General features: G+C 56.0%; 108 protein-coding genes (2 of these 108 cut by a window edge). 44 read left to right on the top strand and 64 right to left on the bottom strand.

The window, feature by feature from the left end; translation table 11 throughout:
- Nucleotides 1–250: the end of a MipA/OmpV family protein gene (locus LNA76_RS01770; protein WP_094197252.1), read on the top strand. 524 nt of this gene lie to the left of the window's left edge; 250 of the gene's 774 nt are visible here — the last part of the coding sequence; the start codon falls outside the window, past its left edge; its stop codon occupies nt 248–250.
- A gap of 7 nt (nt 251–257) precedes the next feature.
- Here the strand turns inward: LNA76_RS01770 and LNA76_RS01765 are convergent, their stop codons facing one another.
- The 6 genes from LNA76_RS01765 to LNA76_RS01740 form a co-directional block, all read right to left on the bottom strand.
- Nucleotides 258–635 carry a translation initiation factor gene (locus tag LNA76_RS01765; RefSeq protein ID WP_094197253.1) on the bottom strand — a complete coding sequence of 126 codons (378 nt, stop codon included), beginning with the start codon at nt 633–635 and terminating at the stop codon, nt 258–260.
- 238 nt (nt 636–873) lie between these two features.
- Nucleotides 874–2,328, bottom strand: coding sequence for a YdgA family protein (locus LNA76_RS01760; RefSeq protein WP_230017736.1), 1,455 nt, complete (start codon nt 2,326–2,328; stop codon nt 874–876).
- A 78-nt stretch (nt 2,329–2,406) separates the two neighbouring features.
- Nucleotides 2,407–3,312: an NAD(P)-dependent oxidoreductase gene (locus LNA76_RS01755; protein WP_326833639.1), complete on the bottom strand. Its 906-nt coding sequence runs from the start codon at nt 3,310–3,312 to the stop codon at nt 2,407–2,409.
- Nucleotides 3,313–3,398: 86 nt separating this feature from the next.
- Entirely contained in the window at nt 3,399–4,046 is a 648-nt protein-coding gene (maiA, locus tag LNA76_RS01750) for a maleylacetoacetate isomerase (protein ID WP_230017732.1), read from the bottom strand.
- Between the two features lie 34 nt (nt 4,047–4,080).
- Nucleotides 4,081–5,052 carry a 4-hydroxy-3-methylbut-2-enyl diphosphate reductase gene (ispH, locus tag LNA76_RS01745; protein WP_094197257.1) on the bottom strand — a complete coding sequence of 324 codons (972 nt, stop codon included), beginning with the start codon at nt 5,050–5,052 and terminating at the stop codon, nt 4,081–4,083.
- Nucleotides 5,052–5,528: an FKBP-type peptidyl-prolyl cis-trans isomerase gene (locus LNA76_RS01740; RefSeq protein ID WP_223254057.1), complete on the bottom strand. Its 477-nt coding sequence runs from the start codon at nt 5,526–5,528 to the stop codon at nt 5,052–5,054. Before LNA76_RS01740 ends, ispH begins: the two co-directional genes overlap by 1 nt.
- Nucleotides 5,529–5,577: 49 nt before the next feature.
- Here LNA76_RS01740 and radC point away from each other — a divergent pair, with 49 nt between their 5' ends.
- The 8 genes from radC (at nt 5,578) to LNA76_RS01700 (ending at nt 15,095) form a co-directional block, all read left to right on the top strand.
- Nucleotides 5,578–6,249, top strand: a complete 672-nt coding sequence (gene radC / locus LNA76_RS01735; protein ID WP_230017730.1) for a RadC family protein — start codon at nt 5,578–5,580, stop codon at nt 6,247–6,249.
- 93 nt (nt 6,250–6,342) lie between these two features.
- Nucleotides 6,343–7,185, top strand: a complete 843-nt coding sequence (locus LNA76_RS01730; protein ID WP_125276562.1) for a MurR/RpiR family transcriptional regulator — start codon at nt 6,343–6,345, stop codon at nt 7,183–7,185.
- 302 nt (nt 7,186–7,487) lie between these two features.
- Nucleotides 7,488–8,906: an MFS transporter gene (locus tag LNA76_RS01725; protein ID WP_230017729.1), complete on the top strand. Its 1,419-nt coding sequence runs from the start codon at nt 7,488–7,490 to the stop codon at nt 8,904–8,906.
- Nucleotides 8,907–8,944: 38 nt separating this feature from the next.
- Nucleotides 8,945–9,622, top strand: a complete 678-nt coding sequence (locus tag LNA76_RS01720) for an aspartate/glutamate racemase family protein (RefSeq protein ID WP_108727732.1) — start codon at nt 8,945–8,947, stop codon at nt 9,620–9,622.
- A 29-nt stretch (nt 9,623–9,651) separates the two neighbouring features.
- Nucleotides 9,652–10,977, top strand: a complete 1,326-nt coding sequence (locus LNA76_RS01715) for an MFS transporter (protein ID WP_230017727.1) — start codon at nt 9,652–9,654, stop codon at nt 10,975–10,977.
- 357 nt (nt 10,978–11,334) lie between these two features.
- Nucleotides 11,335–11,601, top strand: a complete 267-nt coding sequence (locus LNA76_RS01710; protein WP_009456467.1) for a type B 50S ribosomal protein L31 — start codon at nt 11,335–11,337, stop codon at nt 11,599–11,601.
- Nucleotides 11,602–11,903: 302 nt separating this feature from the next.
- Nucleotides 11,904–13,664, top strand: a complete 1,761-nt coding sequence (locus LNA76_RS01705) for an ArnT family glycosyltransferase (RefSeq protein WP_125276560.1) — start codon at nt 11,904–11,906, stop codon at nt 13,662–13,664.
- Between the two features lie 9 nt (nt 13,665–13,673).
- Nucleotides 13,674–15,095, top strand: coding sequence for an MATE family efflux transporter (locus LNA76_RS01700; RefSeq protein ID WP_094197260.1), 1,422 nt, complete (start codon nt 13,674–13,676; stop codon nt 15,093–15,095).
- A gap of 208 nt (nt 15,096–15,303) precedes the next feature.
- Here the strand turns inward: LNA76_RS01700 and LNA76_RS01695 are convergent, their stop codons facing one another.
- From LNA76_RS01695 to LNA76_RS01680, 4 genes are all read right to left on the bottom strand, one after another.
- Nucleotides 15,304–16,593, bottom strand: a complete 1,290-nt coding sequence (locus LNA76_RS01695) for a quaternary amine ABC transporter ATP-binding protein (protein ID WP_108727735.1) — start codon at nt 16,591–16,593, stop codon at nt 15,304–15,306.
- A complete protein-coding gene (locus tag LNA76_RS01690; RefSeq protein ID WP_094197262.1) occupies nt 16,590–17,447 on the bottom strand; it encodes an ABC transporter permease in 858 nt (285 codons plus the stop codon). Before LNA76_RS01690 ends, LNA76_RS01695 begins: the two co-directional genes overlap by 4 nt.
- 149 nt (nt 17,448–17,596) lie before the next feature.
- Nucleotides 17,597–18,640, bottom strand: coding sequence for an ABC transporter substrate-binding protein (locus tag LNA76_RS01685; protein ID WP_230017725.1), 1,044 nt, complete (start codon nt 18,638–18,640; stop codon nt 17,597–17,599).
- Between the two features lie 538 nt (nt 18,641–19,178).
- The gene (locus tag LNA76_RS01680) at nt 19,179–20,417 is read right to left on the bottom strand and encodes a class I SAM-dependent methyltransferase (RefSeq protein ID WP_094197263.1); all 1,239 of its coding nucleotides are present in this window, start codon (nt 20,415–20,417) and stop codon (nt 19,179–19,181) included.
- 350 nt (nt 20,418–20,767) lie between these two features.
- Between LNA76_RS01680 and LNA76_RS01675 the strand changes: the two genes are divergently transcribed.
- From LNA76_RS01675 to LNA76_RS01620, 12 genes are all read left to right on the top strand, one after another.
- Complete coding sequence (locus tag LNA76_RS01675) at nt 20,768–21,916, top strand: Bcr/CflA family multidrug efflux MFS transporter (protein WP_094198393.1); 1,149 nt, start codon at nt 20,768–20,770, stop codon at nt 21,914–21,916.
- Between the two features lie 140 nt (nt 21,917–22,056).
- The gene (gene rpmB, locus LNA76_RS01670) at nt 22,057–22,293 is read left to right on the top strand and encodes a 50S ribosomal protein L28 (protein ID WP_003802782.1); all 237 of its coding nucleotides are present in this window, start codon (nt 22,057–22,059) and stop codon (nt 22,291–22,293) included.
- A gap of 35 nt (nt 22,294–22,328) precedes the next feature.
- On the top strand, nt 22,329–22,496 hold the full coding sequence (gene rpmG / locus LNA76_RS01665; RefSeq protein ID WP_003802781.1) for a 50S ribosomal protein L33: 168 nt from the start codon (nt 22,329–22,331) through the stop codon (nt 22,494–22,496).
- 214 nt (nt 22,497–22,710) lie between these two features.
- On the top strand, nt 22,711–25,368 hold the full coding sequence (gene leuS, locus LNA76_RS01660) for a leucine--tRNA ligase (RefSeq protein WP_094197264.1): 2,658 nt from the start codon (nt 22,711–22,713) through the stop codon (nt 25,366–25,368).
- A gap of 2 nt (nt 25,369–25,370) precedes the next feature.
- The gene (locus LNA76_RS01655; protein ID WP_094197265.1) at nt 25,371–26,003 is read left to right on the top strand and encodes an LPS-assembly lipoprotein LptE; all 633 of its coding nucleotides are present in this window, start codon (nt 25,371–25,373) and stop codon (nt 26,001–26,003) included.
- 2 nt (nt 26,004–26,005) lie between these two features.
- Nucleotides 26,006–27,067 carry a DNA polymerase III subunit delta gene (gene holA, locus LNA76_RS01650; protein ID WP_094197266.1) on the top strand — a complete coding sequence of 354 codons (1,062 nt, stop codon included), beginning with the start codon at nt 26,006–26,008 and terminating at the stop codon, nt 27,065–27,067.
- A gap of 68 nt (nt 27,068–27,135) precedes the next feature.
- Nucleotides 27,136–28,431, top strand: coding sequence for a glutamate-5-semialdehyde dehydrogenase (locus tag LNA76_RS01645; protein ID WP_442778970.1), 1,296 nt, complete (start codon nt 27,136–27,138; stop codon nt 28,429–28,431).
- A gap of 3 nt (nt 28,432–28,434) precedes the next feature.
- Entirely contained in the window at nt 28,435–28,851 is a 417-nt protein-coding gene (locus LNA76_RS01640; protein ID WP_094197268.1) for a CopD family protein, read from the top strand.
- 1,384 nt (nt 28,852–30,235) lie between these two features.
- Nucleotides 30,236–31,585 carry a THUMP domain-containing class I SAM-dependent RNA methyltransferase gene (locus LNA76_RS01635; RefSeq protein ID WP_230018760.1) on the top strand — a complete coding sequence of 450 codons (1,350 nt, stop codon included), beginning with the start codon at nt 30,236–30,238 and terminating at the stop codon, nt 31,583–31,585.
- Between the two features lie 106 nt (nt 31,586–31,691).
- Nucleotides 31,692–32,240, top strand: coding sequence for an RDD family protein (locus LNA76_RS01630; RefSeq protein ID WP_162496899.1), 549 nt, complete (start codon nt 31,692–31,694; stop codon nt 32,238–32,240).
- Nucleotides 32,241–32,283: 43 nt separating this feature from the next.
- Nucleotides 32,284–33,195, top strand: a complete 912-nt coding sequence (hslO, locus tag LNA76_RS01625) for an Hsp33 family molecular chaperone HslO (RefSeq protein WP_094197271.1) — start codon at nt 32,284–32,286, stop codon at nt 33,193–33,195.
- A gap of 65 nt (nt 33,196–33,260) precedes the next feature.
- Nucleotides 33,261–34,103: a TadE/TadG family type IV pilus assembly protein gene (locus tag LNA76_RS01620; protein WP_230017723.1), complete on the top strand. Its 843-nt coding sequence runs from the start codon at nt 33,261–33,263 to the stop codon at nt 34,101–34,103.
- 362 nt (nt 34,104–34,465) lie between these two features.
- Here the strand turns inward: LNA76_RS01620 and ftsB are convergent, their stop codons facing one another.
- The 4 genes from ftsB to LNA76_RS01600 form a co-directional block, all read right to left on the bottom strand.
- Nucleotides 34,466–34,807: a cell division protein FtsB gene (gene ftsB / locus LNA76_RS01615; protein WP_230017720.1), complete on the bottom strand. Its 342-nt coding sequence runs from the start codon at nt 34,805–34,807 to the stop codon at nt 34,466–34,468.
- Between the two features lie 9 nt (nt 34,808–34,816).
- Nucleotides 34,817–36,103: a phosphopyruvate hydratase gene (eno, locus tag LNA76_RS01610; RefSeq protein WP_009456510.1), complete on the bottom strand. Its 1,287-nt coding sequence runs from the start codon at nt 36,101–36,103 to the stop codon at nt 34,817–34,819.
- A gap of 353 nt (nt 36,104–36,456) precedes the next feature.
- Nucleotides 36,457–36,903: a MarR family winged helix-turn-helix transcriptional regulator gene (locus LNA76_RS01605; protein ID WP_094197273.1), complete on the bottom strand. Its 447-nt coding sequence runs from the start codon at nt 36,901–36,903 to the stop codon at nt 36,457–36,459.
- Between the two features lie 2 nt (nt 36,904–36,905).
- Nucleotides 36,906–38,474, bottom strand: coding sequence for an MFS transporter (locus LNA76_RS01600; protein WP_108727738.1), 1,569 nt, complete (start codon nt 38,472–38,474; stop codon nt 36,906–36,908).
- 163 nt (nt 38,475–38,637) lie between these two features.
- On the opposite strand from LNA76_RS01600, the gene LNA76_RS01595 reads away from it, so the two are divergent.
- Complete coding sequence (locus LNA76_RS01595) at nt 38,638–39,363, top strand: SDR family NAD(P)-dependent oxidoreductase (protein ID WP_230017718.1); 726 nt, start codon at nt 38,638–38,640, stop codon at nt 39,361–39,363.
- A gap of 297 nt (nt 39,364–39,660) precedes the next feature.
- Here the strand turns inward: LNA76_RS01595 and LNA76_RS01590 are convergent, their stop codons facing one another.
- The 7 genes from LNA76_RS01590 to LNA76_RS01560 form a co-directional block, all read right to left on the bottom strand.
- Entirely contained in the window at nt 39,661–39,945 is a 285-nt protein-coding gene (locus LNA76_RS01590; protein ID WP_094197276.1) for a DUF1330 domain-containing protein, read from the bottom strand.
- 19 nt (nt 39,946–39,964) lie between these two features.
- Nucleotides 39,965–40,816: a 3-deoxy-8-phosphooctulonate synthase gene (gene kdsA, locus LNA76_RS01585; protein WP_166726999.1), complete on the bottom strand. Its 852-nt coding sequence runs from the start codon at nt 40,814–40,816 to the stop codon at nt 39,965–39,967.
- Nucleotides 40,817–40,947: 131 nt separating this feature from the next.
- On the bottom strand, nt 40,948–42,594 hold the full coding sequence (locus LNA76_RS01580) for a CTP synthase (protein WP_094197277.1): 1,647 nt from the start codon (nt 42,592–42,594) through the stop codon (nt 40,948–40,950).
- A 147-nt stretch (nt 42,595–42,741) separates the two neighbouring features.
- Nucleotides 42,742–44,520, bottom strand: coding sequence for an aminopeptidase P family protein (locus LNA76_RS01575; protein WP_230017716.1), 1,779 nt, complete (start codon nt 44,518–44,520; stop codon nt 42,742–42,744).
- Nucleotides 44,521–44,613: 93 nt separating this feature from the next.
- Nucleotides 44,614–45,267, bottom strand: coding sequence for a CoA transferase subunit B (locus LNA76_RS01570; RefSeq protein ID WP_042482349.1), 654 nt, complete (start codon nt 45,265–45,267; stop codon nt 44,614–44,616).
- 19 nt (nt 45,268–45,286) lie between these two features.
- The gene (locus LNA76_RS01565; protein ID WP_094197279.1) at nt 45,287–45,985 is read right to left on the bottom strand and encodes a CoA transferase subunit A; all 699 of its coding nucleotides are present in this window, start codon (nt 45,983–45,985) and stop codon (nt 45,287–45,289) included.
- Nucleotides 45,986–46,107: 122 nt separating this feature from the next.
- Nucleotides 46,108–46,530, bottom strand: coding sequence for an acyl-CoA thioesterase (locus tag LNA76_RS01560; RefSeq protein WP_108727741.1), 423 nt, complete (start codon nt 46,528–46,530; stop codon nt 46,108–46,110).
- Nucleotides 46,531–46,712: 182 nt separating this feature from the next.
- Between LNA76_RS01560 and LNA76_RS01555 the strand changes: the two genes are divergently transcribed.
- Entirely contained in the window at nt 46,713–48,359 is a 1,647-nt protein-coding gene (locus LNA76_RS01555; RefSeq protein ID WP_162496901.1) for an electron transfer flavoprotein-ubiquinone oxidoreductase, read from the top strand.
- A 157-nt stretch (nt 48,360–48,516) separates the two neighbouring features.
- Here the strand turns inward: LNA76_RS01555 and LNA76_RS01550 are convergent, their stop codons facing one another.
- The 3 genes from LNA76_RS01550 to LNA76_RS01540 form a co-directional block, all read right to left on the bottom strand.
- Nucleotides 48,517–49,413: a DMT family transporter gene (locus LNA76_RS01550; protein ID WP_230017715.1), complete on the bottom strand. Its 897-nt coding sequence runs from the start codon at nt 49,411–49,413 to the stop codon at nt 48,517–48,519.
- 164 nt (nt 49,414–49,577) lie between these two features.
- Nucleotides 49,578–51,563 carry an acetate--CoA ligase gene (gene acs, locus LNA76_RS01545; protein WP_230017713.1) on the bottom strand — a complete coding sequence of 662 codons (1,986 nt, stop codon included), beginning with the start codon at nt 51,561–51,563 and terminating at the stop codon, nt 49,578–49,580.
- A 96-nt stretch (nt 51,564–51,659) separates the two neighbouring features.
- Nucleotides 51,660–52,976: an MFS transporter gene (locus tag LNA76_RS01540; RefSeq protein WP_230017710.1), complete on the bottom strand. Its 1,317-nt coding sequence runs from the start codon at nt 52,974–52,976 to the stop codon at nt 51,660–51,662.
- Between the two features lie 334 nt (nt 52,977–53,310).
- On the opposite strand from LNA76_RS01540, the gene LNA76_RS01535 reads away from it, so the two are divergent.
- Complete coding sequence (locus LNA76_RS01535; RefSeq protein ID WP_395013561.1) at nt 53,311–54,030, top strand: C40 family peptidase; 720 nt, start codon at nt 53,311–53,313, stop codon at nt 54,028–54,030.
- Nucleotides 54,031–54,139: 109 nt separating this feature from the next.
- Here LNA76_RS01535 and LNA76_RS01530 read toward each other — a convergent pair whose 3' ends face one another.
- The 3 genes from LNA76_RS01530 to LNA76_RS01520 form a co-directional block, all read right to left on the bottom strand.
- Complete coding sequence (locus LNA76_RS01530) at nt 54,140–54,487, bottom strand: DUF2325 domain-containing protein (protein ID WP_376914083.1); 348 nt, start codon at nt 54,485–54,487, stop codon at nt 54,140–54,142.
- A gap of 191 nt (nt 54,488–54,678) precedes the next feature.
- Nucleotides 54,679–55,629 (bottom strand): CysB family HTH-type transcriptional regulator, encoded by a 951-nt coding sequence (locus tag LNA76_RS01525; protein WP_094197285.1) that lies wholly within the window; start codon nt 55,627–55,629, stop codon nt 54,679–54,681.
- Between the two features lie 86 nt (nt 55,630–55,715).
- The gene (locus LNA76_RS01520) at nt 55,716–57,209 is read right to left on the bottom strand and encodes a CoA-acylating methylmalonate-semialdehyde dehydrogenase (RefSeq protein WP_094197286.1); all 1,494 of its coding nucleotides are present in this window, start codon (nt 57,207–57,209) and stop codon (nt 55,716–55,718) included.
- A 165-nt stretch (nt 57,210–57,374) separates the two neighbouring features.
- Here LNA76_RS01520 and LNA76_RS01515 point away from each other — a divergent pair, with 165 nt between their 5' ends.
- Complete coding sequence (locus tag LNA76_RS01515; protein ID WP_230017708.1) at nt 57,375–58,268, top strand: LysR family transcriptional regulator; 894 nt, start codon at nt 57,375–57,377, stop codon at nt 58,266–58,268.
- Between the two features lie 61 nt (nt 58,269–58,329).
- Here the strand turns inward: LNA76_RS01515 and lptF are convergent, their stop codons facing one another.
- On the bottom strand, nt 58,330–59,439 hold the full coding sequence (gene lptF / locus LNA76_RS01510; protein WP_230017706.1) for an LPS export ABC transporter permease LptF: 1,110 nt from the start codon (nt 59,437–59,439) through the stop codon (nt 58,330–58,332).
- A 56-nt stretch (nt 59,440–59,495) separates the two neighbouring features.
- On the opposite strand from lptF, the gene LNA76_RS01505 reads away from it, so the two are divergent.
- The 4 genes from LNA76_RS01505 (at nt 59,496) to epsC (ending at nt 63,391) form a co-directional block, all read left to right on the top strand.
- Nucleotides 59,496–60,989, top strand: a complete 1,494-nt coding sequence (locus tag LNA76_RS01505; protein ID WP_108727746.1) for a leucyl aminopeptidase — start codon at nt 59,496–59,498, stop codon at nt 60,987–60,989.
- Between the two features lie 2 nt (nt 60,990–60,991).
- Entirely contained in the window at nt 60,992–61,414 is a 423-nt protein-coding gene (locus LNA76_RS01500) for a DNA polymerase III subunit chi (RefSeq protein ID WP_094197294.1), read from the top strand.
- A gap of 81 nt (nt 61,415–61,495) precedes the next feature.
- Entirely contained in the window at nt 61,496–62,206 is a 711-nt protein-coding gene (locus LNA76_RS01495; protein WP_230017705.1) for a Bax inhibitor-1/YccA family protein, read from the top strand.
- 255 nt (nt 62,207–62,461) lie between these two features.
- Nucleotides 62,462–63,391, top strand: coding sequence for a serine O-acetyltransferase EpsC (gene epsC, locus LNA76_RS01490; protein ID WP_108727747.1), 930 nt, complete (start codon nt 62,462–62,464; stop codon nt 63,389–63,391).
- A gap of 237 nt (nt 63,392–63,628) precedes the next feature.
- On the opposite strand, the gene rarD is transcribed toward epsC, so the two are convergent.
- From rarD to LNA76_RS01395, 19 genes are all read right to left on the bottom strand, one after another.
- Nucleotides 63,629–64,534 carry an EamA family transporter RarD gene (gene rarD / locus LNA76_RS01485; protein WP_094197297.1) on the bottom strand — a complete coding sequence of 302 codons (906 nt, stop codon included), beginning with the start codon at nt 64,532–64,534 and terminating at the stop codon, nt 63,629–63,631.
- On the bottom strand, nt 64,531–65,136 hold the full coding sequence (locus LNA76_RS01480; protein ID WP_108727748.1) for a PIN domain-containing protein: 606 nt from the start codon (nt 65,134–65,136) through the stop codon (nt 64,531–64,533). The genes rarD and LNA76_RS01480 overlap by 4 nt, the downstream gene beginning before the upstream one ends.
- A 1-nt stretch (nt 65,137) precedes the next feature.
- Nucleotides 65,138–65,728 carry a DNA repair protein RecO gene (gene recO / locus LNA76_RS01475; RefSeq protein WP_108727749.1) on the bottom strand — a complete coding sequence of 197 codons (591 nt, stop codon included), beginning with the start codon at nt 65,726–65,728 and terminating at the stop codon, nt 65,138–65,140.
- On the bottom strand, nt 65,721–66,611 hold the full coding sequence (gene era / locus LNA76_RS01470; protein WP_230017703.1) for a GTPase Era: 891 nt from the start codon (nt 66,609–66,611) through the stop codon (nt 65,721–65,723). Before era ends, recO begins: the two co-directional genes overlap by 8 nt.
- A complete protein-coding gene (gene rnc / locus LNA76_RS01465) occupies nt 66,608–67,366 on the bottom strand; it encodes a ribonuclease III (RefSeq protein ID WP_094197301.1) in 759 nt (252 codons plus the stop codon). Before rnc ends, era begins: the two co-directional genes overlap by 4 nt.
- Complete coding sequence (lepB, locus tag LNA76_RS01460) at nt 67,366–68,250, bottom strand: signal peptidase I (protein ID WP_230017702.1); 885 nt, start codon at nt 68,248–68,250, stop codon at nt 67,366–67,368. Before lepB ends, rnc begins: the two co-directional genes overlap by 1 nt.
- Nucleotides 68,251–68,314: 64 nt before the next feature.
- The gene (lepA, locus tag LNA76_RS01455; protein WP_094197303.1) at nt 68,315–70,108 is read right to left on the bottom strand and encodes a translation elongation factor 4; all 1,794 of its coding nucleotides are present in this window, start codon (nt 70,106–70,108) and stop codon (nt 68,315–68,317) included.
- 243 nt (nt 70,109–70,351) lie between these two features.
- The gene (locus tag LNA76_RS01450) at nt 70,352–71,857 is read right to left on the bottom strand and encodes a DegQ family serine endoprotease (protein ID WP_094197304.1); all 1,506 of its coding nucleotides are present in this window, start codon (nt 71,855–71,857) and stop codon (nt 70,352–70,354) included.
- Between the two features lie 24 nt (nt 71,858–71,881).
- Nucleotides 71,882–72,907, bottom strand: a complete 1,026-nt coding sequence (locus LNA76_RS01445) for a MucB/RseB C-terminal domain-containing protein (protein WP_230017701.1) — start codon at nt 72,905–72,907, stop codon at nt 71,882–71,884.
- Nucleotides 72,904–73,398, bottom strand: a complete 495-nt coding sequence (locus LNA76_RS01440; protein ID WP_230017700.1) for a sigma-E factor negative regulatory protein — start codon at nt 73,396–73,398, stop codon at nt 72,904–72,906. Before LNA76_RS01440 ends, LNA76_RS01445 begins: the two co-directional genes overlap by 4 nt.
- A gap of 9 nt (nt 73,399–73,407) precedes the next feature.
- Nucleotides 73,408–74,010, bottom strand: coding sequence for an RNA polymerase sigma factor RpoE (gene rpoE / locus LNA76_RS01435; protein WP_009456579.1), 603 nt, complete (start codon nt 74,008–74,010; stop codon nt 73,408–73,410).
- Nucleotides 74,011–74,472: 462 nt separating this feature from the next.
- A complete protein-coding gene (gene fabF, locus LNA76_RS01430) occupies nt 74,473–75,705 on the bottom strand; it encodes a beta-ketoacyl-ACP synthase II (protein ID WP_094197308.1) in 1,233 nt (410 codons plus the stop codon).
- A 139-nt stretch (nt 75,706–75,844) separates the two neighbouring features.
- Complete coding sequence (gene acpP, locus LNA76_RS01425; RefSeq protein ID WP_003800961.1) at nt 75,845–76,084, bottom strand: acyl carrier protein; 240 nt, start codon at nt 76,082–76,084, stop codon at nt 75,845–75,847.
- Nucleotides 76,085–76,268: 184 nt separating this feature from the next.
- Nucleotides 76,269–77,012 carry a 3-oxoacyl-ACP reductase FabG gene (gene fabG / locus LNA76_RS01420; RefSeq protein ID WP_042482415.1) on the bottom strand — a complete coding sequence of 248 codons (744 nt, stop codon included), beginning with the start codon at nt 77,010–77,012 and terminating at the stop codon, nt 76,269–76,271.
- A complete protein-coding gene (gene fabD, locus LNA76_RS01415; protein WP_094197309.1) occupies nt 77,013–77,951 on the bottom strand; it encodes an ACP S-malonyltransferase in 939 nt (312 codons plus the stop codon).
- 46 nt (nt 77,952–77,997) lie between these two features.
- Entirely contained in the window at nt 77,998–78,975 is a 978-nt protein-coding gene (locus tag LNA76_RS01410; RefSeq protein ID WP_094197310.1) for a beta-ketoacyl-ACP synthase III, read from the bottom strand.
- Nucleotides 78,976–79,000: 25 nt separating this feature from the next.
- Nucleotides 79,001–80,089, bottom strand: coding sequence for a phosphate acyltransferase PlsX (gene plsX, locus LNA76_RS01405; protein WP_094197311.1), 1,089 nt, complete (start codon nt 80,087–80,089; stop codon nt 79,001–79,003).
- A gap of 41 nt (nt 80,090–80,130) precedes the next feature.
- The gene (gene rpmF, locus LNA76_RS01400) at nt 80,131–80,313 is read right to left on the bottom strand and encodes a 50S ribosomal protein L32 (RefSeq protein ID WP_003800968.1); all 183 of its coding nucleotides are present in this window, start codon (nt 80,311–80,313) and stop codon (nt 80,131–80,133) included.
- A gap of 73 nt (nt 80,314–80,386) precedes the next feature.
- On the bottom strand, nt 80,387–80,908 hold the full coding sequence (locus LNA76_RS01395; RefSeq protein WP_094197312.1) for a YceD family protein: 522 nt from the start codon (nt 80,906–80,908) through the stop codon (nt 80,387–80,389).
- A gap of 290 nt (nt 80,909–81,198) precedes the next feature.
- Between LNA76_RS01395 and LNA76_RS01390 the strand changes: the two genes are divergently transcribed.
- The 3 genes from LNA76_RS01390 to LNA76_RS01380 are packed head-to-tail and all read left to right on the top strand — an operon-like array spanning nt 81,199 to nt 83,341.
- Nucleotides 81,199–81,795, top strand: coding sequence for a Maf family nucleotide pyrophosphatase (locus LNA76_RS01390; protein WP_108727754.1), 597 nt, complete (start codon nt 81,199–81,201; stop codon nt 81,793–81,795).
- 12 nt (nt 81,796–81,807) lie between these two features.
- Complete coding sequence (locus LNA76_RS01385; RefSeq protein ID WP_094197314.1) at nt 81,808–82,530, top strand: SAM-dependent methyltransferase; 723 nt, start codon at nt 81,808–81,810, stop codon at nt 82,528–82,530.
- Nucleotide 82,531: 1 nt separating this feature from the next.
- Nucleotides 82,532–83,341: an N-acetylmuramoyl-L-alanine amidase gene (locus LNA76_RS01380; protein WP_094197315.1), complete on the top strand. Its 810-nt coding sequence runs from the start codon at nt 82,532–82,534 to the stop codon at nt 83,339–83,341.
- A 43-nt stretch (nt 83,342–83,384) separates the two neighbouring features.
- On the opposite strand, the gene LNA76_RS01375 is transcribed toward LNA76_RS01380, so the two are convergent.
- Genes LNA76_RS01375 through LNA76_RS01360 form a run of 4 tightly spaced genes read right to left on the bottom strand, consistent with a single transcriptional unit; the run spans nt 83,385 to nt 86,619 of the window.
- Nucleotides 83,385–83,993, bottom strand: coding sequence for a sulfite oxidase heme-binding subunit YedZ (locus LNA76_RS01375; protein ID WP_230017699.1), 609 nt, complete (start codon nt 83,991–83,993; stop codon nt 83,385–83,387).
- Nucleotides 83,993–84,946: a protein-methionine-sulfoxide reductase catalytic subunit MsrP gene (gene msrP / locus LNA76_RS01370; RefSeq protein ID WP_230017698.1), complete on the bottom strand. Its 954-nt coding sequence runs from the start codon at nt 84,944–84,946 to the stop codon at nt 83,993–83,995. Before msrP ends, LNA76_RS01375 begins: the two co-directional genes overlap by 1 nt.
- Nucleotides 84,947–85,000: 54 nt before the next feature.
- On the bottom strand, nt 85,001–85,654 hold the full coding sequence (locus LNA76_RS01365) for an HAD family hydrolase (RefSeq protein WP_094197318.1): 654 nt from the start codon (nt 85,652–85,654) through the stop codon (nt 85,001–85,003).
- Nucleotides 85,651–86,619, bottom strand: coding sequence for an RluA family pseudouridine synthase (locus tag LNA76_RS01360; RefSeq protein ID WP_427957390.1), 969 nt, complete (start codon nt 86,617–86,619; stop codon nt 85,651–85,653). Before LNA76_RS01360 ends, LNA76_RS01365 begins: the two co-directional genes overlap by 4 nt.
- A gap of 488 nt (nt 86,620–87,107) precedes the next feature.
- Here LNA76_RS01360 and LNA76_RS01355 point away from each other — a divergent pair, with 488 nt between their 5' ends.
- Complete coding sequence (locus LNA76_RS01355; RefSeq protein ID WP_230017696.1) at nt 87,108–90,428, top strand: Rne/Rng family ribonuclease; 3,321 nt, start codon at nt 87,108–87,110, stop codon at nt 90,426–90,428.
- A 9-nt stretch (nt 90,429–90,437) separates the two neighbouring features.
- Here the strand turns inward: LNA76_RS01355 and LNA76_RS01350 are convergent, their stop codons facing one another.
- From LNA76_RS01350 to LNA76_RS01330, 5 genes are all read right to left on the bottom strand, one after another.
- Complete coding sequence (locus LNA76_RS01350) at nt 90,438–90,608, bottom strand: hypothetical protein (RefSeq protein WP_230017694.1); 171 nt, start codon at nt 90,606–90,608, stop codon at nt 90,438–90,440.
- A 691-nt stretch (nt 90,609–91,299) separates the two neighbouring features.
- Nucleotides 91,300–92,178: an acetyl-CoA carboxylase, carboxyltransferase subunit beta gene (gene accD, locus LNA76_RS01345; protein WP_094197320.1), complete on the bottom strand. Its 879-nt coding sequence runs from the start codon at nt 92,176–92,178 to the stop codon at nt 91,300–91,302.
- 117 nt (nt 92,179–92,295) lie between these two features.
- Complete coding sequence (gene trpA, locus LNA76_RS01340) at nt 92,296–93,129, bottom strand: tryptophan synthase subunit alpha (protein WP_094197321.1); 834 nt, start codon at nt 93,127–93,129, stop codon at nt 92,296–92,298.
- A 16-nt stretch (nt 93,130–93,145) separates the two neighbouring features.
- Complete coding sequence (gene trpB, locus LNA76_RS01335) at nt 93,146–94,345, bottom strand: tryptophan synthase subunit beta (RefSeq protein WP_094197322.1); 1,200 nt, start codon at nt 94,343–94,345, stop codon at nt 93,146–93,148.
- Nucleotides 94,346–94,420: 75 nt separating this feature from the next.
- A complete protein-coding gene (locus tag LNA76_RS01330) occupies nt 94,421–96,715 on the bottom strand; it encodes a RelA/SpoT family protein (RefSeq protein WP_108727757.1) in 2,295 nt (764 codons plus the stop codon).
- Between the two features lie 83 nt (nt 96,716–96,798).
- Between LNA76_RS01330 and LNA76_RS01325 the strand changes: the two genes are divergently transcribed.
- Nucleotides 96,799–97,317, top strand: a complete 519-nt coding sequence (locus LNA76_RS01325; RefSeq protein WP_125276539.1) for a flavodoxin family protein — start codon at nt 96,799–96,801, stop codon at nt 97,315–97,317.
- Between the two features lie 33 nt (nt 97,318–97,350).
- Here LNA76_RS01325 and pncB read toward each other — a convergent pair whose 3' ends face one another.
- Entirely contained in the window at nt 97,351–98,526 is a 1,176-nt protein-coding gene (pncB, locus tag LNA76_RS01320; RefSeq protein ID WP_094197325.1) for a nicotinate phosphoribosyltransferase, read from the bottom strand.
- Between the two features lie 240 nt (nt 98,527–98,766).
- Between pncB and fdxA the strand changes: the two genes are divergently transcribed.
- From fdxA to LNA76_RS01290, 6 genes are all read left to right on the top strand, one after another.
- Nucleotides 98,767–99,090 (top strand): ferredoxin FdxA, encoded by a 324-nt coding sequence (gene fdxA / locus LNA76_RS01315; RefSeq protein ID WP_026483116.1) that lies wholly within the window; start codon nt 98,767–98,769, stop codon nt 99,088–99,090.
- A 214-nt stretch (nt 99,091–99,304) separates the two neighbouring features.
- Nucleotides 99,305–100,528, top strand: coding sequence for a polyhydroxyalkanoate depolymerase (locus LNA76_RS01310; protein WP_230017692.1), 1,224 nt, complete (start codon nt 99,305–99,307; stop codon nt 100,526–100,528).
- A 52-nt stretch (nt 100,529–100,580) separates the two neighbouring features.
- Complete coding sequence (locus tag LNA76_RS01305; RefSeq protein WP_094197327.1) at nt 100,581–101,222, top strand: RnfABCDGE type electron transport complex subunit B; 642 nt, start codon at nt 100,581–100,583, stop codon at nt 101,220–101,222.
- Nucleotides 101,219–101,857: an endonuclease III gene (gene nth, locus LNA76_RS01300; protein ID WP_230017691.1), complete on the top strand. Its 639-nt coding sequence runs from the start codon at nt 101,219–101,221 to the stop codon at nt 101,855–101,857. The genes LNA76_RS01305 and nth overlap by 4 nt, the downstream gene beginning before the upstream one ends.
- Before the next feature lie 244 nt (nt 101,858–102,101).
- On the top strand, nt 102,102–102,815 hold the full coding sequence (locus LNA76_RS01295; protein WP_094197329.1) for an ABC transporter ATP-binding protein: 714 nt from the start codon (nt 102,102–102,104) through the stop codon (nt 102,813–102,815).
- Nucleotides 102,816–103,038: 223 nt separating this feature from the next.
- Nucleotides 103,039–103,680 carry an OmpW/AlkL family protein gene (locus tag LNA76_RS01290; protein ID WP_094197330.1) on the top strand — a complete coding sequence of 214 codons (642 nt, stop codon included), beginning with the start codon at nt 103,039–103,041 and terminating at the stop codon, nt 103,678–103,680.
- Here LNA76_RS01290 and LNA76_RS01285 read toward each other — a convergent pair.
- The 4 genes from LNA76_RS01285 to LNA76_RS01270 form a co-directional block, all read right to left on the bottom strand.
- Nucleotides 103,677–104,459: an ABC transporter ATP-binding protein gene (locus tag LNA76_RS01285; protein ID WP_094197331.1), complete on the bottom strand. Its 783-nt coding sequence runs from the start codon at nt 104,457–104,459 to the stop codon at nt 103,677–103,679. The genes LNA76_RS01290 and LNA76_RS01285 overlap by 4 nt on opposite strands.
- Nucleotides 104,456–106,288 (bottom strand): branched-chain amino acid ABC transporter ATP-binding protein/permease, encoded by a 1,833-nt coding sequence (locus LNA76_RS01280; protein ID WP_094197332.1) that lies wholly within the window; start codon nt 106,286–106,288, stop codon nt 104,456–104,458. The genes LNA76_RS01285 and LNA76_RS01280 overlap by 4 nt, the downstream gene beginning before the upstream one ends.
- Before the next feature lie 5 nt (nt 106,289–106,293).
- On the bottom strand, nt 106,294–107,331 hold the full coding sequence (locus LNA76_RS01275; RefSeq protein ID WP_094197333.1) for a branched-chain amino acid ABC transporter permease: 1,038 nt from the start codon (nt 107,329–107,331) through the stop codon (nt 106,294–106,296).
- A 138-nt stretch (nt 107,332–107,469) separates the two neighbouring features.
- Entirely contained in the window at nt 107,470–108,639 is a 1,170-nt protein-coding gene (locus LNA76_RS01270; protein ID WP_094197334.1) for an ABC transporter substrate-binding protein, read from the bottom strand.
- 328 nt (nt 108,640–108,967) lie between these two features.
- Here LNA76_RS01270 and msrB point away from each other — a divergent pair, with 328 nt between their 5' ends.
- From msrB to LNA76_RS01250, 4 genes are read left to right on the top strand one after another with little or no spacing between them, the layout of a single operon-like run.
- Nucleotides 108,968–109,363, top strand: a complete 396-nt coding sequence (gene msrB / locus LNA76_RS01265) for a peptide-methionine (R)-S-oxide reductase MsrB (RefSeq protein WP_094197335.1) — start codon at nt 108,968–108,970, stop codon at nt 109,361–109,363.
- A complete protein-coding gene (locus LNA76_RS01260) occupies nt 109,360–109,926 on the top strand; it encodes a septation protein A (protein ID WP_009456639.1) in 567 nt (188 codons plus the stop codon). The genes msrB and LNA76_RS01260 overlap by 4 nt, the downstream gene beginning before the upstream one ends.
- A 7-nt stretch (nt 109,927–109,933) precedes the next feature.
- The gene (locus LNA76_RS01255) at nt 109,934–110,197 is read left to right on the top strand and encodes a BolA family protein (protein ID WP_009456641.1); all 264 of its coding nucleotides are present in this window, start codon (nt 109,934–109,936) and stop codon (nt 110,195–110,197) included.
- Between the two features lie 8 nt (nt 110,198–110,205).
- Nucleotides 110,206–110,982 (top strand): peptidylprolyl isomerase, encoded by a 777-nt coding sequence (locus tag LNA76_RS01250; RefSeq protein WP_094197337.1) that lies wholly within the window; start codon nt 110,206–110,208, stop codon nt 110,980–110,982.
- Between the two features lie 300 nt (nt 110,983–111,282).
- On the opposite strand, the gene ligA is transcribed toward LNA76_RS01250, so the two are convergent.
- The 3 genes in view from ligA to smc are tightly spaced (at most 45 nt apart) and all read right to left on the bottom strand, a layout consistent with a single transcriptional unit that may run on beyond the window.
- The gene (ligA, locus tag LNA76_RS01245) at nt 111,283–113,370 is read right to left on the bottom strand and encodes an NAD-dependent DNA ligase LigA (protein WP_230017690.1); all 2,088 of its coding nucleotides are present in this window, start codon (nt 113,368–113,370) and stop codon (nt 111,283–111,285) included.
- Entirely contained in the window at nt 113,367–114,389 is a 1,023-nt protein-coding gene (locus LNA76_RS01240) for a cell division protein ZipA C-terminal FtsZ-binding domain-containing protein (protein ID WP_094197339.1), read from the bottom strand. Before LNA76_RS01240 ends, ligA begins: the two co-directional genes overlap by 4 nt.
- Before the next feature lie 45 nt (nt 114,390–114,434).
- A protein-coding gene (smc, locus tag LNA76_RS01235; RefSeq protein ID WP_230017689.1) for a chromosome segregation protein SMC crosses the window boundary here: on the bottom strand, nt 114,435–115,343 show its 3' end. The gene runs 2,616 nt beyond the window's last position; 909 of the gene's 3,525 nt are visible here — the last part of the coding sequence; its start codon lies beyond the right edge, outside the window; the stop codon is at nt 114,435–114,437.

Here is a 115,343-nt window from a genome sequence, read left to right as displayed (position 1 = left end):
CATGCGCACCTACTTTGGCGTGAAATCGCATGAAGCTGCTGGCAGCAATGGCCAACTGCGCACGTACCGCCCTGACGCTGGTTTGCGCTCTTATGCCTTGTACGGCCAGTACACCCACAAGATCAGCGAAAGCTGGTCCCTGCAAGGTCTGCTCGGCGTGAACACCTTGGGTGAAGAAGCCAAGGACAGTCCATTGGTCGAGAAGAAAAGCAGCGTCTTTGGTGGCGTAGGCTTGGGCTACAGCTTCTAAATACCTGTCAGGGTCTGCCGACCCGTTTAACCGTCAAGCCGTTGTGTTCCAGGCGTGCCTGCACAACGGCTCGATGATCACCCTGAATCTCCAGCGTTCCCTCTTTTAACGTCCCACCCGCCCCACACGCACTCTTCAGTTCTTTGACCAACGCCTTGAGCTGCTCTTCAGGCATCACCAGACCTGTTACCACGGTCACTCCCTTTCCTTTGCGTCCCTTGGTTTCCAGACTCAAGCGCACTGGCCCCTGAACCTGAGACAAGGCTTGTTCGCGCTTGTTTTCTTCGCAACGACACTGGTTCTGAGGCTGTCCGCAATCCGGACACACGCGTCCTTGTTCTGTGCTGTATACCAGCCTGGATAGCTGGTCCGATAAACTGGCCATGAGCTGGCTTCCTTCCAATTACTGAATCAAAACAAGCCTTCGGCTTGCGCTCCACTTCGCGGCCTGTATGCCGCTCGGATTCGCCTGGCACACAACACTCCGCAATGGACTGCTGTGTGTCCCGGCTCATCCCCAAGGGGGATTTCTGACCAGGGGCGCCCAACCTTGGGGCGGCCCGGCGGTAAAAAAAAGCCCACCGAAATTCGGTGGGCTTGACGCTGGACAAAGCCCAGATAAATTACATCATGCCCATCAGGACCAGACCCAGCAATTGCTCGGAGGTAAAGCGCTGGCCGTTGATATCGAACACGCGATCCTGACCATCGTACTTGATAACGGTAGAGATATCGTTTTCGTCATTCTTGATCATATTGGACTTGGCGTAAGGCGCCACAGCAGCATCCAGCATCATGTCCAGCATGGCAGCGTTACCTTCCTCAGGCGTCAGGCCTTCGGCCTTGTCCATATCGGTAGCCAGACCACGCAGCATGGGCTTGGAGATCGAGACATCCAACTGAGCAGCAGGAATCGCTTCAACCCACAGCTCTGGGCTTTCTTTCAACTGTTGCAGCGTTGCATCAGGCTTTTGGAAGTCCACGCGCAAAGTGGCTTTGGACTCGCCAGCGGCAGTGTACCAACGCAGCGGCTCAATACGCAGCACAGGTTTTTGCTCCAGCGCTTGCAGAACCAGTTCCATTATCTTCTGAGCAGTTGGGCCATCAACCGAATCCATATCGTTTTGCAAATTGGAGTCGGAAATCAGCTTGGAGAGCGCAGAAATAGCAGGTGCATAGACGCGATCAAAGTTCATGGACAACTCAATCGAACCCAGATTGACCTTGTCCTCAAACACCAGATCACTGACCGTGTAGATGACCTTGGTATCGCTGATGGAGTCTTTGGTGACAGCGTCCGAGTTGACAGCGATTTGCTTGAAAGTGATGCCATCGGTCTCGGCGGTTTGCATCTTCACGTTATCCACGCTTAGCTTGCCAACCTGGGTGCCGTTTACATTGATGTCGCCATCTTGCTTGAAATCCACCACAAAGTTGGAGGCTTCCAGCTTCAATGGATCTTCGCTGATGTCATCGACGAACAGCTTGGGGAAGCTGCCAGTCACAACAATATCTTTGCTCTTGCCACCGGCTTTGGTACGCAACTGGCCACCACTGAAATCCACACTGATTTCATTGCCTTGGTGCTTGATGGCTTCAAAGTGCACGTTGGTGTCCACAGCACCGTCAAAACCAACCAGGCTGTCTGCCCACAAAGGGGTCTTGTCGCCAGTCAGCTTGTACCAGCCTTCCGTGTCCTTGGTCTTGACCAGGGTGCTGCGCGACAAGGCGGCAACAGGAGTGAAGTTACCCAGAGCCATTGCCGACATAGGAAGCGGACCATGGCTGATCTTGTCATCAAAAGTCAGCTCCAGAGGCGTATCTTCAGCATCAGAAGGCTTGATAGTGATGGTGTAACGAGCGGTAGAGGAAAATACGCCACGCTGGTAATCCAGCACATTCATGACGACTGACTCGCTCAAGCCCATTTGCTGCATCTGCTCGGCAGCCAGGGTATTGAACTGGGCCACTTTCTCACTGACCAGCGCTTCAGTTTTCTTACCGGTATACCAAGTCGAACCGCTGTATGCAGCCGCTAACACGACAACCAGTGTGACTAGCCCTGTACTTTTTTTCATGACTTCCCTTTTGTTGATCTACAGTCCCAACTTTAAACAGCCGACATAATACCGAAACTAAGTTTGACTGAAGATGGTTTATTCCCCGTAATTGTAACTATTCACGTGCGTAATGCGAGCGACATCTTGTTCGCCCAGTCCCAAACGATGAGCCACACGGTAACTTTGCTGGGCTGCATGGGCCACGGGCATACTGGTATGACTGGCACTGGCCAACTCTGCCACCGTGTTCAAGTCCTTCAACATGGTGTCGACCGACGCTTTTACTTGATTGTCGCGCTGCGTCATACGCGGCACGAACAATTGCAGCAGCACCGAATCGGCCCAACCCCCCCCCAGAGCCTCACTGATTTTAGAAGCATCCACACCATTATCATTGGCCAGGCTCAAGGCCTCGGCGATGGCGGTCAAGGTGGTGGCCACAATGGTCTGATTGCATAATTTTGTTACTTGGCCAGCCCCGACCGCCCCCATCAAGGTGACGCGCTGCGAATACGCCGCCAGTGCGGGGCGCACGCGCTCTAGCTGTGCCGCTTGTCCACCCACCATGATGGCCAAGGTGCCTTGTTCAGCCCCACCGACACCACCCGATACAGGGGCATCCAGCCAGTCAGCCCCGCAACGCTGCTGCAATTGGGCAGCCATCTCGCGCGTCGCCCGAGGTGAAATCGAGGAGTGGTCTACCACAATCTGCAAGGTTCCCTGCACAGTGGCCAGGCCCTGCTCACCCAAGACGGTATCGTGCACTGCTTGGGCATCGAACACGCACAGGAATACGGCTTCACACTGCTGGGCCATTTGCGCTGGAGTATCACACCAGCTTGCTCCTGCTTCCAATAGTGCAAGTGCCTTGTCTTTGGAGCGATTCCAGATACTGATCTGATAACCCGCCCCCAACAGGCGGCGCACCATCGGTTGACCCATACGACCCAATCCACAAAAACCAATCTTCATGTTTTGTCCTTTACGCCCCCAGGCCGCCACATCAACGGCAATGAGGCAAGAAAAACCCGCCTATCAGGCGGGTGGATTCCGGCCAGCCCAGCTTCGGGCGGCCTTCACGCTTGGCGTCAGGCCGCATCAGGCTGACGGTCAGGAGCGGCTTCTTGAAACGCGGATAGTTCCAGACATTTTTCTTCCACCGCCAACAGGCGAGGAAAAGCAGTCAGGTCAATCTCAAAGCGACGCGCATTGAACATCTGAGGAATCAGGCAAATTTCAGCCATACCGGGCGTATCACCAAAGATGAAGGCGTGACCTTTTTTGCCATGGCGTTGCACCAAGGCCTCCAGGCCCTCCAGTCCTACGCTGACCCAATGGCGATACCACTGATTGCGCGCATCTTCTTGGGCATACAACTCGTTCTTCAAGTACTGCAGCACACGCAGATTATTCAATGGATGAATATCACAGGCCACGGTTTGAGCCATGGACCGCGCCCAGGCCCGCTCTGCTGAGGTTTTAGGCAAGAACGGCAGTTCAGGATAGCGCTCGTCCAAATATTCCAAAATAGCCAGGGATTGCGTGATGATCAAACCATCGTCGTCCAAGGCAGGCAACAACTGGACAGGGTTGATTTGCACATAATCTGGCTGATGCTGCTGACCGCCATCTTTAAGCAGATGCACAGGCTTGATCTGGTAATCCAGTCCCTTGAGGTTCAGACCAATCCGCACCCGGTAAGCGGCGGAACTGCGAAAGTAGCTATATAGAATCATCTTGTCTCCTGTCCACCCTGCAAAATTCGTTTTTTTATTTGTTCAGGTTTTCAATCTTGCGCGACAGCTCTCGGGGCAGCGGGAAGGCAATGTTTTCCTCCACCCCATCCAGGGCTCGTACACGACCCACGCCTAGTTCCTGCAAGCGCTGAATCACCTGATTGACCAGAACCTCCGGTGCCGATGCGCCGGCCGTCACACCCACGCGCTTTTTACCCACCAGCCAGGCCGGATCAATCATTTCCGGTTTATCCAACAGATAGGCTTCAGCGCCTTTGCGTTCAGCCACTTCGCGCAAACGATTCGAGTTCGAGCTATTGGTACTGCCCACCACCAGAACCAGGTCGCACTGAGGGGCCATGATCTTGACCGCATCCTGACGGTTCTGGGTGGCGTAACAGATATCGCTTTTCTTGGGTTCCACGATATTGGGGAAGCGTTCACGCAAGGCCTGGGCCACAACCGCCGCATCGTCCACGGACAAGGTGGTTTGCGTCACAAAGGCCAACTTGTCGGGATCAGCCACGTTCAGATTGGCGACGTCCTCGGGCGTTTCCACCAGGTACATGCCGCCATCGGCCTGCCCCAAGGTGCCCTCAACTTCAGGGTGACCGACGTGACCAATCATGATGATTTCCCGGCCTTCGGCGCGCATGCGAGAGACCTCGATATGCACTTTGGTCACCAGCGGGCAGGTGGCGTCAAAGACTTTCAGGCCACGTTTTTCGGCATCGTCACGCACCTGACGCGAGACGCCGTGGGCCGAGAAAATCACGATCGCGCCCGAGGGAGCTTCGTCCAGCTCTTTAATAAAGATCGCCCCTTTGTTGCGCAGGTCTTCGACCACGTAACGGTTATGGACGATTTCATGACGCACATAGATTGGTGCGCCGTGCAATTCCAAGGCGCGTTCGACAATATCAATCGCGCGGTCGACCCCAGCACAGAATCCACGGGGCTGGGCCAGAACAACCTCAGCGTTCTGAACGGGAGTAACTTGACTCATTACAGAATCCCCAAAATATGAACATCCAGACGCAAGGCCACACCGGCCAAAGGATGGTTGAAATCGAACAAGGCCGTCTTGTCGTCGATTTCCTTGAGCACGCCCGAATAGCGGCTGCCATTCGGGGCGGCAAACTCCACCATGTCACCGGGTACGAACTCCACCCCTTCGGCAGCATTGCTGGCCAGCATTTCACGAGTGATGCGCTGCAAGAGGTCCGGGTTACGGGCACCGTAGGCATCCTCGGGGGTGATGTCGAGCTGAAAGCGCTCGTCCTCACGGTGACCCAGCAATTTTTCTTCCATACCGGGGGCCCACTGACCATTGCCCAGTTGCAAGGTCGCCGGACGACCCGTAAAGGTATCCGCGAACACAGAGCCTGCCGCCGGGCCACTGGCCAGCTCTATACGATAGTGCAAAGTCAGGTAGGAATCCTGACGGACAATTCCAAGCTCGGAACTAGCAGAGTTACTCACGATCGCTCACTATAGAAAATCATTCAATTACCGCATTTTAACGTTTCTTATGGCCACATCCACTTTACGCCGCCAAGGGCCCCGCGAGCGCATGCTGTCGCACGGCCCTGCATGCCTGAGCACCCCGGAACTGCTGGGTATTGTCCTGCGCACCGGTACACGCGGGCGCAATGCTGTCGAGCTCGGTCAGATGTTGCTGGAACATTTTAACGGACTCAAAGGATTATTATCGGCCGATGCGTCTGCCCTGCGTCAGCTGGACGGAATCGGGCCAGCCAAATGCGCGGAACTGTTGGTTATCCGGGAACTGCAACGCCGCTGTGCCCTGGAATCCCTGACCGGATTGCCAGTACTGAATCAGGCGGACAAGGTACGCGACTATTGCCTGGCCCATATTGGACATTTGCCCGTGGAGCACTGCCTGGCCCTGTTTCTGGACAATCAACTGCGCCTGATCTGCGCCGAGGAAATCAGCCGGGGCACCGTCAATCAGGCCTCGGTCTACCCACGGGAGATCTTGCGCGCTGCCCTGCGCCACCATAGCTGCGCCATTATTCTGGCGCACAATCACCCTTCTGGCGCTGCCTATCCCAGCTCGTCCGACATCAGGCTGACCCGGCACATACGTCAGGCACTGGCATTGGTAGATATACGTTTGTTGGACCATATTATTGTCACGCCCAGCCAGACTGTCTCCATGGCCGAACGCGGGGATCTGTAGCCGACCGGGTCCGGCGGAAACTGCCGGATTTTTGATACAGTTCCATGAGCTTCCCCGTAAAATCCTGAACACACTACAAGAGTACGGAGCGCCATGTCTGATCCCGCCGTGAAGTCCTTTGTTGGACGCGTACGTGACATTCTTCACGATCTATCCCCATCAGAGCGACGTCTGGCGGAATTTGCCCTGGATTTCCCAGGCGATCTGGCCGGCTACAGCGCGTCTGAGCTGGCATCTCTGGCCAATGTATCTAACGCCACGGTTACCCGCTTTATTCGGCGCCTGGGTTATAGCAATTACGAAGCGGCTCGCAAGCAAGTGCGCTCCGAAAAGAAAGCGGGCTCTCCCCTGCTGCTGGCCGCGACCGAGACAGAAGCCGAACGCTCGCTGGCCACACACCTGCAACAGAGCCAGAACAATCTGGCCTCCACCTACCGACGCATTCCCGACTCACTACTGCTAGAGATTGCCCAGGCCATTCTGGGCGCACGCAAAGTGTGGGTACTGGGGTTTCGATCCAGCCATGCTCTGGCCAATTACTTTCGCTGGCAGTTGCTGCAAATCGTCCCTGAAGCCCATCTGATTCCCGGCCCTGGCGAAACCATGGGGGAGCATCTGGCCGGCATACACGCCGACGATGTGGTGGTGATCTTTGCCCTGCGTCGCCGGGTGCGCAATATGGATCAGCTGATTAGGCAAATAGCTCAGCTGAACCCGAATGTGCTGCATATCACCGATCAACTCAGCGCCGAGAAAAGTGCCTGTCGCTGGACGTTGCGATGCGATGTCCAGTCGCCCGGTGTGCTGGACAACCACGTGGCGGTGATCGGCTTATGCCATTTGATTCTGAGTCAGATAATGGATCAGGCCGGCCCGGTCGGGCGTCGCCATTTGGGCATGGTGGAAGCTTTCCACGACAGTTTTCTGGAGCTGTAGACCGCTGAAACTGGCATCACAAACCCATCCACTGCTCATGCAGCCAAGAAGGTAAGTCAGTCCAGCACAAGTCAGGCTGCCAGAGGCTATCCCAAGAATCGAATAAGGATCATATGCAAAATGCGATGATCCTTTTTTTATTAAAACCCCTTTTTTATCAATGAATTAAAGAACAGAATAAAAAAACTGCAAAATCTTTCTCGTTAACCCTAGTTTTGAAAAAATTTTTTCATATTAATAATGGCTGAAAAAATAATGTTATGGGCGGACGTGCCAAGCATGTCCTGAAACGAGGAGAAACCATGTCTAGCAAGCAGCAAACCTTGCCGGCCGACACCGAGCAGGCACAGGCCAGTTCTACGGCCAACAATCACACGGTTCAGCAGCAACTGGAAAACTCGCTGGAAACCATAGGCGTCACCAACTCACACCGCAAAGTGCTGGCCCTGATTTTGCTGGGCGTGCTGTTTGACGTGCTCGAGCAAAATGCCGTGGGCCTGGTAGGCCCGCTTCTACAGCAACACTGGGGGCTGACGCCTCGTGATGTCGGGTTTCTGAACACCTTGACCTTTGCCGCTGCGGCCCTGGGGCGCTTGCTATCTGGTTATATCGCCGACCACTATGGTCGCCGCGTCATGCTGACCATCAATCTGGCCCTGTTCACGCTGGGCGCGCTGATCTGCGCCCTGGCCCCCAGCTACTGGGTACTGGGCCTGGGTCGCATGATTGTGGGCTTTGGTCTGGGTGGCGAGATCTCGATTGCCGTCACTATGCTGGCCGAGTTCTGCTCCTCGCGCTTTCGCGGCACCGCCGTCGGTACGATCAACGTCGCGGGTGGCGGTCTGGGCAATATGCTGGCTCCGGCCTTCGGCTTGCTGGTCTTTACCCTCTTTCCCGGCCCCGAGAGCTGGCGCTGGGTGTTTGGCCTGCTGGTCATGCCCGCCTTCATGGTGCTGTTCTACCGTCGTTATATTCCTGAAACACCTCGCTTTCTGGTGTCGCAAGGCCGTATCGACGAGGCCAATCAGGTTTTGAATATTCTGGCCTCGGGCAAGCTGGGCCGACACGTTGCCAACCCCTACCCTTATCTGCACAGCGGCCCACAAGCGCAAAAAGCAGAGCGCGTACGCTTGAGCGAGATTTTCCAAGGCCCGCTGGCCATGCGCACGCTGGTCACCGGTATTGCCGTGTGCATGACCTACGGCGCGCAACTGACGGTTCTGACCCTGATGCCGACTCTGCTGGTAGAGCAAGGCTACTCCCTGGTGAAAAGCTATACCTTCACCATCCTGATGCAGTCGGGCAGCTTGCTGGGTGCCTTGACCGCCTCTTACCTGGGCTCCCGCGTGCCTCGCAAACGCGTCTTCACCTACGGAGCTTTACTGGCCTGCGCCAGTGGTCTGGCCTTTGGCTTTCTAAGCTTCAATATCTACCTGGTGTTGCTGTTCGGTGCGGCCTTCCAGTTCTGCGTACTGTTGCTGAACACCACGATCTGGATTTTCTCTCCCGAGCTGTATCCCACCCGCGTCCGCGCCTTTGGTACCGCCTTCATTCTGGCGCTGGGCACCTTGGCGGGCGCATTTATCCCCACGCTTAGCGGCTGGGTGCTGGAAGGCTACGGTGTCGCCGGCATGTTCACCTTAATGGCGGGCATGTATGTCACCTTTGCCGCCGTCCTGCAGTTGGCGCCCGAAACCTTTGGCCGCCCCCTGGATACCTGATTCACTTGATAAGCCGCATTACAGCGGCTCCTGTATTTATGTCTCATACCGTACTGCTCATCAACCCCAATACTTCCCGCCCCACCACCGACATGATGGTTGCGCTTGCCCAGGCTTGCTTTCAGAGCCTGCAGCGCAGCGACATCCTGGTCCGGGGGCTGACCGCCCCCGAGGGACCGGGCATGTTGACCGAAATGGAGGAACTGGAGCAAGCCGCCGCCATCGCCAGGCACCCGCTGATACTGGCCCAGGCGCAAGGCTCGGACGGCATCATCATCGGTGCTTTTGGTGATCCCGGCCTGCAGGCCCTGACTGAGCACGTAAAGGTGCCAGTCATCGGCATAGGCCAGGCTTCCATGCTGCAGGCCACCCGAGCAGGCACCCCTTTTGGCATTGCCACCACGACGCCCGGCCTGGAGCAATCCATTCTGGACCAAGTACAGCGCTATGGCTGGAGCAACCAGTTCTCCGGCCTGCGCCTGACCCCTACCGCCCCGCTGGATCTGGCCCAGGCCCCTGAACGTCAGGATCAGGAGCTGGCCGACAGTGTCGTGGCATGTATCGAACAGGACGGTGCTCGCGCCGTCATCATCGGCGGCGGCCCGCTGGCTCAAAGCGCCCAAGCGCTGCAAAGCAGGCTGGCTGTGCCGGTGATCAACCCCATCATTGCTGCCTGCGAGCTTATGGCCGAGCGCCTGCCCCCAGATCAGCCATAACACGCTGTACCACACAAGGAGACACCCTCATGACGAGCAGCACCCTTGCGGACGGAGCCCAGGCCCCATCCGCCAGCAAGCAGGAACTGGATCAGATTTACAAAAAAGTGATGTGGCGCATTTTGCCCTTCATCTTTTTGCTTTGGATGCTGGCCTGGATAGACAGGCTCAACATTGGTTTTGCCAAGCTGCAAATGCAGCCCGAACTGGGGTTCTCCGAAACCGTTTACGGCATAGGCGCCGGCATTTTCTTTTTGGGCTACTTCTTTTTTGAAGTGCCCAGCAACTGGTTGCTGCTGCGTATTGGCGCGCGCAAGACCCTGGCCCGTATCGCTTTTGGCTGGGGCCTGATCTGCGTGCTGATGATGTTTACCAAAACGGCCGCCTACTTTTATGTGATGCGCTTTTTGCTGGGCGCTTTTGAGGCGGGTTTCCAGCCCGGTGTATTGCTGTTCCTGACCTTCTGGTTCCCGGCCCATCGTCGCGCCAAAGCGTTTGCGGTCTTTATTTCCGCCTCGGCGGTGGCTTCGGTTGTGGGCGCACCACTGGCCGGTTTCATCATGACGCGTCTGGATGGCGTCAATGATTGGTCCGGTTGGCAATGGTTATTCCTGCTAGAAGGCCTGCCGACGATTTTCGCAGGCATTCTGGCAGTGATGTTCATTGTGGACAGCCCGGAAAAAGCCAGTTGGTTAAGCCAGCGAGAGAAAGACCTGATCAAACAGGAGTTAGTGCTGGACGCCAAGGCCGCAGGCCCGCGCGAGCACAGCTTCAAGAAAGCCTTGGGCAATGCCGATCTGTGGACCCTGACCCTGATGTTCTTTGGCATCGTGGCCGCGAACTCCACGTTGGCCTTTTTTGCCCCCACCCTGGTACGCTCGCTAGGCCCGACCGATCCGCTACAAGTTGGTTTACTGGTAGGCCTGGTCTATGTTTTTGGAGCTATTTTCCAGTTGACGCTGGGCTTTAGTGCCGACCGTCGCCGCGAAGCCCGACTGCACACGGGCATTCCCGTCATCATCGGCGCGATCGGTCTGGCTGGTGTGGGTCTGTTCCTGGGCAACAATACGACGATGGCTTTTATCAGCCTGATTGTGGCCGTATCCGGCACCATGGGCTGCATTCCGGTGTATTGGCAATTGCCTAATGCCGTACTGGCTGGCTCGGCAGCCGCTATCGGTGTGGCCTTCATCAACTCCGTAGCTAATCTGGCCGGCTTCGGCGCCCCCTTCATGTTGGGTGCGCTGAAAGATTCCAGCGGTAACTTCCAAAGTGGTTTGTGGATTATTGCGGCGCTGGAACTGGCCGTCGGTATCTGGATTCTGTCTTTCCGCAAGCGCAGGCAAACCACCTGAACTCCTTGAAAAGCAAGGATCAGGACCGCGAAAAGGCTGGCAAACTGGCCGTTTTCGGGGCCTGTCCACCCGCCAGCGAGCGAGACCCTGTTGCACTTGTGCCGCGCTTTGGCGGAGTTTTCTTTGAAAAGCGGCGGCTCGATGCTAAAATCTCAGGCTTCATCGGATACGTGGCAAAAAGTCTTTAGGCATTATTCAATCGGGCGGGATGTAAAACCCAAACTCGGTTAAAAAAACAGCCCTCTAGCTTTTTAGTGCCGGTAGTTACAAGAAAGATTGAAAATCTGCCCTGTGCAGCTTTGTTTTTGTAAATACGTGCCTTGCTGGCGGTCCTTATTTGTCAAAACAGGAATCATCATGAAAGAAGGCATTCACCCAGAATACCGTGACGTGGTGTTTCTGGATCTGCAAACGGGCAACTCCTTTATCACCCGTTCCACTGTCCAGACTCGCGAAACCACCGAAAAAGACGGTCAGACTTACCCGCTGTTCAAGTGTGACGTGACGTCCGAGTCGCACCCCTTCTACACGGGCGCTCAAACCCGTATCGTGGAAACTGGCCGCGTTGAAAAATTCCGCGCCCGTTTTGCCCGTACGGCTGGTACCGTCAAGAAAGGCGAATAAGCTCTCTTTCTCGACATACCGCGTTCAGCGCAAAAAAGGCAGCTTCGGCTGCCTTTTTTACCGCCAGGCCGCCCCAAGGCTCGGCGCCCCCGGTAAAAAGCCCCCCTCGGGGATGAGCCCGGACACACAGCAGTCCATTGCGGACTGTTGTGTGCCTGGCGAATCCGAGCGGCATGCAAGCCGCGAGGTGGAGCGCAAGCCGAAGGCGCAGCGTGGGGGTCCTTTTTTAGCGTACATTTCCCGGCCAAGGCGCCCCCTTTGCATTAAGATAGGGCGAATCAACAGACTGTTTTACCCTAGACGTGTCATCTAGCCTCATACCCACCTCCACCCCTGCCCGCCTGACTGCTACCGCTGCCGTCAAACTTCCCCGACTGGTCCTGCTTGTTGTGGGGACAATTTACATTCTTGCGGGTCTGTTTTTCCGTGACCCCTGGAAGGCAGACGATGTCATCGGGCTTGCAACCATGCTGACCGCCTTGTCTGATCCCAGCGGTCAGGCTTTGCTGTTGCCGCAGGTAGGGGACCTGGCGCATGCCCAGGACGGGCCGCTGACGACCTGGCTGGGGGCGCTGTTCATTACGCTGTTTGCGCCGCTGCTCAAGCTGTTCACCTCCGAACTGAACGCCAATATTGTGGCGTCCCGCCTGCCCAATTTACTGTGGTTCGGCATGCTGGCAGCCTCGGTCTGGCACAGTGCCTACTGGCTGGCCCGTCGTCCCGAAGCCCAACCGTTACGCCTGCCCTTTGGGGGGGAGCCCTCGCCCACCGCCTATGGGCGCATGATTGCCGACGCCACTTTGCTGCTGACAGTGGCCACAGTGGGCATCATCTGGCGCATGCATGAAACGTCGGAAGTGCCGGCCATCATTGCTTTCCAAGCCCTGGCCTTGTACAGCCTGATACGCATGTTCGACCGCCCAGCCTCAGGTGCAATCATGCTGGGCCTGTCTTTGGGTGCCTGCTTTCTGACCCGTGGCTGGCTGGGCGCTGGCCCCATTATGCTGGCCACTGCGCTGTGCTTTATTCCACGCGGCCCCTTGCGCCAGCACAGCCAATGGCTGGCCCTGAGTGCCGTGCTGACCCTGGCCATCATTATGGCCTGGTGGATCCCGGCCAAGCGTGTCAGCGTGTACTGGACTGAACAGTGGCGTCTGTGGCATCTGGCAGCCTGGGGCTGGGCCGGATTCAAGGAGCAGTTGAATAATCTGCGCGACTTGCTCTGGTTCCTCTGGCCTATCTGGCCGTTGGCATTGCTGGCGCTGTGGCAATGGCGCAGCTGGCTCAAAGCCCCGCATATTTACGTACCTGCCATCAGTTTTCTGGTTCCGCTCATCAGCCTATTATTCATGCGCGATGCCTTCGAGCCCGAATACGCCTTGCTGGTCGTGCCTTGCGCCATCCTGGCTGCTTTCTCGCTGCCCACCCTACGTCGTGGCGTCATCAACACGCTGGACTGGTTTGCCATCATGTGTTTCTCGCTGACAGCGGCAACCGTCTGGCTGGGCTGGTTTGCTCAGCAAACCGGATGGCCACGGCAGATTTCGCAAAATATTGCCCGCCAGACGCAAGGCTATGACACCTTTATCTCCTGGCCGGTCATGATTATTGCCGTGCTCGGCACCGTCGCCTGGATCGCACTGGTGCGCTGGCGCTTGTCCTCCAACCCGCCAGGACTGTTGCGTGGCACAGTCTTGTCTGCAGGTGGCCTCATTACCACCTGGCTCTTGCTGGTGACTTTATGGATGCCCTCACTGGACTACGTACGTAGCTACCGCGATGTATCCGGCGAACTGTCTGCCGCCCTGCAGGCGCACAAGCAAGCCGGTGAATGCCTGCGCTCCTGGGGGCTGGGTTCGGGGCAACGAGCCTCCTTCCTGGTATTCAACAACATCAATATCAATTTTGATAACCGCTGCTCCTTGGTACTGGAACAGTTTTCCCTGCGCGACCTGAAAGATGGCAAGGCCCCCATTCCCGACAATGCGGTCCAGCTCTGGCAAGGTAAACGCGGGCCAGATCGCCACGAGGCTTTCCGTCTGCTGCGAGTGCAAGCTCAGTAAGTTTCAATCATGTCCTCCGTGTTTCATCGCAACTGGAAAGGCCAGGCAGGTCAGATCCTGCGTCAGGCCTGGCCTGTGCTGGTCGGCTCCTGGGCAGGTATCGCCTTTGGTGTTCTGGATACCGTCATGGTCGGCCACAGCAGCCCGATCGACCTACAGGCCATGGGCCTGGGCGTATCCATTTACATCACCGTTTTTATTGGCTTGATGGGCGTCATCCACGCTCTGATTCCTATCATTGCGCAACAATTTGGCGCGCGCCGCCTGACAGAAGTGGGCCGCTGGTGGGGGCAAGGCGTGTGGCTGGCCCTTTTGCTGACCTTGATCGGCACCCTGGCGCTGGCCTTTCCCAATATATGGTTACGCTGGTCGGGCGACTTAAGCCCTGAGGTTCACGACCGAGTAACCTGGTATTTACGCAGTCTGATCTTGGCTCTACCCGCCGCCCTGGTATTCCGAACCATTTATTGCCTGGGTACCGCCACATCGCGCCCCAAGGCCGTCATGCTGATCAATCTGTTCAGCGTGGCCTTCAAGGCCCTGTTCAACTGGGTGCTGATTTTCGGGAAATTTGGACTACCGGCCATGGGCGCCGTCGGCTCAGGTTTGGCCACTACGGTAGTGTCCTGGCTGATGCTGGCGGCAGGCCTGTGGTTGCTGCGTACCGACCGCTACTACAAGCCGTTTACGCTGCGACTGGGGCTACCCAACTGGGCGGCCCAAAAAGAACTGCTGCGTCTGGGTCTGCCTATGGGCGGCTCCTACCTGATCGAGATCTGCGCCTTCAGCTTCATGGCACTGCTGGTCGCCCGCGAGGGAGTCTTTGCATCGGGTGCGCACCAGATCATGGCCAATCTGGCCGCCGTCTGCTTTATGGTGCCGATGGCTGTGGGCGTTGCCGCTGCCTCAGTCAGCGCTCAAGCGATTGGTGCGAGGCAATATCATCGCGCCCGCCAAGTGGGAATGCTGAGTCTGGCAATCGTGCTGGCGGGGGTAACCTTAACGATTACCCTATTGGTGCTGCTGCGTCCGACCTTGGCCCATGCCTACACCGATGATGCCGATGTCGCACTCCGGGCTTTGCTGTTGCTGCAACTACTGCCCTTTTTCCACTTTTTCGATGCGTTCCAGTGCCTGATTTCCTATCTGCTGCGCGCGTATAAAGTAGCTTTTGTCCCCATGCTGCTGCAATTCTTTGCCTTGAGCGTACTGGGTTTGGGTGGGGGGTGGTGGCTGGGTTTTGGACCTGCAGCCGGATCGCTGGAAGGCGTCATTCAATGGCTGGCACCGGGAGCACCTGTGGGGGCGGCCAGCTTATGGACCATGTCCAGCCTGGGCCTGGGGGCTTCGGCCTTGTTGCTGCTGTTCTGGTACGTTCATATTTTGCGCATCTACAATCCGACAAGGCGCAAGACGCAGGCGTCCCAATAAGCCAGACCTGGGGCACTGACACTCACTCAGTCCACGGCAAACTCAGACGCTCCGATACTGACTACCCTGTGCTTTTTTACTCTTTGCTCAGCCTCAAAAGCCCAAGGCCGAAATACGGTAAATCTTCAACGCGCAAACATATAAAAAAAACGGGACCAGTTGAATAACTGGTCCCGTTTTTTCTGTTGCCTTACCAAGACAAGGAAACTCAGGCAGCAGGCTTACTGCCTTCAATAGCTTCCGCAAGCTTGACGGTATCGTCTGTAGTTGAATCCGAGGACGCATCCGCCTCTGCCTGCGCCGACTCCTCAACCGCATCAATCAATGGGCTGACCAGGTCCACGACCTTGCTACGCGATAGCAGGCCCAGGAACTCATCATTCTCCCCAGTCACCGCCAAAGGTTCGCTGCTACGCAGCAATTGCCCCAGAATTTCATCCAGCCCCATGGTCGCGGGCACTGAACTCATTTCATCCACAAAGCCGGAGATGTCCCGTGCGCCTTGCTGCACCGCTTCCTGGGCACTGGAACGCATCAAGACACCGGCCAGGCGCTTGCCATCGAGCACAGGCGCATAACGCACGCCCCGTTCGCTCAAGCGCTCCAGCGCATGAACAGCACGAGTACGCATGGTGAAGGTCAATGTCTTGCTGGAATCGCGCACCGCATGGGCCGCATTCAGCACCTTGCTGCGGTTCACGTCTTGCAAGAAAGCCTGTACATAATCGCTGGCGGGCGAGAGCAAAATATCTTCGGGCGAACCTTCCTGGACCAGCTCACCATCTTTCAGAATGGCGATCCGGTTACCCAGGCGCAGGGCCTCATCCAAATCATGCGTAATAAACACAATGGTCTTGTTCAGACGGGCCTGAAGCTCCAGCAACTGATCCTGCATTTCACGTCGAATCAGTGGATCCAACGCCGAAAACGCTTCGTCCATCAAGAGGATGTCCGCATCGGTGGCCAAAGCGCGTGCCAGGCCCACACGTTGCTGCATACCGCCAGACAACTGATGGGGATACTGTTTTTCAAAACCCTGCAGACCCACCTGCTCCAGCCAATAAGTGGCCTTCTCTTCCCGGGCGGCGCGGCCCATGCCCTGCACCTGCAGGCCATAAGCGGCATTTTCCAGCACGGTACGATGCGGAAACAGGCCAAAGCGCTGAAAGACCATGCTGATCTTTTGCTGACGGAACTGCATCAGAGCCTTGCCATCCAGACTCATCACGTCCACATCATCCACCAGAATTTGCCCTGCCGTCGGTTCAATCAAACGGTTGAAGTGGCGAATCAAGGTGGACTTGCCTGAACCGGACAAGCCCATGATGACGTAAATACTGCCAGGCTCGATAGACAGGCTGATATCGCGCAGACCCAGCGTATGACCGCTTTTGGCCAGCAGCTCATCTTTGCGAACACCGTCACAAGCCTCTTGCAGCCAGCGCTCGGGTTGCGAGCCAAAGATCTTATAAATATTGCGAACTTCAATCTTGCTCATGAGGCCTCCCGCGTCTGAAAGCGGCGACCGAACTCTTGCGTAATACGGTCAAACAAGATTGCCAACAGCACAATACCCAAACCGGCCATCAGGCCACGGCCCACTTGCAGGCGGTTAATGCCTTGCAGCACTTCGTAGCCCAGCCCTCGCACACCGATCATGGAAGCGATCACCACCATGGCCAGGGCCATCATGGTTGTCTGGTTAATACCGGCCATGATGTTAGGCATGGCCAGGGGCAGTTGCACCCCGTAGAGCTGCTGCCAACGATTGGACCCAAAAGAACGCGAGGCTTCCAGCACTTCACTGTCGACCAGACGTATTCCCAGATCCGTCAAACGAATGACAGGCGCAATGGCATAAATGATGGTGGCAATCAGGGCGGCGATCTTGCCCAGATTGAACAGCATCACCACCGGAATCAGATAAACAAAGCTGGGCATGGTTTGCATCACATCCAGGATCGGCATCATGATGCGGCGCAGCCAGTTAAAGCTGGCCATCAACAAACCTAGTGGTATGCCTATCAGGACAGACAGGAAAACGGCCACGATCATCAGCGCCAGGGTCTGCATGGCTGCATCCCACAAGCCAATCAAACCGATGGCGAACAACATCGCCCCCATGGCGACGGAGAACAGAACCCGGCGACTGGCAGCCCAACCCAGCACCACCACCACCAACACAACCGCCCACCAAGGGCTGCTGCGTAAGACGGACTCCATAAAAACCAGCATATCCAGCAAAGGCTGGGTCATGGCGCGCAAGGCACTGGAATAATTGTCAACCAGATCACCCACGAACTGATCGATGGGCAAACGTAAGGCGCGCGGATCAATCAACTCAGGAAACATAAAAAACACTCCGTAAAACTCGTGCATGTGGCACGGGCGTGCCGCCCGGCCACAAACTGACCAGGCACAAAAGCGAGGTACGGCTCAGTGTCCACACCCCGAAGGATGCCGATACCGAGGCCGGCCTCGCTTACACAACAACACGAATACTAAAGAGCGGCTTTTACGCGCTGAGCCACTTCCATAGGCACCCACTTGGACCAGGTATCCTGGTGCTCTTTCAGGAACCAGTGCGCCACATCTTCGGGCTCACCCTCGGTTTTTTCCATATGAGCCATGGTGTCGTTCATCAACTCCAAAGGCACGCTGACATTGGCCAGGAAGGCCGTCAACTCGGGAGCCTGCTTGGAGAACTCCGTATTAACAGCGGTGAACACCGGATTTTCGGGGTAGTCGCTAGGCTCCGGATTGGCACAATTGGGGTCCGTCAAACAACCATGCTTTTTCGCGTCATAGGCTGGCAACTCCAGCTTGACCAGATCCATGGAGCCCACCAGCGGTGTCGGGTACCAGTAGTAGAAAACGATGTTTTCCTTGCGCTGGTAAGCGGAGGTCAAGGCAGCCTTCTGCGTGGCACCGGTACCGGGCGAGAACAAGGTGTAGGTATCACCCAGCTTCAGGGCATTGAACAGATTGCCACTGACCACTTCACACCCCCAACCTGCCGGGCAGCCATAGAAACGGCCTTTACCGGGCTCTTCAGGGTCTTTGAATTGATCTTTGAACTTGGGCAAGTCCGCGGCGGACTTCAGCTCTGGCAAACGCTCGGCCGTGTAGCGTGGAATGAACCAGGCTTCGCCACCCATGTAGATATCACCAATACGTTTTACTTTCCCTGTAGCTTGCGCCTGTTTCCAGGGGTCTGCCACACTGTTGAGCCAGATTTCCGTGTTGACATCCAGGTCGCCTCGCTCCAATGCAGCCAAAGCCGGAAGCGTCTCGACCGAGATGACCTCAGTCTTGCAGCCATAGCCCTTGTCAGCAATAAAACGCTCGACTTCAGTCAGGACCAGGTTGGATTCCCAATTCATACCGCCAAAGCGGACAGCACGATCCAGTTCGCAGGAAACCGGGGTAGCGGCTTGTGCGGCGGACGACAAACCCAGCAAAACGCTGGTCAGAACAGAGGCTTGAATCAGGGGAAAGCGGTGCAAGCGCGACTTGGCACCGGCGTGAGGGAAGTATGAAGACATGATGCTCCTCCTTGAGTTACTGTGGACGCGTCCTGCATGATCAGTCGGCGCCAAGGCTAAAGGGGTGTGCGGAAGACGATGCTTTTATCGCCAATACATACCTACGTATAGACGAGTGCCAGGCACTCACGAAAAACCCGGAACGATGCGTATGGGTAAACACCCTTTTTTATATCGTTCTGCGCCCTGACCGAAACAAAACGGCTGGGGCCGGGTCACACCGCGCGGGGCGATGATTTGGTGCGAATAGAACACGCTGCACGAGCGGTTCTGGATCGAATTGATGAATAAGACAAGGAAGCCATTCTACGGGTCTTTGCAATCAAAAACAAATTATTACCACGAAAAACCAGTAAAATCCAAAAATATGTCAATGGTTAAAACACAACAAAACCCTTGTTTGACGTGGTTTCAGCGATTTTCTAAATTTTTTTTTGTTACTTAATGATTCAGAGCGAATCGAGGGATGTAGAAACCGGGCCCAAAAAGGCAAATGACAAGGCATAACACCTTGTCATTTGCTCTTTGGATGACTGACTTAAGGCTGGTACATGTAATCCCGTCGCCATGGATACACGATGCCAGGCGCATACTCCAGCTCCTGGGTCCGCCCTACACTTTGGGCCTGAGCCAGAACCTGATGCAAGGCGATCCAGCCATGCTCAAAGCCCATGGCACAACCGGCCAGATACACCCGATAAGCACGCAGGGATTTTTGGCCCTGCTCCGAATCCAGCGTCGCTTTGGCCTTGTCCAACTGACTTTCCAGTGCATCGCTCCAGGCCCACAAGGTACGCGCATAGTGGGGACGAAGATTTTCAATATCTAGCCCTTCCAGACCACCTTCCGCCAAATGACGCAATACATGGCTGATATGAGTCAGCTCTCCACCGGGGAAAATGTATTTCTCGATAAAGTCGCCCATCCCGGCGCCCAGTTGGCTATTGTCCACACCACCGGCCGTAATACCGTGATTCAGAATCAAACCACCGGGTTTGACCAAACGACGCAGCTTGTCAAAATAGGCCGTCAACTGTGCTCGCCCCACATGCTCGAACATGCCCACCGAGGCCAGCTTGTCATAAGGCTTGAGTTCATCGAGCTCACGGTAATCAAGCAGCATCATACGGGCGCGGCCCGACAGACCCTTTTGCTCGATCAGCCCGTTCACATAGGCATGCTGGTTACGGGACAAGGTAATACCTGTCACGTCCACATCGTAGTGTTCAGCAGCCCACATCAACAGCCCCCCCCACCCGGCCCCGACATCCAGAAAACGCTCGCCGGATTGCAGACGTAGCTTGCGACAAATGTGCTCCAGCTTGGCTTCCTGAGCCTGAGCCAGCGTCATGTCCGGCTCGCGGTAATAGGCGCAGGAATAGACCCGACGCGGGTCCAGCCACAAGGCGTAGAAATCATCCGACAAGTCGTAGTGAAACTGGATCTGCTTGGCGTCCTTTTCCTGGGAGTGACGCCAGACAGAAGTCAGGTGCTTGATGATGGAGGTCAGCCAGCCCGCCTGGGCGGCATCGACTGGCGAGCCCGGCAAGATATCAGCGGCCAATTGCATCAAATCGCGCATGGACCCGTCAAAGTCCATACGCCCCTCCACGTAGGCCTCGCCCAACTGTCCGGACTGGCCGGCAGCCAGTTGCGCCAAGGTGGCATTGTCTTTGATCGTCAGATGAACCGATGCGTTGGTTGTCCCGACCTGCTCACCATTGGGCAAGGTCAGTCGAACCGGAACGCTGAGTTGATCTAATTTGGCTTGGACCATGGATGAAATTGAACTCAACTTCGCCTCCTTGCATGTAAACAAACAAAGATGACAATGTGCCGCCTACCGCGACACACCGCCCGTAAGCTGTCAATCCTGTAGCCTAATACAATCCGCCCCTGGATCCGTTGCGTCAAAGTCACGGATCACATACTTCAAACCTAAAGCACTTACCTCAATATTGACGTTTCCCCATGCTAAACTGCCTGCCTTTGGCCCATTGCATCGGCTTGCATTGATGCGCGGCACAGGGTAGTGGGTTCAGGCTCTCGGCCAGGATCTGCCCCACCTTAATACTTGGCCCGATGACACGCAACCACTCCCCTGCATTTCCACCCTGGCTGATTCTGATGGGGCTACTCACGGCCCTGGGCCCTTTGGCCATTGATATGTACCTGCCCGCCTTCCCGGCGATGGCCCAGAGCCTGAACACCTCGGCAGGCATGGTAGAGCGCACGCTAGCGGGTTTCCTCTTGGGCGTCGGTGTGGCCCAACTGGTCTATGGCCCAATGGCAGACCGCTTCGGCCGCAAGCTGCCCTTGCTGATGGGCGTGCTGATTTTCACCACCGCTTCTTTTTTCTGTGCACGCGCCAGCGATATTGATGAACTAACTGTCTGGCGTATCGTCCAGGCCTTCGGAGGGGCGGCTGGCATGGCCATTCCCCGTGCCGTGATCCGGGACCGTTTCGAGACCCGTGAAGCCGCCCGCGCCCTGTCCATGCTGATGCTGATCATGGGGGTTATGCCCATTCTGGCTCCGCTGATTGGCGGCCAGATCCTGCTGTTTAGCGACTGGCGCGGCATCTTTTACTTCATGGCAGGCTGTGGTGTGCTCCTGTGGCTGCTGACTTTTTTCACCATGAAAGAGTCTCTGGCCCCGGAGCGCGTACTGCCGCTGCAGCCCAAACTGATCGCACATAATTACAGCGCCTTGCTGCGTGACCGGCCGTTCATGTTTTATTCCCTGGCCGCCGGTTTCAGCTCTGCGGGCATGTTTGCCTATATCGCCGGATCGCCGCGCGTTTTTATCGACTTGTTTTCTGTCGAGCCGCGTCATTTCGGTTTTTATTTTGGTGCCAATGCGGCCTGTCTGATTGTTTTCTCTCAAGTCAGTGCCCGCTTGCTCAATACTTACAGCCCACCCACATTGTTGCGCGTGGCGCAGGGACTGCAGGTGATCTTTACTGTGCTGGGCGCGATTCTGACCCTGCTGGGCGTGCTGGATCTGACCTGGTTGATGGTGACACTGATGGGTTTTATGGCTTGTCAGGGCTTTGTAAACCCCAACTCCGCCGCCCTGGCCCTGTCTGAACAAGGTCTTCGCCTGGGAACTGCTTCGGCCTTGATGGGCGCTTTGCAAATGCTGTGTGGAGCGTTAGCCGGTTTCGCCGTCAGCAGTTGGGCTGCTCCCAATGCTTTGCCATTGACCGCCGTATTGGCGATCTGTGCCATCTTATCGTGGCTGTTTGGCCGCAATGCCGCGAGGAAAGCACGGTAAAACTTGATCTAAGTGATTTTTCCATATTAGAATAATCTTCTTTGTACCCCAGCACTGGGGTTAACACGATCCTAATTTTACAATCGCCCGCGGCTTTTTTCGTTTAGCGGAGGCTGATTTAGATCTCAAGGGGTATGACCATGGCACGCGTATGCCAAGTGACCGGAAAAGGCCCAATGTCGGGCAACAATGTTTCGCACGCCAACAATAAAACCAAGCGTCGCTTCCTGCCAAACCTGCAGTCCCGTCGTTTCTGGGTTGAAAGTGAAAACCGCTGGGTTCGCCTGCGCGTTTCCGCTAATGCTATCCGCACCATCGACAAGAACGGTATCGACTCCGTTCTGGCCGAAATGCGCTCCCGCGGCGAAAAATACTAAGCTGCGCTTCTTAAACATTTAACCAGGAGCTCATCATGGCTAAAGGTATACGCGAAAAAATCAAACTCGAATCGTCCGCCGGCACCGGTCACTTCTACACCACCACAAAAAACAAGCGCAACATGCCTGAAAAAATGGTGATCAAGAAATTTGACCCCGTCGTTCGCAAGCACGTCGAGTACAAAGAAACCAAGCTGCGTTAATTCGCGCCCGCCGCTACTGCAGCGGATTGGTTTTCAAAAAAAGCCCCTGCCCTGCAGGGGTTTTTTTTGCGCTTCACAGGCTGCTGTGACAGGCCTGCCTCCTATCTGCCATTACGCTCATGCACACTGCCCACCATGCAGCCGTCCACAGCGAGATTTGCCCCGTATAATGGCGGATACTCCTTTACTTTTGTCTAAAACGGTATTGCCACTCATGCAGGAACGTTACAACCCCAGCGAGGTTGAACAACTCGCTCAGCAAAACTGGACCGATCGGGACGCCTATCGCGCCGTCGAAAACGCCACCGCTCCCGATGGCTCGCTCAAACCCAAGTTTTACGCATGCTCCATGCTGCCCTACCCCAGCGGCAAGCTACACATGGGCCACGTGCGCAACTACACCATCAACGACATGATGGCGCGCCAGCTACGCATGCGCGGTTTTAACGTTCTCATGCCTATGGGCTGGGATGCTTTTGGCATGCCTGCTGAAAACGCCGCCATCAAATCGCAAGTGCCACCCGCCAAGTGGACTTACGACAATATTGCCTACATGAAAAAGCAGATGCAGGCGATGGGGCTGGCTATCGACTGGTCGCGCGAAATGTGCGCCTGCGACCCTGAATACTACAAATGGAACCAGTGGCTGTTCCTGAAGATGCTGGAAAAAGGCATTGCCTACCGCAAGACCCAGACCGTGAACTGGGACCCGGTAGACCAAACCGTTCTGGCCAACGAACAAGTTATTGAAGGCCGTGGCTGGCGCTCGGGCGCGCTGGTTGAAAAGCGTGAAATCCCTGGCTACTACCTGCGCATTACCGACTACGCCGAAGAGCTGCTGGAGACCGTCAAAACCGGCCTACCCGGCTGGCCCGAACGTGTTCGCCTGATGCAGGAAAACTGGATCGGCAAGAGTCAGGGCGTGCGCTTTGCCTTCCCTCACGAAATTCGTGACGAGCAAGGCCAACTGATTCAGGATGGGCGACTGTACGTGTTCACGACCCGCGTGGACACCATCATGGGCGTCACTTTCTGTGCCGTTGCCCCTGAACACCCACTGGCTGCTTTGGCTGCTCGTCACAACCCTGAGCTGGCTGCCTTTATCGAGGAATGCAAGAAAGGCGGCACCACGGAAGCCGATATGGCGACCCGCGAGAAAGAAGGCCTGCCTACCGGCCTGAGCGTCAAGCACCCCCTGACGGGTGCGGACGTTCCTGTCTGGGTCGGTAACTACGTCTTGATGAGCTACGGCGACGGTGCCGTGATGGGCGTGCCCGCTCACGACGAGCGCGACTTCGCCTTTGCGCTGAAGTACCAATTGCCTATTCAGCAAGTCATTGGCGTTGAAGGCAAAGAATACGACGCCACCCAATGGCAAGACTGGTACGGCGACAAGCAGCAAGGTCAAACCATCAACTCCGGCAAATACGACGGCCTGGCGCACGTCGCTGCCGTCGATGCCATTGCTGCCGATCTGAACGCCAAGGAACTGGGCGAGAAACAAACCACCTACCGTCTGCGCGACTGGGGCATTTCCCGTCAGCGTTACTGGGGCACCCCAATCCCGATCATCCATTGCGACGATTGCGGTCCGGTGCCTGTTCCAGAAAAAGACCTGCCCGTGGTTCTGCCCGAAGAGCTGATTCCCGATGGCAGCGGCAACCCGCTGAACAAGCACGAAGCCTTCCTGAAGTGCGCTTGCCCTTCTTGCGGCAAACCGGCTCGTCGCGAAACGGACACCATGGACACCTTTGTGGACTCGTCCTGGTACTTCCTGCGCTACACCACCCCCAATCTGCACGATTCCATGACTGATCCACGTAGCGATTACTGGATGCCCATGGATCAGTACATCGGCGGTATCGAACACGCTGTGCTGCACTTGCTATACGCCCGTTTCTGGACCAAAGTCATGCGCGACATGGGGCTGGTCAAGATCGACGAGCCCTTCACTCGCCTGCTGTGCCAGGGTATGGTGCTCAATCACAGCTACACCCGCCGCACCCCACAAGGGGGTATCGAATACTTCTGGCCTGAAACTGTCGAAAACATTTACGACGAGAAAGGCGCGATTATCGGTGCCCGCTTAAAGAGTGATGGTCAGCCCGTTCAATACAACGGTATTGGCACCATGTCCAAGTCCAAGAACAACGGCGTGGACCCCCAGTCCCTGATCGATACCATGGGAGCAGATACCGCCCGCCTGTTCATCATGTTCGCCAGCCCGCCAGAGCAGACACTGGAGTGGTCGGACTCGGGCGTGGACGGCGCCAACCGCTTTCTGCGTCGCTTGTGGGCCTTCTGCTACAACCGCGCCGATGCTCTGCGCGCTGGCAATGCACAAACGACCGACTGGAGCGATCTGGACGCTGCTGCCAAACGTGCCCGTCTGGAAATCCACTCCTTGCTCAAACAAGCCAATTACGACTACGAGCGCATTCAGTACAACACCGTCGTGTCGGCTTGCATGAAAATGCTCAACACCCTGGAGCAGACGCAATGGGAAGACACGCCGGCCGCACAACGTGCGCTAGCTGAAACTACCTCCATCCTGTTGCGCGTTCTGTATCCAGTTGTCCCCCACATCACCTGGCAGTTGTGGCGTGAGCTGGGTTGGGCTGACGGTCAAGGCGATATGCTGGATGCTCAATGGCCTGTCGTGGATGAACAAGCCTTGATTGCCGACGAAGTCGAGTTGATGCTGCAAGTCAACGGCAAGCTGCGCGGCTCTCTGGTCGTACCCCAGGGAGCAGAAAAGGCCGCCATTGAACAAGCCGCAGCCGAACACGCAGCGGTGCTCAAGTATCTGGAAGGCCGTCCCGCCAAGCGCATCATCGTGGTGCCTGGCAAACTTGTTAACGTCGTAGGTTAATCATGCACTTAGCCCGCCTGCTTCCTTCCAGCGCCTTGTCTGTTCCTGCACCCAGGTTCTGGGGACTGGCGGGCTTGATCATCCTGCTCAGTTTTTTTCTGACAGCGTGTGGTTTCCACCTCAAAGGAATAGCCCCACTGCCGTTCAACGCGATTTACACCAACATTACAGACAACAGCGCTTTTGGCGCGAACCTGCGTCGAACCCTATTGGCCAGCTCGCCTCAAAGTCGCTTTGTGGAGAGCCCGCAAGAGGCCCAGGCCATTTTGCGACAGCTCTCGCTCAACCGTAATCAGCGTGAAATCTCCATCAACGCCAAAGGCCAGGTGGAAGAATACGAACTGCAACTGACCTTCACATTTGAGCTGCTGGACGCCAAAGGCCGCGTAGTTCTGCCGCCCACCACGCTGGACGTCATACGTGAAGTGCCTTATGACGCGGAAGCCGTCCAAGCCAAAGACAGCGAAATCGAGATGATTTTCCGTGATATGGAACAATCCTTGATCAACCGCATTGTGCGTCGCCTAAGCTCGCCCGATGTCACCAGCGCCTACCTCTTCATCAGCAGTCAGCCCGAGCTCAGTTCCATGGAAGAGATGGAGCTGCTGCCCAACCGACAACAGGCACCGTTGTAAAGATGGGGCGCAGGGTCGACCACGACACCTTGCTGCGCGAGCTGGCCACGCCATCTGCAGCCTTCCAACCGCTTTATGTGGTGTCTGGCGACGAGCCCCTTTTGCTGGTTGAAGCCGCCGATGCCGTGCGCGCTCGCGCCCGCCAGGATGGTTTTACGGAACGCAGCAGCTTTACCCTGGATGCACGCGCAGATTGGTCACAGCTGTTTGCTGTCGCCCAGAACATCTCTCTGTTTGGCGATCAAAAACTGGTGGATGTCAGCATTCCCAGTGGCAAGCCCGGCAAGCCGGGCGGCGATGCCTTGCAAAAACTGTGCGGACTGATCAGTGGCGGGCAGATGGATGGCACCAGCTTTCTGATCCAACTCCCCCGCCTGGATAAAGCCACACGCAACAGCAAATGGTGCCAGGCTTTGGAGCAAGTGGCCAGTTGGATTGACATCCAGCCCGTCAACCGCAACTCCCTGGCAGGCTGGATTGCCCAACGCCTCAAAGCCCAGGATCAAAGCCTGGAGCGCAACAGCCTGGAATGGATGGCTGACAAGGTCGAAGGCAACCTCTTGGCGGCTCACCAGGAAATTCAGAAACTGGCCCTGATTTACCCTCCCGGTCAGTTAAGCCAAGAGGAACTGGAAAACGCCGTCCTGAACGTGGCTCGCTACAGCGTGTTTGATTTGCGCGACTCCATGCTGGCTGGCCATAGTCAACGCGCCCTGACTGTGCTCGATGGCTTGCAGGCAGAGGGCGAGGCCCTGCCTCTGGTCTTGTGGGCGGTAGGCGAGGAAATCCGCACCCTGGCACGTTTATCGCAAGCCCGTCAACAAGGGCAGGATCTGTCCAACCTGTTTCGCCAATACCGCATTTTTGGCCCACGTGAAAAACTCGTCCGTCAGGCATTGGACCGCATCCCGCCTCAAAGCTGGCCTGCCTCGGTGCTACATGCTCACGATATAGACCGATTGATCAAAGGCCTGCACCCCAGCGGACGTCAACAAGACCCGTGGGAAGAAATGCGCCGCCTGACCATGCGTATCGCGGTTGCGACACAAGCGCCCCGCCGCTAAGCGTCCGACACCCCTTAACTTCTTAATTGTTGCGATAATGCTCTCTTGAACCGGAGAGTTACACGGCTATGAACGATATCACCCAGTCCTCTACCACCACCCAGGTCGGCGATCTGTCCGCCATGATGCAAGATTTGGGCAAGCGCGCCCAGCTTGCAGCCCGTCGCATGCGCGCCGCCACTGGCAAAGCCAAGGCCGATGCCCTGCGCTATATGGCGGATGCCCTGATTGAGCAAAAAGCCCAGTTGCAAGCGGCCAACGAACTGGACTTGCAGGCAGCACGTGAGCGTCAGATCGCCCCGGCCATGATCGAGCGCCTGGCTCTGTCAGACCGGGCACTGGAGATCATGACCACAGGGCTGCGTCAAATTGCGGACATGGACGATCCCGTTGGCCAGATCAGCGCCTCGCGCACCCGTCCCAATGGCATGCGCGTGGCTCAGATGCGTGTACCTTTAGGGGTGATCGGCATCATTTACGAATCACGCCCCAATGTGACCATTGACGCCGCCGCCTTGTGCCTGAAATCTGGCAACGCCACCATTCTGCGCGGCGGCAGTGAAGCTTTTCACTCTAACCAGGCCCTGGCACACATTATTTCCAGCAGTCTGGAGCGTGCCGGCTTGCCTAAAGATGCCGTGCAAGTCGTTCCCACCACCGATCGCGACGCCGTTGGCTTGCTCGTCACCATGAACGACTACGTGGATGTCATTGTCCCGCGTGGTGGCAAGAGCCTGATCCAGCGGCTCAGCGCCGAAGCCACGGTTCCCCTGATCAAACACCTGGACGGAAACTGCCACGTCTACGTGGATGAATTTGCCGATCTGGAAAAAGCCTCTCGCATCGTGTTCAATGCCAAAACCTACCGCTACGGTATTTGCGGCACCATGGAAACCTTGCTGGTTCACCGCAGCATTGCACCGGCTTTCCTGCCAGAAATGGCCCGCCAATTACAGGACAAAGGGGTGGAGTTGCGAGGCTGTGAACAAACCCGTGCCCTGGTCGCCAACGTGGCCCCCGCTACCGAGCAAGACTGGGAAACCGAATTTGCCGCGGCCATTCTGGCGATCCGCATTGTCGATTCCATGGACCAGGCCATGGACCATATTGCCCAGTACAGCTCTGAGCACACAGAATCCATCGTGACAGAAAACCTGAGCCAGGCCGAGCGCTTCCAGCGCGAGGTAGACTCCAGTTCCGTCATGGTGAACCTGCCTACCTGTTTTGCCGATGGCTTCGAATACGGCCTGGGTGCAGAAATCGGTATTTCCACCAACCGTCTTCATGCCCGTGGCCCTGTTGGCCTGGAAGGCCTGACGACCTACAAATGGGTCTTGCATGGCAATGGCCAAATACGTGGTTAAATCATGCTTTGGTTAAAAACATTTCACATCTTGTTTGTAACCTCCTGGTTTGCGGGGCTATTTTATCTGCCCCGCATCTATGTCAATCTTGCCCAGGAGCAAGATACCAAGACCTATGAAACGCTCTTGGGTATGGCCCGACGCCTGTATCGTTTTATGGCCCCTTTGGCCATTTTGACCTTGCTGACAGGCCTGGGACTATTTTTGTATTACGGCATAGGCAAAGGACAGGGTTGGATGCATGCCAAACTAACCCTGGTTTTGATCCTGTTTGCCTTTCACGGTGTGTGCGGGCGCTATCTGCGGCAGTTCCAACAAGGGAAACAAAGCCGCTCACACGTATTCTTCCGCTGGTTCAATGAAATTCCGGTCATCGTTCTGCTACTGGTCCTCATCCTGGTGGTTATAAAACCCTTCTAATACCTTATTCATGTCAGACCAATCTGAACGCAAGACACTTAGCCTGAGCCCAGGCACTAAAAAGAAAGCCAGCAATGCGGAACCCCGCGTGCGCTCGGGTGCGCGCGCACGTGCGGCCAGCCAGCAGCAAGACCGCCAAGGCGGCCCCAAACGCGAGGCACGCCCCTACGTAGAAAAACGTGACCAGGAACGCCGTGAGCGTCCCGCATTCAACCGTGACCGCGAAGGTGGCCGTCCGCAATCGGGCGAACGTCGCGAATTCTCCGGTGAACGCCGTGAGCGTCCCGCATTTGACCGCAACCGCGAAGGTGGCCGTCCGCAATCGGGCGAACGTCGTGAATTCTCCGGTGAGCGTCGTGAGCGTCCCGCATTCGACCGCAACCGCGAAGGTGGCCGTCCGCAATCGGGCGAACGTCGTGAGTTCTCTGGCGAGCGCCGTGAGCGTCCCGCATTCAACCGTGACCGCGAAGGTGGCCGTCCGCAATCGGGCGAACGTCGCGAATTCTCTGGTGAACGCCGCGAGCGTCCCGCTTTCGACCGCAACCGCGAAGGCGGCCGTCCACAATCGGGCGAACGTCGTGAATTCTCCGGCGAACGCCGTGAGCGTCCCGCATTTGACCGCAACCGCGAAGGTGGCCGTCCGCAATCGGGCGAACGTCGTGAGTTCTCTGGCGAGCGCCGTGAACGTCCCGCTTTCGACCGCAACCGCGAAGGTAGCCGTCCGCAATCGGGCGAACGTCGTGAATTCTCTGGTGAGCGTCGTGAGCGTCCCGCATTCGACCGCAACCGCGAAGGTGGCCGTCCGCAATCGGGCGAACGTCGCGAATTCTCTGGTGAACGCCGCGAGCGTCCCGCTTTCGACCGCAACCGCGAAGGCGGCCGTCCACAATCGGGCGAACGTCGTGAATTCTCTGGTGAGCGTCGTGAGCGTCCCGCTTTCGACCGCAACCGCGAAGGTGGCCGTCCACAATCGGGCGAACGTCGTGAATTCTCTGGTGAGCGTCGTGAGCGTCCCGCATTCGACCGCAACCGCGAAGGTAGCCGTCCGCAATCGGGTGAACGTCGTGAATTCTCTGGTGAGCGTCGTGAGCGTCCCGCATTCAACCGTGACCGCGAAGGTGGCCGTCCGCAATCGGGCGAACGTCGCGAATTCTCTGGTGAGCGTCGTGAGCGTCCCGCATTCGACCGCAACCGCGAAGGTGGCCGTCCGCAATCGGGCGAACGTCGCGAATTCTCTGGTGAACGCCGTGAGCGTCCCGCATTCAACCGTGACCGCGACAGCCGCCCGCAAACCGGTGAACGCCGTAATTTCTCTGGCGAGCGCCGCGAACGCCCTGCGTTCCAAGGTGACAAGGAAACTTCGGACCGTACCCCTGCTGGAAAAATGCCCAGTGGCTTATTCAAGCCCGCCGGTGACTCGGATGCCTTTCCGCAGTACGTGTCTCCCATCCAGCGTGTAGATAGCCCTCAGGCCCCAAAGCCCGGCCAACGCCTGCCCGATAGCAATATCGAGCAAAATGAGCGCGTCCAGGTCAAGGCCCTGCAAGGCGAACGCTACCGTCTATTTGCACCCTGCCCCCAAGGGCTGGAAGAGGCGCTGTCGCTGGAACTGCAAGCACTGGGTTACGAGAACGTGCAAACCGGCCGTGCCGGCTGCCATTTTGACGCAGACTGGATCGGCGTCATGCGCGCCAACCTGTCCTCAAGACTGGCGACACGCATTTTGCTGGAAGTCTCGCACGCTCCTGTCACCAACGAGGAAGACATTCTGGCCCTGGCCCGCGTAACGCCTTGGGAGCGCTGGTTCGGCCCCGAGCAAACACTGCGCGTTGACACCTCGGCGGTACGCAGCCCCATGCAAAGCCTGCAGTACTGCAATCTGCGCGCCAAAGACGGGATTTGTGACCGCCTGCGAGATCTGGAAGGCGCACGTCCTTCCATCGACACGGTACGCCCGGACGCCAAGGTACATTTGTTCCTGGATGAGACCAGCGCCACCTTCTATCTGGACACCAGTGGCGAGTCCCTGTTCAAGCGTGGCTGGCGTCACGACAAGGGCGATGCGCCTTTGCGTGAAAACCTGGCAGCGGGCCTATTGGTCCTATCTGGCTGGGACCCCAGCAAACCCTTGATCGACCCCTTCTGCGGTAGTGGCACAATTCTGATCGAAGCCGCCTGGATGGCTCTGGGAGCACCTCCCGGAATCTGGCGCCCCTTCCATTTCGAACGTCTGCGCTGCCACGACCAGCGTTTGTGGCGTGACATCAAGGACGAAGCGCGTTCCATGATCGCCCCTCGTCTGGATACCCCGCTCATTGGCTACGACATCAACCCTACCGTTCTGGATGCTGCTCGTTCCAATCTGGAACGCTCGCACCTGACGCTGGAGACGATTCGCTTCGAGCAAGGCGATGCCCTGAAGATTCGCCCCGAGACAGAAGCCGGCTGGATTGTCACCAATCCTCCTTACGGCGAGCGTCTGGAACATCAGGACGAGGACTTCTGGCCAAACTGGGCCAGCAACCTCAAGCAAAACTTCGCCAACTGGAGCGTCAACATGATCAGCAGCGACCTGGAACTGCCGCGTCATATGCGCCTCAAGCCCAAGCGTCGTTACCCACTGTACAACGGCGCTCTGGATTGCCGTCTGTTCTGCTTTGACATGGTTCCGGCCAGCTATCGCAATAACGAAACGGCCCCGGGCACCAGCGAAGATTCGGCCAGCGACGATTAAGCGTTAAACAGTCTTGCACATGCCCCAAGGGCCAAGTCCATATCAATCAATGGCTTGGCCCTTGTTTATAGGGGCGACGTTCCGTTCGCCTCCGATATACGCGATAATGACAGTCTTGCCTGCTTCAAAACGCACCATGACACCCACCTTCACTACCCCTGGCCGCTGGCGACGCTTTGCCTGCATGATGTATGAATCCATCCTGCTGTTTGGCGTTATTTTTACCGCCGGCTATCTGTTTGATACTTTGACCCAAAGCCGTAGCGGCCTGGATCTGCGTCATGTGCGTCAGGTCATTCTGTTTATTGCATTGGGGATTTATTTCGTACTGTGCTGGCGCAAAGCAGGCCAAACCCTGCCCATGAAGACCTGGCATATGCGTCTGGTGAACGAGCAGGGCCAGATTCCTGCCCTCGGTACCCTGCTGCTGCGTTATATTCTGCTATGGCCCCTGCCCTTGCTGGGGGCTTTGCTGATTCAGCTTCTGTCTGGCTACACAGGCTATGCGTCCACGGACCTTCTTATTGTGTTTACGCCTTTTCTGAACTTTATCTGGACCTGGTTCGACAAAGACCAGCAGTTCCTGCACGACCGTCTTAGCAAGACTCGTCTGATCGATGCGCGCCCCACCCGTGTTACTTCGGCGGCCACCTGAGCAGGCAGGCTGCCTCTTCATTTTTTAGTAGTACCGCAAAGTCATGACTGACATTTTAAAAAAATACCTGTTCGCCGACCAAAGCACACGCGCCCAGATTGTCCATCTTGAACAAGCCTGGCAAATGGGGCTGGAACACCAACACTACCCTGCCTGCATCCGCGACTTGCTGGGCGAGTTGGTAGCCGCGTCGGTGCTCCTGGCGGGCAATCTCAAGTTTGACGGCTCCCTGATTCTACAAATCCAGGGTGATGGTCCCATTGCCCTGCTGGTAGTGGAGTGCACCTCGGACATGGACATACGCGCAACGGTTTCGCTGCGTGAGAACCATCCCGTGCCCCAAACCGGCACCTTGCAAACCCTGCTGAATCCGCAAGGCCAGGGCCGCTTTACTGTCGTCTTGGCCCCTCGCCAAAGCAGCAAGGACTTCCGTCCCTACCAAGGCGTAGTTCCGCTGGAAGGTGAAACAGTCGCTGAGGTGCTGCAAACCTATATGCGCACCTCCGAGCAACTGGATACACACTTGTGGCTGGCCGCCGATGAGAACCGCTGTGGGGGTCTTTTGCTACAACGCATCCCACCCCAAGGCGGCCACAGTCTGGCTCAGAACCTGGACACCTGGGAACGCGCTCTGGCGCTGGGCTCCACGGTCCAGACCCAGGAGTTATTGCAACTAGATAGCGACACCTTGATTCATCGCCTGTTTTGGGAAGAAGATCTGCAAGTCTTCGAACCCCAGTCCGTACGCTGGCATTGCCCTTGTTCCCGTCAACGCGTCAGCAATATGTTGCGTATGCTGGGCCAGGCAGAGATCGAGCAAATGCTGGCAGAACAAGACACCATCAATGTGTCCTGCAACTTCTGCGGTAAACCCTATCAGTACGATGCAATCGATTGTGCATCCCTGTTTGTCGACAAGGGCGACACGCAGCCGGGTGATGACACCCTGCACTAGGCCGATGTCTCTACGAGACACTACGCTCGCACAAGTCCCTCTATCGGGCTAGAAGACAGTCAGCCATGATGACAACCATCATGGCTGATTTTTTTTCTTCACTCCATCGCCAATCCGGCTTGGCAGGCTCTCACATCATGGGAGCCCTGCTGGCCATCATCCTGCTTAGCTGGCTGGTGCTGGACGTGCTGACGCTGTACTCCTTGCGCGTACGCCTACAGCACGGTCTGTTACAGGCCGCACGCCAGGCCAGCGTGCATCATGCCCAGCCTGAAACCATTGCCTTGGCATTCGGCCAAACACTGGCCGCTGCCAACGTGCCCCTACACGATCAGTGGCAAATCCAGATTCTGTCTCCCTCAGTGCAGGCTTTTATGCAGTACGGCAAGCCCTCCGGGCAGCATAAGGGGCGTGCAAGTATTACCCAAGGCTGGCAGGCGCTGCAAGACGGGCAAGCCAGCCACGGCGGCCCCAGCATCTACCAGGCCAACACACTACACTTGTACCTGCTCTATGCCCATAAGCCAGGGCCTCTTTCCTTGCTTCGCCTGCTACCCAAGTTTGCCGCCAGTATGCCCAGTCCTTCAGGTTCGGCAGCAGTCTGGCTACGCCTGGAAATCAGACACCCTATGCAGTCCGATGCAGTGCAGTGGGATGACTTAGCTGACGGTCGAGTTATCTATACCCAGCAAACTGAAAACGCGCTTGCCTTGCCAGTTTCCCAAACAGGCTGGTCAGCAGATAGAGAGCCAGCGGGAATACCATCGACGGATGGGAGTGGTCGTCTTCCCTCATGGAATGACTCTGTTCAAGGACCAGGTGATGGCACCCACTCTCCAGGACCTGCCGCCCCCACCCCAGACTCAGGAGGAGCTGACTCCCTGCCCCCAAACCCCGCCTGCTACTAACTGCAGCGCGACCCAAGGCGGGCGTCAGGTGTCGGCGGCATAGGACGCTATAAACGCATTCCTGCCCAAGCGGGAGACAGAATTACAACCCGTTGTGGCCGTAGTCAGGGCAGTAAAGAAGACCAAGAAGAAAGAAAGTGCAGATAAGGCGATCACAAAACCCACAAAGCCAAAGGGACTTCATAGCCACTGCGCCACTGACTCTTATCCTGAAATGACTGGCACTTAAAACCAAGTCCCATTCAGGCCCACATCCAAGGGGCGCAACAAAGCCCGGATCAACGACCCAAACATAAGGTAGAAGAATAATCAGAACTGAACTGGCTGATCAGCCATTCCAGCAGCGCCTTGCGCGCTACTTCTTAGCGTGGGCTGGCTGTCGTGGCAGCCGAACCACCGGGAGGCACGATCTGCACAAAGATCTCGCCTTCACGCATCATGCCAAACTCGCTACGGGCCCGCTCTTCAACGGCATGAGTACCCGAACGTAAATCCTGAACCTCAGCCAGCAAAGCGTTATTACGCGCTGTCAGGGCTTCATTGGTTTCTTTTTGCGCGACCAGCTTGGTCTGCATTTGCCGTACGTCCAGCCAACCGCCTTTGCCCCACCATAAAGCGTAATGGGTTACCAGGGTCAAACACAGCAGGAGCAGAACGATCAGGCGCATGGCGATATAAGAACCGGGTCTTACGACCCGGTCCATCAAACAGAATTAGCGCAGATTATAGAACGCTTCACGACCTGGGAAGGTAGCAACTTCTGCCAATTCTTCCTCAATACGCAACAACTGGTTGTACTTGGACATGCGATCAGAACGGGACAAGGAGCCTGTTTTGATCTGCATGGCGTTCGTCGCCACCGCGATGTCCGCAATGGTGGAATCTTCGGTTTCACCCGAGCGGTGCGAAATCACGGCGGTGTAACCAGCGCGCTTGGCCATCTCAATAGCGGCAAAGGTTTCGGTCAGGGTGCCGATCTGGTTGATCTTGATCAGGATCGAGTTACCGATACCCAACTCGATCCCTTTCTTCAGAATCTTGGTGTTAGTCACAAACAAATCGTCACCAACCAACTGGATCTTGTCGCCCAGTTGCTGGCTCAGAATGCGCCAGCCGTCCCAATCGTCTTCGGCCATGCCGTCTTCGATGGAGATGATGGGGTACTTGTCGCACCAGTTTGCCAACAGGTTGGCAAAGTCTTGCGAGCTCAGGGACACGCCGCCTTCGCCAGCCAGGTGGTATTTACCATCGCGGTAGAACTCGGAAGCCGCGCAGTCCAGGGCCAGAGCAATCTGGGTGCCAGGCTCGTAGCCAGCTTGCTCGATAGCACGCAGAATCAGCTCGATCGCGGCTTCGTGGTTGGCCACGTTCGGAGCAAAACCACCCTCATCGCCCACCGCAGTGGACATGCCCTGATCGTGGATCAGGCCTTTGAGGGTGTGGAAAACTTCTGCACCCATACGCAGCGATTCGCGGAAGCTCTTGGCACCCACGGGCATGATCATGAACTCTTGCAAGTCCAGGGTGTTGTTGGCGTGTGCGCCACCGTTGATGACGTTCATCATCGGCACAGGCATGGCCATGGCACCGCTGCCACCAAAGTAACGGTACAGGGACAGACCCGAATCATCAGCAGCGGCACGGGCCACCGCCATACTGGCAGCCAGCATGGCGTTCGCGCCCAGGCGGCTCTTGTCTTCGGTGCCGTCCAGCTCGATCAGGGTGCGATCGATAAAAGTTTGTTCTTGAGCATCCAAGCCCATCAAGGCTTCGGAGATCTCTGTGTTCAGGTTCTCGACAGCGCGCAAAACACCTTTGCCCAGGTAACGGCTCTTGTCACCATCACGCAGCTCCAACGCTTCGCGAGCGCCAGTGGATGCACCAGAAGGAACGGAGGCACGCCCCATAGCGCCCGATTCGAGCAATACATCACACTCCACCGTTGGATTACCACGGGAGTCCAGAATCTCGCGGCCAATAATATCTACGATTGCACTCATGATTTTGACAGTCCTGCCTGAAGTAGCATTAAGCTAGATAAGTTAAACAATCCTGCTGCCGGGCGTATCGCCGTAAACCGATATGAAGATCAGCTTGAAAAGGCGCCTAGCCTGGAAGTTGAAAAGATCAGCAAGCGCGACAGCTATAGTGCAATCAGCGCCCCTGCCCTCCTGCTAAAACAGGATTGTACCTGCCCATGACACAGCCGTGCCATGTCTGGTCTCGAAAGCTGGAAAAAAGCCGGGACTCCAGCCCCTGCCTTCGTCCTGATCGAAACCGGCACATGTTTATTATCACCAGAAATTCCGAGACTAGGCGGCGTCTCTGTAAATACAAAAAGTACCGATACGTCTCAAAGTAAATCTTTGTCGGCCGCTTTCAACAAGGCGCTTTCCCAGTTGCCCAACAAGGTGATCAACTGGTTCAAGTCCTGGTCGGAGAAATCTTGCAGCATGGCCTCCACTAGGCGGCGGCGACGCGGCAAGGTGGCCTCAACCAGCTCACGGCCAGCAGGACTTAGGCGCACATTGGTCAGCCGATTATCCTGCTCATCGGTGAAGCGCTCAACCAGCCCCAAGGACTCAATGCTTTTAAGCTGCCGTGTCACCGCAGCCGGATCAATGCGCAGCAAGCGAACCAACTGCTTTTGAGACAGGCAGCCGTTCTCTTGGTACAAGCCAATCAGGACACGCCAGCGTGGCAAGGGCATGCCCAACTGCTGGTCAAACGCCGCCATCAGACTGCGATAGGTGCGCCCCAATTGCTGAGCCGCTTGAAGTTGCGGAAATTCATTCATCATGTTCAAGATTGTTCTTGACGATTAAACCGTATTGGCGGCACTTTACGTACCCAATAGAAACACCAGACTATCAGCAGCAAGGTCACGGCCATACCCATATTGACGGCATGCGCCAGAGCATCGCGGGCCAAGCCCAGATACATCTGCCCGTCCAGCCCGGCCTGCTCCAGAAACTGTGACTGCTGGCTTGCACTCATCAAGACTTGCGGGTCTTGCAGCGCGTTAACGACATTTGCAGGCAAAGCCGTCAATTGCGTGCGGATGGATTCGCCATATTGGTAATTGATCAAGGCTCCGACAACAGCAGTTCCCAACATGCCGCCCACCATGCGCATGGACTGTAGCATGGCCGTGGCAATCCCCAGCATGGAACGCTCTACAATTTCCTGCGCAAACACCGTCAAATTCGGCATGATGAAACCAACCCCGGTTCCGGCAATCGTGGCGTACAGGACAAAATGCCAGTGCGGATCGGTTTTCTGGATGAACACCATGCCCAGACAGGCAATCGTCAACAACGTCAAGCCCAGGTACAACATCAGGGTGGGACGACGCAGCCGCGTAATCATACGGCCATTAATGATACTGCCCACCGTAATGAACACGACCAAGGGGGTGACCAATAAACCGGCTGTTTGAGGGCGTAGACCATACCCCCCTTGCAACAACAAAGGCGCGTAGAACAAGAGACCAAACAGGATAAAGCCCAAACCGGCAGACAGAACCAGCAAGGAGAATTGAGCAGGACTACTGAACAGAACCAAGGGCAACAAAGGTTCCGCAACCCGCCGCTCCCAACTGACCAATAAGACAAAAGCGGCCACACTACACAGCCCCAACAAGACCATCAAATAGCTGCCACCATAGTGAGGCAGCAGCTCTACCAATAGTTGAACACAGGCCAAACCGACCATCAGCAAAAAAGCGCCCAGATAATCCAGGCGAACTTGGGTTTGACGAAAGTGACGAATCTGCGGCAGGTAGCGATAGACAAAATACAGGCTGAGTAAGCCAACAGGCAGGTTGACATAAAACACAGAGCGCCAGCCGTAGTGCTCGGTCAAAATCCCACCCAGAAAAGGCCCTATCCCGTTCGCAATCCCAAAGGACGCGCTAAGCATCACTTGCCAGCGCAAACGCACTCGAGGATCGGGAAACAGATCAGGCACACAGGCAAATGCCGTCCCTACCAACATGCCCCCGGCTATGCCCTGCAAGGCCCGCGCAAGCACCAACTGCAGCATGCTTTGCGCCATGCCACAGAATACAGAGGCCAAGGTAAAAAGGACAATGGACACCAGCACGAAGCGGCGGCGTCCATAAAAATCCCCCAAGCGACCAAAGATAGGTACGGTAATCACCGAAGTCAGCAAATACGCGGTTGCCACCCAGGCATACAGCTCAAAGCCATGCAGCTCGGACACGATGGTGGGTAAGGCTGTCCCGACCACGGTCTGATCAATGGCTACCAACATCACCACAAAGCACAAACCCATCATCGCTAATATAGATTCTGTGACGGACAAGACACGCCCCGGCGTCTTCTGCGTCGATTCTGCTGCGTTTACCATTTCTATTGACCACACAATTATTGCCTAGTCAACGATTCTACGGGGGACTGAAAAACCTGACAAGTACGGCCTGAATCAACCCCTGTCCCGCCATCCCGATACACAATAACGATCACCTGCAGAGCCATGCTCTCCACGCACATCTGTTCCACAGGAAAACAGTATGAATATCATGATTATTGGTGCCAGCATGGGTCTGGGTCGCGCCTTGATGGACGGCTTGGCCCAAGATGGCAACACACTGTATGGTGTGGCCAGACGGCCACCCAGCACCTTGGCCAGCTCCCTGCACCCAGACCCCAGCGCCCATCAGCATTGGATCAGCGCCGACTTGTCCGAGCCTGACGCCGCCAGCCAATTGGCAACCGCCTGCCCGGACTTGCTGGATGTCCTGATCTATAACCTGGGAATCTGGGAAGACACGGCATTCAGCCCGGAATACGATTTTCTATCGCAGTCCGATCAAGCTTTGCGCCGCCTGGTTGATGTAAACCTGACCGGCGCGTTATTGGCTATACGCCACTTGCTACCCAATATGCTGCGCAGCAGCCAGCCCCGCTTGATTCTGACAGGCTCCACTTCGGGCCTTCGCCAAAGCGGTCGACCGGAAGTTGCTTTCGGGGCAACGAAATTTGCCTTGAGTGGTTTAGCTGACAGCCTGCGCGAAGGTTATAGGAATCAAGGCCTGGCCGTCACGTGTCTGCAACTGGGCTATCTGAATACGGAAGATGGCCTGGATGTTCCGCTGCGGGCTGCCGCTGAACGGGACCAAAGCCAGACAATTCCAGTCCATGACGTCCTCACCATTGTGCGCAGCCTGCTGCAACTGTCTCCCGCCAGCTTTGTCCGCGAGCTTACTCTGCCTGCCCTGCGTGATCCACGTTTTTAAACCGCAAGCGTCGCCACGTATTCACAAGGGGCATGGGACGATAAGGAAAGGAAAAAGCACTCTCTGCGGCTGATAGAGCACCTGGTGACGCTGAAAAATCCGCCCGCTCGCACCTGCCTTCAGGCACAAAGACATTCGGCATTCGGCATTCGGCATTCGGCATTCGAGAGCATTAAAACAAGAGCAACGCCTTCAGGCAATAGTGGTCGAGCAGGTCGAATCTATGCCTGCAAGCATAGAAAAAGGGAGTGTTTTCGCACTCCCTTTTTCTGCCTGTCTAGATGGAATAGCCTGTTTTTACAGACCTTGCACCACGTACATGGTCATTTTGGCCGCACCTTCACGCGCTTTACGGGCACGACGGTATTCCTCGGAATCATGGAAAGCCTGGGCCTGTTCCAGCGTGTCGAACTCCATGACCACGGTACGCAAAGGCGCATTGCCTTCCAGAGCGACCGTTTCGCCACCACGCACCAACACTTTCACATTGTGAGCTTTCAGGGCAAGGCTGGAAAACTCCTGGTACTGCTTGTACTGTTCGGGGTTGCTTACTTCGACATTCGCAATCAAATATGCAGGCATACTGTCTCCAAAACTATTTTTAATAGCCGTGCTGCAGGGCACCGCTGTTTTTAACAATCGAATCGATCTGTTGCAGCGTCCGCAGCAAATCTGACATCTGTGACAGGGGAACGGCATTGGGGCCATCAGACAAGGCCTTGTCCGGATTAGGATGAGTCTCCATGAACACGCCAGCCACACCTGCTGCAACTGCGGCACGCGCCAGCACGGGAACAAACTCACGCTGACCACCCGACGAGGTGCCCTGCCCACCCGGCAACTGCACCGAGTGAGTGGCATCGAACACGACCGGGCAATCCGTGGCGCGCATGATCGCCAAAGAGCGCATATCGGATACCAGATTGTTGTAGCCAAACGAAGCGCCACGCTCACAGACCATGATGGTGGAGCCATCACCGCCCATTTCCATTGCCGCTGCACGTGCTTTTGCCACCACCTGCACCATATCCTGAGGCGCCAGGAACTGGCCTTTCTTGATATTCACGGGTTTCAGGGTAGCGGCACAGGCTTGAATAAAGTCGGTCTGACGGCATAGAAAAGCGGGGGTTTGCAACACATCCACCACGGCTGCCACATCATCGACCTGATCTTTGTCGTGCACATCGGTCAGGACCGGCACTTTGTAGTGCGAGCGCACATCCGCCAGAATCTGCAGACCTTCCGCCATGCCGGGACCACGATAGGACTTATCCGAGCTCCGGTTGGCCTTGTCAAACGAGCTTTTGTAGATAAAGGGGATACCCAGAGCCGAGGTAATCTCGGCGAGTTGACCCGCTGTATCAAACGCCATTTGACGCGACTCAATCACACAAGGGCCAGCGATCAGAAAAAAGGGGCGATCCAGGCCAACATCGTAACCGCATAAATCCATAATAGACCTCGTTTCAGTATTGCTGCATTCTCCCACATTCCAGACAGCGATGCTGCATCACCGTGCAGCATACTTGTCTGCCTAAATGAAAAAGCCCGCATAGCGCGGGCCTTTTCAGTCATACCAAGTTATCAAGCCGTTTTTTTCTGGCGCTCCAGAGCAGCTTTGATATAGCTGGTAAACAGCGGGTGGCCATCACGCGGGGTCGAGGTGAATTCCGGATGGAATTGCACACCCATGAACCAAGGATGATCAGGCAGTTCCATGATTTCTGGCAGGTTCTCGGTAGGAGTACGAGCCGAGATTACCATACCCACTTCTTCCAGGCGCGGCACGTACAAGGTGTTGACCTCGAAACGGTGACGGTGGCGCTCGTTGACTTCTGGGCCATAAATGGCTTCAGCGCGCGAACCAGGTTTCACGGGGCAACGCTGTGCGCCCTTGCGCATGGTGCCGCCCAGATCGGAGGTGCCATCACGGTGTTCAATCTTACCTTCACGATCAGCCCATTCGGTAATCAGGGCCACTACCGGGTGCACGGCGGATGGATCGAACTCGGTGGAGTTCGCGCCCACCAGATTGCCCACATTGCGAGCAAACTCGACCACGGCCAATTGCATGCCCAGGCAAATGCCCAGGAATGGCACGCCGTTTTCACGAGCGTATTGAATGGCGCGAATCTTGCCTTCAGTACCACGTTTGCCAAAGCCACCTGGGACCAGAATGGCATCCAGACCTTTCAAGCAATCCGTACCTTCATTCTCGATCACTTCGGAATCCAGGTACTCGATATTGATACGGGTGCGAGTATGGATACCGGCATGAACCAGCGCTTCGCTTAGCGACTTGTAGGATTCGGTCAGGTCTACGTACTTGCCAACCATACCAATGCGTACTTCGTGCTCTGGATTCTCCTGTGCCTGGACCAAACGATCCCACATGGAAAGATCTGCCGGTGGAGGCGACAAGGCCAAGGCATCGCACACCAAGCTGTCCAGACCTTGCTTGTGCAGCATGGCTGGAATCTTGTAAATGGAATCCGCATCCCACACCGAAATCACGGCGTCCATGGGCACGTTGGAGAACAGCGAAATCTTGGCTAGCTCGTCATCAGGAATGACACGATCGGCTCGGCACAACAAAGCATGGGGGTGAATACCGATTTCACGCAGCTTTTGCACCGAGTGCTGGGTAGGTTTGGTCTTGAGTTCGCCAGCCGATGCAATGAAAGGCACCAGTGTCAGGTGAACAAAAGCGGTGTTGTTACGGCCCAGGCGTAGGTTCATCTGGCGGGCAGCTTCCAGGAAAGGCTGGGATTCGATGTCACCCACTGTGCCGCCAATCTCGACGATGGCAACATCAGCCTCGCCATTGTAGGCAGCCTTGGCGCCACGAATGATGAAGTCCTGGATTTCGTTGGTGATGTGCGGGATAACCTGCACGGTCTTGCCCAGATAATCCCCGCGACGCTCTTTGCGCAGCACGGATTCGTAAATCTGGCCCGTGGTGAAGTTGTTGACCTTGCGCATGCGAGCGGAAATAAAGCGCTCGTAGTGGCCCAGGTCCAGGTCAGTTTCCGCACCATCCTCAGTAACAAACACTTCACCGTGCTGGAAGGGGCTCATGGTGCCCGGGTCTACGTTGATGTAGGGATCCAGCTTGAGCATAGTCACGCGCAAACCGCGGGACTCCAGGATGGCAGCCAGGGATGCAGCCGCAATACCTTTGCCCAGGGAGGACACAACGCCTCCCGTTACGAATACATATTTGGTGGTCATTATAAAAGGCGCCTGAGGTCAAATCAGGCGATAGCGGGAAATTTGGATTATAACGGCAAGCGCCCATGCTTGGCGACCCGACAAGTGGCATTTCACAGCGGAAATACCACTTGTCCTTGCAACTATTGACAACAGCAGACGGTGCGATCAGATCGCCTGCGTCCTTTGCTCAAGCCATGTACGTGCCTCACCCTGAACACGGGGCAAGAGACGTTCGCGCACTTGCTGATGATATTCATTGAGCCACTGACGCTCGGCAGCGGTCAGTAGTGCGGCATCTATACAACGCGTATCAATGGGGCACAAGGTCAGGGTTTCAAAACGCAGAAATTGCCCGTACTCGCTGCGCATGGCTGGTACCGCCGCCACCAGATTCTCGATACGAATGCCCCACTGGCCGGGACGATACAAGCCAGGCTCGTTGGACGTAATCATACCGGCACGCATGGCCGAATGAGGTCCGATACGGCCTCGCCAGGAGATAGACTGCGGACCTTCATGCACATTCATGAAGTACCCCACGCCATGTCCGGTGCCATGACCGAAGTCCAGCCCCTGTTCCCACAAAGGCTGACGCGCCAGCACATCAATTTGCTGACCGGCAATGCCTTCCGGGAACACCAGCATGGACAAGGACACCATGCCTTTGAGCACCAGCGTGAAGTCACGAATCTGCTCGGCAGATACCTGCCCCACCGGCACCACTCGGGTGATGTCCGTCGTCCCCCCCTGATACTGCCCGCCCGAATCAATCAGCAGCAAGCCATTGCCATCAATACGGGCATGGGACTGCTGGGTAGCCTGATAGTGCGGCATGGCGCCATTGGCGTTATAAGCAGCAATCGTGCCAAAACTAGGGCTGACAAAGCCTTCCTGACGAGCACGGGCAGCGCAGATATGTTCATCCACATCCAGCTCGTTCACGTCGCTTTGCTGCTCAAACCAGGCAAAGAACTCGCATAAGGCAGCGCCGTCTTTTTCCATGGTTTCACGCACATGATCCAGCTCGGCATCGGTCTTGCAGGACTTGAGCAATTGAGCGGGATTGATGTACTCCACTACATTCAAATGTGCCGCCAGTTGCGCCGCCCAAGCCGTGGTCCGCGCCATATCCAGCAGGATAGGCATGGACGCGGGTAAAGCACGCATGAAGGACGACAACTCGGTATAGCCTTGAACTTGCACGCCGTCCAAAGCCAGCGCCTCCTGTATGCCTGCCGACAGCTTGTTGCTATCCACAAACAGAAATGCCTGATCCGGGCCAATCAACAAGTACGACAGGAACACCGGGTTATAGGACACATCACTGCCGCGCAGATTCAGGGTCCAGGCAATATCATCCAGTGCGCTCAGCAAATGCCAATGGGCGCCCTGCTCCTGCATGGCGGCCCGGGTGCTGCTCAAGTTTTCCTGACGAGTACGGCAGGCAAAAGGGGGCAGATGCTCCACCACCTGGCCAACAGGCGCAGCAGGCCGGTCCGTCCAGATCGGGCTGAGCAAATCGGCTTCCAGCACCCACTCCAGCTCCGGCGTGGCCTTTTGCCAGGCCAGCAGACTTTGTGCCGACACCGACTGGCTATCGAGCGCGACTCGCGACTGGGCAGGCAAATGCTCCGCCAGCCAATTGGCTGGCTCCGGCACGCCGACCTCGCCGGCACGTTGCAATTGAATGCCGCTGCCGTCCAGCTCCTTGGCTGCCTGCTCCCAATAACGGCTATCGGTCCACAAGCCAGCCCAATCGGCCGTCACCACCAAGAGCCCGGCCGATCCGACAAATCCGCTGAGCCACTGACGGCTTTTCCAGCGATCAGGCAGGTATTCAGACAGATGAGGGTCGGATGTAGGCCAGATGCTTGCCTGCACGGACTGAAATTGCATTTGTTCGCGCAGCGCCTGCAAGCGTGCGGCAACGGGGGGATGGGCCATGCCAACTTCCTTTACATAAACAGCGTTCACGCACCGATCAAACATAAAAAAAGCTCCGACTCGCGCCGAAGCTTTTTAAGCCAGAGAGACCGATCAGGCCACCGCACTGACGTCCAGCGGGACGCCTGTCTTGGACTGAATGTACTCAAGGCTGACTTCTGGTGCCAACTCAAGCAACTTTAAACCATTTTCCGTCACTTCCATCACTCCCAGATCGGTAATGATGAGGTCAACCACCCCCACGCCTGTCAGGGGCAAGGTGCAAGCAGGCAGAATTTTCAGGTCTTCCGTGCCATCTTTCTTGGTGGCCACGTGCTCCATCAGGACCACGACACGGCCAACGCCAGCGACCAGATCCATGGCACCGCCCATGCCCTTGATCATCTTGCCAGGGATCATCCAGTTGGCCAGATCACCCTTTTCCGACACCTGCATGGCGCCCAGAATCGCGATATTGATCTTGCCGCCACGAATCATGGCAAACGAGTCTGCCGAGGAAAAAATGGACGAACCGGGCAAGGTGGTGATGGTTTGCTTGCCAGCGTTGATAAGGTCCGCATCAATCTTGTCTTCGGTCGGAAAGGGGCCAATGCCCAGCAAACCGTTTTCCGATTGCAGCCAGACTTCAATGCCCTCGGGCACGTGGTTGGCAACCAGCGTAGGCAAACCAATACCCAGGTTGACGTAAAAGCCGTCCTGAAGCTCCAGGGCGGCGCGTGCCGCCATTTGATCTCTATTCCAAGCCATTATTATCTTGCCTCGCTAATCAGGAAGAACGAACGGTACGCTGTTCAATGCGCTTTTCAGGCTGTGCATTGAGCACGATACGGTGCACATAAATACCGGGCAAATGCACATCATCCGGGTCCAGGCTGCCGGTCTCGACAATTTCCTCGACCTCGACAATGGTGATCTTGCCAGCCATGGCCACGTTCGGGTTGAAGTTGCGCGCGGTCTTGCGAAACACCAGGTTGCCGCTGCGGTCGGCCTTATAAGCTTTGACCAGTGACACATCGGGCACCAGGGCCTCTTCCATCACGTATTGCTGACCGTTGAACTCGCGAATTTCCTTACCCTCAGCCACGATGGTGCCCACGCCTGTTGCGGTAAAGAAAGCAGGAATGCCTGCACCACCGGCACGCAACTTTTCAGCCAATGTGCCCTGAGGGGTGAAGTCCAGCTCCAGCTCGCCGGCCAAATACTGACGTTCAAACTCTTTGTTCTCGCCCACGTAGGAGGAAATCATCTTGCGGATCTGACGAGTTTCCAACAACTGACCCAGACCAAAGCCATCCACCCCGGCATTATTGCTAATGCAGGTCAGGTTTTTGACTCCGCTATCGCGCAGCGCAGCAATCAGCGCTTCGGGAATTCCGCACAAGCCGAATCCACCTACCGCGACTGTCTGTCCGTCGGCAACGACTCCCTGCAACGCCTCCTTGGCGCTTGGATAGACTTTATTCAATTGACTCTCCAATAACTCTTTAATTGGCCTAAACAGCAAACTTTGTCCAATAATGCCGCTATGCACCATAAGGTGCTATCAGGCATTCTACGACTTGACTACGCTTTCCGTATACGTAAAGCTTAACCCTGAAAAACCGAGTGTATCTGTTTACGCTCATCTTCGGTCCAAGGTTGAGAGCCACCTTGGGGGTTAATGGACACTAGCACACAGCGACCACGTGCATAAATGACATCAGCTTGATTTGCGTCACCTACAAAGACTTCCAGCTCAATGCTGCTGCCGCCGACTTTCAATAATTTATGCACAATCCGAACAGTCGCCGGATACAGAATCGAACGCAGGAAATCCAGGCTGGCATGAGCCAGCACCCCGGTACGTGGAGAAGGTGGCACCATGCCCAGCTTCATCATTAACTGAACACGCGCTTCCTCGATGTAGCGAAAGTAAACCGTATTGTTAACATGATTCATGGCATCCAGATCGCCCCAGCGCACGGCAATATCAAAAGTGGCTCCTGCACCAGAATCTACTACTTGTGTCATTACATGCTCTCCTTACTGATATTTACTGATGAACCCGGAAGCGGACGGACACCCCCCCTAGCCTCTGAACTCAAAACGGGATTGCTCAGACTACAATACAATCGACCGTACGCACAGTACACGAATTTCACCCGCCAACAATCAAGAACAAAGCGCTAAGCCGTAATAGGAGATCAGCAGCAATGTCTGAACGTGAATCGATGGAATATGACGTTATTATCGTCGGCGCTGGCCCTGCTGGTCTGGCCACCGCGATACGTCTTAAACAGCTCGCCCAAGAAAAAGAACAAGAAATCAGCGTCTGTATCCTGGAAAAAGGCGCTGAAGTGGGAGCCCATATCCTGTCCGGCGCCGTCATGGATACGCGCGCGCTGGACGAACTGTTGCCGGACTGGAAAGCGCAAGGCGCCCCCATTTCGGTAGAAGTGACCGAAGACAAATTCCTGTTCCTGACCGAAAAAGGCGCACGCAGCACTCCCATGTGGTTGCTGCCCGACTGCTTCAAGAACCATGGCAATTACATCGTCCGCCTGGGCAATGTCGTGCAATGGATGGGTGAACAGGCCGAGGCCCTGGGCGTGGATATATTCCCCGGCTTTGCCGCTGCCCACATTCTGTACGACGAGCAAGGCGCGGTACGCGGTGTTTTGACCGGTGACATGGGCGTGGCCCGTGACGGCACCCACACCTCCCACTACCAGCCTGGCATGGAATTGCTGGCGTCCTACACGATTTTTGCCGAAGGCTCGCGTGGTCACCTGGGCCGTGAGCTGACCGAACGCTTCAAGCTGGACGAATCCCGCAATGCACAAAGCTACGGCATTGGCATTAAAGAGCTGTGGGAAGTCGATCCGTCCCAGTCCCAGCCCGGTCTGGTGATTCACACCGCTGGCTGGCCTCTGGATTCAGACACCTACGGTGGCTCCTTCCTGTACCACCTGGATAACAATCTGGTCATGGTCGGGATGGTGGTGGGTCTGGATTATGCCAATCCCTGGCTGTCTCCCTTTGAAGAGTTCCAGCGTTACAAAACTCACCCTGCCCTGCGCGCCACATTTGAAGGCGGCAAGCGCATTGCTTACGGGGCTCGTTCCCTGACGGCCGGTGGTTTGCTGGCACTGCCCAAACTCAGCTTCCCCGGTGGCGCACTGGTCGGTTGTGATGCGGGCTTCCTGAATGCCTCACGCATCAAGGGTAGCCACGCTGCTATCAAATCCGGTTCACTGGCCGCTGAAGCCGCTTTCGAAGCCTTGCAAGCGGGTCGCAAGCAGGACGAACTGTCGCAATACGCCGAGAATTTCAAACAGTCCTGGCTGCATGAGGAACTGAACAAGGCCCGTAACTTCAAGCAATGGTTCAAGAAAGGTCGCTCGATTGCGTCCGTCATGACCTTTGTGGAGCAAGGTCTGCTCAAAGGCAAAATGCCCTGGACGCTACGTAACAACAAGCCTGACCACGCCTGTTTGCAGCCGGCAGCCGAATGCGCCCGCATCGACTACCCCAAGCCAGATGGCAAGATCACCTTCGATCGTCTCAGTTCCGTGTTTATTTCAAACACCAACCACGAAGAAGATGAACCTGTTCACCTGACGCTGAAGGATCCATCCGTGCCTGTAGCCGTAAACCTGGCTCGTTACGGTGGCCCTGAAGCCCGCTTCTGTCCGGCCGGCGTGTACGAGTTCATCAAGACCGAAACCGGCGACGACAAGCTGCAGATCAATGCACAGAACTGTGTGCACTGCAAAACCTGTGATATTAAAGACCCTACCCAAAATATCGTCTGGGTGCCTCCACAAGGTGGTGAAGGTCCGGTGTACAACGGCATGTAAAAATAACTCTGGCCTTGGCGATAACACCAAGGCCAGACAGTTTGATGCTGAAAAAAACCACCCACTGAACTGCACCCCAAAAGTTGGACATTGATCCGACCTTTAGGGTGTTTTTCATGGCGAAATACAATAGTCAGTTCACACGCGGGTGGTTTTTTTAAGTTCTTTTTGACTTGCGCGATCGGCTGGGCCAGTTAACGACAAACAGCCCCAGTAGAATCAGGCCAGTTCCCATCAACTCCAATTGAGTGGGCCATTCGTCCAGCAGCAGCCAGGCCAGCAGAACGGTCAGTGCAGGCACACCCAGGCTGGACATACCAGCCAAGGTCGCGCTGACGCGGCTGACCACCGCCATCCAAAGCAACCAACCCACGCCAGTGGCGATCACACCCAGATACAGCACACCGCTGAACATTTGCCACTCCATCACCAAAGAGCGCTGGGGGATCAAGAAACTCAAGGGTAGGACAATGACCACTCCCAAAAGGCATTGCCAGACTGTGGCGTTAAGCAGCTCAACACGATGACGTTCAAATAGCTGCTTGGAGTAAATTGCCCCCAAGGCCCAACTCACACCGCTGAGCGTTGCCAAAACAGAACCCAGTATGCCGCCCATTCCCTTCCAAGGCGCGATCAGGAGCATCAAACCCAAAATCGCAGGCACCATACCCATTACGTGGCGCTTTTGGGGACGCTGTCCCAACATGGGCCAGGACAGCAACAAGATCCAGATGGGCATGGTGTAAGCCAGGGCAACCATCTTGCCCGCCCCACCCACCTGCAAGGAAAACTGGCTAAGCAGCTGAAATCCAGTGGTCTGGAAAATGGCCACACCCAGACTCAGCTTCCAGGGTGTGGGCCGCAAATGTCCACCTTTAAGACGCAGCACCAACCATAAGAAAACGAATGCCACTGCATAGCGTGCTGCAATCAGATCAACTGGCCCGATGTAGAGGGTCATCGCCTTCATCACGACCCAGCTCATGCCCCAGGTCAGCACCACCAAACCCATCAGCGCCAAAGCACCCCTGTCTGCCTGCTGTTCCCCACTCAAACCTTTCCCCTTTTCTTTGAATTCATGGACCGATGTTTTGACCACGGACTCAATGCTAGGCTAATTCCGTATTGAGCAGGTCTCAAAGACACAATAATCAGAAGCAATAAAAAAACCCCTGGCTCCGGAAAGAAACCAGGGTCAAACAGGAACTACCAAAAAACTTAGTGTGCTTCGGACAACTGATCCAAAATTGCTGGGTTTTCCAGCGTGGATACGTCTTGCGTGATCGGCTCGTTATTGGCAACAAAACGCAGCAAACGACGCATGATCTTGCCCGAACGTGTCTTGGGCAGGTTCTCGCCGAAGCGGATCTCACGAGGCTTGGCGATAGGACCAATTTCCTTGCCTACCCAATTGCGCAGATCGGCGGCAACCTTGTCGGCCTCTTCCCCCGATGGCAGATCGCCATTGAGCACCACAAACGCCACAATGGCTTCACCCGTCGTTGGGTCAGGCTTGCCCACAACAGCCGCTTCAGCCACCAGTGGGTGGGCAACCAAAGCCGACTCCACTTCCATCGTGCCCAAACGGTGGCCCGAGACGTTCAACACATCGTCAATACGGCCCATGACCCAGAAATAGCCGTCGGTATCACGCTGCGCACCATCACCGGCCAGGTAATAGCCTTTGAGCTCAGGCGGAAAGTAGCTTTTCACGAAGCGATCCGGGTCACCCCAGATGGTGCGTATCATATTGGGCCAAGGTTTGCGAATGACCAGGAAACCGCCATTGCCGCGTTCGACCTCCTCACCTACCTCATCCACAATCGCCACATCCATGCCGGGAAATGGCAAACCGCAGGAGCCGGGTTTCAATGGAGTGGCGCCTGGCAAGGGAGTAATGACGTGACCGCCCGTTTCAGTTTGCCACCAGGTATCCACAATGGGGCAACGCTCGCGGCCCACATTCTTGAAATACCACATCCAAGCTTCAGGGTTGATGGGCTCGCCCACCGAACCAATAATACGCAGGCTATCCAGATTGTATTGTTTGGGGTGAATGGCCTCGTCCGCTTCGGCTGCCTTGGTCAAGGAGCGAATAGCGGTAGGTGCCGTGTAGAACACCGTCACGCCGTGGCGCTCAATCATGTTCCAGAAACGGCCAGCATCCGGATAGGTAGGCACGCCTTCAAACACGACTTGTGTCACGCCAGCGGCCAGAGGGCCGTAGGTGATGAAGGTGTGGCCTGTTACCCAACCGATGTCGGCTGTACACCAGAACACATCGCTGTCTTTGGCATCGAAGGTCCACTGTACGCTCAGCATGGCACCTAGCAGGTAGCCAGCCGAAGAGTGCTGCACGCCTTTAGGCTTGCCAGTGGAGCCAGAGGTGTACAGAACAAACAGAGGGTGTTCTGCATTCACGGACACGGCTGGGCAATCGCTGCTTTGGCCCTTGACGGCATCTTCCCACCACAGGTCACGGCCTTCGTGCCAGGCAACAGGCCCGCCTGTACGCTTGTACACGATAACGTGACGCACGGCTTCGCAGTCGCCTCCGCTCAGGGCTTCGTCAACTGCATTTTTCAAAGGGATGGCACGGCCACCGCGACGTTGCTCGTCAGCGGTAATGACCAAGGTAGCGCCCACGTCCACCGCACGTTCGTGCAGACTCTTGGCCGAGAAACCACCAAACACCACAGAGTGGGTAATACCCAAACGGGCACATGCCTGCATGGCCACAATGGCTTGCACCGACATGGGCATATAGATCAGGGCGCGTTCGCCGGTTTTGTAGCCCAGGGCTTTCAAACCATTGGCAAACTGGCAAACTTGTTCGTACAGCTCGCGGAAGGTCACTTTAGTGACTTCGCCACCGTCAGCTTCAAAGATCAGCGCGGTTTTGTTTTCGGTGGGTGTGCCCAGGTGCTTGTCCAGACAGTTAGCCGAGACGTTCAGCTCACCATCATGGAACCACTTGTAAAACGGGGGCTTGCTATCGTCCAGAACCTGGGTGAAAGGCTTGGTCCAGACCAGACGATCACGGGCCAACTCCGCCCAGTAGCCGGGATAATCCTGCTCGGCCTTCTGACAAAGCCCCTGGTAGGCTGCCATGCCAGCGATGCGAGCATCGCGTTCCAGATCCGGGAACACGGGAAATACCCGACTTTCCGACAGGACGGATTCAATAGACGTTGGACCGCTCATAGTTTGGCTCCTTTATTTTCCAGATTTGGTGTTTTTTTTGGGATGCGCAAGGGCAGCCCAGCTTAATTTTATATAAACGTAACGTGCCTTACTTACTCAATCCTGACAACTGAGATCGGCTTGATTCTTAGCCAAAATGCCACGCGGAAAATTCAAACGCGACAGGATCAGCAGGCCCGCCAGAAAAAACAATCCCGTGCAGGCCAGAGCCAAACGGTGGTTTCCACCACTTAGCCAAGTCACCAGACCATAAGACAGCGGACCACATACGGCAGCCAACTGAATGGCAAAGGTCCACAAGGCGAAAAACTCGGCCAAACGGCTCTTGGGTGCCAACAAGCCCACCATGGCCCGACCCGCACTTTGACTACTTCCTATACATAGCCCGGCAACGGCTGCTGCGGTCCAAAATCCGGCCAAAGAACGCGTACTGACCGCAATCCCCACCATGACTAGCCAAGCGCACAGCGTCAGTGCCAACGCACGCCGATGGCCAATGCGATCTTGTACATGGCCAAACAGCAACGCCCCCACCGCTGCCGCGATATTGACGGTAAAAATCAAGGCCATGGTTTGCGCCATCGTAAAGCCCATGGCCTCAGTGGCGTACACCGCTGACAAGGTAATAATGACGGCAATCCCGGCCTGATAGGCAGCACCGCACAACAATAAGGTGCGGAAATCGGGAAAATGCTGATGCACATCGCGCGCCGATGCAATCAAACGCGACAGCATGCCTTGCTGCTCTGCGCCACTAGGTGCACTGCGTTCGCGCAGAAACAAAAAAGAAGGCAAGGCCGACAGAGCAAACAAGGTAGCCGTAATCAAAGCAATGCCCGGTACATACTCCTGAGCCGTCCAGCCCTGCGACGTTGCCCAGGTCAAGAAACCGAGAGACAGCCCCAAAGCCAACATGCCCCCAAAATAGCCAAAACCCCAGCCCCAACCGGAGACTCGTCCCAAGGCGTCAGGCCGAGCGATTTCCGGCAAAAAAGCGCCGATAACGGACTCGCCTATGCAGTAGCAATAATTGGATAACGCAATGAAAACCAGAGCCCAGACAATGTCATTGGGGCCGGCCCAATACAACATCACGGTTGCCAACACGCAACCTATGGTGCTGCTAAACAAAAGCCGTCTTTTGCCTTGACGGGCATCGGCTTTTGCACCGAGTCCGGGCATGGTCAACATGATGCTTAAATACGAAGCAGACAAGGCCAAGGTCCATGCCAAGGTAGCCCAACTGCGGCCTTCAGCGATCACACCTACAAAATAGGCGCTGTAAACACTGGTCAAAATCACGGTGGTGTAGCCAGAGTTTGCAAAATCGTACATGGCCCAAGCCCACAACTCACGCAGCCGTACTCCTTCATTTAGTGCTTTCCCTAGGGCTTGTCCTATAAATCGCATCATTCAATCTCTATAAACAGTAAAACTTCGCTCTATTTCGGTTAATTTCCTGCAAGCCACCCAAAAGAGCACTGGACCCATGAACAGGGCTTGAAAACCGCTGCCAGCCACACTTTGCAACTGTATGATTCAATCGCAAAATACACTCCTACAATGCTTTACGGTGCAATTATCATCCGGTACACTGCTTAGCACTCAACGCACAGCAACGTTCGGCAAAGTATGGTGCTTTTAGCCATACTTACAGCCCTGATACCCATCAATTGCTGCTAATTTCAGCAAAAATAGGCATCAAGGTTGTGCTGCTGCCCACCAAGTCCTTAAAAAAGCCCTGGTCATGCCGCCACATTACCTGAATCCACCCGCACTTTTGCATATTACTTATCGCAGCGCCAAGTATCTTTTGTTAGCCGGTGCGCTAGCCTTAACCGGGTGCGCCACCACTGGAACTCAACAGTCCAGCCAGAACAAAGATCGTGCAGAGCTGGATCACGCTTACTACGCCGATTACGAATTCCAGACCGAGTCCGACCCGTTAGGTACGTATCTGGCCAATCGCGCTCGCAACGACATTAATATTGCGTATAGCAGCGATCGTCGCCAAGGGCGTACCGAAAGCCGCAGCAGCCGAAACGCTTCCTCTAACCATGGCTTGGCCACCACTGCCCTTAATTTTCTGGGCGTGAAGTACAGCTTTGGTGGCGACGCTCCCAGCACTGGCTTTGATTGCAGTGGCCTGGTGTCTTACGTCGCTGAAAAATCCCTGGGACTGAAACTGCCCCGCCAATCCAAAGACATTGCTAAAGAAGGCATCTCAGTTAACCGTAGCGAGCTGCGCAAAGGCGACCTGGTGTTCTTCAATACCCGTGGCGCTCGTTTCTCTCACGTAGGCATTTACTTGGGCGATGACAAATTTGTTCATGCGCCTCGCACTGGCGCCGTAGTACGCGTTGAGAGCATGCAAGTGGGTTACTGGAAAAAACGCTATAACGGTGCACGGCGTTTGGCCGCTGCCGATACCCAGCAATCCGAAGCCCGTCTGCGTAGCGTCAAGTAAAGACCGCCCTGCTGCCATTTCAGGCAATACACAAAAAAGCCACTGTGATGAAACAGTGGCTTTTTTTCTTACAGACTCCTTCTTTGCCCCAGTAAGTCATGCCGCCAATCTAGTGGCTCTTGGACTTACCGAGCGGACAAGACTCACAATAGCCGCATTGGGTTAAGGCTTGCTTCATACTGCAAACCGAGCGTCGGCAGGCGACCACTCGAATACCGGACTTCAAGGCAGCGGCCCGGAAGGTTTTCATGACGTTGTGACCCAGGAAATCGGTCAGGAGAATCAACAAATCGGTGCCCGAAGGCAACTGCAGGGTTTTTTTCTGATGCGCGGGATCACGCCCGCTAATATGGTGTTTGATCGAAATATTGTGGATCTTGAGCAGGTCGGGAATATTCCCCAGACGGTCTGCTCCAACCACGACTGCACTGACGTATTGAGACACAGAAAGCTCCATTGGCTAAGAAAGTTGGATAATGATAATCATTCTTATTATCATAGTCAATTGAGCCGATAGCTTGTTTCAATTTTTACTTATAACCTTCGACCATAAGTCTTACCAACTTTGCAATCATCCGCTGGCAGCACAAACAAGAAGAGCCACCGTGTGATCACGATGGCTCTGTTACCAGCCCAACAGCCGCTGCTTTACAACGGGCTACCAGTCTGCTTTTCATCCAGAGCGCTAAGCACCACATCGCGGGTTAATTCCGGTGCCAACATCTCTAGCAACTCGAAAATGTAGTCACGTAAGAAGGCCCCGGCTTTCACCGCTACCTTGGTATGGTGCGCGCCGAACAAATGCCCTGCTGGCAGGCCTACCAAACCCTTGTCACGACGCGGATCGAACGCGATGCCTGCGATGATACCGATACCCAGACCGACATCAACGTAGGTCTTGATCACGTCAGCGTCAATCGCCTCCAGCACAATGTCCGGAGTGATGCCGTGCTTGGCAAAGGCTTCATCAATCGAACCACGACCCGAGAAGGCATGGTCGTAAGTCACGATGGGATATTGCGCCAGGGTTTCGATGGACAGTTGCTTGTTGGCAGGCAGATCAGCCAACGGATGATCCGGCGTCACCACCACCGTGTGCTCCCAGGTGTAGACCGGCAACGCGACCAGGCCCGGCGTCAAGGCCAGGGTTTCAGTTGCAATCGCAACGTCGGCCTGCTCGTGTAGCACCATCTGGGCCAGCACGGGTGGACTACCTTCCGCCAAGGACATATGGACCTTGGGAAAGCGACGACGGAATTCAGGGATCACCTTGGGCAGCAAATATCGTGCCTGGGCATGGGTACAAGCAATGACCAAAGTGCCCTCATCGCGGCGGGCGAAGTCGTCGCTGACACGCTTGAGGTTGTCGATCTCGCGCATGATGCGGTCAATCACCTCGGCGACGGCTTCGCCCGGTCGGGTCAGGCCCTTAATGCGTTTTCCATGACGTTCAAAAATCTTGATGCCCAGCTCATCTTCAAACTCGATGATCGCCTTGGACACCCCCGGCTGGGAGGTATAAAGCGAACGAGCGGCTTCAGTCAGATTGAAGTTACGTCGGATGGTCTCTCGGACAAAGCGGAATTGTTGAATATTCATATGTTAATAGCCCCAGGTACAGGACTATTATATGTAATAAGAAGCAGCCCGCTTATTGCATTAAGTTATATATATAGATGCAACCATTACGTCATGCTGATGGTTGTATTCATTGTATTGGCGTGAGCCTGCCAGCGAGCCGTAACGGTTTTGGTCTGTGTCCAGAACTGAACAGCCTGTTTGCCGTTCGGGCCCAAGTCACCCAACTTGGACGCACGCGAACCCGTGAAGCTGAACCAGGCCACCGGCACAGGGATGGGGATATTGATACCAATCTGGCCTACGTCGATACGGTTCTGGAAGTAGCGCGCATGGCCGCCATCCTGGGTGAAGATGGACACGCCATTACCATTGGGGTTGCGGTTGATGAACTGCACCGCTTCTTCCAGGGTGTTGACACGCACAATGCACAGCACAGGCCCGAAGATTTCTTCTTCGTAAATGCGCATGTCGGCTTTCACATCATTGAAGATGGTTGGGCCTACAAAGTTGCCGCTTTCATAACCTGGCACCTTCACGCCACGGCCATCGAGCAAGAGGCTGGCACCTTCCTGTACCCCAGCTTCAATCAAGGACTCCACACGCTGACGAGCACGTGGCGAGACCAGTGGGCCCAGATCGGCCTGACGATCAGTACCGACATTGACCTTCATGGTTGCGGCACGCTTGACCAGCTCATCGATCCACTCGCCGGTTTCACCAACCATGACGGCCACCGAAATCGCCATGCAGCGCTGGCCTGCCGCACCAAAAGCAGCACCCAGCAACTGGTTGATCGCTACATCACGATCGGCATCTGGCATCACGATGCAATGGTTTTTAGCACCCATCATGGCTTGCGAGCGCTTGCCTGCCTCCGTCGCACGACGGTGGATCTCGGTGCCGACAGCAGTCGAACCAATAAAGGACACGGCTTTGACTTCGGGGTGAGTGACCAAGGCATTGGCAATCTCTGCACCGCCGTGAACCACGTTCAGCACGCCTGGCGGCAGACCGGCTTCCAGAGCCAGCTCGGCCAGCATCAGACTGGCGCTAGGATCCTGCTCGGAAGGTTTGAGCACGAAGGTATTACCGCAAGCCACGGCCAGCGGGAACATGAAGCAAGGCAGCATCACCGGGAAGTTGAATGCGGTCACGCCTGCACACACGCCCAAGGGTTGGATCAGGGTGTAGACATCAATACCACCTGCGGCGTTTTCTGCATACTCGCCCAACTGCATCGAAGCAATGGAACACGCGTATTCGATCACCTCCAGGCCACGGCCTACTTCACCTTCAGCATCGGGCATGGTTTTGCCGTGCTCACGCGAGATGGCCTCAGCCAGCTTGGTACTGTTTTCACGCACCAGACGCTGCAGATTCAGCATGACGCGCATGCGAGCGCCCTGGCTGGAATGGCGCCAGCTTTCATAGGCTTTGGCCGAGCTGGCAATAATGGTCTCCAGCTCTTCCATTGTGGCGTAAGGCACTTGGGCCACCACTTCCTGGGTGGCTGGATTGAGCACATCGTCCCAACGGGTGCTCTTGGATTGAACATGTTGTCCATCGATCAGCAAAGGTACACGAACCACTTCCGTCATAGCATGTCTCCAATGAATTGCTCAGGCGGCTAAGCCTTATTTGTTATCCCACTTGTATGAGGGTTCTCATCGAGTGTAGAAGCCTCAAGACCCGTTTACCATGATGAAAAATGCACAGGAGCTGGGCATTTATGCACAAGTCTTTTTCAAGGCGGGCTCATCACGATGGACTGGGATAATCTGCGTTATTTTCTGGAAGTGGCTCGCTGCCAACGAATCAGCGTCGCGGCCCAGCGGCTGGGCGTGCAACACAGCACCGTAGCCCGCCGTATCCAAGCCTTGGAGCAGGAATTGGGCTTGCGCCTGTTTCACAAGTCCACCGTCAGCGGCTATAGCCTGACCAGTGAAGGGCTGAATCTGCAGCAACGCATGGAGCCAGTAGAAAACCGCTTGCTGGCGGCACGAGATGCGATTACCGGCAAGGCCAGACCTTTGACAGGTAAGCTGCGCCTGGGCTGCACCGAAGCCTTCGGCAGCTATGTACTGACACCCTTACTCAGCATTTTTCAGACTCAGTATCCGGAGTTGACTCTGGAGCTGCTGCCCGTGCCCCGGCCTATCAGCCTGTCACGTCGGGATGCGGACTTGGCCATTGCACTGGAGCGCCCCCAGCGTGGGCCGTACTGGTGCACGCGTCTGGCGGATTACAGCTTGCGACTCTATGCCCATCAAGATTATTTGAATAGCCACCCCCCCATAGAAAACGTGCAAGATCTGTCTCGGCATCGCTTTATTGCCTATGTAGATGATCTGGTGTTCAGTGACAGCCTGCGCTACCTGGAGGAAATTGTCCGATCTGCCGCCGTGCGCTTTCGTAGCACCAGCGTGATTGCGCAATATCAGGCTACCTTGCAAGGACAAGGGATTGCCGTGCTGCCCTGCTTTTTGGCGAAAACCGATCCACGCTTGCGCTGTGTTCTGCCCGATCAGGTGGAGTTGCGTCGCCGCTTCTGGATGTTCTGCCATGAAGAGCAACGTCAAAATCCCAGCCTGACCCGGTTGTGGCACTTTCTGAAGCAGTCGGTGGAAGAGCGACAAGATTTGCTGGATGGGGCTTGAGTAGCCGAATCAGTCAAATAGTGACTGGCACAAAAAAGGGGCATCACGCCCCTTTCTTCTATCAAGTTGTCGCTGGCGGTTTAGGAGCCTTGATGCGCAATTTACGCCACATCATAAAGACCATGATCAGCAAGAAGATTGCATGGACCAACCACAGACCAACCTCAAAGCCCAACTGCTCATTGCGTATCCAGCCACGCGACAGGTTGATCAGGTTCATATACAACAGTCCGACCAGACCCGCCACCAGAATATTGCCCGACCGACCCATACGCGGGTTCACCGCCCCCAAGGGGATTGCCAGCAAAGCTAAATTCAATGCCGCCAACGGCAAGGCCAAACGCCACATGATCTGCGAGCGTGACTCGGGATTGTCATCACTGAATAACAACGTGGTTTGGCGAGCCTTGATCTGCTGCTCGGCACGGGCACGGATGGTTTCTGCAGTGTTGCCCGCGTCACGGCTTTCCAGACGCATGCCATAGCTTTCAAAGTCCACCATGCGGAACTCGGCCTGACCGGGCTTCAAGTCATAGCGATGGCCTTCGCTCAAGACCAGAAAACGATCGCCATTGGGCTGCTCTTCCATGCGGGCGCTTTGCGCTGTCACAATGCTGAGCCACTGCGGGTCGATCACACGGGCAATCACATTGCCCAGCTCGTCTCCTTCTTTTTCCGGGGAATCCGCGTAAAACACACGGGCGCCGTCATCGGACTCAATAAACTGCCCGGCAGTGACTTTGCTCAGGTCCGAACGCTGCTCAAAACGCTGGCGGTATTCGGCAATCTGACGATAAGCCCAGGGCGAAGCCTGCAAGGTCAGTACGGCAATCAGAATCGCAACCGGCACCGCGCATTGCAAAACGGGGGTGATCCAGTTTTTCAAGGACAGGCCACTGGCGAACCAGACCACCATTTCGGACTCTCTGAAACTGCGTGTCACCGTCGTGAGCACGGCAATGAACAGGGAAACAGCCAGAATAATCGGCAAGGCGGTAATACTGGAAAAGGCGGCCAGACCCAGCACCACGTCAGGGCCAATCGTGCCATTGGCCGCTTCGCCTAACAAACGCACCAGAAGTACACTAAGCCACACAATCAGCAAAGTGGACAGTACAACGCCACTGTGACTTAAGATTTCGGATACCGCAGAGCGTTTAAATAGAGACATATGAGAATTTGCGAGATAATCGCAGGTACGATTTGCGACACACTGAGGATAGTTGAATGGAATTTAGCACACAGACATCCGCTTCTTTGCACCAAATTAAGACGGCCGCACTAGGCGTTGGCGTCTTTGCCGAGGGCATTCTAAGCCCTGCAGCGGAACTTATCGACCGCGCCAGCAACGGAGCGGTGAGCGCTGCTGTCAAAGCCGAGTTTAAAGGCAAGCCCAATACCCACCTGGTGCTGCGCAATCTGCCTGGCGTTAAAGCCGAACGCGTTATTTTAGTCGGCTTAGGCGCTCAAGAGGAATACAAAGCAGCAACTCATACGCAAGCCCAGGCCTGCCTGGCTTCTTACTGCCTGAAAGCAGACCTGAAAGAAGCCGTTTCGGCCCTGGCCAGCATCGATTGCAAAGGCACCACCTTGCGCAGCCGTGCCCAGGATGCAGCCGTCGCAGTATGCCGCGCCAGCTACCGCTACACGGCAACACTGAGCAAACCGGAACCCGCCCCCCAGCTAAGCCAGTTCCTGCTGTGGACGGCCCGTACCCAAGCCAGCGAAGCCAAGGCCGGTCTGGAACAAGGTCAGGCTATTGGTAACGGTGTGAACCTGACCCGACTGCTGGCTGACCTGCCCGGCAATATCTGCACCCCCACTTATCTGGGCAAAACGGCCAAACAGTTGGCCAAGGAGTTCAAGACGCTGAAAGCCGAAGTGCTGGAGCGCAAGCAGATTGAAGCCTTGAAAATGGGCTCGTTCCTGTCCGTTGCCAAAGGCTCGGATGAACCCCCTGCATTCATCGTGTTGCGCCACACCCCCAACACCAAGACCAAACACGAAGACGGCCCTATCGTTCTGGTGGGTAAGGGTCTGACATTCGACTCGGGCGGTATCTCCATCAAGCCAGCCGGCAATATGGACGAGATGAAGTACGACATGGGCGGTGCTGCCAGCGTTCTAGGCACCATGCGTGCCATTGCCGAGCTGAACATCGACCGCGAAGTGATTGCCGTGGTGGCTTCGTGCGAGAACATGCCTAGCGGCCGCGCCAACAAACCAGGCGACGTCGTGACCAGCATGTCAGGCCAGACCATCGAAATCCTGAACACGGACGCCGAAGGCCGTCTGGTCCTGTGCGATGCCCTGACCTACGTCGAACGATTCAAACCCGCCGCCGTCATCGACATGGCTACTCTGACCGGCGCGTGCGTCGTCGCGCTGGGCCACGTCAACACGGGCCTGTTCTCCACCGACGACGACCTGGCCGACGAGCTGATGCAAGCGGGCAAGCAAACGGGCGACACGGCATGGCGCATGCCCATGGACGATGCCTACCAGGAGCAACTGCGCTCGAACTTCGCCGACATGGCCAATATCGGTGGCCCACCCGCCGGTTCGGTCACCGCCGCCTGCTTCCTGTCCCGCTTCACCAAAGCGTACCGCTGGGCTCACCTGGACATCGCTGGCACCGCCTGGCGCAGTGGCAAGGACAAGGGCGCCACCGGCCGTCCCGTACCTTTGCTGGTTCAGTACTTGCTTAATCAGTGTCGCTAAGCATGAGTCGCGTCGATTTTGCTTTCGGCGCACCAGATCGCTTGCGTACGGCCTGCGAGGTCGTACGCAAGCATTACGAAGCGGGCCGTCAGGTGGTGGTGTATCTGTCCGATGCCCGCCAACTTGCTCGCTTCGATCGGCTGCTCTGGGGGTTTGAATCCACGGCCTTTGTGCCACATGTGGGTGTAGAAGACCCTTTGGCAGCCACCACCCCGGTTTTGTTGACCAGCGCCGCCCCCGTGCCCACTGATGAACAAAGCTGGCTCTTGAATCTGGATGCCCAATGCCCGCCCGGTTTTGAACAATTTGCGCGTATTTTGGAAATTGTGTCCGAACGGGAAGCTGACCGTACCCAGGCCCGCGAACGCTGGCGTGTGTACCAGACACAGGGATGCCAGGTACATGCCCACAAACTGAGGGCTTGAATAATAAAGAAGATTCTTGATTATTCAGGTAATTGTCAGTTATCCTTGACCACTGATCTCTCTGTATTCTAAGGACTCATCATGAGCGAATTTCGTCAATCAAGCTTGCCTGAGCATAACGGCACCCTGGGCACCCAGTCGCTGATTGCTCGCAATCGCGTCCTGCGCAACACCTACTGGCTGCTGGCCTTGTCCATGATTCCCACCGTGTTGGGAGCCTTGCTGGGTCTGTCGGCGGGTATTAACCGGGTAATGGGCGCCAGCCCAGGCCTGAGCGCCATTGTTTTCCTGGTCGGTGCCTTTGGCCTGATGTTCTTGGTCGAAAAGAACAAGAACAACTCAATGGGTGTTGTCCTGCTGATGGCCTTCACCTTCTTCATGGGCATCATGCTGTCGCGTCTGCTGGGCTTTGTCCTGGGCATGGGTAATGGCGCACAACTGATCATGCTGGCCTTTGGCGGTACCGCCGCAGTCTTTGGCACCATGGCAACCATTGCCAGCACCACCAAACGTGATTTCTCCGGTATGCAGAAGTTCCTGTTTGTCGGTGCCGTCATTTTGCTGGTTGCGGCTCTGGCCAATATCTTCCTGCAACTGCCTGCGCTGATGCTGACCATCTCCGTGATGGCTATCGGTATCTTCTCGGCTTTCTTGCTGGTTGATCTGCAGCGCGTCATCAACGGTGGCGAAACCAATTACGTATCGGCCACCCTGGCAATCTACCTGGACGTCTACAATATTTTCAGCAACTTGCTGATGCTCTTGGGCATACTGGGCGGTAACCGCGAATAAGATCACGAACCCGCCTCCCCCAAGCCCCCTTTCCGAAGGGGGCTTTTTTATTGCCGGCTGATTCAAACGCCTTAGCTTGAAAACCCACGTATCCCCCCTCATCTGCGTGATCTTGCTCTAAGCGTGAAGTGATACCCTCAGACCTGATTAACGTTCCGACGAATCACCCTGATGAAGCGCCCTGTTTTTCGTGTCCTGGATCAGACGCGCGGGTATAGTAAACCTTGTAAAAAATTTCCCCTCTGGAGAACACTGGTGGCAGTCTTTGAAACTCAACACATCGTCGACAATCTGCGCGGGGCCCGCGAAGAATGGCGACAGGCGCATCAACGCTTGAACGAGCTTGAAGGCCAGGAATTTCCATCCGTCCAGGCATTGATTCAAGTCACCGAGCAGCTCAAAGGCATTTTGTTCCCAATGCGTCTGGGTAGCCCGGAACTGCGCCGTGAGTATGAAGACCACTTTGTCGGCCACCACTTGGGCCAAGCTCTCAACACCCTGCTGCAACAAGCTCGGATCGAGCTACAACGCGCTGCTCTGCTGCGCGGCGACCAACATGACCGTCAGACCATTGAGGAACAGGCTCACAAAGCCATTCAGGCCTTTGCTGACAAACTGCCAGACTTGCGCCGCACCCTGGACCTGGATGTAGTCGCCGCCTATCAAGGCGACCCGGCTGCCCGCAACGTCGATGAAGTGCTTTTGTGCTATCCCGGCCTGCTGGCCATGATTCACCACCGCATCGCCCACACCCTGACCAATTTGGGTCTACCGCTGACCGCCCGCATTATTGCCGAACTGGCCCATAGCCAGACCGGTATTGATATTCACCCCGGCGCACAAATTGATCACTCCTGCTTCATCGACCACGGCACTGGCGTTGTCATTGGCGAGACGGCCATTATCGGCAAACGGGTTCGGATTTATCAAGCCGTCACCCTGGGTGCCAAACGCTTTAGCAAGGACGAGAAAGGTTTGCTGCTCAAGGGCCAGGCCCGTCACCCGATTGTGGAAGACGATGTCGTCATTTACGCTGGCGCCACGATACTGGGTCGCGTCACACTGGGAGCAGGCTCCACGATTGGCGGGAATGTCTGGATTACGGAAGACGTACCGGCTGGTTGTTCGGTGACCCAGGCAAATCTGTTGCGCAATCAACCTGACTGTCCCGAGACACTGCGCTAAGCGGCATATTTGGGCCACGCAGGACAAGCTCCGGTGCCTCCCGGACGATCTCTCCAAGAAGATTTTCATAGTCAAAAAAACGACTCCCGATATGCCCCCCTTTGAAAACCGGATAGCAACCCGAGTTTTTCGGGGGTTATGACAGGAGTCGTTTTTTTAAGAGTCCGCCACACTCAAGAGAAGCCCTCAAAACGTCTTGTTCGGCGCAGACAACCTTGGGTACTAAGCAGACAGGATTCACGCCTTGAGAGGCGGTACAGGCGGTCCAGGCCGCCACATCTTGATAAGCCCTTCCAAAGCCATCAAGGCGATGGCAATCCAGATCGGAATATAAGTCCACCACTGATTCACGCTCATGGGTTCGTCCAGCAGCAAATACGCCACCCAGAACAAGAGCACCGGCTCCACATAGCCCAGGATGCCAAACAAAGCCAAAGGCAGCTGACGGCTGGCAGACAGATAGCTGACCAGCGCAACCGAGCTGATCAGACCCAGGACCGGGACCTGCCACAGCAAGCGCGGCTCATTGCCAAACAGGCCCCACATCTGCGTGTCTTGGACAAAAAGCAACCAGCAGGCGGGCAAGAACAAGAAGCTGAGGTCAAACCACAGCGAAGCCAGCGAACCCAGGCGCAGGTAACGGCGCAACATGAAATAAGGCGGATAGCCCAGGACCACCACTGCTGTCGCCCAGGACACACTCCCTACGCGGAACAGCTCATGCAGCACGCCTAAGCCCGCCAGCACAACTGCAATCCACTGGATAGTACTCAATCTATCTTTGTAGATCACCCGTCCTACCAGCACCATCACCAACGGCAGCAGGAAGTAGCCCAAGGACACGTCCAGCGCCATCTGGTGCAAAGGTGCCCAGACAAAAATCCAAAGCTGCACCCCGACCAATACAGCCGCCAGCAAGAGCAGCGCAAAATAGCGCCAATTACCGGGCCAATGCCGTAGAACCCAACGCACTTCCCGCCAGCGCCGTGCACGGGTGATCACCAACGCCAACGCAGGCAGGCCCAGCACAATACGCCAGGCAAAAATCTGCTCACCACTGAGCGGATGCAGCACGGTGGCGTAATAGTACAAGCAAGCGAACAATGCTGAGGCTAGAACCGACAGCAAAACACCTTGCTTCATGAGTGTGCCTCGTCCATTTTCTGACGCCGCAAATAAGCCTGTCCCACACTGAACAAACGATCACGCTTTAACAAAGTATGCGTATCCAGTGCCTGCGCTTCGGGCGTCAGCATCAAAGCGGGCAAACCATCCAGCAAACGCTGCATCAAGTCCGGATGCGCGGCCATATACAAAGCTAACAACTGATCCGGCTCCCACAGGCTGATCCCTAGGCGTCGCAGCTCGGAGCGATTAAAGTCTTTCAGATTCCGGGTCAGGATACCGACTGGCTGATCAGGATAACGCTGCTGCGCCAGACGGGCAGTGGCGATCACATGCCAGTCCTTGACATCGGAATAGCGCAAATTCTTCTTGAACTCGCTACTGTCGCCTAAATCGGCTTCAGGGTAACGCTGTTGCAGCTCTTCCCACTGCTCCTCGATGGAGAGGGGCATAACTTTCCACAGGCGGCCCGCATTACGACGCCACTCATCGCCAATGACGGGACTCCAGACAGGTTTGAACAGTTGCTCATCGGCCAGGGCCAGGAGCAAGCGACGCAGAACGTTGGAGATCAGGACGCAGGTATCCAGAACCAGCACGGAAGGAAGGGAGACGGCCATATCAATAGCGTTGCAACTGCATAAGGACGGATCGGGTATGCAAGGGGCGGCCCAGCAGACTGTTCAAGCGTTCACGCAAGCGTATGCGCAATTCCGGCTCACTGACTGGATCGTTGAAATCAGGTGTGGCCTCATCAAAGCCATAACCTGTTTCGGTCAGCAGCACCCACTCAAAACGCCGCAAGGCCCCCGCCACAGGCGGACGAGGAATCTGTGCCAAATGCACCAGGGCTTCTTCGTAAGCATCGAACAAAACGGGGTGCGGGTCCTCACGCGGCAACAAACGAATCAATAATTCATTCATGTACCAGGCCGACATCAGGGCGCGGCCTTTCAAAGGGCGAATCCCGGCGCAATCCGCCCGCGTCAGTGTCTTGACTTCATTCTTGCCCGACCAGGCCAACAATAAAGGCTGAAACACAGACAAAGCAGGCCGCAAAATAGAATGCGGCCTTTTGGCGCCTTTAGCGACCATCGGCACCAGCCCGTGGTTACGCGTAAAGGCATGACAGATCAGAGACGTTTCACGCCAGGCACTGGTGTGCAGTATGTAGCCCGCTTCGTCCTGATAGCGATGACGGGGATTACTCATACCCCAGGTCGCGCAGGACCGCTTCACGATCAGACCAGCCCTTACGCACCTTGATGTACACATCCAGGAACACAGGCTTGTCGATCAGCTTGGCAATATCTTGGCGAGCCTCAGTCGCAATGCGTTTCATGTGCATGCCGCCAGCACCCAACAGAATCGGACGATGGCTTTCGCGTTCCACCACCACGCAGGCGGAAATACGGGCACCCTGCTCGTTTTCGTCCCACTGCTCGATGACCACGGTACAACCGTAAGGCAGTTCATCACCTACCAGACGGAAGATCTTCTCGCGCAGCAGCTCCGAGGTAATGAAGCGCACCGAGCGGTCGGTAATGGTATCCGCGTCGAACATGGCCTCGCCTTCAGGCAAACGGGAGGCGATCTCGTCCAGCAAGGGGTCCAGTTGCAGGCGCTTGGCCGCGCTGACCGGAATCACGGCACCGTATTCGAATTCCTGCGACAGGCGGGCGATATAGGGCAGCAAGTCATTCTTGCTCTTGAGCGCATCAACCTTGTTGATGACCAGAATGGTCTTGCCGCCTTTAGGCAGCATGGGCAGCAGCTCGGCATCCGAAGCGGACCACTTGCCAGCCTCGACCACGTGCACCACCACGTCCACATCGGCCAGCGCCTGGGTAACAACACGATTCATCATGCGGTTCATGGCCCCGCCGTGCTTGGTCTGAAAGCCGGGGGTGTCCACAAATACCATTTGATCGTGGTCACGCGTCAACACGCTGTTGATGCGGTGGCGCGTAGTCTGCGCCTTGCGCGACACAATCGAAATCTTGCTGCCGATCAAAGCATTGGCCAGCGTGGACTTGCCGACGTTCGGTCGTCCGATAATAGCCACGAAGCCGCAGCGAAAAGGGGTCTGTGTCATTCTGCTTCCTGCGACACTGCCACAGGCAGTGTCAATTGTGAGGGGCGACGATGGCGACTGGCGCGCGTCGTCTTGGCTGGAAATTCAGCTTGTAAAATAGCAATGGCCTGCGTTGCGGCGGCTTGTTCAGCCGCACGACGGCTGCTGCCACTGGCACGGACATGGATGTTGAGCTTGGCGATCGTGCATTCGATATCGAAAAGCTGATCGTGGGCTGCGCCATGCGTGGCCACCACGGTATACAGCGGCAAATCCAGCTTGCGACCTTGCAGCAGCTCCTGCAGCAAGGTTTTGGGATCTTTCCCCAAGGTTTTGGGGTCCACATCAACCAGCATGGGTTCATACAGCTGAGTGATGACGGTTTGGGCCTGTGTGAAACCCGCGTCTAGAAAAACAGCGCCAAAAATCGCTTCCAGCGCATCCGCCAAAATGGAAGGACGGCGGAAACCACCGCTTTTCAGTTCCCCTTCTCCCAGACGCAAATAATCCGACAAACCCAGACGGGTTGCAATTTCAGCCAGCGCAGCCTGTTTGACCAGATTCGCTCGCAGGCGCGACAAATCGCCCTCATCAATGCGCTGAAAGCGGTCAAACAACAAGGCCGCAACCGTGAAGTTCAGAACCGAATCGCCCAGGAACTCCAGCCGCTCGTTATGACGAGCGCTGTGGCTACGATGGGTCAAGGCCTGCTCCAGCAGGCCGATGTCTTTAAAGGAGTAGCCGATAGCGGCTTCAAGCAAAGCAAGACGTTTCATTAATGGAAGCGACCTATACGGCTAAGTTCGCGGAAATTCATCCAGATAAAGAAGGCGCGTCCCACAATATTCTCATCGGGCACAAAGCCCCAATAACGACTGTCCAGACTATTGTCGCGATTGTCTCCCATGACAAAGTAGTTGCCATCAGGCACCACACACGAAATGCCATTGGAAAAATATTCACAAGAATCACGATGGGGGAAGGCCACGATGGGCATCAAACCCTGAGGCGCAGTTTTGTTCAGCAAGATGTTGTGCTGCACCTTGCCCAGCTCTTCCAGATAACGCCCAATGTAAGCGGAGCGATCCGGTTCGTAGTAATCACCACTGCGCACTTGGGTAAAGACCTGACCGTTTACGGACAACACCTTGTCGCGATACTCCACACGGTCACCGGGCACGCCGACCACGCGCTTGATGTAGTCCACGGACGTATCCACGGGGTAACGAAACACAATCACATCGCCACGCTCGGGATGCCCCAAAGGAACAACCTTGGTGCCACTAACAGGCAGACGAATACCGTACTCGTATTTGTTCACCAAAATCAGGTCGCCATTTTTCAGCGTCGGCAACATCGAGCCCGACGGAATGCGAAATGGCTCGATAATGAACGAGCGCAAGACGAATACAAACAAAATGACTGGGAAAAAGCTGACGCCATATTCAATCCACCAAGGCATACGGTTGGCCTGGTCATACGCATCCTGGCGCAGTTGCTGTAAATGCTCAGGGTCTTGAGCTGCCGTTTCCGGTATTGCTTGCATCGCGGCCCGCGCACGCGCCAGACGGCGGGAACGCAGGAAGAATCGATCCAAACACCAGATTACGCCGGTCAGTATTAGCAGTACAAACAAAATCAGAGCGAAATCCCAGCTCATCGGTTTCCTTTAAAGAAATTAAGGCAGTCCTGGCTGTAGTCGGCTTGGGGTGCCGACTACAGCATTACTTATCTTCGACCTGCAAAATTGCCAAAAAGGCTTCCTGCGGAATTTCGACGTTCCCAACTTGCTTCATCCGCTTCTTACCCGCTTTTTGCTTCTCAAGCAGTTTCTTCTTGCGAGAGATATCACCGCCGTAACACTTGGCCAGCACGTTTTTACGCAATGCCTTGACGTTCTCGCGAGAAATAACTTCGGCACCAATGGCGGCCTGAATAGCAATATCAAACATCTGGCGCGGGATCAAGGAGCGCATCTTGGCGACCACTTCGCGTCCACGGTAACGGGCATTGCTACGGTGCACAATCATGGACAAGGCATCGACACGGTCGCCGTTGATCAGGATATCCACCTTGACCACATCGGCCGAACGGTATTCCTTGAACTCGTAGTCCATGGAAGCGTAGCCACGCGATACGGACTTGAGTCGGTCAAAGAAGTCCAGCACGATCTCAGCCAGGGGCATTTCATAGACCAGATTCACCTGACGGCCATGATAGGTCATATTTAACTGCAAACCGCGCTTGGCTGTACACAGGGTCATGACCGGGCCCACGTATTCCTGTGGCATTAGCAGCGAAACCACAACAATAGGCTCGCGCACGTCTTCGATATGGGACACCTCCGGCATGCGGGAGGGGCTCTCAATCATCAGGACTTCGCCATCACGGCGCTCGACCTCGTACACCACCGACGGCGCGGTAGTGATGATGTCCATATCAAATTCACGTTCCAGACGCTCCTGGACGATTTCCATGTGAAGCAGGCCCAGAAAGCCGCAACGGAAACCAAAACCCAGCGCCTGAGACACTTCGGGCTCAAACATCAGGGAGGAATCGTTCAGCTTGAGCTTTTCCAGGGAATCGCGCAGCTGGTCGTACTCACTGCTTTCCACCGGGTACAAGCCGGCAAACACCTGAGGTTTCACTTCTTTAAAGCCAGGCAGCGCCTTGTCCGCAGGTTTGCCAGCCAGGGTGATGGTATCGCCCACCTTGGCGTGTTCCAGCTCTTTAATACCGGCAATGATGAAACCCACCTCGCCAGCAGACAAATGAGGACGGTTCTCCGATTTAGGAGTGAACACACCGATGTGCTCGACCAGGTGCGTGGCGCGGGTGGCCATCAACAGGATTTTTTCCTTGGGCTTGAGCATACCGTTAACGATGCGCACCAACATGACCACGCCCACGTAGTTGTCAAACCAGGAGTCAATGATCAAGGCCTGCAAGGGCGCTGCCGGATCGCCCACAGGTGCAGGCACACGGGCGACGATGGTCTCAAGGATTTCGTCGATCCCCTGACCCGTTTTTGCACTGGCCGCAATCGCATCGCTGGCATCAATACCGATAACGTCTTCCACTTCCTGGCGTGCCGAATCCGGATCAGCCGAAGGCAAATCCATTTTATTGAGCACGGGAATCACTTCGACGCCCTGGTCCAACGCGGTGTAGCAGTTAGCCACCGTCTGCGCTTCCACACCTTGGGAAGCGTCCACGACCAGCAAGGCACCTTCACAGGCCGACAAAGAACGGCTGACCTCGTAGGAGAAGTCAACGTGGCCGGGAGTGTCGATCAAGTTCAGGTTGTATACCTTGCCATCCTGAGCCTTGTAGTGCAAAGCGGCGGTCTGGGCCTTAATCGTAATGCCACGCTCTTTCTCGATGTCCATCGAATCCAGAACCTGGGTCGACATCTCGCGGTCGGCCAGGCCACCACAGCGTTGGATCAGGCGGTCAGCCAAGGTCGATTTGCCATGATCGATGTGGGCAATAATAGAGAAATTGCGGATGTGGTCCATAAACCCGTTAATAAACAAAGAAAATGTTGAGGCGCAATGCCAGAGAGACGGCACAAGAAAGGGGCGCCCATGACGCCCCTTTTCAGTCCACGCGCCGAAAACGCAAGACCCGTCCTGTCAGACGGGCGCACGTGGAACCATAATCTATTCGGGGCAAAATGCCCCCGCAAATAGTGGCGAAAAAACTCCGGCCCCTGGCCGGAGTTCATCAATGGCTACCATTTTAGCCGTTTTACAGAATTTTTATTTCGATGGCGTAATCAAAACCCATTGCGACTGGCCTGCACGCAAAACCAGCAAGGCCGCAGGTTTGGATTTATCCAAAGATGCAACCATTTTAGCGTATTGATCCGGTGTCCCTACGTCTTTATCGTTGACGCGCAAAATAAGATCACCGGGCTGCAAACCGGCCTCGCTGGCAGGAGCGGTCGCATCCACGACCTGAACAGCACTCTCGACACCCAAACGCTTCAAATCAGCATCAGAGACAGCAGTCACTTTCAGACCAAAGGCGTCCGTACTGCTGGCGGTTGGTGCGTCTTTCTGATCCTTGCCGGCGACAACCGGGCTGCTGGAAGGCATTTCCTCGACATCGATCTTGACTGTCTGCACCTTGCCCTTACGCCATATTTCCAACGTGGAGCTTTGACCTGGTTTGGTACCACCCACAATACGGGGCAGATCCGTCATTTGATCAATGGTGCGACCATTGAACTTCAAGATCACGTCACCGGACTGAATACCGGCTCTGGCAGCAGGACCACCCTCTTCCACGCTGCTGACCAAGGCACCCTTGCTGTCTTTCAGGCCCAGCGCTGTTGCCACATCATCGGCCACCGGGGTGATCTGCACGCCGATACGACCACGAGTCACCTTGCCGTCGGATTTGAGCTGCTCAACCACATTCATGGCTTCATCGATGGGAATGGCCAGGGAAATACCCATAAAACCACCACTGCGCGAAATGATCTGGGAGTTCACGCCCACCACTTCACCATTCAAGTTGATCAAGGGGCCGCCGGAGTTACCGGGGTTTACAGCCACGTCAGTCTGAATGAAAGGCAGGTAATCGCCCGTTTCGCGGTTGATGGCGCTGACAATCCCGGAGGTCACCGTGGACTCCAGACCGAACGGCGAACCAATCGCCAGAACCCACTGCCCTTTCTTGAGCTGCTTGGAGTCCCCAATCACCATAGGCTTGAGGTCTTTGGCTTCGATCTTGATCAAAGCCACATCGGTGCGTTCGTCCGTACCGATGATCTTGGCTGGATATTCCTTACCATTGCTCAGCGTGACGAAAATGCCGTTAGAGTCCGCCACCACATGATTATTAGTCAGGATGTAGCCATCGGCCGAGATGATAAAGCCCGAGCCCACGCCACGCGGCACAGTGCGCTCCTGGGGCTGCTGCCCATTATTGCCCCCATGGGGCCGTTGGGGAGCCATGCCTGGCGGCATGAAATCAGGCCCAAAAAACCAGCGGAACATGTCGTAAGGGTCCGAACCGGGGCCCATGGCAGGTGAGCGTACCCGCACCGCCTCTGTGGTGCGAATATTGACCACCCCATCTTCGGTCTTGGCAACAACTCCCGTAAAATCAGGCAGGCCCAATGTCGTGCTTTGGACCTGCTCGCTTGTCGTGACAGGCTGGGCCTGCGCGTAGACCATAGGCGCACCCGTTGCCAGTACCACGGCAGCCGTCAAGGCCGAGAGAACAGGAATACGCATTTTATGACTCGATTTTTCCATTCAAATACTCCTGGTGGACGATAGTCAATGTGTCCGGGATGGTGGGGTGAACTGTGTGCCTTCAAGCAAAGCGCGCAGAGTCTGTACAGGGACAGCCCCCGTACTGGTTAAAACATAATCGTTGATGCGACTGCGGTACATATTCATGGAGCCACGGTGAAAGGCACCCAAGCTATTTTCTTCTGCTTCGGGAGTCCCTACCTTTTCCAGAAACACGGAAATAGCGGCCAGACCGTCAGACATCATCAGATGGGTTACCTGACGACCAGCCCGCATGGGCCGAAGCATTTCGGAGCGCAAGGTAAAACCGGCCGGCATAGCCAAATGCCACCCCAACTCGCTTATATCAATTTTCTGCACTTCGGGCTCAACCACGTCCCACTTGCTGGGGTTCCAGTTGGTGCGCAATTGCTGCAAATCCACCTGCTCTCCAAAAGCGACCGAGGCAAAAGCGATCTGATCCACTACCGCTTGTTGTGGGTCCAAAGTCTGCATTTTCAACAGCAAATGGTGATCGGTATCGGCACACACACGGTAGCCATAACGCTGATCATCCTTGGGGACCAACTCGATCAGATCGCAAGGACGGCCCGCCACGCGCTCGCGCGAAGGCAAACGGCGCATATCGTAAAATTTTGGCAATTGACTGACATCACCGACCAGAAAACTGGGAAAGCGCTCGTTTTCACGCCGCTCGATCACCACCATTTTCTTTTCGGGAATCAGGCATTGGGTCACTTCGTTCTGACGCAGAAACTCACGCGGTTCACCATCCAGAATTTCCAGACGCTCGCGCTCGCCAGTACCATCAATAATGTGAACCAACTTCATGGACTGGCTGGCCTGATCCTGCGTGTAAATAATGACCCCGGAGTAATCCAGATCGCGCGCCGCTTTGTGAACTTTCTGCAGCCAAGGCAGATCCAGAGGCTCCAGCCCGTCAGCCCCCTGAGCCAGCACCGGTGTACACAACACCACCAGCGAAAAGGCAAGCAAACCCTTATAGAGACGCGCCAAACCCATCTGCGATGGCATACGTACAGACCTCATTGACCCAGGGCTCCACTTTCAAAGGACACATGGCGTACTGGGCCGGTACCAACAAAATCGCGATGCAAATCCGCGTAATCATTCCAGAGCTGATCGTCCTGGGCGCTGGCCACCAAAGTGCCAGGCACTGAAGTCACGCCCATGTAAGGTAATCCCACCCACAAGGCTGCCGCCACCGCTGCCACCACAGCCAAGCCGCTGACACCGTAGCGCTGCACCAAAGGACGTTTCATGGCGCTTGGAGCAAGCACAGTAGGCTCTTCGTCGATCGCTTTGGACAGACGTGCGTAAAAACGGTCCGAAGTACGGATAGCCAGTGCGTCGGTACGCATGACGTCACCAATCAAATGATAGGTATCCCAGACTTGACGCCCATAAGGGGAGTCCAGTTCCTCGGGCCGTATTTCAGCCTCACCATCCACCCAGGAAGACACGGCGGCCTCCCAGGCATTCAGTTGATCTTCATCGGAATGGGATTTCAGGGCTTGCATCATCAATCCTTACCACCGTCGTTCACTATCTTCACCATCCAGTATGGGACGCAACTGCGCAGCAATGGCGTCGCGGGCTCGAAAGATGCGTGAGCGTACAGTTCCTATAGGGCAGTCCATGGTCTGAGCAATATCTTCGTAGCTCATACCTTCTATTTCACGTAGCACGATAGCTGTCCGCAACTCTTCAGGCAGCGCCTGGATTGCTGTATTCACTGTTTCAGCAATCTGGCGGCTGACCATCATGGATTCTGGCGTGCTTATATCGCTTAGGTTGTCGATTCGGTCAAAAGTTTCACCTTCTTCGGTTTCGACGTTCTGCAAAGTGTTGGGACGTCGTGCGGCCGAGGCCTGCCAATTACGGGCCGTGTTAATCGCAATACGGTACAGCCAAGTGTAAAAAGCACTCTCACCCCGAAACTGAGGTAGAGCTCGGTACGCTTTGATGAAGGTTTCCTGAGCCACGTCTTCAACTTCAGACGGGTCACGTACCATACGGCTGAGCAGACGCATGATTTTGCGCTGGTACTTCAGTACCAGCAGGTCAAAGGCTCGCTTATCCCCACGCTGAACACGTGCAACTAGTTCGGCATCGGTATCGCGTTCACTCATTAAGAATCCTTATTCTGAGCACGGACCTGATGGGACAGCCGGTTAGCACATAGACACAAGGCCCACCAGGCCTGCGACGGCTGAGTACGGCGCCATACAGTAATCGTACGGCAGGCCCTACCGGCGCAATCAAAACGCAAGCGCAAAGTCATGAACCAAGCACACCGCCAGATCTGCTCTATTTGTACGGACGCCTTTGCTGTGCCCTCGTACTGCAAGAAGTATAGCCCTGCCCGATGCGCTAGTGTAGCGCGCCCACCCCACACCCGACGACTGCGAGCATACAAAAAATTAGCCCACAAAGCACCTGCGAACAGACAAACAGCCCAGGGCCATTGCCAGCTGTACATCGCCCAGGCCAAGCCTGACGCAAGCAATACATAAACAACAACGCCCAGTCGGCGCACCGGGGCCGGAGCTCCGATCGACCAGGACTGGGCGTCAAGAGTGGGACGGTCTAACTTAGCGAAGACGACGAACCACCATCGAACCGTTAGTGCCGCCAAACCCAAAAGAGTTGGACAAGGCCACGTCAATCTTCATATCACGCGCTTGGTTAGCGCAGTAATCCAGGTCACAAGCAGGATCCTGATTGAAAATATTGATCGTTGGAGGCGAGATCTGGTTATACACCGCCAAGGTGGTGAACACCGCTTCAATACCACCGGCAGCACCCAGCAGGTGACCCGTCATGGACTTGGTGGAATTGACCACCAGCTTGTAAGCGTGATCGCCAAAAGCCAGTTTCAATGCTTCGGACTCGTTCACATCGCCCAGCGGCGTGGAAGTACCGTGTGCGTTGACGTACTGAACCTCGTCGGCGTTGATACCACCATTGCGCAAGGCATTCATCACGCCACGACGCGGACCGTCACGGTCTGGCGAGGTGATGTGGTGAGCATCCGAGCTCATGCCGTAGCCGGCGAACTCGCCGTAAATGCGGGCGCCACGTTTCTTGGCGTGTTCGTACTCTTCCAGCACCAGCACACCAGCACCCTCGCCCAGCACAAAGCCGTCGCGGTCCATATCCCAGGGACGCGATGCCGTTTCCGGGTCGTCGTTACGGGTGGACAGTGCACGCATGGCCGCAAAACCGCCAATGCCCAGCGGGGACACAGTGGATTCGGCGCCACCCGCAATCATCACATCAGCGTCGCCATACTCGATCAGACGAGCAGCATCACCAATGGAGTGCAGACCGGTTGTACATGCCGACACAACCGCGTAGCTAGGACCTTTCAGGCCCAGACCGATGGACAACTGGCCGGACACCAGGTTGACCAGAGAACCAGGCACAAAGAACGGGGAAATCCGACGTGGCCCCCGTTCCAGATATTCTTTTTGGGTTTCTTCAATACGGGGCAAACCACCAATCCCCGAACCTACAATAACGCCAACACGCTCAGCATTGATGCTGTTGATGTCCAAGCCGCAATCCTTCCAGGCTTGCATACCTGCTACCACGCCGTAATGGATAAAGGTATCCATCTGCTTGGCTTCTTTGACTGAAATGTAGGGTGCTAATTCAAAACCTTTGACCTCACCCGCTATCTGGGCTGTTAGGGCCGAAGGATCGAAACGGGTAATACGCCCGATGCCCGAACGCCCATTGACGATGTTATCCCACGCGGTAGGAATATCGTTGCCGACCGGGGAAACAATACCCAGCCCGGTAATCACGACACGTCGTTTCACGGATGACTCCTAAACACAAAAAAAGCGGTTTAAAGGGAATAACTGCGTCTTGCAAGCTAAAGCCGCCGGGCACAAGCTACTCTCTGGAAACCGCTCTGGAGCGAGGGCGTGCACATGCCGCCCACCCTCTTAATTGAACTTACTGCTTGCTGTGAGAATTGATGTAGTCCACAGCTTGCTGGACCGTCGTGATTTTCTCAGCTTCTTCGTCTGGTATTTCGGTTTCGAATTCGTCTTCGAGCGCCATCACGAGCTCGACCATGTCGAGCGAGTCGGCACCGAGGTCGTCGAGAAAAGAAGATTCGTTTTTGATCTCGGCTTCGTTAACGCCAAGTTGTTCAGCGACGATCTTCTTGACGCGCTGTTCGATGCTTTCCATGCAGATTCTCCAAGTTGGGAAAAATTCCCGCAAATTATAGCCAATCCATACTACTAAGAGGGATAAGCTATGACAAAAAACGGCGTTCTTGTATGAGGCCTAACGTTATTCGTACAACGCCGGCTCAAGCAATAGGCCCCAAATAATCCCGCAATTTTACCTCAGCCGGGCGCGATGCCAAGCCTTACATATGCATACCACCATTCACATGGATGGTGCTGCCCGTAATATATTGCGCTTGCGACCCGGCCAGAAAGGCTACCGCGTTGGCGATATCCTCAGCAGCACCCAGTCGTCCCAGAGGGATTTGCGACAAGATTGCCGCCGACTGCTCAGGGGTCAAAGAGCGTGTCATATCCGTATCGATAAAGCCCGGAGCGACACAATTAACTGTAATGTTACGGCTACCGAGCTCGCGCGCCAAGGCGCGGCTCATGCCGGCCACACCGGCTTTGGCAGCGGCGTAGTTGGCTTGGCCAGGGTTACCACTCTCGCCCACCACCGAGGTGATGCTAATGATGCGGCCCCAGCGGGCTTTCATCATGGGGCGGATAACGGCACGCGACAGGCGGAACACGGCACTCAGATTAGTCTGGATAACTGCATCCCAATCTTCATCTTTCAAGCGCATGGCCAGGTTGTCACGCGTAATACCGGCATTATTGACCAGGATATGCGGACCGCCATCTTCTTTGCTCAAGGCAGAAATCAGCGCTTCGCAAGCAGCCGGGTCGTCCACATTCAATACATGGCCATAGCTGCCATTCTGGTCCAGTACAGCAGAAATCGCCTGCGCGCCGGACTCGGACGTGGCAGTACCAATAACCTTGGCGCCACGTGCCATCAATTCTTTAGCAATCGCCTGACCGATACCGCGCGATGCGCCAGTTACCAGGGCAGTCTTGCCGCTTAGATCCAATTCTTGCATTTATGCTCCCTCCAGGGCTTCCAAAGTGGCCTGCAAGGATGCAGGGTCGCTGATCGACAAGGCAATCAGATCACGGTCAATACGCTTGACCAGACCGGTCAGCACTTTGCCTGGACCACACTCGACTACATGGGTAACACCTTGGGCCTTCATGGCCTGGATGGTTTCCACCCAGCGTACAGGATGCCAAGCCTGACGAACCAGCGCGTCTTTAATCTGCTCAGGGTCGGTAGGTGCGGCTACGTCCACGTTATTGATGACAGAGACCGTGGGAGCCTTCACATCCACCGACGCCAGCGCCTGAGCCAGCACGGCGGCAGCCGGTTCCAGCAGGCTGGAGTGGAACGGGGCCGACACGGGCAGCACCAAGGCACGCTTGGCACCGGCCTCTTTGGCCAGAGCACATGCACGATCTACCGCTTCTACATTCCCGGCAATCACAACCTGAGCAGGCGCATTGTAGTTAACAGCCTGAACAATCTGCTGCCCCTCGGAGGCTCGCGCACATACATCGCGCACCTGATCATCATCCAGACCCAACACGGCAGCCATGGTACCCGCACCGACGGGCACAGCAGCCTGCATGGCATCGGCACGAATGCGAACCAGCGGGACAGCCTGTTCCAGGCTCAACGCACCGGCAGCAGTCAGGGCCGAGTATTCACCCAGGCTATGGCCGGCCATCACGGCAGGAACGGGGCCTCCGGCCTGAATCCAGGCCTGGTACATGGCCACGGCGCTCGCCAGCATGACAGGTTGAGTATTGGTAGTCAGATTCAAAGCCTCAGCAGGTCCTTGTGCCATCAACTGGGCCAGGTCCTGACCCAGCGCCTGGCTGGCTTGTGCAATGGCTTGCTGTACGACAGCGGACTCGGCCCAGGCATCGAGCATGCCCACGGACTGCGAGCCTTGTCCAGGAAAGACAAACGCAATTTTCATGGTAGAAAAACTCAAAGAGATGAGGCGGTAATCCGAATCGCGCTACTTAGCAGCGGACCAGCACCGAACCCCAGGTAAAGCCGCCACCCACGCCTTGCAACAGCGCCAGATCACCGGTACGGATACGACCATCCCGGCGAGCAGCATTCAGGGCCAAAGGCACACTGGCTGCCGAGGTATTGGCATGTTGATCAACCGTGATAACCACCTTCTCGGAGGGGATACCCAGCTTACGACCTAGAAAATTGATGATGCGAACGTTGGCCTGGTGCGGAACCAGCCAATTGATGTCAGACAAGGAAACACCAGCCTGTTCGCAGACTTGATTGGCCGAAGCGGCCAGTGAAGTGACAGCCAGTTTGAACACAGCCTGACCGTCCATACGCAGGAAGGGATCACCCACAACCTGACCGTGCGAGACATTGCCTGCCGCGCACAAAATACCCATTTGGCTGCCATCCGCATTGAGCTGGGCGGCCAAAATACCGGGTTCATCACTGGCTTGCAGAACCACAGCGCCCGCACCGTCGCCGAACAGGACGCAGGTAGAGCGGTCGTTCCAATCCAGGATGCTGGAGAACACTTCAGCACCGATAACCAGCGCATTGCGCGCACGGCCTGCCTTGATCATGGCGTCGGCGGTGGTCAGTGCATAGACAAAGCCGCTGCACACCGCTTGTACGTCGTACGCGGCCGCGCCCTTGTTGCCCAACTCGGCTTGCACCAGGCACGCCGTGCTGGGGAAAACGTAATCGGGAGTGGAAGTAGCCACCACAATCAGGTCCAGATCCTGGGCAGCAATGCCCGCATCTTCCAGCGCCTGACGCGCGGCGTGTGTTGCCAAATGACTGGTACGAACACCGGGATCAGCAAGATGACGCTGGTGAATACCGGTACGCTCGACAATCCACTGATCGGAGGTTTCGATACCCTTTTGAGCCAGCTCAAGCGCTAGATCATCGTTAGACACAATCCGAGGAGGCAGATAGCCACCTGTACCGATAATCTTGGCAAATATCGTCATTTTATGTTCCCGATCAAGCCCGTTCTTATGAGGACGAGGGCTCTGAAGTATGGCGTGTATCTGGTTCGCCGCTTTGCTGTTCATGCAAGCTCACACTTTGCATGATGCGTTCGACTGCCTGGCTGGTACCGCTGAGCAGACCATTGAGCACCGCACCGCGGGCTCGTTGCAAAGCATAACCGAAAGCGTAGGCATCGGCAGAACCATGACTTTTGATAACAATACCGCGTAAACCCAAAAGGGCTGCACCGTTATGACGGCGATTATCCACCCTGTCGCGGAAACGATTCAAGACAGGACGAGCCAGCAAAGCGGACACTTTGCTTAAAGGGTCACGGGTAAATTCGTCGCGCAGCATACTGCCGACCATCTTGGCCAGACCTTCAATGGACTTGAGGACCACATTGCCCACGAAACCGTCACACACGACCACGTTGACAGTACCTTTACAGATATCGTCACCTTCTACATTGCCGTAAAAATTCAGTCCGCTAGAGCGTAACAATTCAGCCGCCTTTTTGACGACCTCGTTGCCTTTGATGACCTCTTCCCCAATATTGAGCAAGCCCACAGTAGGACGCTCATGGCGATCCACGATACTGGCCAGAGCAGATCCCATAATGGCGAACTGCAAGAGGTGTTCTGCAGAGCAATCCACATTGGCACCCAGGTCCAGCATGATCGTGGCCCCGCCCTTTTGGTTCGGGATGGACGTAGCAATGGCTGGGCGATCAATCCCATCCAAAGTTTTGAGTACGTAGCGCGAAATTGCCATCCAGGCGCCGGTATTACCCGCAGAAATGCAGGCATCAGCTATCCCGTCCTTGACAGACTGGGCAGCCACTCGCATGGAGGAATCTTTTTTGCGGCGCAGGGCCACCTCGACCGAATCGGCCATGGTGACAACTTCGGATGCGGGAAGAATGTCGTACCAGGAGGTATCGACATTACCTTGCGCACGCAATGTTTGCTCGATGGCCTGAGGCTCGCCAACCAATAAGCAGTGCACATCCGGATAGCGCTTGGCAAAAAGCAGCGCTGCAGGGACAGTGACGGATAAACCGATATCGCCGCCCATGCAATCGATGGCAATACGTATTTTTTTGTTAGACATCAAGCATGCAACCTATGTTGCTTGCAACGACAAAGAGACTATTACTCGTCGTTCTTTGTCTTCAGCACTTTACGGCCACGATAGATGCCGTTGGGGCTGATGTGGTGACGCAGGTGCAATTCGCCAGTCGTAGGCTCGATAGCCGTCGAAGGACCAGTAAGCGCGTCGTGCGAACGACGCATGTTACGCCGGGACGGGCTCTTTTTATTCTGCTGAACAGCCATGATGACTCCTGTAGATGGACAACCCCGAATAAATGGGTGCAGCCCGAAAAATTAACGAATTAGTAACAAACAATCAAGACTTCTTGAGCGAACCCAGCACAGCAAACGGGGACGGCCGCTCAAAAGCGGATTCATCCAGGTCGTCTGACTTAGCTTCCATGGACAGCGACTGAGCGTCGGGACAAACCTCATGGCGCGGCACATAAGGCACGCTGAGAATCAGTTCATCCTCGACCAGCCCCAGGACATCCAACTGGCCTTCACACAAGATACGATCAGGACCTTCCGTATCGTCATCGTCCAGCTCCAGTTCTTCCTCGGTTGCCACAATCTGCACTTCGTTAGAAATATCGATGGGCCACGCAAAAGGCTTCACACAGCGCTGGCATTCCAAAATGACACTACCTTTGGCCTGCACATGCACAAACCGACGCCGGGCAGAATCCTCCCGACCCGAAACGCTCCAGTCAATGCGCAAATCGCCTTGATCGGGCAAATCGGATACCAGACGAGACAAATCCTCCACCAGCACCTGGCCCGACATTTCCTGAGGGGCACGGGCGAGATTCAAGGTGTCGATATACTGTGTCGTCATAAGTATGCTTAGGGCATCAAACCGCGGTCTTGCCAGGATTTGGATACCGCTTGTTTGTTTTGCTTGTCGCTTGTTTGCTGCTTGTTTGTTTTACTGCCTTGGTATCGCTTGGGTGCGCTCTACCATTTTTCTTGTACTGCTTCTTTTCCCTGCCCTTCGGTATTGAAGCATGTAAAACCTCGCTGGCAAACTGCCAAGCTAGCCCACAACCATTTCAATAACGAAGAAAACATTAGATAATACCGTGCTAAGCACAAGGCAGTCAAACCAAAGCACAGCTAAAACACACCATGCGTCTCATCCTTGCATCAAGCTCAGTCTATCGCCGCGCTATGTTAGCGCGTTTGGGCCTGCCTTTCACCTGTCAGTCTCCTGACATTGACGAAACCCCACTTCCTGGGGAGGCTCCTGCACAGCTCAGTCTGCGTCTGGCGCGTGAAAAAGCCACCCGTATCAGCCAGCTAAACCCAGGCGCACTGGTGATTGGCTCCGATCAAGTTGCCACGTCGGGCCAGGACGCCATCGGCAAGCCCGGCGACCACGCTGGTGCACAGAAACAACTGCGTCGCCTAAGCGGTCAACACATTGATTTCCATAGCGCCTTATGCGTGACTGACGGCCAGGAACTGCTGTGCAGCGATATTGTTACCAATTGTCGTTTTCGTGCATTAAGCGATGAGGAAATTGAGCACTATTTGCTGCAAGAAAGGCCTTATGACACTGCTGGCAGCGCCAAAGCCGAAAGTCTGGGGATTGCCCTGATGGAATCCATGCGCTCGGACGATCCGACCGCGATCATCGGCCTGCCCCTGATCGAGCTGTGCACCATGCTGCGTCACTTTGGATTAAACCCCTTGCGCCCCAACCTTCTTACCCCTTCCGTTTAGGACTGATTCGCCATGCCCCAAGCCGCCCCCTTGCATCTGATCCCCGTAGGCTTAAGCGAGAGCCCGATCAGCGGCTGGCTACCCGCCGACGTCAAAGCCTTGACGCGCGAACTGACCGTCTTTATTGCCGAGAACGCCAAAACCGCCCGTGCTTTTCTGAAACTGGTCGAGCCAGTGGTGCCTTTGCAGGAAATCACCATTCATACCTTGGACAAGCGCGGCAACAAACCCGGTGAAATGCGCGAGTGGTTGAAAGTCGCCCTGCAAGGCCAGGCGATTGGCCTGGTGTCAGAAGCTGGCTGCCCTGCGGTGGCCGACCCCGGCGCGCTAGTGGTGGCCATGGCCCACGAAATGAAAATCCCTGTGCGTCCACACGTTGGCCCCTCCTCCATTTTGTTGAGCCTGATGGCCAGCGGCCTGGACGGACAACAGTTTGTATTTCACGGCTATGCGCCTGTCGATGGCGCCGCACGCGCCAAGCAGCTTAGACAATGGGAAAGCCAGTCCCAGACCTTGAAACAAACTCAGATCCTGATCGAAACGCCTTACCGCAACCAGGCCATGTACAGCACCCTGCTGCAGGCACTGAAGCCCACAACACGCTTGTGTCTGGCACGTGATCTGACGGGTTCGCGTGAATTGATCCAGACCGCCACGGTGGAACAGTGGCGCGAACGCCCAGCGCCCGCCCTGGACAAAACCCCCTGCATTTTCTTGTTTCTGGCGGGTCGTTAAGATGAAACCCCTGTCTTGCCTTACCCCCGCCTTGAAACGCAGCCTTCGGATTGGCGCGCTCAGCCTGACGGCCTTATTGGCGGCTTGTGGCGGTAGTGGCCCCTTCAAACTTGATGACAGCTATAGCGCTCAGGGCCAAAACAGCCGAGTGCGATATCTGGTCATGCACTACACCGCCGGCGACCACGCCACGTCTCTAAAAGTGCTGACACAACGCGATGTCAGCGCCCATTACCTGGTCAGCGACGAGCGTCGTCCTACTGTCTACCGCCTGGTTCCGGAAGAGCGCCGCGCCTGGCACGCTGGCATAGGCTCCTGGTACGGCTTCACGGACCTGAACACCGGCTCTATCGGCATCGAAATCGTGAACATGGGACGCCTGGCAGATGGCCGCTGGGCCCCGTATACATCCGGGCAAATTGAGGCAATCAAAGTATTGTTAAAAGATCTGGCTCAGCGCCATGGCGTGTCTGCTCGCAATATTATTGGTCACAGCGATGTGGCCCCACAGCGCAAGCTGGATCCCGGCCCCCATTTCCCCTGGAAGGAACTGGCCCAAGCGGGCATAGGCCGTTGGTACAAGGAATCACAGGCTCACGCGCTGCAAGCACAGTACGCTACGCGCCCCCTGCCCTCTGCTGCTCAAACTCAGGCTCTGCTGCGAAAAGCAGGCTATGAGACTCCGGACAGTGGTGTTTTCGACAAGGCCACACAAAACGTGATTGCCGCTTTTCAGATGCACTACCGTCCGGCCCGCTATGACGGTATTCTGGACGCCGAAACAGCCGCCATTTTGCAAAGTTTGGATTAAGAAAAAAAACAGGTAATGGGCTAGTGCTCATTACCTGTTCTTTTTAATGCTCTGTCTTATTCAGGGTGGGCCAGCGGCGCAAAATCAACAAGCCCGCCAGCACCAAACCATAAACATAGACCTCCACCACATCATTTTTACCGATACGAATCAAATAAAAATGCAGAATGGATAGGACCGCCGCCAGATACACCGTCTGATGCAAACGACTCCAGCCACGACCCAAACGCTTTTGCCAGCCATTCGTGGAGGTCAGGGTCAAGGCCAATAAAATCAGCAGAGCCACCACACCAATAGCGATCAAGGGCCGCTGTACCACGTCCTGCCACATGGACAGCCAATCCCCCGAACGATCCCACCAGGCCCAGGCCAGCGTATGCAAAGCAGCATAAAAGAAACTGAACAAACCCAACATACGACGCCAACGCACCAAAGCGGGTTGCGCCAGCAAACGCCGTACGGGGCTCAAGGCCAGGGTCAGCAATAACAGCACCAAGGCCCAGACCCCGCTGGAGCGCGTCAAGAACTCGGCGGGATTCGCACTCAGACCATTATTGAAACCCAGCCATACCCAGCGCCCCAAGGGAAACAAGCCCAGCAAAAACACCAGGGGCTTGAGCCTGTCTAACTGGGCGGCCTTCCAGGTAGCCATTAGTAAAACCGCCTCAAATCCATATCGGCATACATGCCAGCCACGTCTTGTGCATAGCCATTGAAAGGCAAGGTCGGCTTTTTAGTGGCAAAAAATCCCGAACCAATGACTCGCTCAGTCGCCTGACTCCAGCGCGGATGCGGCACCTCGGGGTTTACATTGGCGTAAAAACCATATTCATGAGGAGCCACCTTCATCCAGCTGGACTCGGGCATGGTGTCCGTCAGGGTAATTCGCACCAGGGACTTGGCCGACTTGAAGCCATACTTCCAGGGCACGATCAACCGCACAGGCGCTCCGTTCTGAACAGGCAAGCTTTTTCCGTAAAGACCGGTAGCCAGCAAGGTCAACGGGTGCATGGCCTCATCCAGCCGCAATGCTTCCACGTAAGGCCAGTCCAAGATACGTGAGCGCAAGCCCGGCATGGTTTCCGGGTCTGCTGCCGTTTCAAAGCGAACAAAGCGGGCTGAGCCTTGGGGCGACGCCTGTTTCAACAGGGCCGACAAGGAATACCCTACCCAAGGCACTACCATGGACCAGGCTTCCACACACCGCAGGCGGTAGATACGCTCTTCCAAGGGGGCGAGCTTCAAGATCTGATCCATATCCAGGGTCAGCGGTTTGTTCACCAAACCGTCGATCTGCAAGGTCCAGGGTTCCGTCTTGAATTTCCCCGAGTGACGCGCAGGGTCTTCCTTGCCCGTGCCAAATTCATAGAAATTATTGTAGGTGGTGACATCGGACTCGCGGGTGGGCGTCTCGTCCAGCTTCCAACGCTGGGAAGGCGTGAACGGCAAGGCCTGCCCCACAGGGACGGCCTGAGCCTGACCCGGCAAGCTGGCCGCCAAGGCCAAGGCCCCCGGAGCCTGCAACAGCAGACGGCGGCGAGCCCGCCAGACCGACTCATCAGTAATTTCAGAGGGACGTATGGGCTGCGAGCGTGATTTGAACATCTCCATCTCCTTGAACCTGCCGGCAAGGCGGCCATCAAACCCGCTTGCCTTGTCTTAAATCCGTGCCAATACCCAATCGCGCATTTGCGCCACATTATCAACCATGACCGTAGGCTCTGCCTTGGCCAGAGTTTGAGGATCGTGTGCGCCATATGTGACAGCCACACTATCCATGCCCGCATTGGCCGCCATGTGAATATCATGCACGGTATCACCCACCATCAAGACCTGTTCGGGCTCCAGCATCAATTCAGCCAGCAATTGATGCAGCATTTCCGGATCTGGCTTGCTACGGGTTTCGTCCGCACAACGGGTCGCATCAAAAAAAGTGCTGAGTTTGACCTGCTGCAACACCCTGTCCAGACCTTGACGACTTTTACCTGTTGCCACTCCTAAGGCAATCTGACGGCCACGAAGTTCACCCATGAAAGGTAAAATTCCGTCAAAAAGCTTGATATGAGGGTCACGCTGCATGAAATGATAGCGGTAACGCTCCAGAAACAGCGGCATCTGCTCGGCGGTCAAATCCGGTACAGCGCGGTACAAAGCGCTTTCCAGCGACAAACCAATAACCCAACTGGCTTGCTGAATCGAAGGCACAGGCAATTGCAGGTCCGCACTGGCCAACTGAATAGAACTGGCAATTGAGTACGTCGAATCCATAACTGTGCCGTCCCAATCAAACAGAACGGCGGCGTAACGCGTCATAACAACTTCTCCAAACGCTCAAGAACGGCCTGACAGGCCGCTGGCAAAGCCGCCTCCAGAACCAGGGGCTGTCCGGTGACAGGATGATTGAACTCCAAGCGTCCCGAATGCAGGAACATGCGCTTGAAACCTTGACGGGCAAATTGATCGCGGATGGCATCGTCGCCATATTTATCATCACCCACAATCGGAAAACCCGAATGGGCCAAATGAACACGAATCTGGTGAGTACGGCCGGTTTTCAGCTCGGCCTGCACCAAGGTAAAGCGGCCAAAGCGGCGCTGCATGGTGATGATGGTATGCGCAGGCTTGCCAGCCGGGTCAACCTTGACGCGCCGCTCGCCACTTTCAGTCAGCCAGCGCAGCAAGGGGAAACGAATATGTTGACGATCGTTCACCCAATCGCCCTGCACCAGCGCCCAGTAAAACTTGCGGGCACGGATTTCACGAAACATATCATGCAAGCCGACCAAAGCCGCGCGACGTTTGGCAATAATCAGCAAGCCGGAGGTGTCACGATCCAGACGGTGGGCCAGTTCCAGAAAGGGTGCCTGAGGGCGCGCCGCACGCAACTGCTCGATGACACCAAAAGACACGCCACTGCCACCATGCACAGCCACACCGGCAGGTTTGTCGATCACCATCATGTGCTCGTCCTCGAACACCACTGGGAAAACGGCAGCGGGGACGGGACGGGCCTGCTCGGGTTCAGGCAGGCGCAGAGGCGGAATCCGCACCATATCGCCATCTTGCAAGCGATAGTCGCTACTGATGCGGCCTTTGTTCACGCGAACCTGACCGCCGCGAATGGCTTTGTAAATGTGGCTTTTTGGCACCCCTTTACATTCGCGTAACAAAAAATTATCTATACGCTGACCCGCCCGCGTTTCATCAATGCGTAATATTCGCACTTGAGGGACTGATCTTTGTGATTCATGAGGTTTGCACATAACAAAAAGGGGCATATAATCGCTTCAGCCTATAGAAGCTGAGACTGGGTCCAGCGTAGAGATGCAAAGGGTGCGTCTCCGTTGGATAACCAAGGACTGATAATTGTATCCTTGAGTTCCAGCTTCCGGGTCATAAGGTCGCCGGGGTGAGTCCGAAATAACGAAAGTCGTGTGGCAAGAAGGCCCGCTTTCCAAGAGATGCTTTCCTCCCGCGTGCGGCGCTGAATTCCTGCACAGATTGTCCCGTTCTTTTGCACCAGCCGCATGATTTATGCGACTGCCGTTCCCCCAGCAATTTTATATTCGTCAAACACACACTGTGACTCTGACCCTCCTGCTGATTGAACTTCGCGCTTTGGCGCGACTCGTGCCTCCCAGACTATAAGCCGGTAGGCCGATTTTGCCTGCCTGCCCCAAACTGATGCAGCTATAGCGCTACACACCTGTGACCCGCGGTCGTGCGCCGATATTTCGGTGCTCCATGACAACGGAGATCCACACTCATGAAACGCATGTTGTTCAATGCGACGCATCAAGAAGAACTACGCGTCGCCATTGTTGACGGTCAAAAACTCATTGACCTCGACATCGAAACAGCCGGGCGCGAACAGCGCAAAGGCAATATTTACAAAGGGGTCATCACCCGTATCGAACCCGGCCTGGAAGCCTGCTTCGTCAGTTACGGTGAAGAGCGTCACGGCTTTCTGCCTTTCAAAGAAGTGGCTCGCAGCTACTTCAAAGAAGGGGTTGATGTACGCAGCGCCCGCATCCAGGACGCCCTGGTCGAAGGCCAGGAACTGATCATCCAGGTTGAAAAAGAAGAGCGTGGCAACAAGGGCGCTGCCCTGACCACCTTTATTTCCCTGGCAGGTCGCTATCTGGTTCTGATGCCCAACAACCCTCGTGGGGGTGGCGTATCGCGCCGCGTGGAAGGCGAAGACCGCCAGGAACTGCGCGAAGCCATGGACCAACTGGATATCCCGCAGGGCATGAGCATCATTGCCCGCACCGCAGGTATCGGCCGCAGCGTCGAAGAACTGCAGTGGGACCTGAACTACCTGATGCAGCTGTGGACCGCCATTGACGGCGCGGCCCGCGACAATGCTGCCCCTATCCTGATTTATCTGGAATCCAGTCTGGTTATCCGGGCGATACGCGATTACTTCTCGCCCGATATTGGCGAGATCCTGATCGACACGGATGAAATTCACGAGCAGGCCGCCGCCTTCATGAGCGTGGTCATGCCCGACAACTTGCATCGCGTGAAAATGTACCGCGATGACATCCCCCTGTTCTCGCGCTTTCAGATCGAACACCAGATCGAAACTGCTTACTCACGTACCGTGCAATTGCCGTCGGGTGGTGCTGTCGTTATCGACCATACCGAAGCGCTGGTTGCCATTGACGTGAACTCGGCCCGCTCCACGCGTGGTGCCGATATTGAAGAAACCGCCCTGCGCACCAACCAGGAAGCCGCCGACGAAGTGGCCCGCCAGTTGCGTTTGCGTGACTTGGGTGGCCTGATTGTTATCGATTTCATCGATATGGAAGACAGCAAGAACCAGCGTGCTGTCGAACAACGCCTGCGTGACGCCCTGCACCTGGATCGTGCTCGTGTTCAGATGGGCAAGATCTCGCGCTTTGGCCTGATGGAACTGTCTCGTCAGCGCCTGCGCCCTGCCCTGAACGAAGGCTCTCACATCACGTGCCCACGATGCACCGGTACCGGCGTGATTCGCGATGCTGAATCCAGCGCCCTGCATGTTCTGCGCCTGCTGCAAGAAGAAGCCATGAAAGAAGGCACTGCCGCCCTGCACGCTCAAGTGCCTGTGGACGTGGCTACTTTCTTGCTGAACGAAAAGCGCGCTGACATCACCAAAATCGAATCACGTCTGAACATCGCCCTGATCCTGATTCCCAACAAGAATCTGGAAACCCCGCACCACATCATCGAGCGCCTGCGCCACGATGACCCACGCCTGGACGAACTGCGCAGCAGCTACGAGCTGGTTCAGCAGCCTGAACAGCAAGACAGCCTGGTGCCGCACCGCAGCCACGAAATCAAGCCTCGTCCAGAAGCCCTGGTCAAAAGCACCACGCCGGCCCAGCCTGCTCCCATGAGCAAGCCAGCTGCTGCTGCCGCAGCCGCCAGCGCCGCTGCCAGCGACAACAAACCCGGCCTGCTCAAACGTTTGCTGAGCTGGTTGTCCGGTACACCCACGGAGCCCGTGACCGAAGCCAGCAAATCCGAAGAGAGCAAATCTCCTTCCGGTCGCCGCCAAGGCCGTCCAGGCCAATCCCACGGTGGCCGTGGTCAAGGTGGACGTGGTCGTCGCCAGTCCAACCGCCCGGAAGCAGCTCAGGAAGAAAAAGCCAGCACGGAAAGCACCAGCGCGAATACCCGTGGTCGCCGCCGCAATGCCTCGGCCAATAACGAAGCCGCCTCGGAAGCCCCGCAAAGCACCAGCACGACTACGACGCCTGCCACCGCCGACGAAGGCAGCAGCAACAGCCGCAACCCACGTAACCGTCGAGGCCGTGGCCGTCAACGCCGCGAAGAAGGCAGCACAGAAAACGTCGAGCTGAACAAAGACCTCAACAGCACGGCCGCCCAGCCCGAACAGGCTGTTGCCAGCATTGCCGCAGCCTCTGCTGTTGCCGCCACCAAGCAAGAAGCACAAAAACGTGCTGAACAGCTGGCTGAGGCCGACAACACTGATACCGGCGACAACTCGGATACTGAAACGGACGAAAACAGCGAGAACGGCGCCCTGGATCCAGAGCGCAAACGTCGCCGTCGTCGTAGCCGTCGTGGTCGTCGCAACACAGACGCCAACGCAGTGGCCGAAAACGAAGAGAACAGCGAAGAAGGCAATACCAGCGCCTACGTTGCTCACGCAACACCCAGCTTTAACCCCGCTGCCCTGGATGCCCAGGAACAAGCCGCTGCCCAAACCGCAGCAGCCGAGCCTGAGCAGCCCCAAGCAGCCGTAGAGGCACCAGCAGCCCAAGAAGTGACGGCTGTCGCCGCTCAGGAAGCTCCAGCCGCTGCCGAAGCTGCACAACCTGCTCAAGAAGTCGTCACGACTCAAGCAGCCGCAGTTGAAACCGCCTCAGCTCAGGAAGAAGTAGCCGCTCCAGCCGTTCAGGCCGAAGTTGCTCCAGAAGCTCCTGCTGCTGAAGAAACTGTTGCTCCTGTGCAAGCAGAAGCTGCTGCCGAACCTGCAAAAGCAGAAATCGTTGAAGCTCAAGCCGAAGCCGTAGAAACAGCTGCAACTCCAGCAGAAGCCCAAGCCGTGGCAGAAACCCCAGCCGTTGAAGCTGCTCCAGTGGAAACTGTAGCCGTCGAAACCGCTGCTGCTCAGAAAGAGACAACTGTTCCCGCCGCCGAAGTCGCTCCAGAAGCTCCTGCAGCTGAAGAGGCCATTGCTCCTGTACAAGCAGAAGCTGCTGCCGAACCAGCCAAAGCAGAAGTCACCGAAGCTCCAGCTGAAGCCGTAGAAACAGCCGCGACTCCTGCACAAGCTCAGTCCACAACTGAAGCCCCAGCCGTTCAAGCCACTCCAGTGGAAACTGCAGCCGCAGAGACTCGCGTAGAGACTCAAACCGCTTCCGCAGAGCCTGCCGCCGAACAAGCACAGAAGCCCGCTGCCGCTCCTCTGGAAGCCGTACTGAACGCCGCAGGCATCGAACTGGTGGAAACCGCTCGCTCGGCAACACAGGACGACTACCAGCCTGCACCAGTGCGCCTAGGTCGCCCACGCAAGCAACGTACTGCAGAAACCGAGAGCAGCGAACCGCTGCAACAGGTCGAAACGCAGTAAACAGCAAGACTAAAAACGCCGCCCTCCAGGGCGGCGTTTTTTATGCCTGTCGTATCCACAAAGAGCAATCACCTGAGCCCCCTTCTCCTCCTCCTTCTCCTTCTCCTTCTCCTTCTCCTTCTCCTTCTCCTTCTCCTTCTCCTTCTCCCTTCCCGCTAATCCAAGCCACTCCCCCAACAAGCCCCTATCCTCTTTCGCCCAAACTCCAGCCTAGCCCCACCCACCTCGGCATCTAGCCCAGCATTAAACCCGCCCTAGCCTTAACCTCAAACCCACCACTCTTTCAACTCCAGTTGCATACAAAGCCGAAGATAGGAATAAAGAGAAAAAACAAAGCTGAAGCCAACAGCGCAGAAAACGTACGCACATACACAACCGAACGAGGCATAGGCCAAAACACAAGCTCAAGCACAGGACAGGTGCAGGTGCAGGTGCAGACAGCAGATACAGCCCTCTATTTGGGCCCTCTGCGATATTCCCTTTTTCTTGAGGTAGGGAGTACAGCCCGAATGCGAGTCAGAGCTTTGGCCGCGGGCTATTGAACAATCCAGAGTGCAAACCCAGCGCTGTTCGAGCCAGACGCTTGTACTTGGTCCGAGGGGACCGAGTACCTGGCGAGTTCACTGGGCGCCTGGATCGCTCAATAGCCAAGGGCACCCGTGCGCAGCACGGGCCAAGGCCCCGCCCCCAGGCCTTACTCCCCCCACCCCAAGAAAACCAAGCCAATCTCGCCCTGAAGTCTCAACCAAGAGACCAACGTTCCAATAGCACAAACCCCTGTGCAAAAAAAACCAAACTACAGCGGAGCAGGCAATAAAAAACGCCACCTGAACCCAGATGGCGTTTTTCCCTAAGCGTCAAGCCGTGGCAATCAAGAATGACGCGACACAGCCTCAGCCGGTTGACGAGTCAACAAAGCCAGCAGCTCCGCCAGTTCACGCTGCAACTCACGACGGTCCACCACCATATCGATCGCGCCCTTCTCCAGCAAGAACTCGGCACGCTGGAAGCCTTCAGGCAGCTTCTCACGCACAGTCTGCTCAATCACGCGAGGACCGGCAAAGCCAATCAAGGCATTAGGCTCGGCAATCACCACATCGCCCATAAAGGCAAAACTGGCCGATACACCACCCATGGTTGGGTCAGTCAAAATACTGATAAACGGCAAACCCGCCTCGGACAGTTCGGCCAGGATAGCCGTGGTCTTGGCCATCTGCATCAGGGAGAACAAGCTCTCCTGCATACGCGCGCCACCCGAAGCGGCCACACAGATGAAAGGACTACGGTCGGCAATAGCCGCCTTAACACCACGTGTGAAACGCTCACCCACCACCGACCCCATGGAACCGGCCATGTATTCAAACTCGAAGCAAGCCACCACGGCTGGCACAGACAAAATCGTGCCGCTCATGACCACCATCGCCTCAGTTTCGCCCGTTTGTTTGGCTGCCTCGGAAACGCGTTCGGTGTATTTGCGCGAATCGCGGAACTTCAAGGGGTCCATAGGACGGGTGTTAGAACCAATTTCGGTCTGGCCTTCGGGGTCCAGCAAGGATTTGATCCGGCCACGCGCACCAATACGCATGTGATGACTGCACTTGGGGCAAACATTCAAAGTTGCCTGGAGATCTTCCTTGTAGAGCACAGACTCACACGACGGACATTTCACCCACAGCCCCTCGGGAACGCGACGGCTGCTTTCGGGGTTACGGTTAATTCGCGGCGGGAGTATTTTCTCGATCCAGCTCATTGTTAGATCCTGTTTTCGCTTGGCCGGCACCCGGCCCACCAAACTCTTTATTCTGAAAAAAAGCGCCTGTTCCTCAAGAACAGGCAGATGATTCTATACGCGGAATAGGTATTTAGGCTAATTATCCAGCGCCTGACGTATCTGTGCGAGCCATTGACTGGCCGCGGCAACCGCCGCTGCGTCCTTATCCTTTTGCTCTTTGCCCGCGTTTTCTTGCACGGCCTGCTCCATAGTCTGAATCAGCTTGGAACCAATAACAACTGCGTCCGCACAACGGGAGATGGCTTTGGCACTTTGCGCATCACGAATCCCGAAACCTACTCCGACCGGAATTTTGACGTGCTGACGAATGCGCTGCAAGTGGTGTTCCACATCAGCCACATCAATCTGGGCCGAACCGGTCACCCCTTTCAGGGAAACATAGTACACATAGCCTTGAGCCAACTCGGCCACCTTGGCAATGCGTTCGTCCGTGGAAGTGGGCGACAGCAGGAAAATGGTGTCCACGCCCTGCTCGGTCAGCAAACGGGTGAAATCCTCGGACTCTTCAGGCGGGTAATCCACCGTCAGCACGCCGTCCACACCCGCCTTGCCCGCCATCACGGCAAACTCGGCCTGACCGATACGTTCGATAGGATTGGCGTAACCCATCAGCACAACCGGCGTTTCCTCGTCGATCAGGCGAAACTGCTGCACAATCTCCAGCACTTTACGCAAGCCGACACCACGGCTGATGGCACGTTCAGCGGCTTGCTGAATCACCGGGCCATCGGCAGTGGGATCAGAAAAAGGCACACCCAGTTCAATGACATCTGCCCCGGCCTGACGCAAGGCATGCATCAAGGCCACGGTAGCGGGCACCGAAGGGTCTCCGGCCGTAATATACGGCACCAGGGCGCAACGCCCATTCAAACCTTCAAACGTCTTTTGCAGACGCACATTACTCGACATATCAGTTCCCGATTGCTTACAGAGTCAAGCCGCCGTACTCGGCGACCGTATGCATGTCCTTATCGCCACGACCGGACAAACTGACCAGAATGATTTTATCCTTGGACAAAGTCGGAGCAATGCGAGCCGCATGAGCCAGCGCGTGCGAGGACTCCAGCGCAGGCATGATGCCTTCGATGCGGCAGCAATCGTGAAACGCTTTCAGAGCGTCTTCATCGGTGCAGGTGGCGTAGTGGGCGCGGCCACAATCTTTCAGCCAGGCGTGCTCGGGGCCCACACCCGGGTAATCCAGACCAGCCGACACCGAGTGCGTAGGCATGACGTTGCCGTCATCATCCTGCAGTACATAGGTACGGTTACCGTGCAGCACACCCACCAGTCCCTTGTTCAGGGAAGCCGAGTGCTCCAGCGTATCCAGGCCGCGTCCAGCCGCTTCCACACCGATCAGCTCCACGTCCTTGTGCTCGATATAGGGGTAGAAAATGCCCATGGCATTGGAACCACCACCGACTGACGCCAAGACGTAATCAGGCTGACGACCGGCATCCTCAGGCATTTGCTGCACGCACTCTTCCCCGATCACGCATTGGAAGTCGCGCACCATCATCGGGTAAGGATGAGGACCAGCCACCGTGCCAATGATGTAGAAGGTATTACTGATGTTGGTGACCCAGTCACGCATGGCCTCGTTCAGCGCATCTTTCAGGGTGCGCGAACCGGATTCCACGGGCACAACCGTCGCACCGAGCAGCTTCATGCGGTACACATTGGAAGCCTGACGACGCACGTCCTCGCTACCCATGTAGACCACACATTCCAGACCGTAACGGGCAGCGACCGTAGCCGTTGCCACGCCGTGCTGGCCTGCACCGGTTTCAGCAATAATGCGTGGCTTGCCCATGCGGCGAGCCAGCAGGATCTGACCAATACAGTTATTGATCTTGTGTGCGCCAGTGTGATTGAGGTCTTCGCGCTTGAACCAGATCTGAGCTCCACCTAGTTGCTCCGACCATCGACGGGCATGGTACACGGGGCTGGGACGACCGACAAAATGCTTGAGTTCGTAATGAAACTCGCGCAGAAACTCAGGATCGTTCCGATACTGTTCGTAGGCTGCTTTCAACTCGTCCAGGGCGTGGACCAGCGTTTCAGCGACAAACGAACCACCAAACTGACCAAAATGTCCATCCGGGTCGGGCAAGGTATAGGTTTTCAAAGCTCGCTCTCTTGATTGACAAGAACAATCGCGGGCACAACACCCGCGAGGTTTAGGTTTACCAATTTTAGCAGTTCAGGACGAGTAGCGGCGGGCGCTAACACCCGATAACTCGTTCAAGGCCGCTAAAGCCTTTTGAATTTGCTCGCCATCACGCACTTCAATGGTAAATATCATGCGTGTCAACGAACGACGGCTCAAGGTATTAATACCCGTTACGTTCAAGCGCAGGCGGGCAAATACTTCAGACAGATCACGCAAGAGGCTGGGATGCTCCTGAGCCTCAATCGCCAGATCCACCGGATACTGAGTATCCCCCGTATCGCCCCAATCAACGCTAATAGCCCTTTCAGGTTGTCGATCAGCCAGTTCCTGATAAGACTTGCAGTCAGCACGGTGTATGGACACTCCCCGACCACGGGTCACAAAACCGGCAATCAGGTCAGGCGGTGCGGGACGGCAACAGCGGGCCAGCTGTGTCATGAGGGAGTCCACGCCCACCACCAGCACACCGCTTTTCCCGGTTTTGGAAACACTTTCCCGGGCCGCATCAAACACGCGCTGTACGGGTTCTTCTTCCTGCACATCCTCACGGAACAAGGCGTCCACTTGGCGCAGACTGAATTCATCCTTGGCCACCGCCACATACAGGTCATCCGCCTTGGCAAAACCCAGTTGCTGGGCCATCTGTTCCAGATTGACGGCGGTACGGCCCAGCCTTTGCAGCTCTTTTTCGACCATGCTCTGGCCTTGGGAGATACGCTGCTGCAATTCAATCGCGTTGAACCAGGCCCGCACCTTGGAGCGCGAACGCGGGCTGGCCAGAAAGCCCAGTTGTACGTTCAGCCAGTCACGCGAGGGGCCACCGGATTTGGCCGCCACAATCTCTACTGTCTGGCCCGTCGACAAGCGCGTGGACAAAGGCACCATCTGCCCATCAACCCGCGCACCGCGACAACGGTGGCCCAGATCGGTATGCAGATAGTAGGCAAAGTCCACCGGCGTCGCCCCCACAGGCAGCTCGATAACGCGAGCCTGCGGCGTCAGCACATAAATATGCTCGTCTTCCTGAGCCTTCAAAGGCCGGGCGACTGCCGGTTTCTTACTGGCGACGGGTTCTACTGTCTTTTCGGAAGCCGACTCTTTGCTGCTGTCTGCTTGCGGACCAGGCGCGGTAGCGTTTGACGTGGACGCCTCCCTGTCCCAGGCCAGCAATTGACGCATCCAGGCGATCTTTCTATCGTCCTCACCATCGGCCACCTGCTGCCCGCCTTGGGCTCCCGCTTCCTTGTAGCGCCAGTGGGCAGCCATCCCGTATTCCGCGAACTGATGCATGTCGCGCGTGCGGATCTGAATTTCAAAGCAACGCCCCTGCGCATCCGCAATGACGGTATGCAAGGAGCGATAACCATTGGGCTTGGGGCGGGAGATGTAATCGTCAAACTCCTCGGGCACAGGCGTCCACAAGGAATGCACCACAGCCAACGTGTGGTAGCAGCTGCGTTCATCCTCAACGATGACGCGCAAGGCGCGCAAATCAAACAGTTGTTCAAAGTCCAGATGCTTGTTACGCATCTTGTTCCAGATGCTGAAGATATGCTTGGGTCGGCCCGAGACCTCGGCCACGATATGCTCGCGTTTCAAGGCCGCCAAAAGTTGATCACGAACCTGACTGATCAGGGTTTCGCGCTCCACGCGCTTGTCTTCAAGCTGACTGGCAATATGTTTGTAAACCTCGGGGTTCAGAAAACGAAAGGCCAGATCCTCCATTTCCCACTTGATCTGCCAAATCCCCAGGCGGTTAGCCAGCGGCGTATACAGCTCCAGCGTTTCGCGCGCGAACCCTACCGGGCAGACATTTCTGGACTGTCGGTACCAGCGCAAGGACTGCAAGCGCGAGGCCAGGCGCATCAAGACAATGCGCAAATCGGCGGCCATCGCCAGCAGCATCTTGCGCTTCATTTCTTTTTGATCACCCCCGCCCGTCTGCTCCTTGGCCTGGCCTGTCAGCGATCCCAGGCGGTACAAGGCGCGCGAGCCACGCACCAGGGTCATGACCTCGGCACCAAAGGCTTTTTGAACCGGATCCTGTTTGATCTCCGGCCCAGGGGCGGGGGTGACGGCCAACAAGGCACTGGCACGGGTTTGGGCATCCACACCCAAACCAGCCAAAATAAGCGCTACCTGAGCGCAATGGCTGTCCAACGGTTCGCCGGTACTTCCGGCCAGATCCAGCAAAATAGGCCCCGCCCAGTCGGCAGCCGCCTGCAATAGCGTACGCCCTGCTTCATCCAGTCCGTGGCTGGCTTGCGCGAACCATAGAGGGTTGAAGGCCGACTCGGCCATAGGGGGGGAAGCGGTGTGATTCATGTGAATTACGTCGATGTGGCCACTCAGCGCTGAGGTGGCTCTCTATACTGTAGACGCTAGTCTATCACCGCGAGTAAGAGCTTATGAGTCTGAACACATGCCGCCAGCTTCTATTGATTTGGCACTCCCGTACCGGCGCGGCCCGGCAATTGGCTGAACAGGCTGAACAAGGCGCGCTGGAGGTGCTCCAGGAGTTGGGAGGGCTAGAACAGATCCGTATCAAACGTTTGCATTGCGATCAGGTGCAAGCGCAGGATTTGCGCGACTCCCACGCTTATCTGTTCTGCGCCCCCGAAAACCTGGCCAGTCTGAGCGGGGCCATGAAAGAGTGTCTGGACCGGAATTACTACGAGGTGCTGGATCAGCTAAATGGCCGTCCCTACTCTGCCTTGATCAGTGCCGGTAGCGATGGACAAGGAGCCCAGCGACAACTGGAGCGGATTTGTACCGGCTGGCGGCTGGAGCTGGCCGCCCCGATCCGGATCTTCAACTTTCACGCCCAGACACCAGAAAGCATTCTGGCTCCCAAGACCTTGAATGAAGAGCAAATTACCCAGGCTCGGGAAGCCGGTGGGCACCTGGCGGCGCTGCTATGCCTATAAAAAAGCCCTTTGCATAAAACAAAGGGCTGTCATTCAAGCTGGCGGCAACTGAAAAACCTGCCGCAAATACGCCAGATACGCCGGATCATCACACATGGTCTTTTCCGGAGCATCGGACACTTTCGCCACCGGCTGACCATTGCAGCGCACCATCTTCATCACAATCTGCAAAGGCTCATGGCCAAGGTCATTGGTCAGGTTGGTGCCAATCCCAAAAGACACCTTGCAGCGCCCTGCAAAACGCAGCGCCAGCTCAATGGCTTTGGGAATGGTCAAGCCATCAGAAAATACCAAGGTCTTGGTACGCGGATCGGTACGGTTAGCCTGATAGTGCGCCAGCAAGCGCTCACCCCAGATGAAGGGATCGCCCGAATCGTGACGGGCACCGTCAAACAGCTTGCAAAAATACATGTCAAAGTCGCGCAGGAAAGCATCCATGCCGTACACATCCGACAAGGCAATGCCCAGGTCACCGCGATATTCTTTGGCCCACACCTCTAGGGCGAAAATCTGCGAATCACGCAAGCGAGGGCCCAGAGCCTGACAAGCCTGCAAGTACTCGTGTCCCATGGTGCCCAGCGGCGTTACCCCATACTTCATGGCCAGCCAGACGTTGCTGGTGCCGGCAAAGTGCGGTTTCATCTGCTCGATCATAGTGGTGACCACTTCTTCGTGCCACTGCTTGGAAAAGCGGCGGCGCGTGCCGTAATCAGCCACACGAAAGTCACTTAAGGCCGGATCATCGACCACCAGACGCATCTTGGACTGCAGACGCTCGCGCCCTTCCGCCCATTGTGGTTGTGGACATTCGTTGCGAAAGTAGACCTCGTTCACGATGGCCAGCACCGGGATCTCGAACAGAATCGTATGCAGCCAGGGGCCTTGGACCGAAATTTCGATCTCGCCGGGAACAGCCCCAGCCTGCACCTGAATGCAACGCTCGGGCAGATGGAACAGACCCAGAAAATCGACAAAATCGCTTTTGATAAAGCGCAGGCTGCGTAAATAATCCAGCTCGGCGTCTGAAAAACGCAACTGGCACAGGGCATGAATTTCCGCCCGGATCTCGTCCAGGTACTGGCTTAAATTAATATTGGGAGTGCGGCATTTATAGCGATACTCCACGTGCGCAGCCGGGAAATGATGCAGGACAACCTGCATCATGGAAAACTTGTACAGGTCCGTATCAAGTAAAGAGGTAATGATCATCACAAACCTACCGATTTTGATTGCGCAACCATAGCACGGGCGTCAGTTCTTGCGTACCGCTATCTAGCAGATGAGCTATTGCGCCATCTCAATAAGCAAGAAGCTGAATATTCGTTAAAATCGAAAGATTCGATTCAAATCCCATTTTTATCGTTCAGGCCCTGTGCGTTGTCGCGCACCCCATCCACGGCCTTTTGCCGTGATCAACCGCCTTAGCGATACCGCAGGAGTGTTACTGAAATGACCCACGTCGTCACCGAAAACTGTATCAAGTGCAAATTCACCGATTGTGTGGACGTGTGCCCCGTCGACTGTTTTCGTGAAGGCCCGAACTTTCTGGTGATTGACCCGGACGAGTGTATTGACTGCGCCGTCTGTATTCCCGAATGCCCGGCCAATGCCATTTTTGCCGAAGAGGACGTGCCCCAAGATCAGGTGCACTTCATCGAACTGAACGCTGAATTGACGCCTGTTTTTGGCAGCATCAACCGCTCCAAAAAACCGCTGGAAGATGCGGACGACTGGAACGGTGTGGAGAACAAACTACAGTATCTGGAACGCTAAGCACGTCGCTCGCTCTATATAGACCCGACTCGGTGGCTGCGTTTGTATCCAGCCACTCTTGCGCCCAATCTCGCCTTTTGATAAAAAAACCTGCCGCACCGCAGCAAGGGAAAATACCAAGGCCAGAGGAACGATAAACGTCGTATTGTTTCCCACAAGGAAATAAGCATATACATTCCTCTGTATCAAATTAGGCAACACCAAGGCGCACACTATGCTTTACGATCTGCACGAACTTCAGCGGTCCTTTCTGGCTCCGCTCGCCGCCTTTACCGGCACCGGCTCTCAATGGTTTTCCAACCCCTACAGTCCACTGGCCTATACGCCCCTGTCGCGCCAACTGGCGGCGGCCTCTGAACTGGTACACCGTATCGGCAAGGATTACGAAAAACCAGCCTGGGGGCTGGACGAAACCCAGATCGACGGCCAAACCGTCGCCGTGCAGGAGGTCGAGCACCTGAGCAAACCGTTCTGTAGGCTGATCCACTTCAAGCGCGATCATCCCAAAGCGGATCAGGACCCCACGATCCTGCTGGTCGCGCCTCTGTCCGGCCACCACGCCACCTTGCTGCGCGAAACCGTACGCGCGCTGCTGCCCGATCACTCGGTTTATGTTACTGACTGGATTGATGCCCGCATGGTGCCTCGTTCAGCCGGCCCCTTCCATCTGGACGATTACGTCCTGTATGTGCAGGAATTCATCCAGGCACTGGGCCCGAAAGTGCACGTCATGTCGGTTTGTCAGCCTACGGTGCCGGTCTTGGCTGCCGTCTCCTTAATGGCAAGCCGTCGCTCGGCCGTGATGCCACGCAGCATGATCATGATGGGTGGCCCCATCGACACGCGTCAGTCACCCACCGAGGTGAATCGTCTGGCCACCACCAAGTCCTATTCCTGGTTCGAAAACAATCTGATTCACCGGGTGCCCACCAAATACCCTGGTGCTCACCGCCGTGTGTACCCCGGCTTTTTGCAGCACGCCGGTTTTGTCGCCATGAATACGGATCGTCACGTCAGCTCACACTACGACTTTTATCAGCACCTGATCAAAGGTGACGATGACGATGCACAAGCCCACCGCCGTTTCTACGACGAATACAATGCCGTGCTGGACATGCCCGCCGAGTTCTACCTGGACACGATCCGCATTGTGTTCCAGGAGCACCGTCTGCCCAAAGGCCAATGGCACGTGCATGGCGAACAAGTCCGTCCCCAGGATATCGATGGCGTGGCCTTGTTTACTATTGAAGGCGAATTGGACGATATTTCCGGCCAGGGCCAGACTCATTCGGCTCAGGGGCTATGTTCGAAAATCGCGCCTGAACTCAAGCAACAATTCACCGCGCCCAACTGTGGTCATTACGGGATTTTCTCCGGAAGCCGCTGGCGCACGCTGATCTGTCCTAAAATCAGGGACTTCATCCGTCAGCACAACTGATATTTGGCTAAGGCCGTTTCTGACGGGGCCAGAGGGCCCCGTTTTTGCATTCATGTCCAACACCTTAATACGGCGCATTGACGCCCTGCTCCCTCAAACCCAGTGCACCCGCTGTGGTTACGATGCCTGTTTGCCCTATGCCCAAGCCATTGCGCTTGAAGGCGAGGCGATCAACCGCTGCCCGCCCGGCGGCCAGGAAGGCGTGCAGGCCCTGGCCGAGCTGCTGGGTCGTGAAGCCCTGCCCCTGGACCCTTCCTGTGGGGAATTCACCGGCCCCAGCCGCGCAGTCATTATTGAAGAGCACTGCATTGGTTGCACGCTCTGTATTCAGGCCTGTCCGGTGGACGCCATTATCGGTGCCAACAAATTGATGCACACCGTACTGGCTGACCGCTGTACCGGCTGTGAGCTATGTGTGCCGCCCTGTCCAGTAGACTGCATCAGCATGATCCCTACGGATGAATGGAGCAGCGAACAGGCCATACAGGCTCGCCTGGACACGGAACGACGCCGCGACCGCCTGCTGGCCCGACACCAGGAAAGCTCGGATCTGGCTGCCCGTACGCTGGCTAATAAACCTGTCCTGGCCAACTCGGCCGATCAGGCCGATAAACGAGAGGCCTCCATTGCCTCTGCTCTGGCCCGCGCCCGTGCGCGACGCGCCGGCAAGACTGCAAGCGAAACTACGCCATGAACGCTGCCAAGCGCCACGAGATTTTCAGCCGTTTTCAGGCCGCCAACCCCAAGCCCACCACCGAACTGGAATACGCCGACACCTTTCAACTGCTGATTGCGGTGATTCTGTCGGCCCAGGCTACTGATCGCTCCGTGAACCTGGCTACTGCCCGCTTTTTTCCCGAACACGGCACACCGCAAGGGATTCTGGCTATGGGTGAAGAAGGGCTGCGTGAAGCCATCAAGACCATTGGCCTGTACAAGACCAAAGCCGCCAACGTCATCAAGACCTGTCGGATTTTGCTGGAGCAGCATCAAGGCCAGGTTCCCTGTGACCGCGCTGCACTAGAGGCTCTTCCAGGCGTAGGGCGCAAAACCGCCAACGTGGTCTTGAATACCGCTTTTGGCCTGCCCACCATTGCCGTGGATACCCATATTTTTCGCGTTGCCAACCGCACCGGCATTGCGCCAGGAAAAAACGTGGTCGAAGTGGAAAGGAAGCTGGAAAAAGTGATTCCCAAGCCTTTTTTACTGGACGCCCACCACTGGCTGATTTTGCATGGCCGCTACATTTGCGTGGCCCGCAAACCCAAATGTCCCCAGTGTGCTATCTCGGACTTGTGTGACTTCAAGCCGAAAACCGTTAACACTTAAGTAACACATGCCTGGTTTAACAACATTTGTTTACCAAACAGTGCATTAAACCGATCTCTCCTATGACAAACCCGCATGGTTTTGCTTCGTTGGCGCTTCCATACTGAAACACATGAAGAACCCTGCCTAAAGTTCGCTGGTGATGGAATCACCACAATCAGCGGCGAAGGACACGTAACGGAATCCTGAGCCGACCAGCCAACGTACAGGCCCATATTGACGCCTTACGACAAGGAGCATTCTCATGACACGGGCTGCCCTGGATATTGAGAATCTGTACGCCTGCCAACGAGAGTTTCCGCTCTTGCGCGGATTGAGTTTGCAGGTTGCTGCGGGCGAGATCTGTACCGTACTGAGCCGAAGTCGGGCCGGCCGCAGCGCCATGTTACGCGCCATCGCGGGATTAACCGATAGCCGCCGAGGCTCCATCCGTATTCAAGGCACCGAAACCATACACCTGAGCCAACACCAGTTGGCAGATCTGGGAGTGGGCTACAGCCCTTACGAACAGAGCATCTTCACCGGTCTGAGCTGTGAGGAAAACCTCTTGCTACCGCCCGCTATAGGGACTGCCCTGGGTGGTGGAATGTCACTGGTGCAGATCTATGAGCTGCTACCCAGCCTGGAGCAACGTCGCCACCATATGGCCACCCATCTGTCTACCGGCGAACAAAAAATACTGGCCATTGCGCGCTTGCTGCGCACAGGTGTGAATCTACTGCTGCTGGACAAGGTGTCCGAGGGACTGGCTCCGGTACAGGCCCAGGCACTTGGCAAGCTGATCTGCACCTTACGCCACGAAGGCTACACCATTGTGCTGGCCGAGCAATGCCCACAGTTCTCGGCAGAATTCAGCGATCAGTTTCATGTCTTGGAACAAGGGCAAATTATCGAGCGATTCAGCCGCAGCGAATTAAGCCATAAGTACGACGCCCTGCACGCACTCCTGGGGGTGTGAGCCCATCATCCGAGCTCTCCCACGCCCGCCTTTCTCTTTTCCAGCTCGTTACCAGGTGATGCAAAAAACACACATAGGGGTGAATTTGGCCCCGTATGAATTCTACTTACTTGATCTACAACAAGGTCAGGCGGTCAACTATCCCTGAAGCTTGCTTTGGATCAAATCTGCAAACCCAGCCCTCATTCACTCTGTAGGCTTTACACCCCCCTACGGAGTCATTATGAAAGCCCGCCACTTGTTTCCCGGTCTGCACCTGTCCTTGCTCGCGGTAGGACTGGCCGCTGTTTTGTACGCGCCTCAAGGCCAAACACACGAAGCGGGTGATTTCTTGCTCAAAGGTGGCGTGACCTGGGTATCCCCAAAATCCAATAACGGCTCTGTGGCTGACGGCACCGTCAAGCTGGACGTAGGCAATAATGCCCGCCCCAGCTTCTCGCTGACCTATATGGCCACCCGCAATATTGGTATTGAACTGCTGGGCGCTTTCCCCTTCCAGCACAATATCGACAGCAATCTGGGCCGTATCGGCAAGACCAAGCACTTGCCCCCAACCCTGAGCCTGCAATACCACTTCCTGCCTGACAGCGACTTCCAGCCCTATGTGGGCGTGGGCGTGAACTACACCATGTTCTTTGACACCGAATCGCGCGGTGCGCTGGCGGGCTCCGACCTGAAACTGAAAAACAGCTGGGGTTTTGCAGCCCAGGTCGGTGTGGATTACAAGCTGGACAAGAACTGGTTCCTGAACGCCGATGTACGCTACATCAGCATCCGTCCAGACGTGAAACTGAACGGTCAGTCCATTGGTAAGGCCAAGCTGGACCCCGTGGTTGCCACCATCGGGGTCGGCTACCGCTTCTAAGCGCTGGCTTCTTCCTGCTCGCGTTTGCCCTGCCCCAAGCCCAGATAGCTTTCTATCACTCGGGGATTATGAGCCAGGTCAGACGCGGGCCCTTGCAGCACCACATCGCCCGTCTCCAGTACATAACCGTAGTCAGCCACTTGCAAAGCGGCACGAGCATTTTGCTCGACCAGCAAGATGGCCACGCCGGTACTGCGCAGTCGGGCGATGATCATGAAGATCTCCCGCACCACACGCGGCGCCAGGCCCAGGCTGGGTTCATCCAGCATCAGCACTTTGGGTTGCGCCATCAAGGCACGGCCTACGGCCAGCATCTGCCGCTCCCCGCCTGACAAAGTCCCTGCCAGCTGAGTACGACGCTCTTTCAAGCGTGGAAACAAGGTGTAAACCTTGTCCATGGTGTCGCGCCAGCCGGGATGACGGGCGCGATACAGGCGAAAGCCGCCCAGCAGAAGATTGTCTTCCACCGTCATGCTGCCAAACAGCTCGCGGCGTTCCGGCACCAGGGAAATGCCAGCCGCCACGCGACGCTCCACTTCCCAATGACTGATCTCCTGCCCTTCGTACTGCACCGAGCCTGTGCTGCGGCCCACGCTGGGCAACGAGCCCATCATGGAATTGAGCAAGGTGGACTTGCCTGCACCATTGGCGCCGATCACCGTCACAATGCTGCCTGCCCGAACGTCCAGACTGGCTCCCGTCACGGCCGTGACTTTGCCGTACTGAGCCGCCAGATTGTCTACTTTCAGGATAATGTCTTTCGATTGTGCCGAACTCATAGCGCTGCTCCTGCCGAGGCGGGCTCATTGACCTGATCCAGATCCAGGTCGTCATCAATACCACCCAGGTAGGCTTCCAGCACCGCTGGATTTTCCTGAATTTCCTTGGGCAAACCTTCGGCCAGCTTGGTGCCAAAATCCATGACAACCAGCTTGTCCGTCAAATTCATGACAAAGTCCATGTCATGCTCAACCAGCAAAATGCTCATGCCTTCGCTACGCAACTGATCCAGCACTTTGGCCAGTTCCTGCTTTTCCTTGTAGCGCAAGCCAGCAGCCGGCTCGTCCAGCAGCAAGAGCAGCGGATCGGAAGCCAGGGCACGGGCAATTTCCAAAATACGCTGTTGGCCCAGGGCCAGATTGCCCGCCTCTTCGTACAGGTAATCACCCAGGCCCACGCGCTGCAGCTGAACAGCCGCTTCGTGCAAAAGCTCGGCTTCGCTACGGCGCTCAGTATGCAGAACGGCGGACACCACACCGACATTGCGACGCAAGTGAGCGCCCAATGCCACGTTTTCCAGAACCGTCATGGTAGGCAGCAGTTGCACGTGCTGGAAGGTACGGCCTACGCCCAGACGAGAAATCTCGCGTGCAGGCTTGCCATCAATCCGCTGCCCCAGGAAGCTGACCTGGCCGCTGGTGGCCGACAGCACGCCGGTAATCAGGTTAAAGGTTGTGCTCTTGCCCGCGCCGTTAGGACCGATCAGGCCCATGATCTGACCCGCATTCAAGGTGAAGCTGATGTCATTCACGGCGACCAGACCACCGAACTCCTTGCGGATCTTGTTCACTTCCAGAACCAGCGAGCCGGCCTGGGGACGCTCACGCTGAGGCAGAGCCTCGGCTTGCGGAGGAGCCGCCTGATTGCGCTTCTGCGCACCGAAAACCTGTTCCCAAGCCTTGTGCAAAATGGGCCACAGACCGTCGCGAGCGTATTGCAGAATCAGCACCATCAAGATACCGAAAACGATCAGCTCGAAGTTGATGTCGGTATTGAGCAGCTTGGGCAGCCAATTCTGCAATTGATCTTTCAGGCTCAGCACGAGAGCCGAACCCAAAACAGCACCCCAAACACTGCCTGCCCCGCCCAGCACAGCCATGAACAAGTATTCAATACCGTAGTTCAAGCCGAAAGGACTGGGTGATACCGCGCGCTGGTAGTGCGCATAGAGCCAACCGGATACGCAAGCCAGCAAGGCAGCGTAAACGAACACAATGACCTTGTAATTGGCCATGTTCACGCCAAAGGATTCGGCCATGCCGCTGCCATGCTTCAGAGCACGAATGGCACGTCCGGGACGGGAGTTCAACAGGTTGCGCGTACCCCACATCGCCAGCAAGGCGAACGCCCAGATCAGGTAGTAAATATCCCGGCCCGAGGACAGGGAAATACCGAAGAACTCCAAAGGAGCAATACCGGAAATACCGTCGTACTGACCCAGGAACTCCAGGTTGCCGAACAGGTAGTACAAGGCCAGCCCCCAAGCCAAGGTACACAGGGGCAGGAAGTGGCCAGACAAGCGCAGTGTGATCGCCCCCAGAATGTAGGCCACCATCATGGTGATAGCCATGCCAATCAGCAGATTGAACCAGGGCGACCAACCCAGACGAGCCGTCAGATAGGCCGTGGTGTAGGCACCCAGACCCACAAACGCGGCCTGACCAAACGAAGTCAAACCACCCACGCCGGTCAACAGCACCAGGCCCAGAACAACCAGGCTGGTCAAGCCAATATAGTTAAGCTGGGTAATCCAGAATTCGGGCGTTGCGCCCAACTGCGGCAAAACCAACAGAACCGCAATAAACAGTAGCGTCAGCAAGTGTCTCATGTGATTTACTCCTCATCATCCACGTGCTTGCTACCGAAGGAGCGCCACAACAACACCGGTATCACCATGGTAAATACAATAACTTCTTTGTAGGCACTAGCCCAGAAAGAGGAAAACGCCTCCAGAACACCCAGGAACAAAGCGCCCAACAAGGTGACGGGGTAACTGATCAAACCGCCAAAAATCGCCGCCACAAAACCTTTAAGACCGATCAAAAAGCCGGTGTCGTAGTAGATGGTCGTCACAGGAGCGATCAGCATGCCGGACAAGGCACCAATGGCTGCAGCCAGCGTGAACGTCAGAGAGCCGGACATATTGGTGCTGATACCCACCAGACGGGCACCACGACGGTTCACCGCCGTTGCACGCAAAGCGCGACCATACAGGGTCTTACCGAAAAAGCCCCACAAGGCCAGAATCAGCAACACGCAAGCGCCCATCACAAAAAAGGTTTGGGCCGACCAGCTTACTGCGCCCAGGGACACTTCGCCTTCCATGAAAGGAGGCGTGCGCCAGCCTTCCGGACCGAAGAACACCAGACCCAAACCGGTCAGCGCAAAGTGCACGGCTACCGAAGTAATCAGCAGCACCAGCACGCTGGCTTCGGCAATCGGCTGGTACACCAGGCGATACACCATGGGACCCAGCGGGATCACAACCGCCAGTGAGAACAATACGGCCACCCACAAGGGCAACTGCGAGCTGACAATGGCAGGGGCGGCAAAGTAAACCGCGACAGGAATCACGATATTGACCAGAAACTTGCGTGGCATGCCTGTCAGGCTGCGACTGCGCAAGGCAGAGAGCAACTCCAGCAAGAACACCAGCGCACCGGCGATCAATAACAAAATAACGGTTCCCGGCATGCGGCCATTGACCACGAAAGCCAAGGTCAAGGCGCCAAAGGTGACGAACTCACCTTGTGGAATAAAGATGACGCGGGTAACCAGGAAAACCAGAACCAGGGCGAGCCCGAGCAAAGCATAGATGGCGCCATTCAATATGCCATCCTGCAACAAAATCAAAGCGATGGTGGTATCCATGTCGGACAACATCCTGTACAACAAAAAGGGCAAAGGGCTTACGGCAAACGCAGGCCTGTAGCGGGAACGGGCGCCAGGATCCTCAGGCACCCGCCTTGGAAAAAACCGGCTTGGGAGCCGGTTTTTGCCTGTCAGATATTACAGATCAGGCTGATACGTCCATTTACCGTCGACCACTTTCACAATCACGTGGGCCCGCTTATCCAGACCGGCATGATCTGTTGCAGACATATTGAACACGCCTTGGGAAGCGGCCAGTTCCTTGGTTTGCTCCAGAGCATCACGCAAGGCTGCGCGGAACTCGGGGGTACCTGGCTTTGCACCAGATTTCAGGGCCTCTGGAATGGCTTCGGTCACGAGCAGACCGGCATCCCACATATGCCCACCAAAGGTGTTGATGGAGCCAGCACCATATTTGGCTTCGTATTTTTCCTTGTACTCCATAGCCGTCTTTTTCACCGTGCTGCTATCAGGCAGTTGTTCGGCGACCAGCAAAGGACCGGCTGGCAAGATCATATCGTTACAGTCTTTGCCACACACACGCAGCACGTCGCTGTTGGCGGCACCGTGTGTCTGGTAAATGATGCCTGCAAAGCCACGGCCTTTCAGTTCACGCTGAGGCAAGGCAACCGGAGTACCGGAACCGGCGATCAAAATGGCATCGGGTTTGGTGCCCAGCAGCTTGAGAACCTGACCGGTCACACTGGTATCGTTGCGGCCATAGCGCTCGGCACCCAGCACTTTAATGCCCTTGGCTTGAGCCGCTTCAGTAATCACGTTCAGCCAGCCATCACCGTAGGCGTCGTTGTAACCAATAAAGCCCAGGGTTTTGACGTTTTGCTTGACCATGGCCTCTGCCAAGGCACCGGCCATCAACTGGTCATTCTGGGGAGTTTTGAAGACCCAGGTACGAGCGCCTTCGACAGGCTCAACAATCTTGGCGTTGGCAGCCACGCTGATCATGGGAGTCTTGGTTTCACCAGCAACGTCCACCATCGCCAGGGAGCCGGGAGTCACGGACGTACCGATCACCACGTCCACTTTGTCGTCCGTAATCAGCTTGCGCATATTGCGTACGGCCACCGTGGTATCGGTGGCATCGTCCAGAACGATGTACTCGATTTTCTGGCCGGCCACCTCAGTAGGCAACAGGCTGACGGTATTGCGTTCAGGAATGCCCAGCGAGGCCGCCGGTCCTGTCGCTGCCACCGTCACACCCACTTTGATCTGCGCAGACACGGCGACGGGCAGACTCAAAGCCAGGGCTGCAGCCAATGTCGTCAGACGACCAGTAGTAATGCAGTTCATCCTTTTCTCCCAATATTTGTTCGTTGTTGTGGACCGATTTCACGGTCAAAAAATCGTAATACAGATAATCACCAGCAGATACCAGAAACGTATCAAGTCGCACGAATTTCAGATATTGGTGTTTACCTTAAATATTAAAAGTTTAAATAGTGCACTAACTAAAGTGATAGCTCACTAAGTAAGTGCCCTGTACCGCTATTTTCTTGACTGGGCAGTCAGGACAGGCTGCACTTTGGAACCCTCTGTTCCAAACGCACTCTAATTGTCGATTACTATGTAGGACTGCGCCTCTTGTAGGCATTGATCTGTTTTTCATAAGGCAGCACACGTGGAAAAAGTACGTAAAACCGAAGCCGAGTGGCGCGCCCAACTCAGCCCCGAAGAATTCTATGTCACGCGTCAGAAAGGGACGGAACGTGCCTTTACCGGCCGTTACTGGGACACCACCACGCCCGGCATTTACCGCTGTGTTGGCTGCGGCACGCCCCTGTTTGCTTCTGACACCAAGTTTGATGCCGGTTGCGGCTGGCCCAGCTACTTCACCCCCCTGAACCCGGACAATGTGCGCGAGGAACTGGATACCAGCCACGGCATGCGGCGCACCGAAGTGCTGTGCAATGTCTGCGATGCTCATTTGGGCCACGTCTTTGAAGACGGCCCCCCACCCACTGGGCTACGATATTGCATTAACTCCCTGTCCATGACCTTTGAACCTGACGCATGAAGAAGCTTTTATTTGATCTGTTCCCGCTCGTTCTGTTTTTTCTGGCGTTTCGTTTCTCCGACATCTATGTCGCAACCGGCGTGGCCATGGCCGCCTCGGTATTGCAGATACTCTGGTTAAAACTCACCAGCAAGGCAATCGAGACCTCGCACTGGATCAATCTGGCCGTCATTGTGGTCTTTGGCGGTGCCACCTTGTTTTTCCACAACGATGTCTTCATCCGCTGGAAACCGACCGTGCTGTATTGGATCTTTGCGCTGGTGCTGCTGGGCGGACGCTATCTGATGCATCGCAACCTGATGCAAAAATTCATGGGCACCCATCTGGTATTGCCCGGCCATGTTTGGGACAAATTAAACCTGGTCTGGGCCAGCTTCTTTGTCGCCATGGGCCTGGTGAATTTGTACGTTGCCTTCTCGGGCCACTTTACCGAGTCCCAATGGGTCAACTTCAAAGCCTTTGGCCTGCTGGGTTTGATGCTGGTGTTTGTCGTTGCCCAATCCTTGTGGCTGGGCCGCTACCTGCAAGACTCGTCCGACAACTCCACTCCCCCAAAATCTTGATTTCACCATGACAGACGCACTCGCTTCCCTGATTCACGAACGGCTCCAGGCTCTGGAACCCTCTGAACTGGACATCATTAATGAATCCCATCTGCATGCCGGCCACGCCGGTGCTCAAGGGGGCGCAAGCCACTTTCGGGTGATCATCGCCTCGAAACAATTTGATGGAATTTCAACACTGGCACGACACAGACTTGTGTATGATCGCGTCCACGATCTAATGCCTTTCCCGATTCACGCATTGGCTATTCAAGCCAAAACTACTGCTTAAGGATGCTCATGAAACGTATTGCCGCATTTGCCTTGACCTGCGCTATGGCTGCTCCGGTCTATGCACAGACGATTGCCACCGTAAATGGCAAAAACCTCACGCAAAAAGACCTGGATCAGTTCGTCGCCGTTCTGGTCGAGCAAGGCGCCAAGGACTCGCCCGAGCTGCGTGAGCAAGTCAAACAGGAAATGGTCAACCGTCTGGCCGTGGTGCAAGCCGCTGAAAAAGCCGGTATCGACAAGACCAACCAGGTTCAACAAGAGCTGGAACTGGCTCGCCAAAGCATTCTGGTCCGTGCCTTGATGGCCGATTACCTGAAAAAGAACCCTGTTACCGAAGCCGATCTGACCAAGGAATACAACACCATCAAGGCGATGGAAGAAGGTCAGCAGGAATACAAGGTGCGCCACATCCTGGTCAAGGACGAAGCGGCTGCCAAAGACCTGTTGGCAAAGATCAAGTCCAAGAAAGTCAGCTTTGCGGATGCCGCCAAGAAAGACTCCATCGACACCGGTAGCGGCCAGCAAGGCGGCGATCTGGGCTGGGCGCCTAGCTCCACCTACGTGCCGGAGTTCGCTCAGGCGGTAGAGAAAATGAAAAAAGGCGAACTGAGCGCAGCACCTGTGCAGTCCCAGTTTGGCTGGCACATCATTCAGGTAGACGATGCTCGTCCTGTGACCTTCCCGGCCATGGCTGAAGTCAAGCCTCAGCTGGAAGAGATGATGCGTCAGCGCAAGCTGGCCGAGTACCAGCAGAAAATCCTGAAAGAAGCCAACATCAAGTAACGGCTTTGACGGCCGCTTTGTCTTTCCGATAAAACGGCTGGCAGGAAAACAAATATGGCGCCCTTGAGGCGCCATATTTATTGCTCATGAAGTCGGATCATGCCTCTTTCGGAACCAAGGCCAAGGATAGCCCCTCGGTCAATTCACCTCGGGCTTGAAACAAGAGGTAAAGCGCCAGCAACTCTACGCTTGTTCTCCCGCAGACAATAACAGGAATAAGACTCTGCTGGACCGCTGGCTTCAGACAAGAGCACTCCGCTCCTCATGCTCGCCAGACACTGACCTTCATACACCAGCGCCTTACTCACCCGCCAATAAAGCCAGAAACTGGGCTTCGTCCAAAATAGTCACGCCTAATTCTTGTGCCTTGGTCAGCTTGGAACCGGCCTCAGCTCCCGCTAGCACATAGGCGGTCTTTTTGGAGACTGAGCCACTAGCCTTACCGCCCGCCTCTAATACGCGGCGCGTAGCCTCGTCACGGCTCATGCTGGGCAAGGTTCCCGTGATGACAACCGTTTTGCCCGCCAGCGGCAGATTAGCGCTATTGGCACGGGCTTGTGCCTGTTGAGGTGTCACCCCAGCGGCCAGCAAATCATCCAGGGCTTCACGATTATGAGGTTCCTGAAAAAAGTGCCGTACGGAAGCCGCGACAACCGGGCCCACTTCGTTAACTTGCAGCAGCGCCTCTTCATCAGCCTGCTCCAAGGCCTGCAAGGAGCCAAAATGCTGTGCCAGATCGCGTGCCGTAGTCTCGCCAACATGGCGGATACCCAAGGCATAGATCAGACGATTCAAGGCTGGCTCACGCACCTTGTTGATCGCCTCGATCAGGTTCTCGGCGGACTTGCGTCCCATCCGCTCCAGCAGCACCAACTTCTCTACCTTCAGCTTGAAAATATCGGCTAAGGTATGGACCAGTCCGGTTTCCACCAACTGGTCCACCAGCTTTTCACCCAGACCTTCAATATCCAGGGCTTTACGGCTGGCCGCGTGAATCAGCGTTTGCTTGCGCTGGGCGGGGCAAATCAAGCCACCGGTACAGCGCCAGGCGGACTCACCGTCCAGACGCTCCAGCGCCGAATGACACGCCGGGCACTCCTTGACCATCTCGAAGGGCATACTGCCTTCGGGGCGCTGCTCTAGCACCACGGCAACAACTTCCGGAATCACATCCCCGGCACGACGAACAACCACGGTATCGCCTGCGCGCACATCTTTGCGACGTACCTCGTCTTCGTTATGCAGCGTGGCATTGGTCACTGTAACGCCACCCACAAAGACCGGTTTCAAACGTGCGACTGGCGTGACAACACCGGTGCGACCCACTTGAAACTCGATGTTCTCCACACGCGTTATTTCTTCCTGCGCGGGGAATTTGTGAGCGACAGCAAAGCGTGGCGCACGTGCCACATAGCCCAGGACACGCTGCGCGGCCAAAGAATTGACTTTGTACACCACACCGTCAATTTCAAAGGGCAAACCGGTACGGCGCTCTTGCGTCTCGGTATAAAAATCCAGCAGGCCCTGCACGCCCTTGACGACTTTGCGGTCGCGGCTCAAGGGCATACCCAGGCTTTCCAGCCAGTCCATCATGCCCGATTGGGTATCACGGGGCAGCGCATCGCCTACGGGTTCGGCAAACAAGGCATGTTGCGGCTGAGTCACGGCAGGCATAGGGCTGACTTCCCCCCAGCCATAGGCAAAAAAGCGCAAAGGCCGTTTAGCAGTGATTTTCGGGTCCAACTGGCGCAAGCTGCCTGCGGCCGCATTACGCGGATTCACAAATACTTTTTCACCACGCTTGGTCTGGTTCTCGTTCAGGCGCTCAAAGTCCGCCCGATTCATCAAGACCTCGCCCCGCACCTCCAGCACGGCGGGCAATTGCGCCGCATCGCCGCGCAAGCGCAGAGGAATGGATTTAATGGTGCGAATATTGCTGGTGACGTCCTCACCCGTGGTGCCATCACCGCGAGTCGATGCTTGTACCAACAGACCTTGTTCATAACGCAGGCTGATCGCCAAGCCGTCAAACTTGTATTCGGCCAGATAATCTACCCGGCGGTCTAAACCCACCACACCGGCGTCGACCAAGGTATCGGCGACGCGCTTGTCAAAAGCCTGCACCTCCGCATCATCAAAGGCATTACCCAAAGACAACATGGGAACGGCATGCTCAACAGTGTCAAAGCCGTCCAAAGGTGCTGCGCCCACGCGTTGCGTAGGAGAGTCCGGGGTAATCCATTCCGGGTGCTCGGCTTCCAGCGCCAGCAGCTCGTTCATCAATGCGTCGTATTGCGCGTCCGAAATGCTGGGTGCATCCTGAACGTAATAGGCCCAGTTATGCTGGGCCAGTTCTTCATGTAACTGCTGTACTCGCTTCAAACTCACGAAAAAATCCTGCCTGTACGTTCCTGGCCTGCCGTAAAGCCAGCTTGCTCCAGGCGTTCGTACAGATTGCTTAGTTGCTCATCAATGTTTTGATCGGTGCTCTCGGGCAAGGGGCGACCTTGGTCATCCAACACCACGCCGTCCAGACGGCTGGCCAGATCACGGGCCACCGTTGCCATACGGCTAAAGGCATGATCGTCCGCCGGGCTGTTGGGCAAGTCCAGCAACAGGTCAATACGCTCAATGCTGGCCGACTGAATATCCCTGGGTTGGGCGCCGTCGAACATGGCGGTAAAACGGGGCTGGCCCGAATCGGCCAGCCAGGCCAGTTGCTGACCAAAGGGTAAAAAACCGGCGTCCTTGACCATCTGAATCACGGAAGAAGCCGGCATAGGGCCGGGCAAACGCACCGACACCCCCACCAACGCGTCCAGATCGGCGCAGGTATTGTCCAGGGCAGTTGCACGACGCAACACATCGTCCTGTTCAGGACCTTCTACCGAGCCATCAAATTGTTGCGCCAACGCTTGCGCGGCCATCCAGACCTGCGACCACTCAATGGCTGACAAGGGACCGCTGCGATTGGCCAGCAAAACGGCAATTTGCATGCTGGCGTAGGACTCGCCCGAACGCAAACGAGCACGATGACCGCCCCCTTCGCACTCGGCAAAGTAACGCACGGGCTTGGCACCCGTACGCGAGATGGACTGCAAGGCCTGAGCCAAATCCTGGGCGTCCACTGGCTGGCTGAAACTGATGTCAATGACGGCCTCGGTGGTGCAATCGGCCTCAGCGGCATCGTGCTCGCTGCCAGCAGCCGCAGCATCCCCGCCACGCGTTATGCTGGGCTCGCGACGTTCCAGCTCGGTGAGCTGGCTCATCAAAGGATCCGTATCCCCATCCGGGAATTGGCTTTGCATCTGCTGGCGCACTCGGCGGTCTTGCCACCAGTTAAAGACCACCACGAGCAAGATGAGCAAAATGCCCAATAAAATCAGTGCGATTTGCAAATCACTCATTGTCAGTTCCGTCGAATCAACACTAGCGGATTAAAAAAAACAGGCTTACACACTGCTCATTTGCATGGCAGCGTCTACGTCCACTGCCACAATTCGGGACACACCTTGCTCTTGCATGGTGACACCGATCAGTTGTTTAGCCATCTGCATGGCAATTTTATTGTGAGAAATAAACAAAAACTGGGTTTGTTCACTCATGCTGGCCACCAGATTGGCATAGCGTTCGGTATTAGCATCATCCAATGGCGCATCCACCTCGTCCAGCAAACAAAAGGGGGCAGGATTCAGTTTGAAAAAGGCAAAAACCAACGCTGTCGCGGTCAAGGCCTTTTCACCACCAGAGAGCAAATGAATCGTGCTATTGCGTTTACCTGGTGGTTGAGCCATGACTTGCACCCCGGCTTCCAGCACTTCATCGCCCACCATCGTCAGTTTAGCCTCTCCACCACCAAATAGCCTTGGGAAAAGCTCACCAAAGTGCTGATTAACGATGTTGAATGTTTCCATGAGCAACTGGCGCGTCTCGCGGTCAATCTTGCGAATTGCATCTTCCAGGGTCTCGATGGCATCACTCAAATCCTTATGCTGGGCATCCAGATAAGTCTTGCGTTCTTGCGCTGTAGTCAGCTCTTCAAGGGCCGCCAGGTTCACCGGACCCAAGCCTTCAATCTGGCGCGAGATACGCTGCACTTCAGACTGCAACCAACCCACGCGCTGCCATTCCGGTGTCTTTTCCTGTAACAAGCTCCACAGTTCGGAACGGTTTACCTTTCTGCTGTCCAACTGTTCAGCAAACTGTTCGACCGCCAGACGCGACGCTTGTTCCTGCAACTGCAATTCAGTGACTTGCTCGCGCAAAGGTCCCAGATTCTTTTCATGCTCGGCACGGGCCTGTTCATGCTCGCGCAATTGGGCTGCCAGTGTATCGAGCTGGATTTTTGCCAAGCGTACTGC

Source organism: Alcaligenes sp. MMA, from assembly GCF_020907215.1.
GTDB classification, from domain to species: domain Bacteria; phylum Pseudomonadota; class Gammaproteobacteria; order Burkholderiales; family Burkholderiaceae_B; genus Alcaligenes; species Alcaligenes aquatilis.
This window is presented reverse-complemented; position numbering and strand designations above follow the sequence as displayed.

What these genes read in the sequence shown, in the direction of transcription:
- ftsB (WP_230017720.1), bottom strand. Translation starts at nt 34,807, where the DNA reads ATGGACCGGGTCGTAAGACCCGGTTCTTATATCGCCATGCGCCTGATC.
- nth (WP_230017691.1), top strand. Translation starts at nt 101,219, where the DNA reads ATGAACGCTGCCAAGCGCCACGAGATTTTCAGCCGTTTTCAGGCCGCC.
- LNA76_RS01515 (WP_230017708.1), top strand. Translation starts at nt 57,375, where the DNA reads ATGGACTGGGATAATCTGCGTTATTTTCTGGAAGTGGCTCGCTGCCAA.
- era (WP_230017703.1), bottom strand. Translation starts at nt 66,611, where the DNA reads ATGACACAGACCCCTTTTCGCTGCGGCTTCGTGGCTATTATCGGACGA.
- ispH (WP_094197257.1), bottom strand. Translation starts at nt 5,052, where the DNA reads ATGAGTCAAGTTACTCCCGTTCAGAACGCTGAGGTTGTTCTGGCCCAG.
- LNA76_RS01295 (WP_094197329.1), top strand. Translation starts at nt 102,102, where the DNA reads ATGACACGGGCTGCCCTGGATATTGAGAATCTGTACGCCTGCCAACGA.
- accD (WP_094197320.1), bottom strand. Translation starts at nt 92,178, where the DNA reads ATGAGCTGGATCGAGAAAATACTCCCGCCGCGAATTAACCGTAACCCC.
- LNA76_RS01480 (WP_108727748.1), bottom strand. Translation starts at nt 65,136, where the DNA reads ATGGCCGTCTCCCTTCCTTCCGTGCTGGTTCTGGATACCTGCGTCCTG.
- plsX (WP_094197311.1), bottom strand. Translation starts at nt 80,089, where the DNA reads ATGTCTAACAAAAAAATACGTATTGCCATCGATTGCATGGGCGGCGAT.
- rpmG (WP_003802781.1), top strand. Translation starts at nt 22,329, where the DNA reads ATGGCTAAAGGTATACGCGAAAAAATCAAACTCGAATCGTCCGCCGGC.
- rpoE (WP_009456579.1), bottom strand. Translation starts at nt 74,010, where the DNA reads ATGAGTGAACGCGATACCGATGCCGAACTAGTTGCACGTGTTCAGCGT.
- LNA76_RS01280 (WP_094197332.1), bottom strand. Translation starts at nt 106,288, where the DNA reads ATGAGACACTTGCTGACGCTACTGTTTATTGCGGTTCTGTTGGTTTTG.
- acs (WP_230017713.1), bottom strand. Translation starts at nt 51,563, where the DNA reads ATGAGCGGTCCAACGTCTATTGAATCCGTCCTGTCGGAAAGTCGGGTA.
- LNA76_RS01395 (WP_094197312.1), bottom strand. Translation starts at nt 80,908, where the DNA reads ATGACGACACAGTATATCGACACCTTGAATCTCGCCCGTGCCCCTCAG.
- LNA76_RS01605 (WP_094197273.1), bottom strand. Translation starts at nt 36,903, where the DNA reads ATGATGAATGAATTTCCGCAACTTCAAGCGGCTCAGCAATTGGGGCGC.
- radC (WP_230017730.1), top strand. Translation starts at nt 5,578, where the DNA reads ATGGCCACATCCACTTTACGCCGCCAAGGGCCCCGCGAGCGCATGCTG.
- LNA76_RS01310 (WP_230017692.1), top strand. Translation starts at nt 99,305, where the DNA reads ATGCTTTACGATCTGCACGAACTTCAGCGGTCCTTTCTGGCTCCGCTC.
- LNA76_RS01290 (WP_094197330.1), top strand. Translation starts at nt 103,039, where the DNA reads ATGAAAGCCCGCCACTTGTTTCCCGGTCTGCACCTGTCCTTGCTCGCG.
- LNA76_RS01640 (WP_094197268.1), top strand. Translation starts at nt 28,435, where the DNA reads ATGCTTTGGTTAAAAACATTTCACATCTTGTTTGTAACCTCCTGGTTT.
- LNA76_RS01330 (WP_108727757.1), bottom strand. Translation starts at nt 96,715, where the DNA reads ATGAATCACACCGCTTCCCCCCCTATGGCCGAGTCGGCCTTCAACCCT.
- LNA76_RS01325 (WP_125276539.1), top strand. Translation starts at nt 96,799, where the DNA reads ATGAGTCTGAACACATGCCGCCAGCTTCTATTGATTTGGCACTCCCGT.
- LNA76_RS01535 (WP_395013561.1), top strand. Translation starts at nt 53,311, where the DNA reads ATGCCGCCACATTACCTGAATCCACCCGCACTTTTGCATATTACTTAT.
- leuS (WP_094197264.1), top strand. Translation starts at nt 22,711, where the DNA reads ATGCAGGAACGTTACAACCCCAGCGAGGTTGAACAACTCGCTCAGCAA.
- LNA76_RS01590 (WP_094197276.1), bottom strand. Translation starts at nt 39,945, where the DNA reads ATGCCTGCATATTTGATTGCGAATGTCGAAGTAAGCAACCCCGAACAG.
- LNA76_RS01600 (WP_108727738.1), bottom strand. Translation starts at nt 38,474, where the DNA reads ATGGTAAACGCAGCAGAATCGACGCAGAAGACGCCGGGGCGTGTCTTG.
- fdxA (WP_026483116.1), top strand. Translation starts at nt 98,767, where the DNA reads ATGACCCACGTCGTCACCGAAAACTGTATCAAGTGCAAATTCACCGAT.
- LNA76_RS01560 (WP_108727741.1), bottom strand. Translation starts at nt 46,530, where the DNA reads ATGACACAAGTAGTAGATTCTGGTGCAGGAGCCACTTTTGATATTGCC.
- LNA76_RS01630 (WP_162496899.1), top strand. Translation starts at nt 31,692, where the DNA reads ATGACAGTCTTGCCTGCTTCAAAACGCACCATGACACCCACCTTCACT.
- LNA76_RS01570 (WP_042482349.1), bottom strand. Translation starts at nt 45,267, where the DNA reads ATGGCTTGGAATAGAGATCAAATGGCGGCACGCGCCGCCCTGGAGCTT.
- rarD (WP_094197297.1), bottom strand. Translation starts at nt 64,534, where the DNA reads ATGAAGCAAGGTGTTTTGCTGTCGGTTCTAGCCTCAGCATTGTTCGCT.
- fabD (WP_094197309.1), bottom strand. Translation starts at nt 77,951, where the DNA reads ATGAAAATTGCGTTTGTCTTTCCTGGACAAGGCTCGCAGTCCGTGGGC.
- LNA76_RS01255 (WP_009456641.1), top strand. Translation starts at nt 109,934, where the DNA reads ATGACAGACGCACTCGCTTCCCTGATTCACGAACGGCTCCAGGCTCTG.
- LNA76_RS01355 (WP_230017696.1), top strand. Translation starts at nt 87,108, where the DNA reads ATGAAACGCATGTTGTTCAATGCGACGCATCAAGAAGAACTACGCGTC.
- rnc (WP_094197301.1), bottom strand. Translation starts at nt 67,366, where the DNA reads ATGAAACGTCTTGCTTTGCTTGAAGCCGCTATCGGCTACTCCTTTAAA.
- LNA76_RS01495 (WP_230017705.1), top strand. Translation starts at nt 61,496, where the DNA reads ATGAGCGAATTTCGTCAATCAAGCTTGCCTGAGCATAACGGCACCCTG.
- LNA76_RS01555 (WP_162496901.1), top strand. Translation starts at nt 46,713, where the DNA reads ATGTCTGAACGTGAATCGATGGAATATGACGTTATTATCGTCGGCGCT.
- LNA76_RS01390 (WP_108727754.1), top strand. Translation starts at nt 81,199, where the DNA reads ATGCGTCTCATCCTTGCATCAAGCTCAGTCTATCGCCGCGCTATGTTA.
- LNA76_RS01695 (WP_108727735.1), bottom strand. Translation starts at nt 16,593, where the DNA reads ATGAGCAAGATTGAAGTTCGCAATATTTATAAGATCTTTGGCTCGCAA.
- LNA76_RS01710 (WP_009456467.1), top strand. Translation starts at nt 11,335, where the DNA reads ATGAAAGAAGGCATTCACCCAGAATACCGTGACGTGGTGTTTCTGGAT.
- LNA76_RS01270 (WP_094197334.1), bottom strand. Translation starts at nt 108,639, where the DNA reads ATGAACTGCATTACTACTGGTCGTCTGACGACATTGGCTGCAGCCCTG.
- trpA (WP_094197321.1), bottom strand. Translation starts at nt 93,129, where the DNA reads ATGTCGAGTAATGTGCGTCTGCAAAAGACGTTTGAAGGTTTGAATGGG.
- LNA76_RS01655 (WP_094197265.1), top strand. Translation starts at nt 25,371, where the DNA reads ATGCACTTAGCCCGCCTGCTTCCTTCCAGCGCCTTGTCTGTTCCTGCA.
- recO (WP_108727749.1), bottom strand. Translation starts at nt 65,728, where the DNA reads ATGAGTAATCCCCGTCATCGCTATCAGGACGAAGCGGGCTACATACTG.
- hslO (WP_094197271.1), top strand. Translation starts at nt 32,284, where the DNA reads ATGACTGACATTTTAAAAAAATACCTGTTCGCCGACCAAAGCACACGC.
- pncB (WP_094197325.1), bottom strand. Translation starts at nt 98,526, where the DNA reads ATGATCATTACCTCTTTACTTGATACGGACCTGTACAAGTTTTCCATG.
- LNA76_RS01525 (WP_094197285.1), bottom strand. Translation starts at nt 55,629, where the DNA reads ATGAATATTCAACAATTCCGCTTTGTCCGAGAGACCATCCGACGTAAC.
- LNA76_RS01635 (WP_230018760.1), top strand. Translation starts at nt 30,236, where the DNA reads ATGCCCAGTGGCTTATTCAAGCCCGCCGGTGACTCGGATGCCTTTCCG.
- LNA76_RS01365 (WP_094197318.1), bottom strand. Translation starts at nt 85,654, where the DNA reads ATGACGCGTTACGCCGCCGTTCTGTTTGATTGGGACGGCACAGTTATG.
- LNA76_RS01375 (WP_230017699.1), bottom strand. Translation starts at nt 83,993, where the DNA reads ATGGCTACCTGGAAGGCCGCCCAGTTAGACAGGCTCAAGCCCCTGGTG.
- LNA76_RS01765 (WP_094197253.1), bottom strand. Translation starts at nt 635, where the DNA reads ATGGCCAGTTTATCGGACCAGCTATCCAGGCTGGTATACAGCACAGAA.
- lepB (WP_230017702.1), bottom strand. Translation starts at nt 68,250, where the DNA reads ATGAGCTGGGATTTCGCTCTGATTTTGTTTGTACTGCTAATACTGACC.
- LNA76_RS01680 (WP_094197263.1), bottom strand. Translation starts at nt 20,417, where the DNA reads ATGGTCCAAGCCAAATTAGATCAACTCAGCGTTCCGGTTCGACTGACC.
- LNA76_RS01450 (WP_094197304.1), bottom strand. Translation starts at nt 71,857, where the DNA reads ATGGAAAAATCGAGTCATAAAATGCGTATTCCTGTTCTCTCGGCCTTG.
- maiA (WP_230017732.1), bottom strand. Translation starts at nt 4,046, where the DNA reads ATGATTCTATATAGCTACTTTCGCAGTTCCGCCGCTTACCGGGTGCGG.
- LNA76_RS01730 (WP_125276562.1), top strand. Translation starts at nt 6,343, where the DNA reads ATGTCTGATCCCGCCGTGAAGTCCTTTGTTGGACGCGTACGTGACATT.
- eno (WP_009456510.1), bottom strand. Translation starts at nt 36,103, where the DNA reads ATGAGTGCAATCGTAGATATTATTGGCCGCGAGATTCTGGACTCCCGT.
- LNA76_RS01690 (WP_094197262.1), bottom strand. Translation starts at nt 17,447, where the DNA reads ATGTTTCCTGAGTTGATTGATCCGCGCGCCTTACGTTTGCCCATCGAT.
- LNA76_RS01685 (WP_230017725.1), bottom strand. Translation starts at nt 18,640, where the DNA reads ATGTCTTCATACTTCCCTCACGCCGGTGCCAAGTCGCGCTTGCACCGC.
- LNA76_RS01240 (WP_094197339.1), bottom strand. Translation starts at nt 114,389, where the DNA reads ATGAGTGATTTGCAAATCGCACTGATTTTATTGGGCATTTTGCTCATC.
- lptF (WP_230017706.1), bottom strand. Translation starts at nt 59,439, where the DNA reads ATGTCTCTATTTAAACGCTCTGCGGTATCCGAAATCTTAAGTCACAGT.
- LNA76_RS01520 (WP_094197286.1), bottom strand. Translation starts at nt 57,209, where the DNA reads ATGACGGAAGTGGTTCGTGTACCTTTGCTGATCGATGGACAACATGTT.
- LNA76_RS01500 (WP_094197294.1), top strand. Translation starts at nt 60,992, where the DNA reads ATGAGTCGCGTCGATTTTGCTTTCGGCGCACCAGATCGCTTGCGTACG.
- LNA76_RS01305 (WP_094197327.1), top strand. Translation starts at nt 100,581, where the DNA reads ATGTCCAACACCTTAATACGGCGCATTGACGCCCTGCTCCCTCAAACC.
- LNA76_RS01645 (WP_442778970.1), top strand. Translation starts at nt 27,136, where the DNA reads ATGAACGATATCACCCAGTCCTCTACCACCACCCAGGTCGGCGATCTG.
- LNA76_RS01620 (WP_230017723.1), top strand. Translation starts at nt 33,261, where the DNA reads ATGATGACAACCATCATGGCTGATTTTTTTTCTTCACTCCATCGCCAA.
- LNA76_RS01275 (WP_094197333.1), bottom strand. Translation starts at nt 107,331, where the DNA reads ATGGATACCACCATCGCTTTGATTTTGTTGCAGGATGGCATATTGAAT.
- LNA76_RS01725 (WP_230017729.1), top strand. Translation starts at nt 7,488, where the DNA reads ATGTCTAGCAAGCAGCAAACCTTGCCGGCCGACACCGAGCAGGCACAG.
- LNA76_RS01580 (WP_094197277.1), bottom strand. Translation starts at nt 42,594, where the DNA reads ATGACCACCAAATATGTATTCGTAACGGGAGGCGTTGTGTCCTCCCTG.
- LNA76_RS01540 (WP_230017710.1), bottom strand. Translation starts at nt 52,976, where the DNA reads ATGATGCGATTTATAGGACAAGCCCTAGGGAAAGCACTAAATGAAGGA.
- LNA76_RS01385 (WP_094197314.1), top strand. Translation starts at nt 81,808, where the DNA reads ATGCCCCAAGCCGCCCCCTTGCATCTGATCCCCGTAGGCTTAAGCGAG.
- LNA76_RS01505 (WP_108727746.1), top strand. Translation starts at nt 59,496, where the DNA reads ATGGAATTTAGCACACAGACATCCGCTTCTTTGCACCAAATTAAGACG.
- LNA76_RS01410 (WP_094197310.1), bottom strand. Translation starts at nt 78,975, where the DNA reads ATGACGATATTTGCCAAGATTATCGGTACAGGTGGCTATCTGCCTCCT.
- LNA76_RS01700 (WP_094197260.1), top strand. Translation starts at nt 13,674, where the DNA reads ATGTCCTCCGTGTTTCATCGCAACTGGAAAGGCCAGGCAGGTCAGATC.
- LNA76_RS01360 (WP_427957390.1), bottom strand. Translation starts at nt 86,619, where the DNA reads ATGCCCCTTTTTGTTATGTGCAAACCTCATGAATCACAAAGATCAGTC.
- LNA76_RS01285 (WP_094197331.1), bottom strand. Translation starts at nt 104,459, where the DNA reads ATGAGTTCGGCACAATCGAAAGACATTATCCTGAAAGTAGACAATCTG.
- LNA76_RS01380 (WP_094197315.1), top strand. Translation starts at nt 82,532, where the DNA reads ATGAAACCCCTGTCTTGCCTTACCCCCGCCTTGAAACGCAGCCTTCGG.
- LNA76_RS01575 (WP_230017716.1), bottom strand. Translation starts at nt 44,520, where the DNA reads ATGGCCCATCCCCCCGTTGCCGCACGCTTGCAGGCGCTGCGCGAACAA.
- holA (WP_094197266.1), top strand. Translation starts at nt 26,006, where the DNA reads ATGGGGCGCAGGGTCGACCACGACACCTTGCTGCGCGAGCTGGCCACG.
- fabG (WP_042482415.1), bottom strand. Translation starts at nt 77,012, where the DNA reads ATGCAAGAATTGGATCTAAGCGGCAAGACTGCCCTGGTAACTGGCGCA.
- LNA76_RS01530 (WP_376914083.1), bottom strand. Translation starts at nt 54,487, where the DNA reads ATGGAGCTTTCTGTGTCTCAATACGTCAGTGCAGTCGTGGTTGGAGCA.
- rpmB (WP_003802782.1), top strand. Translation starts at nt 22,057, where the DNA reads ATGGCACGCGTATGCCAAGTGACCGGAAAAGGCCCAATGTCGGGCAAC.
- LNA76_RS01720 (WP_108727732.1), top strand. Translation starts at nt 8,945, where the DNA reads ATGTCTCATACCGTACTGCTCATCAACCCCAATACTTCCCGCCCCACC.
- msrP (WP_230017698.1), bottom strand. Translation starts at nt 84,946, where the DNA reads ATGTTCAAATCACGCTCGCAGCCCATACGTCCCTCTGAAATTACTGAT.
- acpP (WP_003800961.1), bottom strand. Translation starts at nt 76,084, where the DNA reads ATGGAAAGCATCGAACAGCGCGTCAAGAAGATCGTCGCTGAACAACTT.
- LNA76_RS01440 (WP_230017700.1), bottom strand. Translation starts at nt 73,398, where the DNA reads ATGCAAGCCCTGAAATCCCATTCCGATGAAGATCAACTGAATGCCTGG.
- LNA76_RS01675 (WP_094198393.1), top strand. Translation starts at nt 20,768, where the DNA reads ATGGGGCTACTCACGGCCCTGGGCCCTTTGGCCATTGATATGTACCTG.
- LNA76_RS01760 (WP_230017736.1), bottom strand. Translation starts at nt 2,328, where the DNA reads ATGAAAAAAAGTACAGGGCTAGTCACACTGGTTGTCGTGTTAGCGGCT.
- LNA76_RS01715 (WP_230017727.1), top strand. Translation starts at nt 9,652, where the DNA reads ATGACGAGCAGCACCCTTGCGGACGGAGCCCAGGCCCCATCCGCCAGC.
- LNA76_RS01445 (WP_230017701.1), bottom strand. Translation starts at nt 72,907, where the DNA reads ATGAGGTCTGTACGTATGCCATCGCAGATGGGTTTGGCGCGTCTCTAT.
- kdsA (WP_166726999.1), bottom strand. Translation starts at nt 40,816, where the DNA reads ATGGATTTATGCGGTTACGATGTTGGCCTGGATCGCCCCTTTTTTCTG.
- LNA76_RS01260 (WP_009456639.1), top strand. Translation starts at nt 109,360, where the DNA reads ATGAAGAAGCTTTTATTTGATCTGTTCCCGCTCGTTCTGTTTTTTCTG.
- LNA76_RS01250 (WP_094197337.1), top strand. Translation starts at nt 110,206, where the DNA reads ATGAAACGTATTGCCGCATTTGCCTTGACCTGCGCTATGGCTGCTCCG.
- lepA (WP_094197303.1), bottom strand. Translation starts at nt 70,108, where the DNA reads ATGGACCACATCCGCAATTTCTCTATTATTGCCCACATCGATCATGGC.
- rpmF (WP_003800968.1), bottom strand. Translation starts at nt 80,313, where the DNA reads ATGGCTGTTCAGCAGAATAAAAAGAGCCCGTCCCGGCGTAACATGCGT.
- LNA76_RS01595 (WP_230017718.1), top strand. Translation starts at nt 38,638, where the DNA reads ATGAATATCATGATTATTGGTGCCAGCATGGGTCTGGGTCGCGCCTTG.